Annotated in this window: 99 protein-coding genes (2 of these 99 running past the window's edge); 56 read left to right on the top strand and 43 right to left on the bottom strand. The window is 40.6% G+C overall.

All coding sequences use genetic code 11. The features are described 5' to 3' along the window. Window positions 1-2,576, bottom strand: the 5' portion of a protein-coding gene (locus AACU33_RS26445) for an nSTAND1 domain-containing NTPase (protein ID WP_096592263.1). The gene continues 283 nt to the left of window position 1, outside the view; only the first 2,576 of its 2,859 coding nucleotides appear in the window; it begins with the start codon at window positions 2,574-2,576; its stop codon lies off the left edge, out of view. A 119-nt stretch (window positions 2,577-2,695) separates the two neighbouring features. On the opposite strand from AACU33_RS26445, the gene AACU33_RS26440 reads away from it, so the two are divergent. The 5 genes from AACU33_RS26440 to AACU33_RS26420 all read left to right on the top strand — a co-directional run bounded on the left by AACU33_RS26440 (window position 2,696) and on the right by AACU33_RS26420 (window position 7,089). Beyond that, complete coding sequence (locus tag AACU33_RS26440) at window positions 2,696-3,097, top strand: CU044_2847 family protein (protein WP_096592261.1); 402 nt, start codon at window positions 2,696-2,698, stop codon at window positions 3,095-3,097. Then, window positions 3,094-3,804 carry a TIGR04283 family arsenosugar biosynthesis glycosyltransferase gene (locus AACU33_RS26435; protein ID WP_096592258.1) on the top strand — a complete coding sequence of 237 codons (711 nt, stop codon included), beginning with the start codon at window positions 3,094-3,096 and terminating at the stop codon, window positions 3,802-3,804. The genes AACU33_RS26440 and AACU33_RS26435 overlap by 4 nt, the downstream gene beginning before the upstream one ends. A gap of 83 nt (window positions 3,805-3,887) precedes the next feature. Then, window positions 3,888-4,634, top strand: a complete 747-nt coding sequence (locus tag AACU33_RS26430; RefSeq protein WP_096592256.1) for a TVP38/TMEM64 family protein — start codon at window positions 3,888-3,890, stop codon at window positions 4,632-4,634. Beyond that, window positions 4,612-5,436: a TVP38/TMEM64 family protein gene (locus tag AACU33_RS26425; protein WP_339376305.1), complete on the top strand. Its 825-nt coding sequence runs from the start codon at window positions 4,612-4,614 to the stop codon at window positions 5,434-5,436. The genes AACU33_RS26430 and AACU33_RS26425 overlap by 23 nt, the downstream gene beginning before the upstream one ends. 105 nt (window positions 5,437-5,541) lie before the next feature. Then, window positions 5,542-7,089 carry a mercuric reductase gene (locus tag AACU33_RS26420; protein WP_096592253.1) on the top strand — a complete coding sequence of 516 codons (1,548 nt, stop codon included), beginning with the start codon at window positions 5,542-5,544 and terminating at the stop codon, window positions 7,087-7,089. 135 nt (window positions 7,090-7,224) lie between these two features. On the opposite strand, the gene pgr5 is transcribed toward AACU33_RS26420, so the two are convergent. From pgr5 to AACU33_RS26405, 3 genes are all read right to left on the bottom strand, one after another. After that, window positions 7,225-7,422, bottom strand: coding sequence for a cyclic electron transport protein PGR5 (gene pgr5, locus AACU33_RS26415; RefSeq protein ID WP_096592250.1), 198 nt, complete (start codon window positions 7,420-7,422; stop codon window positions 7,225-7,227). A 55-nt stretch (window positions 7,423-7,477) separates the two neighbouring features. Then, entirely contained in the window at window positions 7,478-7,648 is a 171-nt protein-coding gene (gene psb34 / locus AACU33_RS26410) for a photosystem II assembly protein Psb34 (protein ID WP_339376304.1), read from the bottom strand. A 175-nt stretch (window positions 7,649-7,823) separates the two neighbouring features. Beyond that, window positions 7,824-12,410, bottom strand: coding sequence for a LamG-like jellyroll fold domain-containing protein (locus tag AACU33_RS26405; RefSeq protein ID WP_096592248.1), 4,587 nt, complete (start codon window positions 12,408-12,410; stop codon window positions 7,824-7,826). Between the two features lie 825 nt (window positions 12,411-13,235). Between AACU33_RS26405 and mgtE the strand changes: the two genes are divergently transcribed. The 4 genes from mgtE to psaK all read left to right on the top strand — a co-directional run bounded on the left by mgtE (window position 13,236) and on the right by psaK (window position 16,461). Beyond that, window positions 13,236-14,636, top strand: coding sequence for a magnesium transporter (gene mgtE, locus AACU33_RS26400; protein ID WP_096595393.1), 1,401 nt, complete (start codon window positions 13,236-13,238; stop codon window positions 14,634-14,636). Between the two features lie 113 nt (window positions 14,637-14,749). Further along, entirely contained in the window at window positions 14,750-14,917 is a 168-nt protein-coding gene (locus AACU33_RS26395) for a hypothetical protein (RefSeq protein ID WP_339376303.1), read from the top strand. Window positions 14,918-15,362: 445 nt separating this feature from the next. Further along, on the top strand, window positions 15,363-15,938 hold the full coding sequence (locus tag AACU33_RS26390) for a TMEM175 family protein (RefSeq protein WP_096592245.1): 576 nt from the start codon (window positions 15,363-15,365) through the stop codon (window positions 15,936-15,938). A gap of 256 nt (window positions 15,939-16,194) precedes the next feature. Continuing rightward, the gene (gene psaK, locus AACU33_RS26385; protein WP_096592243.1) at window positions 16,195-16,461 is read left to right on the top strand and encodes a photosystem I reaction center subunit PsaK; all 267 of its coding nucleotides are present in this window, start codon (window positions 16,195-16,197) and stop codon (window positions 16,459-16,461) included. Window positions 16,462-16,631: 170 nt separating this feature from the next. On the opposite strand, the gene AACU33_RS26380 is transcribed toward psaK, so the two are convergent. After that, window positions 16,632-17,000, bottom strand: coding sequence for a hypothetical protein (locus tag AACU33_RS26380; protein ID WP_096592240.1), 369 nt, complete (start codon window positions 16,998-17,000; stop codon window positions 16,632-16,634). A 263-nt stretch (window positions 17,001-17,263) separates the two neighbouring features. On the opposite strand from AACU33_RS26380, the gene dapB reads away from it, so the two are divergent. Together dapB and AACU33_RS26370 are read left to right on the top strand one after the other, a co-directional pair. Then, on the top strand, window positions 17,264-18,100 hold the full coding sequence (gene dapB / locus AACU33_RS26375) for a 4-hydroxy-tetrahydrodipicolinate reductase (protein WP_096592238.1): 837 nt from the start codon (window positions 17,264-17,266) through the stop codon (window positions 18,098-18,100). Window positions 18,101-18,254: 154 nt separating this feature from the next. After that, window positions 18,255-18,965 carry a phosphate ABC transporter permease gene (locus AACU33_RS26370; protein ID WP_096592235.1) on the top strand — a complete coding sequence of 237 codons (711 nt, stop codon included), beginning with the start codon at window positions 18,255-18,257 and terminating at the stop codon, window positions 18,963-18,965. Window positions 18,966-18,967: 2 nt separating this feature from the next. On the opposite strand, the gene AACU33_RS26365 is transcribed toward AACU33_RS26370, so the two are convergent. The 9 genes from AACU33_RS26365 to hemF all read right to left on the bottom strand — a co-directional run bounded on the left by AACU33_RS26365 (window position 18,968) and on the right by hemF (window position 25,860). Beyond that, complete coding sequence (locus tag AACU33_RS26365) at window positions 18,968-19,591, bottom strand: precorrin-8X methylmutase (RefSeq protein ID WP_096592233.1); 624 nt, start codon at window positions 19,589-19,591, stop codon at window positions 18,968-18,970. A gap of 151 nt (window positions 19,592-19,742) precedes the next feature. Then, window positions 19,743-20,552, bottom strand: a complete 810-nt coding sequence (locus tag AACU33_RS26360) for a TPM domain-containing protein (protein ID WP_096592229.1) — start codon at window positions 20,550-20,552, stop codon at window positions 19,743-19,745. Window positions 20,553-20,808: 256 nt separating this feature from the next. Continuing rightward, window positions 20,809-21,354, bottom strand: a complete 546-nt coding sequence (locus tag AACU33_RS26355) for a hypothetical protein (RefSeq protein WP_096592226.1) — start codon at window positions 21,352-21,354, stop codon at window positions 20,809-20,811. A gap of 11 nt (window positions 21,355-21,365) precedes the next feature. Then, the gene (locus AACU33_RS26350; protein ID WP_096592224.1) at window positions 21,366-21,746 is read right to left on the bottom strand and encodes a YtxH domain-containing protein; all 381 of its coding nucleotides are present in this window, start codon (window positions 21,744-21,746) and stop codon (window positions 21,366-21,368) included. 123 nt (window positions 21,747-21,869) lie between these two features. Continuing rightward, on the bottom strand, window positions 21,870-22,205 hold the full coding sequence (locus AACU33_RS26345) for a hypothetical protein (protein ID WP_096592221.1): 336 nt from the start codon (window positions 22,203-22,205) through the stop codon (window positions 21,870-21,872). A 44-nt stretch (window positions 22,206-22,249) separates the two neighbouring features. Beyond that, window positions 22,250-22,474 carry a hypothetical protein gene (locus AACU33_RS26340; protein ID WP_096592218.1) on the bottom strand — a complete coding sequence of 75 codons (225 nt, stop codon included), beginning with the start codon at window positions 22,472-22,474 and terminating at the stop codon, window positions 22,250-22,252. Window positions 22,475-22,935: 461 nt separating this feature from the next. Next, window positions 22,936-23,790 (bottom strand): acyl-CoA desaturase, encoded by an 855-nt coding sequence (locus AACU33_RS26335; RefSeq protein WP_096592216.1) that lies wholly within the window; start codon window positions 23,788-23,790, stop codon window positions 22,936-22,938. Window positions 23,791-23,995: 205 nt separating this feature from the next. Next, on the bottom strand, window positions 23,996-24,757 hold the full coding sequence (locus AACU33_RS26330) for a biliverdin-producing heme oxygenase (protein WP_096592213.1): 762 nt from the start codon (window positions 24,755-24,757) through the stop codon (window positions 23,996-23,998). Between the two features lie 29 nt (window positions 24,758-24,786). Then, complete coding sequence (gene hemF / locus AACU33_RS26325) at window positions 24,787-25,860, bottom strand: oxygen-dependent coproporphyrinogen oxidase (RefSeq protein ID WP_096592211.1); 1,074 nt, start codon at window positions 25,858-25,860, stop codon at window positions 24,787-24,789. 401 nt (window positions 25,861-26,261) lie between these two features. Between hemF and acsF the strand changes: the two genes are divergently transcribed. Continuing rightward, window positions 26,262-27,338 carry a magnesium-protoporphyrin IX monomethyl ester (oxidative) cyclase gene (gene acsF, locus AACU33_RS26320; protein WP_096592208.1) on the top strand — a complete coding sequence of 359 codons (1,077 nt, stop codon included), beginning with the start codon at window positions 26,262-26,264 and terminating at the stop codon, window positions 27,336-27,338. Between the two features lie 120 nt (window positions 27,339-27,458). Here the strand turns inward: acsF and AACU33_RS26315 are convergent, their stop codons facing one another. From AACU33_RS26315 to AACU33_RS26305, 3 genes are all read right to left on the bottom strand, one after another. Then, on the bottom strand, window positions 27,459-28,313 hold the full coding sequence (locus AACU33_RS26315; protein ID WP_096592206.1) for a phytanoyl-CoA dioxygenase family protein: 855 nt from the start codon (window positions 28,311-28,313) through the stop codon (window positions 27,459-27,461). 504 nt (window positions 28,314-28,817) lie between these two features. After that, on the bottom strand, window positions 28,818-29,531 hold the full coding sequence (hetL, locus tag AACU33_RS26310; RefSeq protein WP_096592203.1) for a heterocyst differentiation pentapeptide repeat protein HetL: 714 nt from the start codon (window positions 29,529-29,531) through the stop codon (window positions 28,818-28,820). 1 nt (window position 29,532) lies between these two features. Further along, complete coding sequence (locus AACU33_RS26305) at window positions 29,533-30,666, bottom strand: NAD(P)H-dependent flavin oxidoreductase (protein WP_339376302.1); 1,134 nt, start codon at window positions 30,664-30,666, stop codon at window positions 29,533-29,535. 187 nt (window positions 30,667-30,853) lie between these two features. On the opposite strand from AACU33_RS26305, the gene psbA reads away from it, so the two are divergent. Further along, window positions 30,854-31,936 (top strand): photosystem II q(b) protein, encoded by a 1,083-nt coding sequence (gene psbA / locus AACU33_RS26300; protein ID WP_096592198.1) that lies wholly within the window; start codon window positions 30,854-30,856, stop codon window positions 31,934-31,936. 69 nt (window positions 31,937-32,005) lie between these two features. On the opposite strand, the gene AACU33_RS26295 is transcribed toward psbA, so the two are convergent. Further along, the gene (locus AACU33_RS26295) at window positions 32,006-32,368 is read right to left on the bottom strand and encodes an ArsR/SmtB family transcription factor (protein ID WP_096592196.1); all 363 of its coding nucleotides are present in this window, start codon (window positions 32,366-32,368) and stop codon (window positions 32,006-32,008) included. A gap of 1,414 nt (window positions 32,369-33,782) precedes the next feature. Beyond that, window positions 33,783-34,028, bottom strand: a complete 246-nt coding sequence (locus AACU33_RS26290) for a hypothetical protein (RefSeq protein ID WP_096592193.1) — start codon at window positions 34,026-34,028, stop codon at window positions 33,783-33,785. A gap of 232 nt (window positions 34,029-34,260) precedes the next feature. Here AACU33_RS26290 and AACU33_RS26285 point away from each other — a divergent pair, with 232 nt between their 5' ends. Together AACU33_RS26285 and AACU33_RS26280 are read left to right on the top strand one after the other, a co-directional pair. After that, window positions 34,261-36,240, top strand: a complete 1,980-nt coding sequence (locus tag AACU33_RS26285; protein ID WP_096592188.1) for an AMP-dependent synthetase/ligase — start codon at window positions 34,261-34,263, stop codon at window positions 36,238-36,240. Window positions 36,241-36,276: 36 nt separating this feature from the next. Beyond that, window positions 36,277-36,735 (top strand): YlqD family protein, encoded by a 459-nt coding sequence (locus tag AACU33_RS26280; protein WP_096592186.1) that lies wholly within the window; start codon window positions 36,277-36,279, stop codon window positions 36,733-36,735. A gap of 42 nt (window positions 36,736-36,777) precedes the next feature. Here the strand turns inward: AACU33_RS26280 and AACU33_RS26275 are convergent, their stop codons facing one another. Further along, the gene (locus AACU33_RS26275; RefSeq protein WP_096592183.1) at window positions 36,778-37,317 is read right to left on the bottom strand and encodes a hypothetical protein; all 540 of its coding nucleotides are present in this window, start codon (window positions 37,315-37,317) and stop codon (window positions 36,778-36,780) included. A 492-nt stretch (window positions 37,318-37,809) separates the two neighbouring features. Here AACU33_RS26275 and AACU33_RS26270 point away from each other — a divergent pair, with 492 nt between their 5' ends. Together AACU33_RS26270 and glsA are read left to right on the top strand one after the other, a co-directional pair. Then, a complete protein-coding gene (locus AACU33_RS26270; protein ID WP_096592178.1) occupies window positions 37,810-39,117 on the top strand; it encodes a dihydrolipoamide acetyltransferase family protein in 1,308 nt (435 codons plus the stop codon). Window positions 39,118-39,314: 197 nt separating this feature from the next. After that, window positions 39,315-40,262 carry a glutaminase A gene (gene glsA, locus AACU33_RS26265; RefSeq protein ID WP_445291766.1) on the top strand — a complete coding sequence of 316 codons (948 nt, stop codon included), beginning with the start codon at window positions 39,315-39,317 and terminating at the stop codon, window positions 40,260-40,262. Between the two features lie 12 nt (window positions 40,263-40,274). Here glsA and AACU33_RS26260 read toward each other — a convergent pair whose 3' ends face one another. Further along, window positions 40,275-41,954, bottom strand: coding sequence for a hypothetical protein (locus tag AACU33_RS26260; protein ID WP_339376520.1), 1,680 nt, complete (start codon window positions 41,952-41,954; stop codon window positions 40,275-40,277). Between the two features lie 508 nt (window positions 41,955-42,462). On the opposite strand from AACU33_RS26260, the gene psaA reads away from it, so the two are divergent. From psaA to AACU33_RS26235, 5 genes are all read left to right on the top strand, one after another. After that, a complete protein-coding gene (psaA, locus tag AACU33_RS26255) occupies window positions 42,463-44,721 on the top strand; it encodes a photosystem I core protein PsaA (RefSeq protein WP_096592175.1) in 2,259 nt (752 codons plus the stop codon). 121 nt (window positions 44,722-44,842) lie between these two features. Then, complete coding sequence (psaB, locus tag AACU33_RS26250) at window positions 44,843-47,068, top strand: photosystem I core protein PsaB (RefSeq protein WP_096592173.1); 2,226 nt, start codon at window positions 44,843-44,845, stop codon at window positions 47,066-47,068. 132 nt (window positions 47,069-47,200) lie between these two features. Continuing rightward, complete coding sequence (locus AACU33_RS26245) at window positions 47,201-47,371, top strand: hypothetical protein (protein WP_339376301.1); 171 nt, start codon at window positions 47,201-47,203, stop codon at window positions 47,369-47,371. Between the two features lie 545 nt (window positions 47,372-47,916). After that, window positions 47,917-48,357: a cyanase gene (gene cynS / locus AACU33_RS26240; protein ID WP_096592167.1), complete on the top strand. Its 441-nt coding sequence runs from the start codon at window positions 47,917-47,919 to the stop codon at window positions 48,355-48,357. Window positions 48,358-48,489: 132 nt separating this feature from the next. Then, a complete protein-coding gene (locus AACU33_RS26235) occupies window positions 48,490-49,395 on the top strand; it encodes a DNA-methyltransferase (RefSeq protein WP_096592165.1) in 906 nt (301 codons plus the stop codon). 173 nt (window positions 49,396-49,568) lie between these two features. Here the strand turns inward: AACU33_RS26235 and AACU33_RS26230 are convergent, their stop codons facing one another. Beyond that, window positions 49,569-49,763 (bottom strand): hypothetical protein, encoded by a 195-nt coding sequence (locus AACU33_RS26230; RefSeq protein ID WP_015130880.1) that lies wholly within the window; start codon window positions 49,761-49,763, stop codon window positions 49,569-49,571. Between the two features lie 200 nt (window positions 49,764-49,963). Continuing rightward, on the bottom strand, window positions 49,964-50,176 hold the full coding sequence (locus AACU33_RS26225) for a helix-turn-helix domain-containing protein (RefSeq protein ID WP_096592163.1): 213 nt from the start codon (window positions 50,174-50,176) through the stop codon (window positions 49,964-49,966). 554 nt (window positions 50,177-50,730) lie between these two features. Here AACU33_RS26225 and AACU33_RS26220 point away from each other — a divergent pair. Continuing rightward, the gene (locus AACU33_RS26220) at window positions 50,731-51,798 is read left to right on the top strand and encodes an SGNH/GDSL hydrolase family protein (RefSeq protein ID WP_096592161.1); all 1,068 of its coding nucleotides are present in this window, start codon (window positions 50,731-50,733) and stop codon (window positions 51,796-51,798) included. Between the two features lie 27 nt (window positions 51,799-51,825). Continuing rightward, entirely contained in the window at window positions 51,826-52,188 is a 363-nt protein-coding gene (locus AACU33_RS26215; RefSeq protein ID WP_096592159.1) for a DUF4864 domain-containing protein, read from the top strand. Window positions 52,189-52,456: 268 nt separating this feature from the next. Here the strand turns inward: AACU33_RS26215 and larE are convergent, their stop codons facing one another. The 3 genes from larE to AACU33_RS26200 all read right to left on the bottom strand — a co-directional run bounded on the left by larE (window position 52,457) and on the right by AACU33_RS26200 (window position 57,590). Further along, on the bottom strand, window positions 52,457-53,284 hold the full coding sequence (larE, locus tag AACU33_RS26210; protein WP_096592156.1) for an ATP-dependent sacrificial sulfur transferase LarE: 828 nt from the start codon (window positions 53,282-53,284) through the stop codon (window positions 52,457-52,459). Between the two features lie 219 nt (window positions 53,285-53,503). Then, on the bottom strand, window positions 53,504-54,883 hold the full coding sequence (locus tag AACU33_RS26205) for a YcjF family protein (RefSeq protein ID WP_096592154.1): 1,380 nt from the start codon (window positions 54,881-54,883) through the stop codon (window positions 53,504-53,506). 100 nt (window positions 54,884-54,983) lie between these two features. Next, window positions 54,984-57,590 (bottom strand): CHAT domain-containing protein, encoded by a 2,607-nt coding sequence (locus AACU33_RS26200; protein ID WP_096592151.1) that lies wholly within the window; start codon window positions 57,588-57,590, stop codon window positions 54,984-54,986. Window positions 57,591-57,743: 153 nt separating this feature from the next. On the opposite strand from AACU33_RS26200, the gene AACU33_RS26195 reads away from it, so the two are divergent. After that, window positions 57,744-57,881: a hypothetical protein gene (locus tag AACU33_RS26195; protein ID WP_339376300.1), complete on the top strand. Its 138-nt coding sequence runs from the start codon at window positions 57,744-57,746 to the stop codon at window positions 57,879-57,881. Between the two features lie 39 nt (window positions 57,882-57,920). Here the strand turns inward: AACU33_RS26195 and AACU33_RS26190 are convergent, their stop codons facing one another. Continuing rightward, a complete protein-coding gene (locus AACU33_RS26190; RefSeq protein WP_339376299.1) occupies window positions 57,921-58,460 on the bottom strand; it encodes a late competence development ComFB family protein in 540 nt (179 codons plus the stop codon). Window positions 58,461-59,500: 1,040 nt separating this feature from the next. Between AACU33_RS26190 and AACU33_RS26185 the strand changes: the two genes are divergently transcribed. Further along, window positions 59,501-60,244, top strand: a complete 744-nt coding sequence (locus AACU33_RS26185) for a DUF928 domain-containing protein (protein ID WP_096592149.1) — start codon at window positions 59,501-59,503, stop codon at window positions 60,242-60,244. 323 nt (window positions 60,245-60,567) lie between these two features. After that, the gene (locus AACU33_RS26180) at window positions 60,568-63,129 is read left to right on the top strand and encodes an EAL domain-containing protein (protein ID WP_096592146.1); all 2,562 of its coding nucleotides are present in this window, start codon (window positions 60,568-60,570) and stop codon (window positions 63,127-63,129) included. Between the two features lie 282 nt (window positions 63,130-63,411). Here the strand turns inward: AACU33_RS26180 and AACU33_RS26175 are convergent, their stop codons facing one another. Then, the gene (locus AACU33_RS26175; RefSeq protein ID WP_096592144.1) at window positions 63,412-66,426 is read right to left on the bottom strand and encodes a HEAT repeat domain-containing protein; all 3,015 of its coding nucleotides are present in this window, start codon (window positions 66,424-66,426) and stop codon (window positions 63,412-63,414) included. A gap of 11 nt (window positions 66,427-66,437) precedes the next feature. On the opposite strand from AACU33_RS26175, the gene AACU33_RS26170 reads away from it, so the two are divergent. Continuing rightward, on the top strand, window positions 66,438-66,827 hold the full coding sequence (locus tag AACU33_RS26170) for a hypothetical protein (protein ID WP_339376298.1): 390 nt from the start codon (window positions 66,438-66,440) through the stop codon (window positions 66,825-66,827). Window positions 66,828-66,841: 14 nt separating this feature from the next. On the opposite strand, the gene AACU33_RS26165 is transcribed toward AACU33_RS26170, so the two are convergent. After that, a complete protein-coding gene (locus tag AACU33_RS26165) occupies window positions 66,842-68,443 on the bottom strand; it encodes an alkaline phosphatase D family protein (protein WP_096592137.1) in 1,602 nt (533 codons plus the stop codon). Window positions 68,444-68,898: 455 nt separating this feature from the next. Here AACU33_RS26165 and AACU33_RS26160 point away from each other — a divergent pair, with 455 nt between their 5' ends. From AACU33_RS26160 to AACU33_RS26150, 3 genes are all read left to right on the top strand, one after another. After that, window positions 68,899-69,606 (top strand): DUF6714 family protein, encoded by a 708-nt coding sequence (locus AACU33_RS26160; RefSeq protein ID WP_096592134.1) that lies wholly within the window; start codon window positions 68,899-68,901, stop codon window positions 69,604-69,606. 182 nt (window positions 69,607-69,788) lie between these two features. Further along, complete coding sequence (locus AACU33_RS26155; RefSeq protein ID WP_096595390.1) at window positions 69,789-70,157, top strand: alr0857 family protein; 369 nt, start codon at window positions 69,789-69,791, stop codon at window positions 70,155-70,157. A gap of 366 nt (window positions 70,158-70,523) precedes the next feature. Then, entirely contained in the window at window positions 70,524-72,440 is a 1,917-nt protein-coding gene (locus tag AACU33_RS26150; RefSeq protein WP_096592132.1) for a GTPase family protein, read from the top strand. Window positions 72,441-72,784: 344 nt separating this feature from the next. On the opposite strand, the gene AACU33_RS26145 is transcribed toward AACU33_RS26150, so the two are convergent. Continuing rightward, window positions 72,785-73,435 (bottom strand): response regulator, encoded by a 651-nt coding sequence (locus AACU33_RS26145; protein WP_096592129.1) that lies wholly within the window; start codon window positions 73,433-73,435, stop codon window positions 72,785-72,787. 258 nt (window positions 73,436-73,693) lie between these two features. Here AACU33_RS26145 and lipA point away from each other — a divergent pair, with 258 nt between their 5' ends. Then, on the top strand, window positions 73,694-74,632 hold the full coding sequence (gene lipA, locus AACU33_RS26140; RefSeq protein WP_096595389.1) for a lipoyl synthase: 939 nt from the start codon (window positions 73,694-73,696) through the stop codon (window positions 74,630-74,632). A 127-nt stretch (window positions 74,633-74,759) separates the two neighbouring features. Further along, a complete protein-coding gene (locus AACU33_RS26135; protein WP_096592127.1) occupies window positions 74,760-74,897 on the top strand; it encodes a photosystem I protein PsaX in 138 nt (45 codons plus the stop codon). Window positions 74,898-74,918: 21 nt separating this feature from the next. Here AACU33_RS26135 and AACU33_RS26130 read toward each other — a convergent pair whose 3' ends face one another. Continuing rightward, window positions 74,919-75,785 (bottom strand): branched-chain amino acid ABC transporter permease, encoded by an 867-nt coding sequence (locus AACU33_RS26130; RefSeq protein ID WP_096592124.1) that lies wholly within the window; start codon window positions 75,783-75,785, stop codon window positions 74,919-74,921. A gap of 183 nt (window positions 75,786-75,968) precedes the next feature. Between AACU33_RS26130 and hrmK the strand changes: the two genes are divergently transcribed. Continuing rightward, window positions 75,969-77,768: a hybrid histidine kinase/response regulator HrmK gene (hrmK, locus tag AACU33_RS26125; protein WP_096592121.1), complete on the top strand. Its 1,800-nt coding sequence runs from the start codon at window positions 75,969-75,971 to the stop codon at window positions 77,766-77,768. A gap of 18 nt (window positions 77,769-77,786) precedes the next feature. Here the strand turns inward: hrmK and AACU33_RS26120 are convergent, their stop codons facing one another. After that, the gene (locus AACU33_RS26120) at window positions 77,787-79,193 is read right to left on the bottom strand and encodes an NB-ARC domain-containing protein (protein WP_096592118.1); all 1,407 of its coding nucleotides are present in this window, start codon (window positions 79,191-79,193) and stop codon (window positions 77,787-77,789) included. 1,041 nt (window positions 79,194-80,234) lie between these two features. Between AACU33_RS26120 and AACU33_RS26115 the strand changes: the two genes are divergently transcribed. The 5 genes from AACU33_RS26115 to AACU33_RS26095 all read left to right on the top strand — a co-directional run bounded on the left by AACU33_RS26115 (window position 80,235) and on the right by AACU33_RS26095 (window position 85,804). After that, window positions 80,235-81,662: a hypothetical protein gene (locus AACU33_RS26115; RefSeq protein ID WP_096592115.1), complete on the top strand. Its 1,428-nt coding sequence runs from the start codon at window positions 80,235-80,237 to the stop codon at window positions 81,660-81,662. A gap of 1,410 nt (window positions 81,663-83,072) precedes the next feature. Beyond that, on the top strand, window positions 83,073-83,597 hold the full coding sequence (locus AACU33_RS26110) for a hypothetical protein (protein ID WP_096592112.1): 525 nt from the start codon (window positions 83,073-83,075) through the stop codon (window positions 83,595-83,597). A gap of 332 nt (window positions 83,598-83,929) precedes the next feature. Next, window positions 83,930-84,424 (top strand): hypothetical protein, encoded by a 495-nt coding sequence (locus tag AACU33_RS26105; protein ID WP_096592110.1) that lies wholly within the window; start codon window positions 83,930-83,932, stop codon window positions 84,422-84,424. A gap of 179 nt (window positions 84,425-84,603) precedes the next feature. Further along, window positions 84,604-84,975, top strand: coding sequence for a hypothetical protein (locus AACU33_RS26100; RefSeq protein WP_339376297.1), 372 nt, complete (start codon window positions 84,604-84,606; stop codon window positions 84,973-84,975). 304 nt (window positions 84,976-85,279) lie between these two features. Further along, window positions 85,280-85,804 (top strand): hypothetical protein, encoded by a 525-nt coding sequence (locus AACU33_RS26095; protein ID WP_339376296.1) that lies wholly within the window; start codon window positions 85,280-85,282, stop codon window positions 85,802-85,804. A 124-nt stretch (window positions 85,805-85,928) separates the two neighbouring features. Here AACU33_RS26095 and AACU33_RS26090 read toward each other — a convergent pair whose 3' ends face one another. Next, window positions 85,929-86,852, bottom strand: coding sequence for a nucleoside hydrolase (locus tag AACU33_RS26090; protein ID WP_096592105.1), 924 nt, complete (start codon window positions 86,850-86,852; stop codon window positions 85,929-85,931). Between the two features lie 19 nt (window positions 86,853-86,871). On the opposite strand from AACU33_RS26090, the gene AACU33_RS26085 reads away from it, so the two are divergent. Further along, window positions 86,872-87,303 carry a nucleoside deaminase gene (locus AACU33_RS26085; protein ID WP_096592102.1) on the top strand — a complete coding sequence of 144 codons (432 nt, stop codon included), beginning with the start codon at window positions 86,872-86,874 and terminating at the stop codon, window positions 87,301-87,303. A 74-nt stretch (window positions 87,304-87,377) separates the two neighbouring features. Here the strand turns inward: AACU33_RS26085 and rbsK are convergent, their stop codons facing one another. Next, window positions 87,378-88,301: a ribokinase gene (gene rbsK, locus AACU33_RS26080; protein ID WP_096592101.1), complete on the bottom strand. Its 924-nt coding sequence runs from the start codon at window positions 88,299-88,301 to the stop codon at window positions 87,378-87,380. A 507-nt stretch (window positions 88,302-88,808) separates the two neighbouring features. Here rbsK and AACU33_RS26075 point away from each other — a divergent pair. The 6 genes from AACU33_RS26075 to AACU33_RS26050 all read left to right on the top strand — a co-directional run bounded on the left by AACU33_RS26075 (window position 88,809) and on the right by AACU33_RS26050 (window position 93,621). Further along, entirely contained in the window at window positions 88,809-89,414 is a 606-nt protein-coding gene (locus tag AACU33_RS26075; protein WP_096592099.1) for an SH3 domain-containing protein, read from the top strand. A 286-nt stretch (window positions 89,415-89,700) separates the two neighbouring features. Then, on the top strand, window positions 89,701-90,549 hold the full coding sequence (locus AACU33_RS26070) for a prohibitin family protein (RefSeq protein WP_339376295.1): 849 nt from the start codon (window positions 89,701-89,703) through the stop codon (window positions 90,547-90,549). Window positions 90,550-90,632: 83 nt separating this feature from the next. Beyond that, window positions 90,633-91,049, top strand: a complete 417-nt coding sequence (locus tag AACU33_RS26065; RefSeq protein WP_096592095.1) for a DUF1824 family protein — start codon at window positions 90,633-90,635, stop codon at window positions 91,047-91,049. Window positions 91,050-91,120: 71 nt separating this feature from the next. After that, window positions 91,121-93,049: an ABC-F family ATP-binding cassette domain-containing protein gene (locus tag AACU33_RS26060; RefSeq protein WP_096592093.1), complete on the top strand. Its 1,929-nt coding sequence runs from the start codon at window positions 91,121-91,123 to the stop codon at window positions 93,047-93,049. 55 nt (window positions 93,050-93,104) lie between these two features. After that, window positions 93,105-93,302, top strand: coding sequence for a type II toxin-antitoxin system RelE/ParE family toxin (locus AACU33_RS26055; RefSeq protein ID WP_339376294.1), 198 nt, complete (start codon window positions 93,105-93,107; stop codon window positions 93,300-93,302). A gap of 4 nt (window positions 93,303-93,306) precedes the next feature. Beyond that, a complete protein-coding gene (locus AACU33_RS26050) occupies window positions 93,307-93,621 on the top strand; it encodes a helix-turn-helix domain-containing protein (RefSeq protein ID WP_096592091.1) in 315 nt (104 codons plus the stop codon). Between the two features lie 87 nt (window positions 93,622-93,708). Here the strand turns inward: AACU33_RS26050 and AACU33_RS26045 are convergent, their stop codons facing one another. Both AACU33_RS26045 and AACU33_RS26040 read right to left on the bottom strand, forming a co-directional pair. Next, complete coding sequence (locus tag AACU33_RS26045; protein ID WP_096592089.1) at window positions 93,709-94,434, bottom strand: hypothetical protein; 726 nt, start codon at window positions 94,432-94,434, stop codon at window positions 93,709-93,711. 82 nt (window positions 94,435-94,516) lie between these two features. After that, a complete protein-coding gene (locus AACU33_RS26040) occupies window positions 94,517-95,248 on the bottom strand; it encodes a hypothetical protein (protein WP_096592086.1) in 732 nt (243 codons plus the stop codon). 296 nt (window positions 95,249-95,544) lie between these two features. On the opposite strand from AACU33_RS26040, the gene AACU33_RS26035 reads away from it, so the two are divergent. Beyond that, window positions 95,545-96,042, top strand: a complete 498-nt coding sequence (locus AACU33_RS26035; RefSeq protein ID WP_096592084.1) for a pentapeptide repeat-containing protein — start codon at window positions 95,545-95,547, stop codon at window positions 96,040-96,042. A 21-nt stretch (window positions 96,043-96,063) separates the two neighbouring features. Next, window positions 96,064-97,233, top strand: coding sequence for a formate-dependent phosphoribosylglycinamide formyltransferase (gene purT, locus AACU33_RS26030; RefSeq protein ID WP_096592081.1), 1,170 nt, complete (start codon window positions 96,064-96,066; stop codon window positions 97,231-97,233). 9 nt (window positions 97,234-97,242) lie between these two features. Here the strand turns inward: purT and AACU33_RS26025 are convergent, their stop codons facing one another. Beyond that, window positions 97,243-97,614, bottom strand: a complete 372-nt coding sequence (locus AACU33_RS26025; protein WP_096592079.1) for a zinc ribbon domain-containing protein — start codon at window positions 97,612-97,614, stop codon at window positions 97,243-97,245. An 88-nt stretch (window positions 97,615-97,702) separates the two neighbouring features. Here AACU33_RS26025 and AACU33_RS26020 point away from each other — a divergent pair, with 88 nt between their 5' ends. Continuing rightward, entirely contained in the window at window positions 97,703-98,617 is a 915-nt protein-coding gene (locus tag AACU33_RS26020) for an alpha/beta hydrolase family protein (protein ID WP_096592076.1), read from the top strand. A gap of 10 nt (window positions 98,618-98,627) precedes the next feature. On the opposite strand, the gene AACU33_RS26015 is transcribed toward AACU33_RS26020, so the two are convergent. The 6 genes from AACU33_RS26015 to hepC form a co-directional block, all read right to left on the bottom strand. Further along, window positions 98,628-99,746, bottom strand: a complete 1,119-nt coding sequence (locus AACU33_RS26015; protein ID WP_096592074.1) for a glycosyltransferase — start codon at window positions 99,744-99,746, stop codon at window positions 98,628-98,630. 7 nt (window positions 99,747-99,753) lie between these two features. Next, on the bottom strand, window positions 99,754-100,602 hold the full coding sequence (locus tag AACU33_RS26010; RefSeq protein ID WP_096592071.1) for a glycosyltransferase family 2 protein: 849 nt from the start codon (window positions 100,600-100,602) through the stop codon (window positions 99,754-99,756). Window position 100,603: 1 nt separating this feature from the next. Next, a complete protein-coding gene (locus tag AACU33_RS26005; protein ID WP_339376293.1) occupies window positions 100,604-101,380 on the bottom strand; it encodes a hypothetical protein in 777 nt (258 codons plus the stop codon). 510 nt (window positions 101,381-101,890) lie between these two features. Then, a complete protein-coding gene (locus tag AACU33_RS26000; protein WP_096592066.1) occupies window positions 101,891-103,132 on the bottom strand; it encodes a glycosyltransferase family 4 protein in 1,242 nt (413 codons plus the stop codon). A gap of 5 nt (window positions 103,133-103,137) precedes the next feature. After that, window positions 103,138-103,902 carry a class I SAM-dependent methyltransferase gene (locus tag AACU33_RS25995; protein ID WP_096592063.1) on the bottom strand — a complete coding sequence of 255 codons (765 nt, stop codon included), beginning with the start codon at window positions 103,900-103,902 and terminating at the stop codon, window positions 103,138-103,140. Between the two features lie 93 nt (window positions 103,903-103,995). Continuing rightward, window positions 103,996-104,904, bottom strand: a complete 909-nt coding sequence (hepC, locus tag AACU33_RS25990) for a heterocyst development glycosyltransferase HepC (RefSeq protein WP_096592061.1) — start codon at window positions 104,902-104,904, stop codon at window positions 103,996-103,998. A gap of 1,243 nt (window positions 104,905-106,147) precedes the next feature. Between hepC and AACU33_RS25985 the strand changes: the two genes are divergently transcribed. The 7 genes from AACU33_RS25985 to AACU33_RS25955 form a co-directional block, all read left to right on the top strand. Continuing rightward, window positions 106,148-107,074: a glycosyltransferase family 2 protein gene (locus AACU33_RS25985; protein WP_096592058.1), complete on the top strand. Its 927-nt coding sequence runs from the start codon at window positions 106,148-106,150 to the stop codon at window positions 107,072-107,074. A gap of 37 nt (window positions 107,075-107,111) precedes the next feature. Continuing rightward, window positions 107,112-108,968, top strand: coding sequence for a heterocyst formation ABC transporter subunit HepA (gene hepA, locus AACU33_RS25980; RefSeq protein ID WP_096592055.1), 1,857 nt, complete (start codon window positions 107,112-107,114; stop codon window positions 108,966-108,968). A gap of 194 nt (window positions 108,969-109,162) precedes the next feature. Further along, a complete protein-coding gene (locus AACU33_RS25975; RefSeq protein ID WP_096592052.1) occupies window positions 109,163-110,074 on the top strand; it encodes a glycosyltransferase in 912 nt (303 codons plus the stop codon). A gap of 55 nt (window positions 110,075-110,129) precedes the next feature. Further along, entirely contained in the window at window positions 110,130-111,062 is a 933-nt protein-coding gene (locus tag AACU33_RS25970) for a glycosyltransferase family A protein (protein WP_096592050.1), read from the top strand. Between the two features lie 306 nt (window positions 111,063-111,368). Next, complete coding sequence (locus AACU33_RS25965; protein WP_339376292.1) at window positions 111,369-113,588, top strand: GumC family protein; 2,220 nt, start codon at window positions 111,369-111,371, stop codon at window positions 113,586-113,588. 253 nt (window positions 113,589-113,841) lie between these two features. Further along, complete coding sequence (locus tag AACU33_RS25960) at window positions 113,842-114,579, top strand: 2-phosphosulfolactate phosphatase family protein (protein WP_096592045.1); 738 nt, start codon at window positions 113,842-113,844, stop codon at window positions 114,577-114,579. 419 nt (window positions 114,580-114,998) lie between these two features. After that, on the top strand, window positions 114,999-115,343 hold the 5' portion of the coding sequence (locus AACU33_RS25955; protein WP_096592043.1) for a vWA domain-containing protein. 261 nt of this gene lie beyond the right edge of the window; 345 of the gene's 606 nt are visible here — the first part of the coding sequence; it begins with the start codon at window positions 114,999-115,001; the stop codon falls past the right edge of the window.

Raw genomic sequence — 115,343 nt, 5'->3', positions numbered from 1 at the left:
CTGAGGTTGGCACTGCGGAGGTCGGCACTGTAGAGGTCGGCACCGCTGAGGTTGGCACTGCTGAGGTAGGCATCTCTGAGGTCGGCACTGCGGAGGTCGGCACTGTAGAGGTCGGCACTGTAGAGGCCGGCACTGCGGAGGTCGGCACCGTAGAGGTAAGCACCTCTGAGGTTGGCACCTCTGAGGTTGGCACCTCTGAGGTTGGCACCGCTGAGGTCGGCACTGGTAAGGTTGGCACTGGTAAGGTTGGCACCGCTGAGGTCTGCACCGCTGAAATCTTTATTAGTTAAGCTCTCACCAGCTTGTACCAGCTTTTCCAGTGCTTGAATTCTTACTCGACTATACTCTTTTCCCTTAACAGCATCGACTTGCTGCCAAAGTTGGCTTATCCTAATTTGTTTTTCAATTACAATACCTAGAACTACTGACGCAACCAGCGGAATAATTAAGAAAAACCCAACGGTTATAAAGCGATTATTCCGCGTTTGTCTTACACTAGTTTGAATAAACTCAATAGCTAGGTCAGATAATCTTAAGTTCTCAGTTTGTTGCTTATGAAAATCTTCTGCTTCTCTCAACCGCTTCCCCTGAAGGAGATAATCTTTCGCCTTTTTCCTATCTCGCCATTCAACAGCCACCGCTTCAATTTTCCGCTTTTGCCGCAATACATCCCGACTTTCCTCAATCCATTTGCGTAATAGCGGCCAATGGCGAATCAGTGCTTCATGTGCCACATCTACCACAGCAATTTGATTAGATAAGGTACTGGTGACAACTAGCTTCTCATCAGCTAACCGTTGAATTATTCTATTAATCACAACTTCTGGATGATGTGAAGTAACTAAATCTCGTTGCACAACCTGTCTACGCGTATCTTCTGTTCCTTCACCCAACTGCGTCAATTCTAAAAAAATCCGCTTTGTTGCTTGCTGTTCCTCAAGTGATAATGACTCATAAACTTGTGTAGCGCGTGTTTGCAGGGTTCCCCTGACTCCACCTAGTTTGCTATATGCCGTGAGGGTTAACCGTTCTTCAGTTCTTTGCTGCCATAGTTCTGTCAGCGTGTACTGCAACAACGGTAAACTCCCTGGTGAATTTTCTACATCTGCAATCATTTGAGAAACTAATTCCGGTTCTACTGCTAAGTTCACCTGTTGGGCAGGTTTGATAATTGCTGTTTCTAATTCCTCCCGATTCATCGGTGCTACTGTTACCAAATGCTCTTGAATTTTCTTAGCTAGTCCGCCATATTCTTGTTCGAGACATTTACCAAAAAAATCAGCGCGCATTGTAATTATTAGGCAGAGTTTATTATCATCACGCTGCAAAGCACCTAGCACACATTCAAAAAACTGCTGTCGTTTGGTAATGTTTTGACATTGAGTAAAAGCTTCCTCAAACTGGTCTACCACTAGCACTACGCGCTGAGTTTGTGCGGCAGTAATCAACTGTCCTAAACCAACTGCACCTCTAGCTATTAATTCTTCTGCTTTTGCTAATTGTGATGCGCGTTCAATATCTGATAAATCCGATTCTACAAAAGCCAGTGCTAAATTTTGTAAGGGATTAATCCCTGGGCGAAATATTTTCAACTGCCAAGTATCGCTACTTGATAACCTGCGTCCTAACTTTAATTGATAAAGTAAACCTGCTCTGACAACACTAGATTTACCACTTCCTGATGCTCCCAACACAGCGAGGAAATTACTCGATCGCACTTTTTCTAATAATTCATCAGTTAACGCTGTTCTGCCATAAAATAAGTTGGCATCTGCTTCTGTGCAATCAAAATAAGATAACCCTTTGTAAGGACAAATAGCTGATACCTGTACTGTGGAGTTAACAACAGAGGAATTCCATTTGCGGGTGAGATTAATTGCTTCACCAGAGTTAGCAAAAATGGGACGCTGGGGAAAGGGATGATATTGTTGATTGAGCGAATCTACTAAAGTGTAGTTACTCACCCAACGGTCTTGTTTTGGTTCCAAACCTTTCAGCAGTGCAGCAGTGAGAACGCTGTGTTGGCTGTTAATATCTTCAAAAGCTACCTCAAAATCACGAGAAGCCGCAATAAAACACCTGTCTCTACCTTTACCCCTATCTCCAGGATCTGCCTCTGCAAAATTTAGCACTTCTCCGCTATAGCAGCAATCCAAAATCACAATTTGTTGTCTGACTTCACTTTCTTGCAGCAGTCGCCGCAGCCATTGTAGAGATAGTCCCCAATTCCCCGCCTCCGGGTTGACTTCACTCGTCGCTAAAAAGCCTTCCTGAATTCCGACATTTTTCCGCAACCCATGACCAGAAAAATACAGCAGTGCTGTGTCTGGCGGCTTTCCATCTGGTTTAAATAATTGAACGATCGCTTTTTCTAACTGAGTTAAACTAACTTTAGTTTGCTTACCAATGCGAATTGTCTGGTTTTCTTTATCTTTGACTGCTGGTAGGCGCGTTACTTGAAATTCGCCGTACTTTTCCAATATTTGAGCTATAGCTTCCGCATCCGCAGCAGGCGCGTTGAGACTTCTTAAGCGGTCATACGTATTAATTCCCACTACTAAAGCGTCTCGACTCATCCTAGTAAGCCTTATGATAGTTGTGTCACATTATTTCTAGCTAATACAGAAAATTTACCGTATTTTCCGTAAAAATGGTGTAGTAATCATTCATGTCTTGAATTTTGAATTGTTAACCTATGCCGCAACTCACACCAATTCAATTAGAAGATGGCACTATTATTTACATTGAAGCCACAAATAATATCGATGCGCCGCCTGTTAGCATCGAAGTCTCCCCAGAAGGTGAGGAAGAAGCCTTGATTGATAAGGGATGGGATGCTGATGTTGCTCAAAGACAGATAGTGCAGAATTTTTTGGCAATTGAAGGGACGATTCGAGCTTATACTGTTTATGCACTGAATGCATTTAAGAAAATCCCTGTTGCTAATATCGATAAAGTCACTCTAGAATTTGGCATCAAAGTTGCTGGTGAAGCGGGTATACCCTACGTTACCAAAGGCACGGCTGAAAGTAATCTCAAGGTAACGGTAGAGTGTTCATTTCCTAATCAGCCGGAAAAGAAACCTCAGCAATCATGATTCAAAATCTTGGCGCTGCAACTATCTCTATCATCATTCCGGCTATCAATGAAGCCGCAAATATTAAAGATGCTATTGCTACCACCCAAAACAGTACAAATACAGAAGTTATTGTGGTAGATGGTGGCTCTCAAGATGACACCGTAGCAATCGCACAATCATTAGGTATCAAAGTTATCACCGCATCTCCTGGGCGGGCGGTGCAAATGAACGCTGGTGCGGTAGCTGCTAGCGGCGAGATTCTGCTATTTCTCCACGCAGATACCCGCTTACCTGCTGGATTTGATGCGATGATTCGCACAGCGCTACAACAACCAAAAACAGTGGCGGGTGCGTTTAACCTGCGGATTGATACCCCAACCCGGTGTATCAGGCTGGTAGAATGGGGAGTCAAAATGCGATCGCACTTTTTACAAATGCCCTATGGCGATCAAGCAATTTTTATCACTAAAGAACTATTTCAGCAAATTGGTGGTTTTCCTGAATTGCCAATTATGGAAGACTTTGAACTCATTCGGCGTTTAAAACCCGTTGGTAGAATCGCGATTATTTCAGAACCAGTTGTCACCTCAGCCCGTCGATGGTTGCGCAAGGGAATTATGCAAACTACCCTAATTAATCAAATAGTAATTATCGCTTATTTGCTAGGAGTATCACCTCAGCGCATTCGTAGCTGGTATCGCCAAGAAAAATTTAGGAAGAATTAAGCTAATTCTCAGGGAAGTAGAATATCTTGGTTGAAGATAGCAAAACAATCCACAGTAAACAGCCTGACAACTGATAACTGAAAATGAATAAGCGTCAATTATATACCACACTCAAATTTTTACTATTAAGTTGTCTAGTTGCCACTTTTATAATTGCTAGCAAACACCTTAACATTCAGGAAATTCTATATACTTTAGTAACTGGTGTCAACCGTCTTGGTTACTTTGCTCCTATCGCTTTTATCGTCATTTATAATTTAGCAACTTTGCTATTTATACCAGGTTCTATCTTGACCTTAAAAGGAGGTTGCTTATTTGGCGTTTTTTGGGGTTCTGTTTATGTAATAATTGCCGCCACTATTGGAGCCACTCTAGCTTTTATCATTGGGCGTTACCTATCAAGAGATTGGGTGAATCAACAACTTGATAAACATCCTAAATTTAAAGCAATTGATTTAGCAGTCGCCAAAGAAGGATGGAAAATTGTACTACTAACGCGCCTCTCGCCTCTCTTTCCCTTCAACTTATTAAATTACGCTTTTGGAGTGACGCAAGTTTCACTCAAAGACTATATTTTAGGTTCTATTGGCATCATTCCCGGTACTGTGATGTACGTTTATATCGGCTCCTTAGCTACTAATCTTGCCATGCTAAATACACCTCATCAACCAACAAATACCCAAACTCAAATAGGAGAATGGGTAATCCAAGTACTTGGGTGTATTGCTACAGTTGCCGTGACTATCTATGGTACAAGAGTTGCTCAGAAAGCTCTCAAAGAAAGTGTAGCGACAGCCGAAATAAATCATGATACAAATAATAAAAATTAAGCAGCTTTTCCAAGCACTTACCTACTTCTTCCTTGGCGTTCTCTGCGTCCTTGGCGGTTCGTTTAAAAACCTTACTTATTCTCAGCGCTTAAAAAAAGTAATTGTATTAACATTGCTAATATTAAATATCGCTTTCTTATCTAACACAGACCTAGCCCTAGCATCTACTACTACTACCTTTAATCCCCAATCAATTCTAAAAGACGCTTTGCAATGGATTGATAGCCTTGGTTCCATAGGAGCGATCGCTTTTATTGCCCTTTATATTATTGCCACCGTTGCTTTTTTACCAGGCTCTATTCTTACCTTAGGCTCTGGTGTAGTCTTTGGTGTAGTTTGGGGTTCATTGTATGTCTTGATTGGTGCAACTTTAGGAGCAACTGCGGCTTTTTTAGTAGGACGTTATTTAGCTAGAAGTTGGGTTTCACGCAAAATTTCAGGTAATAAAAAATTTGCTGCTATTGATAATGCTGTTGGTAAAGCCGGATTAAAAATTGTGCTGTTAACCCGACTTTCCCCAATATTTCCGTTTAATTTATTGAACTATGCTTTTGGGATTACCGGAGTTTCTTTAAAAGATTACTTTATTGGCTCTGTGGGTATGATTCCCGGAACAATTATGTATGTTTACATTGGTTCTTTAGCTGGTAATCTGGCTCGGATTGGCACTGAAGCTCAACCTACAAACCCCACCATACAATGGGCAATTCGGATTATTGGTTTTATTGCTACTGTTGCCGTCACAGTTTACATCACCCGGATAGCAAAGAAAGCTTTAGAAGCTGAGGTGATTAATAATTAAAAAAGTAAAAAAATTCACGCAGAAACCCAGAGGAGGACACTTGCGTGGGCGGGTTTCCCTGAGCAAAGTGTCCGTCACGCAGATAGTAAAAAGGAGATATCACTAATGTCCAATTTAGAATTTGAGAGAGTAACAGTCCGTCCAATGGACGAGTTTAACCAGGCTTTAGTCTCTCAAGTGCATCCAGCAGATTGGGTAAATCCTGAACCAGCTAAGGTTTACGACTTGGTAGTAATTGGTGCAGGAACGGCGGGATTAGTGGTAGCTGCGGGTGCGGCGGGTTTGGGTTTAGGTTTAAAAGTGGCTTTGATAGAAAAGCATCTCATGGGTGGAGATTGCTTAAATGTGGGTTGCGTTCCCTCTAAAACTATCATTCGCTCTGCACGTGTAGTAGGCGAACTGTGGGATGGTAAGGAGTTAGGAATTAATATTCCCAAACATATTGATGTTGATTTTTCTGCGGTTATGGCCAGGATGCGCCGCATTAGAGCAGGTATTAGTCCTCATGACTCGGCTGCGCGCTTTCAAAAATTGGGAGTCGATGTGTTCTTGGGTAGCGGTCGGTTTACCAGTAAGAATACTGTGGAAGTTGGCGACCAAACCCTGCGATTTAAAAAAGCAGTAATTGCTACTGGCGCTAGAGCGGCGCAACCTGCAATTCCTGGACTCGAACAAGCTGGTTATCTTACCAATGAGTCGGTTTTTTCCTTAATTCAACGACCGGAACGTTTAGCAGTGATTGGTGGCGGCCCTATCGGTTGCGAATTAGCACAGGCTTTCCGCCGCTTGGGGTGTGAGGTAGTGCTTTTTCATCGCAGTTCTCATATTCTCAACAAAGAAGATGCGGAAGCTGCGGAAATTCTGCAAAAAGTTTTGATTAAAGAAGGAATTCGCTTAGTTTTAAATGCCAAATTAGAAGAGGTGGTAACTGTCACCGAAGGTAAGCGGCTTTACTTCTCCTCTAACAGTCATCGGGATTCTGTAACTGTAGATGAAATTTTAGTAGGTGCGGGACGCGCTCCTAATATAGAAGGTTTAAATTTAGAAGCAGTTGGGGTGGAGTACGATAAGCAGCACGGTGTCAAGGTAAACGACTACCTGCAAACGACAAATCCCAAGATTTATGCAGCTGGTGATATCTGCATGGATTGGAAATTTACTCATGCAGCTGATGCAGCCGCAAGGATTGTCATTAAAAATACTCTATTTTCGCCCTTTGGTTTAGGACGTTCCAAACTCAGCAGTTTAGTTATGCCTTGGGTTACTTATACTGACCCAGAAATTGCCCAAGTAGGAATGTCTGAACAGCAAGCCAAGGAGCAAGGTTTGGATGTAGAGACAATTAAAATTCCTTTTAGTAGTGTAGACCGAGCGATCGCAGATGGTGAAGAATCAGGATTTCTCAAAATTCACCACAAAAAAGGATCTGATGAAATTCTCGGTGCAACTATTGTTGCTCGTCATGCAGGTGAAATGATTTCCGAAGTAACCACTGCAATTGTCGGTAAGCTAGGTTTGAACAAGTTAAGCGGTGTCATTCATCCCTATCCCACTCAGGCTGAAGCTATTAAGAAAGCAGCAGATGCTTATCGTCGCACACTCCTTACAGATAATACCAAACGCCTCTTGGGATTTTTGACCAAGTTATCTTGAACTTGACTTTGTTATCATCTAGAGTTGCATTCACATCCATAAATTACTCTTTATTGTTCTGCGACAAAGGCTATATTTGTGGATGTAATTTCTGATTAAAATTCTCAAAGTTAACTTTTCTACAACCAAGACCAATTAAGCTAATAAACCTAACTTTTTACCGTTGTCTTTAGCTAAACGAATTAGGTTTTGTCTCTGCTTGGATTCAATACCCACACGATTACAAAAATTAGTTATTGCTTGGGCGTGCAGACCAATAGCTTTGCCACGCAGCTGATTGAATTTAGGTTTTCCCATTAATTCACGGAACAATACAACTAATGGTGCAAACATTTTTAGTCTCTCCTCTTTGTCAAAGTTGGTTGTGAATAGATTTATAAAATTGCGATTAGCTAACACCGAAAGCAACTAAAACTAATGCGGTGACTAATAAAGTGGCAATTCCCGCCTGAAAACTATAGCTACGTTGCTGTTCATTGGAGGGATAGCTCGCATAGTAAACTTCGGGTTCATTTGCGTAGTTGTTGAGAATACCGTCTTCGTTAATGGTTGTGTACATAGTTTTTTTTCGCTTGTGAACTTATGTAAACTAATGTAACGGAATTGTTACGAATTCACAAGAAGACTTGACACAGAAAAACTAATAATAGGCATAAGATTTATTTATGCTTCTGGATAAATAAAAAAATCCCTAGCAACTTGCTAGAGATTCATCAAAAGACTAATTAGCTTGATTAGGCAAAGCGCCAGCGACCAACTAAACCATCATTTAAATCAACGAAGTATAAGTTGCCGTCCGGCCCCATATTAATCTGCACGACGATTTGCGCACCTGTGGCAAAAGTTTCCACTGATGTAATATTCCCTGCTGAATCAAAGCTGAGATTGCGAACAATACCTTGACCCAAGTCATTGAAGAATAAATCGCCCCAATATTGTTCTGGGTATGCAGTACCAGTGTAAAGATCGCCCATGACGATCGCATTAATGCCGCTAGTACTATGGTTAAGGGCATAAATAGCTGGTGTTGTGGTTTGCCCACTGGCATAAAAGGCTTGGGATTGGGGTAAATCTTTGTAACCGCTAGTTGGCAAGTTAACACCACTACCTCCTTCATAGTAGGGCCAACCATAGTTTGTTCCCGCACCGCCTGCATTGATTTCTTCCCACTGAGTCCAACCCACTTCACCGATATATACCTTGCCGGTTTGAGGATCGATGGTAAAGCGGAAGGCGTTTCGCAATCCATATTGATAAACTTTGGAACGGTTACTATTGGGATCGCCGTTGTAGAAGGGATTATCTTGTAAACCCTGACCAGTGATTGGGTCGATCCGCAAAATCTTACCAGACAGGTTATCAATATCTTGGACGCGATACGTCCGAGGGTCAACTTGGTTGTAGGAGGTTGCATCTCCATTGCTGATATAGAGTGCGCCATCTGGCCCAAATCTCACTGTACCAACACTATGGGTTGTGCTGTCGCCAGCGAGGAAATCTTGGAGATTTTGACCATTTGGCAGAATACCAGCTGGGGGTTCGTTAAAGTCTACTGTGCTGTTGACGAATCCATTGAAATTATTCCAAGTACTATTTTTACCAAGTAGGACAACTTCGCTTCCAGGTATAGCGGTAGTGTAGCCTTTGCTAGCATCAGCCGTGACTCGAATCAGGCGACCAGCGCGATTACCTTCTTGGTCTGGGCCTGCTAAACCGGTGTTTTGATAAACTTCTGGAGGATCGTAGGTAAAGGCCAAGTAAACATAGGGATTGTTAACGAAATCGGGATGAACAGCAATATCGATGAGGCCGCGATCGCTGACATTATTTACTTGTCGGGAAATATCAATAAAAGGAGTTGGTAGTAAAGAACCATTTTTAAAGACTTTTACCACTCCACTCTTTTCAGCAACAAACATTAGCTGCCCATCAGGTAGCTGCCCTGCGGGTGTCCAGTCTATAGCCGTGGGTTGTACTAAGCCAGATATTACCGTATCTGTAAATAACTGCCGCTGATCTGGCAGAGGTTGAGCTTGGTATAGCTGCTGGATTTCTGTTGCGGTTAAAGCAGTGTTATAAATTCGCACATCGTCAATTTGCCCGGAGAAGTTATTATCAATTCGCCCAATATTTAGTTGTTGAGTTGCATAGGGTTTGCGTCCAGCAAACTGAGTGGTGGAGTAGACTTCCTGCCCATTCACATAAGCCTTGTATGTAGTACCGTCAAATGATGTCACCACTTGGTTCCAGGCATTGAGTCTCAAGACATTTCCTGTGGTAAACCCATTCCAGTTAGTACCATCCCCAAAACCAGCATGAATTTGTGTTTGATTATACAGCCAAATTCCTGGGTAGCGTTGAGCATTATTGCCGCTAGCTGGTTGATAACCGAGAATGCCTTGATAGCCATTATTCACAGTGTTGGAATAAATCCATACTGATTGGGTGAATGTACCGTTACTCAAATTCAAGGTAGGACTGCTGGGTACATTCACGTAGTCATCTATGCCATCAAATGTCAAACTGTGAGTGTCAACAAAGTTTAACAGCGGAACTTTGGTTGTCGGGCCGCTGGGTAGCGCAATATTGACATGGTTGCCATTATTGTTAAACCCGGATGAATCAATGACGGTGACACCAGTACTACTCTCATCTAATTTCCAATAGCCCACCAAACCTGAGACATTTTCATCGTCTACAATCGTAATTTGAGCAGTCCGAGGCGCTAATAGGCTCGCTCCACCAGTAATGTTATCAATGGCAAAGCCAAAAGTTTCATTTCCTTCGCTGAGAGTATCATCCAGGATCGGAATCGTTACAGACTTACGAGTTTCACCAGGAGCAAATGTTAGCGTTCCCGATTGTCTGATGTAGTCTGCACCCGGAGTAGCAGAACCATCAACAGTTTGATAGTCAACTGTCACCGTTCCATCACTTCCCTGTTGTCGAAGTACGGTGACTGTAGCAGTACCATTGGCTTCATTGACAGTAATAGTACTAGTTTCTAAACCAATGACACCAGGGCTAGAAGTTGGAGGCGGTGTTTGAATCTGTGCCAAGGTGGCAATATCAGCAGCAGTCAGGGCGCGATTATAGATGCGCACATCGTCAATTTGCCCGACAAAGTTATTATCAACTCGCCCAATATTGAGTTGTTGAGTTGCATAGGGTTTGCGTCCAGCAAAGTCATTGGTAGAGTAAACTTCCTGCCCATTCACATAAGCCTTGTATGTCGTGCCATCAAAGGATGTGGCTACATGATTCCAAGAATTTGGTTTGAGGACATTTCCTGTAGTAAACGAGTTCCAGTTACTACCATCCCCAAAACCAGCATGAATTTGTGTTTGGTTATAAACCCAAATACCCGGATAACGTTGACTGGTTCCAGCAGCCGATTGATAGCCCAGAATGCCATGATAGCCATTGTCTGTAATATTGGAATAGATCCATACTGCTTGGGTAAATTTACCGTTATTCAGATTCAGGCTAGGATTATTCGGCACATTTACGTAATCGTCAACGCCATCAAATCTCAAACTGTTGGGGTCAGCAAAAGTTAACAGAGGAACATTTGTGGACGGGCCGCTAGGAGAGGTGATGTTGACGTGGTTGCCATTATTGTTAAAACCAGATGAATCAACGACGGTAGCACCAATACTCGTCTCATCTAACTTCCAATACCCTACCAAACCAGTGCTATTCTCGTTGTCTACAATTGTGATTTCAGCAGATTGGGGTGCTGATAAGGTTGCTCCACCAGTGATGCTATCAATAGTAAAGCCAAAAGTTTCATTCGGTTCTGCCAGATTATCATCCAAGATAGGGATAGCAACAGATTTGCGGGTTTCACCAGGAGCAAATGTTAGCGTCCCCGATTGTCCGGTGTAGTCTGCACCAGCAGTTGCAGAACCATTAACTGTGCGATAGTTAACTGTCACCGTACCATCACTACCTTGTTGGCGAATGACGGCAATTGTGGCACTGCCATCGGTTTCATTAACAGCGATCGCATTGTTTTCCAGGCTAATCGTACCAGGATTGGGTGTGCCAAGTTGCGCCAAAGTGGCAATATCAGCAGCAGTTAGGGCACGGTTATAAATACGTACATCATCGATTTGTCCGGCAAAGTTATTATCAACTCGTCCAATATTTAGTTGTTGAGTTGCATAAGGTTTGCGTCCCGCAAAGCTATTGGTGGAGAACACTTCCTGGCCGTTGACATAAGCCTTGTATGTCGTGCCATCAAAGGTTGTAGCTACATGATTCCAGGCATTGGTTTTGAGGACATTTCCTGTAGTAAACGCATTCCAGTTGCTACCATCCCCAAAACCAGCATGAATTTGTGTTTGGTTATAAACCCAAATGCCTGGGTAGCGTTGATTGTTGCCAGCGACTGGTTGATAGCCGAGAATGCCATGATAAGCATTATCTGTAATGTTGGAATATATCCAAGCTGATTGGGTGAATATTCCAGCACTTAGATTCAAACCAGGATTACTAGGTACATTGACGTAGTCATCTATCCCGTCAAATCGTAAGGAGCCGTTAACCTTGCCAGTAGTAGACCACTGAGGATTATTTAACAGAGTGCCATTGTTATTCTGAATGGTATCGGTTGCTGTTAAACCACTACCTTCATCAAGTTGCCAACGAGCAATCAGTCCATCGTCAATACCTGCGAGGTTAGCACCGTTATAATTTGCGATCGCAGATTTATCTAGTACATCAATGCTCTCAATGCTGCCAGTCGCTACTTCTAAATTCCAGTCTCCCCCAAATTGGGAACTACCTGTAAGGTTATTGGAGGCAGCAATATCCGCACCAGTTAATTGACTCAGCTGCTGGATAAATAACTCTCCTTCAGCATCGGCTCCGACATTACAGCCGTAGAACAACACATCAGTATTTTGAGTAAAAGCATGGCTCCAACTTTGGAGATTACTGCTGTATAAACTGAGGTTTTGTAAATTTAAATGGGTGTTACCTAATGCGACATCTGCAACATTACCGTGGGAGACGATATGTACGCTCGCAACGTTTTGGTAATGCGCCAGAATATCCGAGATTTGTGCTACACCATCAAGATGAGGATCGAGTGTAAACACTTGTGCATTGCTAAAGCTTTGAGCAAGATTGGAGTTATTAGCAATAGCACCATCAATAAAAACCAAATTATGACTAATAGCAGCCCCAAGCTCTGTTGTTGGTAGTATCAGGTCATTACCTAAAATTGTCTTCTCACGGACACCAGAAGCATCATTTAAAGAAGTATATGTTCCTGGATCGGTAGAATTTGTTCCTATATTGGGAGAATTTAACATTTTATTTTTAGTTAACGAACATCAATAAGTCCAAAAAAATGATTTTTGGACTCATTGCCGTTGATAACTAATGCTGCAAAATTGCATAAAAAGTTTTGCACTAATGAAATCAATGATTGTCATAGCGCATAATGAATATCAAATTTTCCAGGGGATAATCTTGACCTACATAATTGCGATCGCTATTGGCATAATATAGAAAATTACGCGCTGTAACTATCTACAGCACTAAAATAACTAAGTATTATGAGAGATTTTTATTTCATCATTGGCTAGATAAAACTAGTTATTATTGGACATTAAATTTATATTGAATGTCAATTTTACTGAGAGCTTTTCTTGCAAAATTTATATTTATCGTCTATTTCTTACTTAAATATTAAGTGTTTTTAAAGTTAAAAACCTTAATCGTAGAACAAATACATAGCTAACTATAACAATTTAAGGATAAATATTTGAAACCACATAACTTATATATTTATTTCAACAAGCTGAGATGAAATATTCATAAAAACTATAATTTAAATTGTGTAAGTTTAATTTCAAAGATTATATATATTGAAATTGAAATTTTTATAAACATAAAGTTAATGTAATGATATCTTGTTTTTGATAAAGAGAATTTTTCAGCTATTTCCATCCCTAGAACATCGCTCGTCCTCTAATTACCAAGATTGTTTGAGGTTACTATTGACCCAAACATCTATAGCAAGAGAAGAATAATTGAATCCAAGAAAATCATTTAAGTTAGATGTTTCACATTGCCACTTTCCCTTAGACTAAGGGCATCAACCTTGTGAAAACTGCCTGAGGAAGGTGGAATTTGTGACAGAGACGAACAACTTAACCTCTACCCTCCAGGAGATGTCGCGTAGAGAATTGCGAGATTTAGTGCGAACTCAGCTACAAATGCTGCTGGAAGAGGGAGATTTACGAGGCGCAAAAGCTATTCTAGTACCTGTACAGCCTGCGGATATTGCTGAGGCCATTGAAGGTTTGCCAGAAGCAATGCACGCTTTAGCTTTTCGCTTGCTTTCTAAAGATGAAGCGATCGCAGTTTATGAATATCTCGATTACAGTATTCAAGAACGGCTAATTGAGGAACTCAGAAGTCAGGATGTCCGCGATATTGTGGATAAAATGTCCCCAGACGATCGCGCTAGGTTATTTGACGAACTCCCAGCCAAAGTCGTCAATCGTCTGTTAGAACAACTGAGTCCAGCCGAACGTACAGCAACAGCTCAACTATTGGGTTATGAAGCGGATACTGCTGGACGCATCATGACGCCAGAATTAATCTCACTCAAAGAAAATTTTACGGTATCTCAAGCTATAGAAAAGATTCGCCGTTTAGCAAAAGCCAGTGAGATGATTTATTACCTTTACGTCACTGATGCAGCCAGAAGATTGACGGGGATTGTATCGCTGCGGGAGTTGGTGACATCTCAACCAGAAGAATTGATTGACGAAATCATGACCCGTGACGTGGTATTTGTCCACACAGATACCGATCAAGAAGAAGTCGCCAGATTGATCCAAAGATATGATTTTCTCGCTGTACCTGTGGTAGATCGAGAACAGCGGTTAGTCGGTATTGTCACAGTGGATGATGTAATTGATATCCTCCAACAGGAAACTACTGAGGATATATACGCCTTGGGTGGTGGCGTACAGTCAGGCGGCGACAATTATTTTCAGATGAATTTAATCGAAGTTGCGCGCAAACGAGTTGTGTGGTTGTTTGTCTTATTAATTACAAATACCGTTACCGGAACGATTATTAAATCGCAAGAAGATATTTTGACAAAAGTCGTGACACTCACAGCTTTTATCCCCTTGCTGACTGGTACTGGTGGGAATGTCGGCGCACAATCTTCTACAGTAGTGATTCGGGGGATGAACACCGAAGAGATTAGATTGTTGGGGCCATTACAAGTGATTGGCAGAGAAGCGATCGCAGGTGGATTACTGGGAGTAATGTTAGGTACAATTGCTACCGTATGGGCTTACTTTCTTCAAGGAAGGTTAGAAGTTGCGATCGCAGTAGGTAGTAGTTTAGTAGCGATTTCTCTATTAGCTTCGATTTCGGGTTCCGCACTGCCGTTTTTATTCCGCTTACTGCGTCTAGATCCAGCATTGATGTCAGCACCGTTTATTACTACAGCAGTTGATGTACTTGGTGTCTTGATTTACTTCAATCTAGCGCGGGTAATTTTACAGTTATGAAATTCACTGAAAAATGCACCCAGAGAAATATAATGAATTTCTTCTATTAGATGTATACAAGTTTTTGACTTAGCAAGTTAAGTTAGGGCTAGTAGCTATTCAAGGTAAAAGAAATGAGTAGGACACTAATAGCAATTCTGTTATTTGGATTTTTAGTATTGTTCATTTTCTCACCCTTTGCTGCTCTTGCTGGTTTAATGCTCGTATTGCTAGTTGCAGGTTTTTTCTCATTACTAGGCAATATATTTCAAGCAATTCTTGGTCCAGACAGCGATTCTTAATGGCTATATCAAGTATTTTAATTTAGCTGAAACATCTTTAACTTAAATAAGTTTTTTGATTTGCTTCTCGTCTAATTTTAGCGATTGTGTCTGTAAATCCACCTGAAACCAAGCTGTTAACCTAAATTCTAATCAACAATACATTGGCTTATAAAGCCAATTAAGGCAAGGCTTTTAGCAATATTTTTATATGTTTTCTGACACTCATCAATCTTTTGTGCTGTATTTTTAGCATACTAGCTACTGAAGAACCACACATTGAAAAATTAGCTAAGTTTTTCACTATTTCCCCATCTACCTTTTTTTGCAGATCCTAACAGCTTCAAATTATTCGGGGCATTTAGTCAGGTTCAACAACTAGACAAGCTTCTCCACTGTGGTGACAAGACACGGTAAAGTACAGACAACTGACTTTTAATTAGGCACAAAAGGAGCGCAGCAACACATGGGGAAGGGGAGGTTAGAAGCGTTCAGTGATGGGGTGCTGGCGATCATCATCACGATCATGGTGCTGGAACTGAAAGTGCCGCATGGTGATGATTTGGCTGCTTTGCGTCCGCTGATTCCGGTATTTTTGAGTTATGTGCTGAGTTTTATTTATATTGGGATCTATTGGAATAACCACCATCACCTATGGCAAGCAGTCAGGCACGTGAATGGACGTATTCTTTGGGCTAATCTGCATCTGCTTTTTTGGTTGTCGCTAATTCCTTTTGTTACTGGCTGGATGGGTGAAAACCATTTCGCCGCTTGGCCAATTGCCCTTTATGGTACGGTACTGTTGTTTTCTGCGATCGCTTATTTCATCCTGTCACTAGCCTTAATTGCGTATCACGGCAAGGATTCGACTTTGGCGATCGCACTCGGTCGAGATTTCAAAGGTAAGATATCAGTTGTATTGTATGCCGTAGCAATTCCACTTTCGTTTGTAAATTCGTCGATTGCTTTTGGGGTATACATTCTGGTTGCGATTATGTGGCTGATTCCCGACCGTCGGATTGAGAAAACGCTGACTTCTTGAAAATTGGGAATTTACTTGTCTTGAAGCAAGCAAATAATCAGGCAGATGAAATCCAGGTTCCGATTAAGGACGGGCGTGTGTAAGCTCAAAAACCAGCAATACTTTAAAACAAAGCAACACTGCAATAGCCTTAGTTTGTATTAAGTATTGAGAATAACTGTAAAATATTGCTGCAAATCTAGCTTGTTTTCTTGAATTTTGTAGGGAAATATTCAGATCATATTGCAATAATCAACAAGTTTCAGGAGCGAATCAGTTGCTTACTTCGACCTTACTTGCCGCTACCACTGTTCCCACAACCCTGCAATGGAGTCCAACAGTTGGGGTGATTATGATTTTGGCGAATATTGCTGCCATTGCCTTTGGCAAATCGACCATTAAGTACCAGAATGCTGGCCCAGCTCTGCCTTCACCTAATTTATTTGGTGGCTTTGGTTTACCTGCATTATTAGCTACAACTGCCTTTGGTCATATTTTAGGGACAGGTATTATTTTAGGTCTGCATAACCTCGGTAGAATCTAGGTTTTTACCTAATTAATTACTCTTTTGTCTCCAAATGTCAGCCAGAGAATGAATTCTCTGGCTTTTTTACGTTCATTACCAAGTTGCGAAAAACTGCGATCGCTACTTTACTCAAGTAGTTTATTTATATCAATAAGTACTTCATACTTTGTTTTTAACTCACCAAGTTATTAGACAGGCATGGGAGCTAAACCATGCAACTGCCGTACAGCGTTAATGCAGATTGGGCAATCACAACCGAATAATTTGATCGCTTCATCGCTTTCTGCATCGGTGAATTCGAGTTCCGCAGGCTGATTAGGCGATTGCACTTGTGCTACTGTCATCTCAGGTTTGGCAACAGGAGCAGCAGCGTTACTAACTTGTATACATACTTGTTTAGCAACTGCTGAGTGGGGGGAACGTACACAAGATAGATGAGTACCTACCGCAGGAACTGTTTGGCTGGCGTGAACTGGTTTGGTCATCATGACCATAGACAGCATAGACATAAACACTGCTGGGGTAGAAAGCAAAGATAAAACAAATTTTCTGTTCATACGTTCTCCAATGTTGGTAATGAAAGATGCGACTTATCTTTTCACATCAATACTTTATCGATCAGTCCATCTTATACAAATTCCTCTAGAATGACTCGATGGCTATTACCAGCGTTCGGGGAACTACATAAATGCGATCGCTACTGATATATTCAAACTGTGCTTACCCTTGCTGATTATTGCTGTCTGCTATTTAGCACTAGCTACCAGATCGCTAAAGTCTCTACAATTCCTTTGTTAGTTAAAAAAGTTTTGCTCAACTTATGACGAATCAAGCTCCTATCCCAGTTATTGTCAACGGTGCTGCTGGCAAAATGGGTCGCGAGGTAGTGAAAGCTGTAGCGCAAGCACCCGATTTAAACCTAGTGGGTGCAATTGACAGCAGTCCCCAACACCAAGATAAAGACGCTGGAGAATTGGCGGGTTTAAGCGAACCTCTAGAAGTGCCAATTACTAATCAATTAGAACCAATGCTGGGATACGTAGCTGGTGAAAGGCAAGGGCCGCCAGGGGTAATTGTAGACTTTACTCATCCCGATTCAGTTTATGACAATATTCGTAGTGCGATCGCCTATGGTATTCGTCCAGTTGTAGGCACTACTGGGTTAAGTTCAGAACAAATTCAAGATTTGGCAGACTTTGCCGAGAAAGCTAGTACAGGCTGCTTAATTATTCCTAACTTCTCCATTGGTATGGTACTGCTACAACAAGCAGCGATCGCCGCATCCCAATATTTCGACCATGTAGAAATTATCGAACTGCATCATAATCAAAAAGCCGATGCGCCTAGCGGTACAGCAATTCAAACCGCACAATTACTAGCAGAGCTTGGTAAAACTTTTAACCCAGCCTTGGTAGAAGAGACAGAAAAATTAGCAGGCGCTAGGGGCAGTGTAGCAGCAGAAGGAATTCGGATTCACAGCGTGCGCTTGCCGGGACTGGTTGCCCATCAGGAAGTAATTTTTGGCGCACCTGGTCAAATTTACACTTTACGACACGATACGAGCGATCGCGCTTGTTATATGCCAGGAGTACTACTAGCAATTCGCAAAGTCTCACAGCTAAAGTCATTAGTATATGGATTAGAAAAGATACTATAGACTTCAAAGGTATTAGGCATAGGGCATTGGCAATGGGGCATAGGGCATTGGTCAAGAGTCAAGCATTTCTTTTGCCCCTTGCACCCCGTCCCCAGCCTCCTTCCCTGCTTCCCTACCTCTTCCCAGTCTCCCTGACATTCACTACTTAGCACTCATGCTCGTTCCACTGACTCGACAGAAATTTGAACAAGTAATCCCCTTAATTGCCAGTGGCCCCCAGTACAAGTACTACTGGGGAAAGTTTTCTAACTTTATACAGCGGTTATTAATTTCTGTAGTTGCTGTAGTTGTTGTTTTGCTTGTCAAAGTCTTTTTCAGAATTGAGTTCGATCTAATAGTCTTTATTCTGGGGATTATCGGCGCGTTTTTCTGGCTGTGGTATCCCGTATTTCAGGCAAGTGTAAGGAATGTAAAGTGCCGCCGTTACAAATATAGCGGCTTTTTCCGAGGTCGAATCCTTGATTGGTGGATCACAGATCGGTTAATTGGCAAGCAGGAAACTGTCAACAGCAAAGGAGAGTTGGTAATTGTCGAAAACCGAGAAAAGCGGATTAATTTAGAAGTGGGCGATGATACAGGATTTAGTATTGAGTTTGAAGCTCCACTCAAGCCTGCTTATAAAGTTATTACTCGCGGATTAATTGCCGAAATGGTGGTGATGTCAAATCGCCGAGATTTGAGCAGAATTGAAGAATTTAGCGATATTTACATTCCCAACCGTGACTTATGGGTAAGCGACTATCCCTTTGTGCGACAAGATTTCTTTGGTGAGGTCAGCCGTCGTCTGCGTGAAGACTCAGAGGAGAGGCCGCGTCGGCGTCGTCGCCAAGTCCAAGACTGGGATGAGGAAGATGATAAATATTAACTTCATCTGTTCTTATCTTTGCCGTAGGCTTGCCAAGCCAAGTCTACCAATCCATCAACGATCGCGGCCGCTACAACTGCATTCCCTTTGCGGTTGTCAATTGTAATATGTGGTATTAAAGAATCTCGCAAGCGTTCTTTTGCAACATCCACATCCACAAATCCCACTGGCGTAGCAATTATTAAAGCGGGACGAATTTCCTCAGCTTCAATCAAATCTACAAGAGTAGTTAGTGCTGTTTGCGCTTGACCGACTACAAAAATGCCTTCTGGATAACGCTTGGCTAGAGTTTCTATTCCCCAAGCAGCACGAGTTTTTTCTTTTTGAGGACGTGTTGGGGTTTCCAGGCTGCAATATATGGGATTGGCAAAGGTGTTTTGAATATCGTAGCTAATGCCTACTTGCACCAATGGCACATCTACCACAATAGTGCTACGTGCTGCTAGTGCCGCTGCTCCAGCTTGTAAAGCGTGTTCAGAAAAGCGAATTAAAGACTTATACTCAAAGTCGGCTGTAGCGTAAATTACTCGTCGGACAATTTCATATTCTGCTGGCGAAAATACATGATCGCCAATTTCACTGTCAATGATTGCTAAACTCTGAGCATCAGTTATGTGCCATTCCATTGCTATTCAGCTCTTTCAATTTCAGCTTTCAGCTTATCAGCTTCGGACAGTTCCCAACACTTAGAGCTGAGTAATTAGTAGAAATCAAATTACCCAGCCAATAAGTCTCCTGAATTTTGGGAACTTCCTCACTGTGTTCGCTCTGAATTACTCAGAACTCAGCATTGGAAGAAGATCTATTAAAAATAGGCGAAAGATAAGCTACTAAAGCACCAATGAGAAAACCAGCGATATTACGAACTAGGGGTAGCCAGTCGCTGGTTCTGGTGACTACGGGGCCAATACCGAAAGCAATAAACAATATTCCCCATAAAGGTGAGAAAATTAAAGCCCATTGCCAAGAGAAAATTTGTCCTTCTCGCTGGGGTTGAGATGCAAATCCACAAATTACTCCACCAATGAGTGAGGTAATTAAAGTCAGAATCCACTGTTCTCGTGGTAATCCCGGAACAACTTTGCAACCACCTTGAAGCAAACAAGTTTTCACTGAATCTAAGGCTTGCAGAATAGCTTGGTCTTCACCTTGTTCTCGGACAAAATACAAATTACCAAAGCGTGTTTGGAGTTCAATCCAGAAAGTTCGGGGTAAAAGCTCATAAACTGCGTCGCCAACGCTAAAGCTGAGGATGTTACCACCACGAGAATCGGCAACTAATAGAATACTTTTATCATCTAAACCCCAAAAATTGATAACTGCCCTACCTGGAGTTCGGTCATATTGGGTCAATACTCGCAATTTCCAACCAGTTTCAGATTGAAATTGCTCTAAATCTTGAACAAGCTTTTCTTCTTGTACATCAGTGAGTGATTTGGCTAAGTCTACAACTGGAGTAGGAGTACTGGGTAATAACTCCGGATTGTCATAAGCCAGTGCTGGGGAAGAATGCATAGCCCAAATTGACCCAGCCAGGAAAAATACTGCAACAGATACGAGAATTCGTCGCCAAAAACAAGACTGCATGGACTTTTTTATACAAATATCAACAGTAGAAGTGAACAAGTTGTTTTAAAAGGTACGAGAAAAGTGATAGTTCTTTACACTTGTTTACTTTACTCTAATCTTGGGGCATTAATCTATAAGGATCTAAGGAAAACGTTACTTGTGTTCCCTCATATTTCTCATAGCTCGTCTCAGTTGGGCATTAAAAAATGCACAAAAAGAATAATTAACGACCTTACCTCTTACCTTTTACCTTTTAACTCTCGATCAATCTATTTCAAGACAAATCCTCATCATCAAAACTAGGCTCCCACTCGGAAGTGTCGCTGTAACCGTCGTTAGTACGGTAGACTTCTGATTTATTGCGGCGATTTTCTGCCCTGAGGGCTTCTCTTTCGCGTAAATTTAGGGAGGTTTTTTCATTACCTTGTAAACGTTCAAGCGCTCGCCTGGACGGTTTTTGGCGAGTGAATGTTTTCCAGGCGGTTTTTACACCCACAAAAATGCTGCGCGTCCCTAATTGCAGGTTTTGAGCCTGTTTTCTCGCACTATCTAAGCTTTGATCGACTTGTTTAACCACTTGACTGGCGCTTTTGACACCTTCACTAACATCATCGGTTAAATCAGTAAGTTCTAAACCAGTGGTGCGGATAGCATTGAGAGTCGGCGGTAACTCCCGTGAGAGGGTATCAAATAACTTTTCTGCACTGCGAGCTGCGCGCGCTAATTCTTGCAAAGCAGGTATAGCCGCCACTAAAACAGCAGTCAGACTAGCGGCGACTAACAGTATGGAAAATCCCAGCCAAAATAGCGGATCGATCACGGTTATGCTATCTATGAACGTTCTAGATGCTGGGCAAGAGAATCTGAGTCTTCTTCGGTTTGTGAATCGGCGCTACGGGTTTCGACAACATTTTGCCGCCTTAAGACTTGGCTTTCTCTTTGGGTAGCAACAATACCAGCTGCGATCGCTTCCCGCAGTCGATCCAACGTTTCATCCCAGTTACGTAGTGCGTTGGCCGAAAGGCGATCTGCTTGGATCTGTACGCTAGTTGACAAATCTTCTGCCAATTCTGGTAAAGCATCGGCAGATTTTTTTAAGAGTTTACGGGTTTCGCGCCCTGTGCGTGGAGCGACGAGCAAACCTGTCAAGGCCCCGATGGTTGCCCCTAGCATCAAACCGCCAATAAATACTCCAGAACGGTTGTTAGACATTTTTATATTGTTTCTCTCCTTACACCCATTTTAGGTGGGTTTTCTCCTGTTGCAAGACTTCACTAATTTTAATTATTCAAACCTGTAGAGACTATATATAAGGCAAAAATGTTGCTTTGATTGTTATTTTCTTGTTGTCTTCTGCCCCAATGTAGAGCCTAAGCGAGGAAAAGAACGCTGCCAGACTTGCCTTCCTAAAAACAATAAGCTGATAATTTGCCGCACTTGTTGAATTTGTACCTCTAGCCTTTGGTTTCTCTGCCGTAGGTTATAAATATTCTGCTGGGCAGTAGAGATTGTTTCGGGCGCTACATACAATACTGCATGGCTACAGCGTTCATAGGCAGCTAATCTATCTGCGACTCTCCCCAGCAGTTGCTTTAGCTTCCAAACTCGCCAAGCTACATAGAGTAGTAGGAGAGAAATTAGGGTGTTAAGCATGACAACTAATGTTACCATTTTTACCTTTAAATATATGGCTGTAAATGTATCTCTAAATATACTTATGAATTAGTTGATTTTTCCTGCTTCACTTTTTTGATTACTTCCATATAGATATTAACCTCACTCACTTCTAGATCGTGCTCAACTCTGGTTACTCTCCATTGCTCTTTTTTTAAATAAATTTCCTCACCTATCCTAGGAATAAATAAGGGATCGTAGAATTTTTTGATATAATCTTTTTGATTTTCTTCCCATAATATTAATTTGAATACTTCTTTGTTCATGTTTATCCCTTTTTGTTACTAAATCAAACTCAGTAGTTTGATGCTGTGTATAGTGCAAGCATATCTTACTAATTCAATAGAATAGCGTAGTTAAAACCACATTATTGAAATTGATATTTTGCTATTTTATTATGTTCAATAAATTAACAGCTTACTTAAAAATGTTAAGTAAGCTGCTACACATCTAAGTTATATATTTGCACTGCTATGGTTATATTTGCATTAATTTATTACTTTTAGATTTAGTTAAAAGATTTTGTAAAGATGTCTTTGCTAATCTCAATCCAGGCTCAGTAATTGCGTTTTTAGCTATCAACCTAAAACTAACAATATTTCTATCATTCAATTCTACAAGAATTTATTAACAAAAACCGCCTTTCATTCTCTATCAAAATAAGAGTTAGAGATGAAAGGCGGTAGAACAACACAACCTGTTTGGAGAACTTAAAATTTCAGAACTATCAAGCTTTCACTGTCTGAGCAGGTGGCAGGTTTAAATCCTTGGCTAAACCAACTGTTTTTAAGCACCAAATCGCCCACCAAGTGATATCAATTTCCCACCAGCGCCAACCACACTTAGCTACATGAGGATACGCATGGTGATTGTTGTGCCACCCCTCGCCATAGGTAAGTATAGCTGCCCACCAGAGATTACGAGAATTATCATTACTTTCAAATGTACGATATCCCCACATATGAGTGACTGAGTTGATCAGCCAGGTTGTATGCCAGAGAATGACCGATCTGACAAACACGCCATACACGACAAATGACCAACCGCCCACAGCATACAGCAATAATGCTAGTGGAAATTGGAGTAAGAAAAAGTTGCGATTTAGCCAGCGATAAAAGGGATCTCGTACCAAATCTGGAGCAAATCGCTGGTAGTAATCATAATTGAAGAACTCTGCACGGGGATAAAAAATCCATAGCATATGACTCCACCAAAAACCTCTGCGGGCGGAGTAAGGATCTTTATCTTCGTCTTCGGTATGAGCATGATGCAAACGATGTCCTGCTACCCAGAAGATCGGCCCGCCTTGTAACGATAGGGCACCCACAAGTGCGATCGCATACTCTAAAAATCGCGGTACTCGAAAGCTACGATGGGTTAGCAATCGATGATAGCCTAAGCAGACTCCTATACTGCCAAACAGCCAGTGTAGTAACAGCGTAACGCCCAAAGCTGACCAGGAGAAAAACCAAGGAGCTAATAATGCTAGTGCATGAATTGTGCCAAAAAATACCACTGTCAGCCAATCGAGACGCAAAGGCTGGGGGTTATCTGGCAGATTTTGTAATGAATTAAATCTCACAAATATTTCCTCAACCACAAAACAGCAAAAATCAATTGGAGAATAGAGAATGAAAATAGGGAAGGAGAGAAATCTGAGCGTCGGTTTTTGACGCTCAGAACTTTGGAGGACAAGAAAGCAAGGGAAGCAAGGGAAGATAAAATGCTTAACCTTTGACTTTGGACTTTGGACTTGTGACCAATGACAAAGCACAAATAAACAAGAATTAAATACTGTAATCCAGTACCACCTTCTCTACCTGATTCTTGGTATAAGTGTGTTCTGTGCTACCCACTTTATCTTGACGAGCAATCAGATCGAAGATATGTTCGCCGATCGCAGCTTTGACATCTGCTTCTAACTGGTGAACAAGATTTTGATTGAGAGTAAAGGCATAATTCGCTTCATCTACAATCTTGAGAATTATTGCTTCATCTACAGGCAATGAATTTAACGCTTGACGATACTGCTCTTTAAATAACCGTTTAGCATCAGGAGTAGGAATTTGTTCAAATTCATAGATTGCAGTACCCCGATTGATGGGTAAATCCATTGCCGAGCGAGCAATTTGTTTCAATGCTTGCCCACCTGATAAATCTCCTAAATAGCGGGTGTAAGTATGAGCAATCAGCAATTCTGGTTGGGTATTTGCCACCTCATGAATGCAGTCAACATATATTTGAGCAGCCGGAGAGGGAACTATTTGCTCTTTCCAGTTTTCACCATAATAGAAAGCTAAATCTCTCTCTAAATTCGCTTGACGATTCAGCTCTGGAAAGTACATTAAACCTACAACTGGATGATACTGATGGCGTTGTAGTTCTGCTTCTAAAGCGCTGTAAACAAAGTAGAGATCCGCCAGTAATTTACGAAAAAAGCTCTTTTCTACTATTCCTCTAAGAAAGCATTTCATAAACGCGGTGTTTTCTGCATTCGTGTGGGAATGTTTAGTTCCTTCTCGCAGGCGAATATCTAAATGGCTGCTCATAATCAATGCCTCATGAGAAAAAAAGGTTGTTATTGTTGAACAAAAGTCTGATTCGCCCAATCTTGAGGTTGAAGAAAGAATTCTGCGAGCTGTGCTTCAGGAGTTCCTGGTTCTGGCTGGTAGCAGTATTCCCAGCGTGTCAGTGGTGGTAGAGACATAAGTATGGATTCGGCTCTACCATCAGTTTGCAATCCGAAAACTGTTCCCCTGTCGTACACCAAGTTAAACTCTACGTAACGACCGCGACGATAAAGTTGGAATTGACGCTGGCGATCGCCATATTCAATTTCCTGCCGTCTGTTGACAATTGGTAAATAAGCAGGCAAAAATGCTTGACCGCAGCTCTGCACAAAGGCAAATAAATCTTCCCAATTACGTGTAACTTTTCCTACTTGCTGGCTGTAGAGTGCTGCTGGAGTATCTGTTTTAGAGGTAACATAAAGGCTTCCACTGCCATCTTGATAGTCAAAGAAGATACCACCAATGCCTCGTTGCTCTTGGCGATGGCGCAAGTAGAAATATTCATCACACCAGCGTTTAAAGGTTGGATAATATTCTGGATGGTGAGGATCGCAAGCACTTCTTAATGTTTGATGAAAGTGAATCGCATCCTCAGCAAACGGATAGTAAGGTGTTAAATCTGCGCCTCCGCCAAACCACCATATTGGGCCTGCTTCAAAATAGCGGTAGTTGAGGTGTACTGTTGGTACGTAAGGATTGCGAGGATGCAGTACCATCGAAGTGCCAGTAGCAAAAAACTGATGTCCGGCTGCTTCTGGGCGTTGAGTCAAAATCGAGGGCGGTAAAGTATCACCCCAAACTTCAGAAAAGTTGACACCGCCTTGTTCAAACACTCGCCCATCCCGAATCACACGGGTACGTCCTTCGCCACCTGCTGCTCGTTCCCAACGGTCTTGGCGAAATTTGGCTTCGCCATCAAGCTGTTCTAAAACGTTGCAAATTTCATCCTGCAAGTTCTGCATAAACAGCTTCACCCGTTGACGTGAATCTGCGGGGGGTGTGTTCGCTGCATTGACAGGAGGTACGAGCAATAGTGTGTGATTTTTGCCTTCCTGAGGACGATTGTCTGAATTACGACCCATAGCGAATTTCTCTTAAGCTTTGAGTAAGAGTAGTTACTTTCTTTAATAACCTTATAGTTATCTAGTAATTTTACTTCAGGTATGTTTCAAAACTTAATAAATGATTTTTCCTAGTATGTGTATTGATTTCTTGGTAAGCACTCCAGTCCTGACTACGAACAAACTTATTCACCTTCAGCAGTAGAAAAGCTTGTAAGCACACCTTTTCCTAGGTTTTAGATGCTTGCTGTATTTTATGTAGTGATTTACAGCATCTAGATTTTAGATCTCATGACCCGATTGTTCTATTCCCCAACTTTTCTGAAGGATTGTAAATCTTTTAGGTCAAGGGGCTAGTCAAAGCATCACAGTTATCATAACTTGATAGTTATGTAATTGTTAAGCTAACTAGCTGAGAACTCATGGTTAATACCTTATCCCAGTCTGCCCCGAAAGAACCGAAGCCGGGAATTAAAACACCAACTAAAGAAACCGTACTGACTCCGAGGTTTTACACTACAGACTTTGAAACTGCGGCTAGCCTAGATCTGTCTGCTCAGGAAACAGAGTTGCAGGCGATGCTAACAGAAATGCGAGCAGACTACAACCGTCACCATTTTGTGCGGGATGAGGCGTTTGAGCAGTCTTGGGAACATATTGGCGCAGAAGCACGCCAGTCTTTTATTGAGTATCTGGAACGTTCTTGTATTTCAGAGTTCTCTGGGTTTTTACTCTTCAAAGAACTATCCCGCAAGCTTAAAAATCGCAGTCCACTTTTGGCGGAAATATTTAATCTGATGGCTCGTGATGAAGCGCGTCATGCAGGATTCCTCAACAAAGCAATGGGTGATTTCAAACTTTCGCTAGATTTAGCTGATGTCACTAAAACTCGCACCTATACATTTTTCCCGATCGCCTGGGTAATTTACACGGTATATTTATCAGAAAAAATCGGCTATTGGCGTTACATTCTGATTTATCGTCATTTGCAAAAGCATCCAGAACACCAGTTTTATCCAATCTTTCGCTATTTTGAAAGCTGGTGTCAGGACGAGAATCGTCATGGGGATATCTTCAAAGCTTTATTGCGATCGCAACCCCAACTCTGGAAAACTTGGAAAGCTAGATTGTGGAGTCGCTTTTTCTTATTATCGGTATTTGCTACCCACACCCTAACAGTTCACGAACGTGCAGGTTTTTACCACTCATTAGGGCTGGATGAAACAGAATTCGATCGCCAAGTTATTCGCAACACTAATGAAACGGCTGGGCGTGCTTTTCCCGTGATGCTAAACACCGAACATCCCAAATTCTTCTCGCGTTTGCATCGTTGCTCAGATTACAACTTGAAATTAGTGGAAATTGACCGCAGTTCTCAGCCCAAATTCGTGAAAGTAATCCGTAAAATTCCCTTGGTCGCTGCAATTATTTGGAATTTATTCCTAGTTTATTTAATTAAACCCATCGACGCTGAAGCCCTGCGGGGAAAAGTTTGTTAAATTGCTAAGGCGATCGCTCGTTTCAGGTTGTGTTTTTGTGTGCGATCGCCTTGCAATCTTAGCTTGACTAAGGGAATTATTTAGTATGCCTAATAAAAGCTACCTAGCCTCAGTAATGTATTAAACTGGCAATACCCTAGCAAAAGTTCGATCGCTATATTGCTTGCAACATTCGGGTCGTAAAGGATTTTTAGCAGTGTAAACAAAAAATAGAGTTGACCGTGATTGTTTGCGAGATTTACCGTGGTGGAATATGGCTCTAGGATCTGCAATCACAATACTTCCGGCTTTCCCCGGACAAGACTTCCACAGCGATTTAGGTACAATTTTTTCTATTTCTGCATCATTCAACCCTACTAAACCTTTTGCTGTTTTTGGTACAATCTTTGAGCGAATTTGCATTTCTCGTAATAGTGACATTTGGGATTTGGGAATGTACTCAAACGGGCCATGCTCTTCACTAACATCATTGAGGTAAATGATCGCCTTCACCATCCGGCGGTCTTCTGCATCTAGATGCCATAATTCTGTAGTTACAGCTGCCTCATTGGCAAAGTCTCGGCGTAAATGTACGCCTTGAAAAGCTATAGGAAGACCAATATAGTTCTCGATAATATTTAGTAACCTTTGTTCGCTTCCCCAGTTAGAAAAATCGGGTAAATCTGTCACCGTGAAAATTTGTGGATAAGCTGGGTTTTCTACACTACCCAAGTTTTGTTGATTTTGAATTTTAGCTTCTAAAGCTACTTCCATATTAGATAACTGGCTTGCAGCTGCTTGCAGAAGCATTGGTGTTTTGCTAATTCCTAAATTTTGTAAGGAAGTAATGAAAACTCCTTCTTGACGAAGAGTATCCACAATAATTTTATCTTGCGGAGATAGCACAGGAAGTTTTCGAGAGTGGCACATTAATTCTCTTCGGTAAACCAATTCTGATGGAATTCTGGGAATATATTTATGAAGCTGATTGAGCATAACAAAATATCAACCTGATGACGTTGAGTAAAACTTGGTATTTATTGGTTACAAATCATGGTTTATCGCATTAATTATGAGAGTTGAATCACTTCATATTCAGTACTTAAATGCTGAATATTAACTCATCAAAATTAATCGCACAATTTTTGATTACCTGATTTTTACCGCCCCATTTCATGTCATTGACTGAGCATCTTATGAGAAATTAGACAGATAATGGGCGGTCAAAAATGGTAGTTGAACCTGACATTTTATAATTAATGCCAAAGCTACTGAGTTGATTTTGTGGTAGTTGAAGGTACTTACATCATTAACAGGAAATGAGTACCCGACTGATGCACCACCAAGTCATTGGATTGCTTAACAACTATATAGCTATAAATAAACAAAAAGACATGGACTTAATAAATATTAATATAGGATTAGTCAGGTTTGTGCATTTTAATGAATTAGAGAATGGGCGATCGCATCTGTATCTATATTGAGAGCGATCGCTCATTTTTAATCATGAACTGTACCATCAGGCATGATTGCGCCTTGAAATTCTACATCTGTGAGAATTGCTCCTGTTAAGTCTGCTCCTTTGAGATTTGCATTTCGCAGGATTGCACTAGTGAGATTGGCGTAGCTTAAATCTGCTCCTTGCAAACTCGCTCCACTCAAATCAGTTTGCATATCTTCCCATTGAATTCTCTGACTCAAATTTGCCCGACACAACTTTGCTCCATCCAAGTTGGCGTGATGTAGTGAAGCGGCTCTGAGGTCTGCATAGCTTAAATCTGCGCCAGTTAAATCAGCGTATCCCAAATCTGTGCGCTGGTCGGAACTGGGGCGCAAGTCAGCTTGAAATAGTAGAGAACGCGAAAGTTTGGCACCGTTTAAATTAGCGCCACATAAACTTGCTTTAATTAAGTTGGCTGCTTCCAGATTAGTCTTAACTATCTTTGCACCTGTCAAATCTGCTTCTCGCAGAATCACACGATACAAATCAGCTTCACTCAAGTTTGTACCCCAAAGGATAGCTTCACTTAAATCTGCTTCCCGCAAACAAGCTTGGCTGAAGTTGGTTTTACCTAAGCGTGTCTGACGTAAATCGGTATAGCTAAAATCTGCGCCGCTAAGGTTAGCATTTGTTAGCTCTGCTTCTTGCAAATTGAGTCGCTGAAAGCTGCGTTCCCCGCTAGCATAACGTTTGAGAATTTCATCCACATGCATATTACTCGACCTTTGATTGACAACTAGAGCGCGATCGCACCTCAGGCTGAGTTAATTCTGCCATCAGTTCGGCAATCGTCATGATTCGCTCAGTGTACCTAACATTGGCTCCAGAAAAAATCAGTCCATTTTCTACGTCGCCCTGAGCTGCTTTCCCTAGTGCTTGTAGAAGACAATAAGTTTTGCCACTGTCTCGACACAAACAGGATTCTAAACAATTGGCAATACATCGCCGTTCTATGGTTGATGAACCTGCGATCGCCTGTTGTGCAAAATCATTAGATAAAGCACGGCTAGGTTTACCCACTGGACTGGGCACAGTCATAATATCTTGTGGACGGGCATGAAGATGAAATTCTTTATAACGGCGATCGGCGTCACATTCTTCTGTGGTGATGAAGCGAGTACCGATTTGTACGCCATTTGCCCCCATCAACAACATCCGATTAATATCAGTCCGATCCCAAATCCCACCCGTGACAATCAACGGTATAGTCACACTTAGCTTTTGTTCTAAATATTCCCGTAGTTGGGATATCACAGTTTCAATTGTGAACCCTGGCAGACTAATCTGTTCGCATTGGCTAAAATGCCCGCCCACCATTTGACAATTTTCAATAATCAAAGCATCTGGAAGGCGGTTGTATCGCATTTTCCAGGTTTGACAGATTAACTGCGCTGCTTCTACGTTCGATACACTCGGTACTAGTGCCACATCAGGATATTCGGCGGTGTACTCAGGTAAAGATAGCGGTAATCCTGCTCCAGTAATGATGATATTGGCTCCATGAGCAGCTGCCGTTTGCGCTAACTCTGGATAATCTTTAGTGGCAACTAAGATATTAACTGCGATCGCACCCTCTGGACTGATACTGCGTGCTTTAGCCAGTTCATCAATTAAAGCAAGACGATTAGCTGTAAAAAAGCTCCCTCGTTTGCGCGGTTCAAAATATGGAGAATGCAACCCTAGCCCTAAAGAAGCAATTACACCTACCCCTCCTGCATTAGCTACAGCACCAGCTAGATTTGCACCAGATACCCGTACTGCCATTGCACCTTGAACAATGGGATAGCGAGCAATATGTTTACCAATCCGTAGAGGAGGCAAGACACGGGTCATAACGGGCTTCTTCATTAATTAACTAAATAACTTTTGAGTAATTTTATCATCTTAGTTGTACTCCTATGTGGGTGAATCTGTATACCTAACAACTACAGAAAATTTTAACTTGACAACTATATAACCAAATAGTTATAAAATGTAAGTGGCAAGTTACTCTTGTCAATCGACATTACATCTATTCATTCGCACTCATTAAACAATGACAACAATTCTAGGAAAGCGCCGAAGCGCTAGTTTATGGGATCGATTCTGTAATTGGGTTACTAGTACGGAAAATCGGCTGTATGTAGGCTGGTTTGGAGTAATTCTCATTCCTACAGCTTTAACTGCGGCAATTGTCTTTGTTTTGGCGTTCGTGGCTGCGCCTCCCGTTGATGTAGACGGAATTCGGGAACCTGTAACTGGTTCGCTGCTTTACGGCAATAACATCATCACTGCGACTGTAGTTCCTACTTCAGCTGCTATTGGATTGCACTTTTACCCTATCTGGGAAGCTGCTTCTTTAGATGAATGGCTTTACAATGGCGGCCCTTACGAAACGATCGTCTTCCACTTTTTAATTGCTGTTTATGCTTACATGGGTCGGCAATGGGAATTATCGTACCGTTTAGGGATGCGTCCCTGGATAGCTGTAGCCTTTTCTGCACCTGCTGCGGCTGCAACTGCTGTGTTATTGATCTATCCCATTGGACAAGGCAGTTTCTCTGATGGAATGATGCTTGGTATCTCTGGAACTTTCAACTTCATGATTGTGTTTTCACCAGAACATAACATTCTGATGCATCCGTTTCATATGTTAGGGGTCGCGGGAGTGTTTGGCGGTGCGCTGTTTTCCGCAATGCACGGTTCTCTGGTGACTTCCACTTTGGTTCGGGAAACGACAGAGTTTGAATCGGCTAATACTGGATATAAGTTCGGTCAAGAAGGTGAAACCTACAACATCGTCGCGGCACACGGTTACTTTGGGCGATTAATTTTTCAATACGCCAGCTTTAATAACTCCCGCGCGTTGCATTTCTTCCTTGCTGCTTGGCCTGTAATCGGCATTTGGTTTGCAGCTTTAGGCGTTAGCACCATGTCGTTTAACTTGAATGGGTTTAATTTCAATAACTCTATTTTGGACAGTGAAGGAAGAACTATTAATACCTGGGCTGACCTGTTAAATAGAGCGAACCTAGGTATTGAGGTCATGCATGAGCGCAATGCTCATAACTTCCCGCTAGATTTAGCCTCTGGGGAAGCCCAACCGATCGCACTAAAAGCTCCAGCTATCGCTGGCTAGCTCCCGATTAACTTTTCCTTAACCCTGCTGTATCAGCACCCTTCCTCTAGGGTGCTTTTCTAATTAGAGTCAAAAAACTCCTGTATTGCTGCGCAGAGCCTTGAGGCTTTCAGCTTGTTGAAAAATGCGATCGCTAATCCGATTGCAAGCTAATTCACAAAGTTCAAAAATCATTGGGTCGGAAATCTCGTAATAGGCACTAGTACCTTTGGGCTGACGAGATAAAACCCCTGCTTGAGTTAATACTTTTAAATGTTTGGATAGATTGGCCTGCCCTAAGCCAGTCGCTTCCGCAATTTCCATCACATTCATCGGGCCTGACTTAAGACAGGTCAAAATCTGTAGTCGGCTAACTTCTGATAACACCTTGAAATACTCAGCAACCGCTGCGATTACTGCTGGTTCAGCCTGAGATGCCTTAATTTTTAGCATAGGTAGATTTATTCGTCAGCACAAAAATAGTTTATTAATTATTAAGTATATTGACATTCTCTCCTTACGCAGCTTCCTTTTGTGTAGAGATTGTCGTTTGGAGTCGGTTACATAGGGAAGTGTTGCCTATTTCAGAGTTTACTGATGCCATTGAGGAGATGACAATTAATGCAAAATATTATGTCATTGCGAGCAAAGCGAAGCAATCGCCTAGGATTGCTTCGCTTCGCTCGCAATAACTAAAGAAAGACGTGACACGAACACAGAAACAGTATGAATCAAAAACACCCAAAGTCAGTCAAAGTCAACAGCCTAGGCAATGCCCTCCACAACCTAGCTACAGTGGGCAATAACATTTGCTCGATATCATCATGCTTTAGGGCACACCACTGTTCTCTAACCATCTGTTGTATTCTTTATTCAAATGGGTATTACCTCTAATAAAGCCTGCCCATCTTTTGTTTTTATTTTATTATTTATCTATCTACTTTTTATGGAAGTAAATTCTTTAGTTAATTCAAGATTGTGCTAAATAAAAGTTTTGAGTTTGCTACAAGGGAGAAAGAATAATTATATGATTGTATTTGTATCCATCCTCCCCCAAAGCAATAGCTTTACCAAAGCTGGCTGGATTTCCATCTCATCAAGAGCATTCTCTAATGTTTAGTGCAGGTTGGTAAGCAGAAATATGCACTTACAAATAAGATTCAAGTTTGCCCTACCATTCGATCGCACTCGCCAGCATTTACCTAGGCATAACCCGTCTAGTGATTAAGAATAACTGGGGATTTCAATTTCTGAACTAGATTCAGCTGCTGTTATAGGGGTTGAGGATGGGATAGTTTTTTTGGTTTTGGGTGTCAAAACCATAGATAGTAATTTGGGGAATGCAAGGCAGGCAACAGTATTGGCGATAGTTAATAGTATACAATCTATGAAAGACATAGATTACCCCCTCCTTAAGCTGACAATTTATGGTTCTATTTCTTATTTTTAATCAAAATCTGTACTTTCAACTACATCCACAATTTTGAATTTCTTGTAGTTGCTATAAGCTAAGTAAATATATTGATTTTACATAGTGCAGCATAGATAAACCTCGTGGGTTAATAAGCCACAAATTTATTACTAATTCAAAATTCACAATCCACCATAATTGAATCTACGGATTTAAACTGTTACTTCAGATATAGGAGTTTCCCATAAAAAACTCAGCCTCTAAAGGGATGCTGTTGACTGCGAAATTCCGATATGACAAATTAGATAATTCGCGAATTATTGTGGATTAATTTTGATTGTTTAGTGTGAATAATAAATTCATGTTTTAAACGGTATAAATACAAGACTTATTATTTTCACAATCTAAAACCCCCCTTGAGAATCTCAACTCAACCCTGCTACTCTCAGGTAATTGTTAATTTGGAGTACAGCGATCGCAGAAATGAGGACGGAATCTACAGAAGGGGCTGCCCGTAATTGGGTGAGCAGTACAATAAGGAAAGGTAGTAATTGGGATTATACTTTTTTGCGAACTCGCACCTTTGGGCGATGATTCAGTAGGTTTGGCTTTAGGTGAGAGAATTATCGATAAAAGCTTGGGGAATGCTAGACAAGCAACAGTGTTGATGAGTGTCAGCAATGCAGCATCCTTTAAAACCATAGGTAATCACCCCCTTTTCTAAATAGGTGGTCGCTAGTGTTAGTTTTCAGCAAAGTCTGTGCAATTGCATTGATTGCCAGCACATCCATTGCTTTTAAACTATATAAATTAAGATTATCATAAATTTTTGTAAATGGAAGCGTGGGTTTTCCGAAAATGCTATACCAGAAGGCATTGTGTATATTGAAGTCATTTATCAAAAAGTAGCCATTTACTATTTAGGTCATGTGTTATGTCAACAACCAAACCTGCATCTATTTATTTATCTAATATCAGCGAACAAGAACGTTTAGCATTAAAACGTTTGGCAGATTATACACATGTGAATTCGTTGCCAGAGATTTGGCCGTTAGCAGCAAAGTTATTTAAGACTACCGTTGCTCTACACAATCCTCATGCTCAACCAGAGGTAGTAATTAATTACGCTCAGTTAGCAGAGCAAATTCAAAAATTTGCGGCTGGGTTACAAGCTTTAGGGGTAAAAGTAGGCGATCGCATTTCTCTAATTGCCGATAATAGTCCCAGGTGGTTCATTGCCGACCAAGGTATTATGACGGCTGGGGGTGTTGATGCGGTGCGTAGCTCCCAAGCCGAAAAGGAAGAATTGCTGTTTATTGTGGCGAATAGCGGTAGCACGGCGTTAGTAGTTGAAGATCTAAAGACGCTGAAGAAACTGCAAGATCGGCTCAACGACTTACCAATTCATCTGGTAATCTTGCTTTCAGACGAAACGCCACCTACAGAGGAAACTCTCAAAGTACTAAGTTTTTCACAGGTAATAGAAATTGGCTCTAACCATACTCTAGAACCAGTACAGCAAAGCTACGATACCCTGGCAACGCTGATTTATACTTCGGGTACTACAGGTAAGCCCAAGGGTGTGATGCTCACTCATGGAAATTTATTGCACCAGGTGACTACATTCGGGACTGTGGTGCAACCCAACGTAGGCGACATTGCTTTGAGTATCCTACCTACGTGGCACAGCTATGAAAGAACAGTGGAGTATTACTTACTCTCTCAAGGTTGCGCACAGGTTTATACTAATTTGCGTTCTGTGAAAAAAGATTTGAAAGAATTTAAGCCCCATTACATGGTGGCTGTACCCCGTTTATGGGAATCAATTTATGAAGGAGCGCAAAAGCAGTTTCGCGAACAACCAGCTAATAAGCAACGCTTAGTTAACTTTTTACTAGACAATAGCAATAAATACCTTCAAGCCAAACGAATTGCTGAGGGACTGAGTTTAGAGCATCTTGAATCTTCTGCAATGGAAAGATTTTCGGCAAGGATACAAGCTGCTGCTTTGTCGCCTCTCCACGCCCTAGGAGAAAAACTGGTGTATGCTAAAGTCCGAGAAGCAACAGGAGGACGAATCAAGCATGTAATTAGCGGTGGTGGCGCACTTCCCAAGCACATCGATAACTTTTTTGAAATTATTGGTGTAGAAATTTTGCAAGGCTATGGCTTAACCGAAACATCTCCTGTGACTAATGTTCGTCGTCCTTGGCATAATGTACGCGGCTCATCTGGCCCCACACTTCCCGCTACAGAAACTAAAATTGTAGATCCAGAGACTCGCAAACCTCTCCCAGTTGGCGAGCGAGGCTTGGTGTTGCTGAGGGGGCCGCAAATTATGCAAGGCTATTACCAAAATCCAGAAGCGACAGCAAAAGCTATCGATCCTGAAGGTTGGTTTGATAGCGGCGATTTGGGTTGGGTGACGCCTCAAAATGACTTGGTGCTAACTGGCAGAGCTAAGGATACGATTGTCTTAACTAACGGCGAAAATATCGAACCACAGCCGATAGAAGATGCCTGTTTGCGATCGCCCTACATCGATCAAATTATGCTTGTTGGTCAAGATCGGCGTAGCCTTGGTGCTTTGATTGTCCCCAATATCGAAGCCTTAGAAAAATGGGCAGAAACTCAAAACCTGACCTCAAGTACGCAAAATGAGAATATTACCGCCTCACCCAGTCAAAAAATTGACCTGGAGAGTAAAATAATCCAGGAATTATTTAGGAAGGAATTGAATCGGGAAGTGCAAAATCGTCCAGGCTATCGAATCGATGACCGTATTGGCCCGTTCAAACTCATTCCTGAGCCTTTTTCTATTGAAAATGGCTTGATGACACAAACACTAAAAATCAGGCGTCATGTTGTCGCAGATCGCTATCGCGATATCATTAACGCCATGTTTGCCTCATAATTCCACGTACAAAATATAGAGTGAACGTGAAACTGTATGGATGTCTCCAAATCTCAATCTCAACAATTGCTTCTGAAGCGTATCGTTAATGTCAAAGTCATTGTTACTCCTCTGTGGAAAGAGGAAATACAACAGCAATTGCAAGCTCAAATCAATCAAACCGATCAGCAATTGCAACAACTCGACATTGAAGGACAAAGAGCAATTACTGCAATTCAAAAACAGAGTTTGCAACCACCAGGGCCTCAAACCCTTCAACAAATTGATAATATTCAACTCCAAGTCAATCAAAAGAAAAGCGAACTGCTAGAGCAAAAAAATCAATTTCTGCAAAATCTCCAGCAAGTACAATTTCTTGAGTTAGATCAGGAAGTTAACCAATTTCAAATGGAAGGTTTTTTCCGCATAGAACCAGGTGATAATTTAATTAGCAAAACCCAGGTTGAAATTGTTTTACGTGACGGTATTGTAGAAGAAATTCGTGGCGATATCTAATCAAAGTTAAATTTTCAAGGATGAAGGTTTAAATTTCCTACTCTATACTTCATCCTTTTGTTGACAGCTGAGGTTTAAATTATTTTTTAGGCGGTTCCTAGTTCCACAATGCACCTGGGAACCAGCCCAGACAATTTGCCATACAGGTGGTGAGCTAACTAATAGCGATCGCCCAAATGTAGTCATCTCGACTCGATATTTAACTGCACTACCTAAATTATCGCTATGTTGTAGCTGCGTAATCGTCACTAAAGCCTGATTTCGTTGCGGATAAACTACCTCTACTTTACGCGTTCCTACCTCGGAAGCTGTATCATCAAAAGCGCTCAAAGCAAGAGTAGCAGGGTCGCTACCTTGGAGGTTAGAGTTAATGCTTTCCAGCGGTATAGTTTTATAGTGACTACGCTCTGGATAGGTTTCAATATTTTGAGATATTTGAGTTACAGCTACCTCCTGTGCTTGTCCATTTCCTGTCTCAAGACTTTGTGCCGATGGTGGGTGTTGAGAGAGATAAACTCCCGTACCAGCAGTGGCAAACAAACCTATTATCACAATCAAGAACAATTTCCACTTTACTGTCATAAAATTAAACAAAAATTTCAAACAAGTAAATTATCAATTTTGAATTTTAAATTGAAGCTTAACCGCCGATCCTCTACCTTCTGGTTGCCAGCAGCCTTTGTTTTCTGGTGAGTGATTATACGGAAAATCAAGATAGATAACAAACTCATTTGATTGATAAACAACTCGCTGTGGCAGTTGACTGTTACTCATACTCAGCGATCGCAATTGCATCGTTATTATCTAGACCTTGATTTTGCCTTTAAGTTCCTGGTGCCATTGGTCAAGAGTCTAAAGTCCAGAGTCAACAGTGAATCAATTATTTCTCCCCACCCTCCCCACACTCCCTTTTCCCCCTTTTCCCCCTTTTCCCCCTGTTCCCTGCCCCCTTACCTCTTATCCTCTGCCTTTCTTGGTGAAAAATCTCCAACCTAAAATTCTCGTGCCAAGATACAATTCGATCTGGTAAAAGCTGTTAAAGTCCATAAATTCATTGATTCACCAAACCACCCTATGAGCATTTACGAAGTATTTATGCCGGCGCTGAGTTCCACCATGACCGAAGGCAAGATTGTCTCTTGGGTGAAGTCGCCAGGCGATAAAGTGGAAAAAGGCGAAACAGTGGTGGTTGTCGAGTCAGATAAGGCAGATATGGATGTGGAATCCTTTTATGAAGGATATCTGGCTCACATTTTAGTACCAGCTGGTGAATCTGCGCCTGTGGGAGATGCGATCGCTTTCATCGCTGAAACAGAAGCTGAAATCGAAACTGCTAAGTCTGCTGCTAATTCTGGTAGCGCTGCTGCGCCTGCTAGTGCTGCTCCCGAACCAGTTGCCGCAACTGTGTCAGATCCTACACCAGCTTTGGCGTCTCAAAATGGCTCAAATCACCGAGAAGGAAGACTTGTGGTTTCACCCCGCGCCCGCAAGTTGGCAAAAGAGCTAAAAGTTGATTTAAAGACGCTTCAAGGTAGCGGCCCCTACGGTCGCATTGTTGCTGAAGATGTGGAAGCAGCTGCAAAGCAGGGTAAGCCAGCCGCTACCGCACCAGTTGCACCGCCACCATCTGTACCAACAACCACACCAGTTACACCGCCATCGCGCCCAGCAGCACCCGCACCCGTTCCCACCGCAGCGAGCGCTGTTCCCGGTCAGATAGCACCTTTGACTACCTTCCAAAGTGCAGTAGTACGGAATATGGTAGCTACCCTATCTGTACCTGTTTTCCGCGTAGGCTACACAATTACCACTGATGGACTAGACAAGCTTTATAAGCAGATTAAATCCAAGGGCGTGACAATGACAGTGCTACTAGCAAAAGCTGTAGCAGTAACGCTGCAAAAACACCCATTACTCAATGCTAGCTACTCAGATCAAGGAATTGTTTATCATTCTGATATCAACATTTCCGTAGCTGTAGCAATGGATGATGGTGGATTAATTACACCTGTGTTGAAGAATGCAGACATAGTAGATATTTATTCCCTATCGCGCACTTGGAAGTCTTTGGTAGATCGTGCTAGGACAAAACAACTACAGCCAGACGAATACAATAGCGGCACCTTTACCGTGTCAAACTTGGGGATGTTTGGCGTGGACAAATTTGACGCTATTTTACCTCCGGGACAAGGTGCAATTTTAGCGATCGGTGCAGCTCGTCCGCAAGTTGTAGCCACGCCTGATGGTTTGTTTGCTGTACGGCAACAAATGCAGGTAAATATTACCGCCGATCATCGCATTATTTACGGTGCCCATGCCGCTGCATTCTTACAAGATTTAGCTAAGTTAATTGAGACCGATGCTCAATCTTTGACACTGTAACAAAGATTATTAAAAAAACAAACTTACATTTAAGACTTGGAGCCAGATCTACTCCAAGTCTTTCTATTTAGCTAGGCAAATATTAATAGCGCTCAATACAAATTAAATGCGACTTTTAAGTAGACTTTAGTATCTTAATCTATCGAGAAATCTTGTATTTTTCTTTGCGTTTTTGCGCTTGGCGTGAGATAAAAAAGATGTGGTTTATTTACCTGAAAATACCTGTAATTTTGAAAGGACTTGCAGCAATCACTGCTACAGATTTATCAGCTTGGGTACAACAAGCCAAACCCCATGCTGGACGCGGAAAAGTTGCCGATCGCACTTCCAGATTAAATATAGCTAATCCTGATTGGTTTGCAGTTCACATCTGTTGTGCAACTGGACAAACTTACAGTGCAGGCGATACAGGTTGTGTATTCCCACTCATGAGTGTCATTAAGGCATTTTCACTACTCTATCTTTTAGAAAATTTTGGGGTAGAGAGGGTTTTGCAGTGGGTAGGGGTAGAACCATCAGCAGCAGCATTTAATTCCCTAGATCAATTAATTGCCGATCGCGGACGTCCCCGCAATCCGATGATTAATAGTGGAGCCATTACTTTAGCTGATAAATTACCCGGAGAAAATGCTAGCGATCGCACTCAGCAGTTTTGTCAATGGCTGAACCAATTAGCAGGTTCAAAGCTCAAGTTGGATGAATTAATGCTCGCTTCAGTACGTTTAACACGTTCGCCAGCTAATAAAGCGATCGCTAATTATCTGGCTCAAACTGGATATGTAGAAAATTTTGCTATAGCTCTTGACAGTTACGAACAAATATGCTGTCTATCGGGTAATGTCGAAGATTTAGCGCTGATCGGCAAACTTTTAGCTTATGAAAATGGCTTAGTATCAGCAAAACACCGCCGCATAGTAAATGCCGTAATGTTAACCTGTGGATTGTATGAGGCGTCTGCCGAGTTTGCCGTGAGGATTGGTCTACCAATGAAATCGGGCATTGGTGGTGGACTATTAGCAACAATACCAGGTGAAGGAGCGATCGCTTGTTACAGCCCCGCTTTGGATACGGTGGGAAACCCAGTAGCGGGGCTGGCTTTTGTGGAAACTTTAGCACAAGAGCTAGATTTAAGTATTTTTGGATAATTGGCGTAGTTTTTATTGCGGTGCTACTGGTGTAGGTAACAAATTTGGCGATCCTGTCTCTGAAGACTTTGGTTGTTCTTCAGTATTTTTCGCCGATGGTTGAGGTATTTCAGTTGCAGGAAGTGTTGGTATAGCCTCTGGTGATGGTGCAGTGGGTAGGGGTGCTGGGGAGCCAATAACTTCTGGCAGCGTGGGCGGTAAGCTGGGCGATAGTTGGGGTGTAGGACGTGGACGCCGCTGGAAATATCTGCTAAATCCGGTTTTTTCTGGCTGTTTGCTCTGTGGCTGAGGTGATGCAATGGGAGAAGGTACTGGCGTTACCTCTGGCTGTGATTGAGGTAATACAGTAGCTTCAGGTGTTGGCGTTATCTCTGGCTGCGGCTTTGAGATCTTCTCTGGAGGCGCAGTAGATTCTGGTTGCGGAGATTCAATAATCTCTGGTAGCGTTGGTGACACGCTAGGAGATGGTGTGACAGATGGACGAGGACGACGCTGGAAATATCCGCCAGACTTGGGTTTTTCTGGGGACTCAGTAGTTGCTGGTGTTGGTGTTACTTCTGGCTGTGGTTCTGGTGATGGTACAGGCTTTGGTTTTGATAATTTTGGTTCATCGGGCTGCTTTAACTCAGCTGGTGGTGTTACAGGAACTTTGGGAATTTCAATTTCTGGTGTTGGCTGTGTTTCAGGTGTGGCTGTAGGGGTAGGTGTAGGAGTTGGTTCAGCAGGTGGTATCTTGGCGGTATAATTTGGGTCTACAATGCCACGTACCTCATCTGCTGTCAGTTCTCCTCTGACAATTCTCGAAAGCGTATCTTTACCATTCGGCTGGTAGTTAATCAGTCCAACTGTAGTGTTAAAAACATTTTTTACAGGATTACCCTGGTTATCAAGAAATTCCAATTTCACCCAATTTTTACCAGGTTTGAAGCCTTTGAGGTAAATTGCTTGCCAGCGATCGAGAACAAAGCTTTCACCATTAATTGTGCAACGAATCCGCCAATCACTGAGATTGTCGTTTGGGTTGTCTTGAGCAACCAAGTGGAGAGGCGCATTTGTTAAGTAAAAGTCTAGTAGGATTGGTTCAGATCCGTAGTCACCCTTAGGACGGCTGTAAGTTAGTAGAGGTAGCGATGGATCGGGATTGTTATCTTCGGTTTTGGTGACAATGTGAAACTTTGTCTGGGCGTAAGCACCTTCATTTTTGAAGCTTTCATGCCAAGGGCGGGAAGCAAAGACGCGTAAAGTATGAGTACCTGGGGATAGATCTGAGAAAACCAAGGGCTGATTTAAATCGTAAACAGCTACATATGGTTGGTTGTCGAGAATTACGTGGAGATGGGGGCCTAATTCTAATTGCGAGTTCTTAAATATTGGTAAATCCTTCACCTGAAAGCGGACTGTAACTTTATTTTCTTGGAGGACTTCATCAGGTTGAGGTGTAACTATTGCTACTTGCGGCTGATAAACTTCCAAAGCTGGGCGCAATTCTTGGATTGTCCCTGGTGGGGAAACTTCGGAAAATTCTTTGGATATCTGTTGTGGTTTCGCTCCATAACTAACAGATATATCTTGGCTGGCAGCTTTCTCACCGCAGCTTACCAAACTCAAGACTATTAACAATGTCATCAGCCACCTTAAACCAGCGAACCTCCAAGGAAGGAGATTCCCTATCGTCTTTTGCCAAGAGTTCATGCCTTCCACCCAGCGATCGCCTTTAACAACTGCCAAATTATTTTGGCTCAAACTGTCCATAGCGCACTATAGCTCAAAAGATGAAATTTGCTTCACTCCATAGGTTTTTACTTTGTCTTTTTGGAGACATAGCAGAATATGTCGTTTTTTTGACAGTTTTTTGCTAACTGTAATTTAAACCAGGAAGCAACAAATACAACAGCCGAAACGCCCACGGCACAAGCACAAACTATAAGTTTTACGAATTGTGTGCCTTTGTAAATAAAATGAATAAACTATTGACTTTTTGCCCATTAGTTTGAAGTTAAAAGGCAGATTGGACAATTATTCCAGTGATTTTGAATTATTGTTAAATTATCGCCAACAATGTACAAGTTAAGACTTTATAATTCAACAGAAACAAACTTCCACATCGGGTCTGAATCGCCCCCAGAAAAATCTGGAGATGCGAGAATAGTTAACTTTGTGGTTTCCTGATTCCTCATTCCTTATCTAGAGAGGAGGTCGAATGACGATTAGTCCTCCGGAGCGAGAGGAAAAAAAGGCAAGAGTAATAGTCGATAACGATCCTGTACCTACCTCTTTTGAGAGATGGGCAACCCCAGGGCACTTCGACAGAACTTTAGCCAGAGGTCCCAAAACCACCACATGGATTTGGAACCTACATGCCCTCGCCCACGATTTTGATACACATACCAGCGATCTAGAAGACATATCCCGCAAGATATTCGCAGCACACTTCGGCCACTTAGCTGTAGTGACGATTTGGCTGAGCGGGATGATATTCCACGGCGCTAAGTTTTCCAATTACGAAGCTTGGTTGAGCGACCCTTTAAACGTTAGACCTAGTGCTCAAGTCGTTTGGCCCATAGTCGGGCAAGACATCTTAAACGGTGATGTTGGCGGTGGCTTCCACGGTATTCAAATCACCTCTGGCTTGTTCCAAGTATGGCGTGGCTGGGGTATTACAAACTCATTCCAGCTCTACGTAACAGCCATTGGCGGCTTGGTATTAGCAGGCTTGTTCCTGTTTGCTGGTTGGTTCCATTACCACAAGCGTGCTCCCAAACTGGAATGGTTCCAGAATGTGGAATCCATGCTGAATCACCACCTGCAAGTATTGCTAGGTTGTGGTTCTTTGGGATGGGCTGGACACTTAATTCACGTGTCCGCACCGACTAACAAGCTGTTGGATGCAGGGGTAGCTGTCAAAGATATTCCCTTGCCCCACGAGTTCATCCTGAACAAAGACTTGTTGACCGAGCTTTATCCCAGCTTTGCTAATGGTTTAGCACCTTTCTTCACCTTGAACTGGGGTCAGTACGCTGACTTCCTCACCTTCAAAGGCGGTCTAAACCCAGTAACAGGCGGCTTGTGGCTGACAGATATTTCTCATCACCACTTGGCGATCGCTGTACTGTTTATCATTGCAGGACACCAATACCGCACTAACTGGGGTATCGGTCACAGCATTAAAGAGATCCTCGAAAACCATAAAGGCCCCTTCACTGGTGAAGGTCACAAAGGTCTTTATGAAAACCTGACTACATCTTGGCACGCTCAGTTAGGCACCAACCTAGCCTTCTTGGGTTCCTTGACCATCATCATCGCGCACCACATGTACGCGATGCCCCCCTATCCATATTTGGCAACTGACTACGCTACGCAGTTGTGTATCTTTACACACCATATTTGGATTGGTGGTTTCCTAATCGTTGGGGGTGCTGCTCACGCAGCTATCTTCATGGTTCGGGATTACGATCCAGTTGTGAACCAAAACAACGTACTGGATCGGGTGATTCGTCACCGGGATGCGATTATCTCTCACTTAAACTGGGTTTGTATTTTCCTCGGCTTCCATAGCTTTGGACTTTACATCCACAACGACACAATGCGTGCATTGGGTCGTCCCCAAGATATGTTCTCCGATACAGCAATTCAGTTGCAGCCAGTGTTTGCCCAGTGGGTACAAAATATCCACGCTTTAGCTCCTGGTACAACTGCACCGAATGCCTTAGAACCGGTGAGCTATGTCTTCGGCGGTGGTATTTTGGCTGTAGGCGGTAAAGTAGCAGCTGCACCTATTGCTTTGGGTACAGCCGACTTCTTAATTCACCACATTCATGCCTTTACCATTCACGTAACCGTCCTCATCCTCCTGAAGGGTGTACTGTTTGCTCGTAGTTCTCGTCTGATTCCAGACAAAGCAAACTTGGGCTTCCGCTTCCCTTGCGACGGCCCAGGCCGTGGCGGTACTTGCCAAGTATCCGGTTGGGATCATGTATTCCTCGGACTATTCTGGATGTACAACTCTCTGTCAATTGTAATTTTCCACTTCAGCTGGAAGATGCAATCTGATGTTTGGGGAACTGTAGACGCAGCAGGTAATGTGACTCACATTACTGGTGGTAACTTTGCCCAAAGTGCCATCACAATCAACGGTTGGTTGCGTGACTTCTTGTGGGCACAAGCTTCACAAGTAATCAACTCCTACGGAAGTGCGCTGTCTGCTTACGGACTCATGTTCTTGGGCGCTCACTTTGTATGGGCATTCAGCTTAATGTTCCTGTTCAGCGGTCGTGGCTACTGGCAAGAACTAATTGAGTCCATCGTTTGGGCGCATAATAAACTGAAGGTAGCACCATCAATTCAGCCTCGCGCTTTGAGCATTACTCAAGGTCGGGCAGTAGGTGTAGCTCACTACCTCTTAGGAGGAATTGCTACCACCTGGGCATTCTTCCACGCACACATTCTTTCAGTAGGGTAGCAATCAGCTATATAGAGTACTGGGTGCTGGGTACTGAGTGCCTAGTTAAAACTCAGAACTCAGGACTCAGGACTCTCAAAGCTGAAACTGATGGCTAAAGGTCAGAGGAATTATCAAACCTATGGCAACAAAATTTCCAAAATTTAGCCAGGATCTCGCACAGGACCCGACTACTCGTCGGATTTGGTATGCGATCGCTACAGGCAACGACTTTGAAAGCCATGATGGCATGACGGAAGAGAATCTTTACCAAAAGATTTTCGCCACTCACTTCGGTCACTTGGCAATCATCTTCCTGTGGACTTCCAGCCTCCTGTTCCACGTAGCCTGGCAAGGTAACTTTGAACAGTGGATCAAAGATCCCCTTCACATCCGTCCCATTGCTCACGCAATTTGGGACCCCCACTTTGGTAAACCAGCGATCGAAGCTTTCACTCAAGCTGGCGCTAGCAATCCGGTAAACATTACATACTCCGGTATTTACCACTGGTGGTACACCATCGGTATGCGGACAAACAGCGAACTGTACACTGGTTCAGTTTTCCTCTTACTGTTGGCAGCATTGTTCCTGTTTGCTGGTTGGTTGCACTTGCAACCCAAGTACCGTCCTAGCCTGGCTTGGTTCAAGAATGCTGAATCTCGCCTTAACCACCACTTAGCTGGTTTGTTTGGTGTTAGCTCTTTGGCATGGGCAGGTCACTTGATTCACGTTGCTATCCCCGAAGCTCGCGGACAGCACGTAGGTTGGGACAACTTCCTCAGCACTCCTCCCCACCCAGCAGGGTTACAACCCTTCTTCACTGGTAACTGGGGTGTTTACGCCCAGAACCCTGACACAGCAGGTCATGTGTTCGGTACATCCCAAGGGGCAGGGACTGCAATTCTAACTTTCTTAGGTGGTTTCCATCCGCAAACAGAAGCCCTGTGGTTGACTGACATCGCTCACCACCACTTGGCGATCGCTGTACTCTTCATTGTTGCTGGTCACATGTACCGTACCAACTTTGGTATTGGTCACAGCATCAAAGAAATGATGAATGCCAAAACTTTCTTTGGCAAACCAGTTGAAGGTCCGTTCAACCTACCTCACCAAGGTATATACGACACCTACAACAACTCTCTCCACTTCCAATTGGGTTGGCACCTAGCTTGTTTGGGTGTTCTCACCTCTTGGGTAGCGCAGCACATGTACTCGATGCCCTCCTATGCGTTTATCGCTAAGGACTACACAACACAGGCAGCGTTGTACACCCACCACCAATACATCGCTATCTTCTTGATGGTTGGTGCCTTTGCTCACGGCGCAATCTTCTGGGTTCGTGACTACGACCCCGAACAAAACAAAGGGAACGTCCTAGAACGTGTTCTCAAGCACAAAGAAGCGATCATTTCCCACCTTAGCTGGGTATCTCTCTTCTTAGGCTTCCACACCCTAGGTTTGTACGTTCACAACGACGTAGTAGTTGCTTTTGGTACACCTGAAAAGCAAATCCTGATTGAGCCAGTATTTGCGCAGTTCGTCCAAGCTGCTAATGGTAAGGTACTGTACGGATTGGATGTTCTGTTGTCCAACCCCGATAGTATTGCTTACACAGCTTATCCTAACTACGCTAACGTCTGGTTACCTGGTTGGTTAGATGCCATCAATGCTGGTACTAACTCCCTGTTCTTAACAATTGGCCCTGGCGACTTCTTGGTACACCATGCGATCGCCTTAGGTCTGCACACCACCACCTTGATTCTCGTTAAGGGTGCTTTGGATGCTCGTGGTTCCAAGCTGATGCCCGATAAAAAGGACTTCGGTTATGCATTCCCTTGCGACGGCCCTGGTCGTGGCGGTACTTGCGACATCTCCGCTTGGGACGCTTTCTATCTAGCTCTGTTCTGGGCATTGAATACAGTAGGTTGGTTAACCTTCTACTGGCACTGGAAGCACCTCGGTATTTGGCAAGGTAACGTTGCTCAGTTCAACGAAAACTCCACATACTTAATGGGCTGGTTCCGTGATTACCTCTGGGCTAACTCTGCTCAGTTGATTAACGGATACAACCCCTACGGCGTGAATAACTTGTCTGTTTGGGCTTGGATGTTCCTATTCGGACACCTAGTTTGGGCAACAGGCTTCATGTTCCTCATCTCCTGGAGAGGTTACTGGCAAGAGTTGATTGAAACCCTTGTCTGGGCGCACGAGCGTACTCCTCTAGCTAACTTGGTTCGCTGGAAAGATAAGCCCGTTGCTCTCTCCATCGTTCAAGCTCGTTTGGTTGGTCTAACTCACTTCGCTGTGGGCTATGTTCTAACCTACGCAGCATTCCTAATTGCCTCCACCGCTGGTAAGTTCGGTTGATCCTAGCTAATAGTGTTTTAGGTAATTAAGCAAAATCCCCTGCCGTAAGGTGGGGGATTTTTACTTGTGGTTAATTTTTCTATTTTTATGGGAACTCTAGAGTAAATACTTTATGCAGAGGATATCAATAAGATGACATTACAAGCACAAGTAAAACAAAATTCAAATTGTGCAATTTTTTCTCGAAATTATTCTGAGCATCTTGATGAAGCAGTTGAAATTAGTAGCCAGAAATTAGTAGCCATAATCCCAGACAGCCAATCACTTTCCGCTCATCTGTCGTTTGGTCATCAGCTAAATTAGCAATAGAAACTCACGGTCAACGTAAAATCTACTTTGCTCCTGTAGGAGATTCTAACTTAGTAAGATATGAAGGAAATTTAGAAAAAATTGAATTGTATCCAGAATTTAATCTTCAAACAGCACAAGATTTACTACAGTACTGCACACAGTCAACTAGAGGAGAAGGTTTATGGGAAAAAGCTGAAAAAGTAGGTGTGAAAACACTATATGTAATTTCTAACTGTCAAAAACTCAGGTCGCCTTTTCTTTTTACTGGTTTAAGAAAATTAATAGATGCCTCTCCAATTGATGCTAATTTTAGCCGTAGTTATGCTCTAGTCTACGAAATATAAATATATATATTAATAACGAACATCAAGTTTGTATAATTTTCAAAGCAAATTATACGGATATGTAAATTAGGAGCTAGTCAAATTCAGCCGCTGAATTTACTTCTACTTTAAGGTTTTTGATTGACATAATAGCAACCAAAAAGCGATCGCCTATTTCAGATAATCATGATAAAATTTCTTCTTACACAATAAACCCTATAAAAAATTAGTAAGATGTCTATTCCTGAAATTACGCAAACGCTGTTAAAAGCCAAACAAGACAAAGGCCTGAGCTTTGCTGATTTAGAAAAAATTCTTGGACGCGATGAAGTTTGGATTGCTGCTGTATTCTATCGTCAAGCTAGTGCATCTGAGGAAGAGGCTAAGTTGCTGGTGGAAGCTTTGGATTTAGGCCCTATCTATATTAAAGAGTTAACTGAATACCCGGTAAAAGGATTAGGCCCAGTGGTACCAACAGACCCGCTGATTTATCGTTTCTACGAGATTATGCAGGTATACGGCTTCCCCATTAAAGATGTGATTCAGGAAAAATTTGGCGACGGGATTATGAGCGCAATTGATTTTACCTTGGATATTGAAAAAGAAGCAGATCCTAAAGGCGATCGCGTGAAAATTATTATGTCTGGGAAATTTCTTCCCTACAAAAAATGGTAGGTTTTTAGTAGTGGATAGGATATGCGCATTCCTATCCTGATGCCAGCAATTATTTTTTTAACTCAATACTTCTTCTAAGTTGAAAATAGTTATAAATATAAAAACGCGATAATTTTACAATATTAATTACTCTTGACAGCAGAACCTAAAAAAACGCAGAAAACTAATAACTTTAATCCTTATTATACCCAAAATAATGGAGCAATATATTTAGGTGACAGTCTAGAACTAATAAAATTCCTTGATGACAATACTATTAATTTAATTCTCACTTCACCTCCATTTGCGCTTACACGCAAAAAAGAATACGGTAATGAAAGCGCAGAAAAATATATAGAATGGTTTCTACCTTTCGCATACGAATTTAAACGAGTACTGGCTGATAACGGCTCATTGATTTTAGATTTGGGTGGTGCTTATCTGTCTGGTAACCCTGTGCGGAGTATCTACCAATACGAACTTTTAGTGAGATTGTGTAAAGAAGTTGGCTTTTTTCTCGCGCAAGAATTCTATCACTATAATCCAGCTAGATTACCTACCCCTGCGGAGTGGGTGACAATTAGGCGAATTCGTGTCAAAGATTCAGTAAATGTAGTTTGGTGGTTATCAAAAACACCCAATCCTAAAGCCGATAATAGAAAAATTCTCAAGCCATATAGCCAGAGTATGAAACAATTACTCAAGAATGGCTATCAAGCCAAAATACGTCCTAGCGGACATGATATTTCTGATAAATTCCAAAAGGATAACCAAGGTGCAATTCCGCCAAACTTACTAGAAATTGCTAATACTGAATCTAATAGTGCTTATTTACGTCGCTGTAAAGCAGTAGGAATTAAACCTCATCCAGCACGTTTTCCTCAAGCTTTCGCGGAGTTCTTTATTAAATTTTTGACTGATGCAGGTGATGTAGTATTAGATCCATTTGCAGGATCTAACACAACTGGGTTTGTTGCTGAGACTTTGCAACGCCGATGGCTTGCTTTTGAAATCAATGAGGATTATGTTATGGGAAGCCGTTACCGTTTTAGCCAATAATCAGCAAACTGTAATCAGTTTTATATCTGAACTCAGAGTTTATTGCCTCAAAAAATTATACTCAGTCTGAGGTATGAATTTCTAATTCAAACTTTGATAATTGGCTACTGATAACTTTTTGAATAGTTAAAATGTTCGCTTTGAACTTTTAATTCGCGAACCCAAAAGCAGATTTAGATTTCACCATTCACCTGCATTTTATGGACTTCATCTGCTAGCTCTTGACGACTTTGATCGTCGAGTTTGTCAATTGCTAACATCCCCATAAGTATCACCTCTTTCAGAGTCAAACGTGTCGAATGTGCCTGTTTTTGCACAATCTCCTTAATAATGGGACTGACACCGATCGCAGTACTAGCTCTTGCCACGAAATAACAGTAAATATTAATGACTTCGCCTAAATCTTAGCATTTATAATCGGCTTATTCTATATAACTATAGTAATCAATTTAAATTGCTTAAATGCAGATTTTACATATAAGCATTAATAGCAATATTGACCAAATGCTAATACCAGAAACAAAACTAAATTTCCTATCTCTTTGGTTATAATCTTCTAAAAATGTAGCTATTCCTCTATAATTTCCACTAATTCTTCAATCATCACATCAAATGTCCGAGCCAATTTGTGGATAGCCGTAAAATCCACTGTTGTCATCCCAGAACGGCGAGCATAGCTTCTCACTGTACTGTAAATCACGCCAGAGCGATCGGAAACCTCTTTGAGAGTCCATCCTTTCTCTTGTGCTAGTTCTCGAATCTTTAACCTGATTAATCCCATATTTGACATATGATGCCTTAGCATCACTTAATTTTATATGAGAAAATTAAAATCGATAGCCTCTTCTCTAGCAAAATCAAGGCAATCAGTAAAATTCCCTAAATTAGGGAGCTTAAAGTTAATTCCATATCTACCATGCTAACAACATTCAAGCTAGCAGCCATCTTGATGAGAAAATCAAAAAACATTTACGAATTACTAACAGTGTAATCACAGAGAACATTAGTGTAATAAAAGACTAATATAGCGATCGCTTTTGACATTTTTATAGAGCTAAGGGAGCAGTAAAGCACCTAAATTTCAGAAACAATAGTGTTAGGGTCAGTAGAATCTATGTTTGTATTCAAAGTATTCTTACAGATAGAATTGCCTGAATATCCGTAAAAATTCGGTTTAAAGAGATTGTGAATTATCAAATTGAACCCCGTAAACCTGCTTTACAGACATAGACCGAGTAAATCAAAATAAGAACTTACACCGAAGTAAAATTTTCCTGAATTTAACCAGTCACTACTGTCATAAGAGAAAGCAATGAGTATAGGAGAGAGAAAACGATGAGGGACCCTTATCTGTTGGCAGCAAGCTTGTTAACAGTATTGGCAATACCAGCATCGGCTCTTCCACAGATGTCGATTATTCTGCCAGAACATTCTAAATTTCATTGGGATTTAAGACAGGGTTCACAGCCAACAATAAGTAACAAAGCAATCCCTACTGTTGATGTCTCCTTACCAGAATTTACTAGTCAGGCTTTACAAACTTTAGATAGTTCGCCACCGATAGTAGGTGAAAAATTTATTCCCAACTTTGGGCCGGCTTTACCAGAATTTACCAATCAGGATTTAGCAGCGCCAGTAGAGTCATCAGTTAACTCTACTACCCTAGGAGCTAACCGTATACTAGCTTCAAATAGTCAACTTTACTACCAAAGATTAGCGGCTTTGAAAACAGGTCAAATTAATAAAGGCCTAGATGAAGATAGTTTGGAGTCATTGTCAGAGTCAGCTAAGAAACGCCAACTAACTTATGAAGATTGGAAACGTTTACTAGCTTTGGAAGCTAAAGCGATCGCTCAAGGTAAAGGCACAAATCGGTTAAGCATTTTGGTAGGTGATTCTTTAAGCATGTGGTTTCCTAAAGAAAAACTGCCTGCTGGCAAATTGTGGTTAAATCAGGGAATATCTGGAGATACCTCTACTGGTGTCTTAAGAAGATTGTCAGCATTTTCCGAGACGCGACCAGATGCGATTTACGTCATGGCTGGGATTAACGACATCCGCAAGAATACTAGTGATGAAGTAATTTTACGCAATCATCGCCGGATTATGCGTAGCTTACGGCAGGCGCACCCCAAGTCTCAGATAATTATCCAATCAATATTACCTGCTCGTCTACCGAGCATTTCTAACCAGCGCATTCGTTATCTCAATACACAACTCGAACTGATAGCTAAACAAGAAAAAGTTACTTATATCAATATTTATAGATGGTTTACAGACTTTGAAGGCAATTTGCGCCCAGAATTAACCACAGATGGGTTACATCTATCGCCCGATGGTTATGAGGTTTGGCGGTCAGCACTAGAGCAGATAGAATTAAAGCTGACTCAGCGCAATAATTGAGCGATCGCTTCGCACAATTTTAGATTTATGAAAATTACTGATAGCGATGTCATCGCCATCCGCCATGTCATCGAACGTCAATTAGAAGCCTTTCAAAAGGATGATACCGCAGCAGCTTTTGCTCTAGCTAGCCCAGAAATTCAACTGCAATTCCGCAACCCAGACAACTTTATGCAAATGGTGCAACTGGGTTATCCCGCAGTATATCGTCCTCGTTCCGTCTTCTTTGAGAAAATCACAACCATCCACGGAAAGATAACTCAACTAGTACTGCTGCTTGGCCCTGATGGAGTTCCTGTAAGGGCATTGTATTTAATGGAAAAGCAGCCTGATACGACTTGGAAAATTAACGGGTGCGTTCTCATTCCTGTGGAGGCTGAAATTAATTAAAAGAAAGGGGGCAGAAGGTGAAGCAGTCGCAGTCTTGGACGCCACTTGCTTTAAGCCGGGGAACCCGTCCAACGCAGTGGCTTCGCTTTGCGTCGATTGCGTTAGCGTTAGCGTAGCGGTAGCGAGTCTTCGAGGTCAGCGGTAGCGACGCAGGAGCGTCACTGCTGAACCCGAAGGGCAGAAGGGAGTAAAGTAGACTTTATTATCCTCTTAACTAGATATTTGTTCCCCATTTACTGTACTAATTGATGAATTTGCCAACAAAATCTTACGCTTTCACGCTTAAGGTTTGTGGCAACACCTGATTCAACTTACCACTACGATAACCTTCCAAATCTAGTGTGACGTAAATAAATCCAAACTCTTGAAAAGCAGACACTACTTGCTGTAAATCCGTCGTCAATACAAACTCTTTGATTTGTTCTGGCGGTAATTCAATGCGTGCTGTATCTCCTTCCGAACGCACGCGTAAATTCTTTAAACCCAGCTTGCGCAGGTAAATTTCTGCCCTACCTACTCGTTGTAACTTAGCAACAGTAATCTCTTCACCGTAGGGAAAACGGGAACTAAGACAAGGTTGAGCAGGTTTGTCCCACCAAGGTAAACTCAGTTGTTGTGAAAGTTGGCGAACTTCCATTTTTGTAACGCCAACTTCTGCTAAAGGCGATCGCGCACCTCTTTCTTTAGCGGCTTGAATTCCTGGGCGATAATCGTGTAGATCGTCAGCGTTGACTCCATCCACCACATAGGGATAACCGAATTCTCTAGCTAAAGGCTTGAGAGTGTCGTGCAATTCACTTTTGCAGAAATAGCAGCGGTTAACAGGATTGGAAGTGTAATTGGGATTGTCCATTTCGTTTGTTTGGACAATTTGATGGGGAATCCCAATAGTTGCCGCTTGAATTTTGGCATCTTCTAATTCTTCCGGCAATAGTGACGGTGAAACAGCAGTCACAGCCAAAGCGCGATCGCCCAACACATCATAAGCAATCTTGGCAACCAAAGTACTATCAACACCTCCAGAGTAAGCGATCAGCGCCTGCTCCATTTCTGCGAATATAGCTTTTAGTTGCTCCAGTTTTTCTGTCAGTATCATTTTTCCAGTCCTGTGGAAATCCCATAGCACCCAACAAATTCTATTCTAGATTCTGACAATCGAGGGGTGAAGAGTGGCAGGATTTTGTCAGTTATCTGAGTAGCGATCGCCCTTTTCATAATCAGGAGCAATGGTGCGTATTCGTCATGTCGACAGCGTAATTTGGTAGATTTACTCAGAAATTTCCTCCGGAGTTCAGCTTTTTGAAAACCACAATGACTATACTTTAGGCTTAATACCCTTAAATCTTTCTTGCGCTGCTTTGAAAGCCTCTTGCATCACAGATTGAATCTTTTTCGGATCGGGTTTTTTGCCACCCATCAAATCACCAAAGTATACACAAGCTGTTTCACCAAGCGACCAAGTGTAAGCAGCTGCCCAAGATGCAGCTATTACGCTGCCGAAACCTGGGACGAATTTGATTAACTCCCGTGCGATCGCTTGAGCCAAAAAACCACCTGCGATCGCACTCACAACTCCACCAGCTTGGGATGGTGTCAAAGTCTGCCCGTATAAGTTACCCAATGCCGTTACCATAGATACTTGCAAAGCCGTCAGCACTGGCATTGTTGCAAAAGGCAATGGTACAGCGGCAACTGTTGCTGCCATAATTGCAAAGGGCAAAATATAACGCCGTCCCGTATCTCTGTAGAGGTTGCCAAGTTGCTTACCAGTCTCCTCGCGATCCAATAACTGATAAATTGCCTTAGCTTCGGCTTCTGGCAGTAGTTCTGCTAAGTTATCTCGGAATGCTTCTAAGCCGTAAAATACAGGGGTATAGCCATCCTCTTCTAAAGTAAAGTCGATGAGAACAGAGCGAATCTCCTTCGGAGAGGCTTCGCCAACGCATACTTTAGCAAAATCTTCCTCAATTGCTTCAAAGGCTCGATTTACTTCCTCATAATCTGGCGGGTAAGCTGGATGATCTACCGTACCTGGAGGATAAACCTCATGCAAACAAGTAACCGCTAGCAAGCAGGGAATGTCTGGATATTGCTGACGCAAATCCCGTGCAATTTGACGCAATGTGTCAGTAGCAAAATCGTTAATTTTCACTGTCAGAATCAAAACTCTGGCGCTGCGAGTTGATTGTTCTAGATCGCCAACCAATTCCTTAATAATTGCCTGAGTCTCTTGCTTGACATCGCCCAAACCCACCGTATCCGTAAAAATCAGTAAAGGTAGGTCATCAGAAGGATAGGCGTAACGTTCGGTATGTTGGGTGTGAGGGCGAAATCCTTGACCAACAATCTCAGCAGAAACTCCTGTCAACCCCCTGACAATAGAACTTTTACCGGCTTGGGGTTTCCCAATCAACAGGGCTTCCGTGGTTGGCAATTCGGCTCTAACTGTTTCTAAAATCTCCGCAATCTGAGTTTCGCTGACACTAAACCATTTAACAACTGTTTGTGCTAATTGGTCTACGGGTAGTAATTGCACTAGGCGCGGTGTTGCCTTGTGCCAAACATTGGCAATCCGGTTTCTCCAATCATCAGCAGACATTGCTGTCAGTGGTTCCGACTCCAGGCGATCGCCACCAGATTCATTTAACTGCTGAGAATTCGCTGACAATGAATCAGCATCGCGTTGCTCAGTCATTGGTATCAAAACGGCAGATAGATGCCACACGAAATCCTGTCTATTATTTTAGGGTGCGTCGCAGTTAGATGCTATTGTCAGTAGTTATATTTATTTCTCTCTAAAGCCAGTTCCCAACTAAAATGTAGGGTGCCCAGTACACTGGATGCTCGTATTGCGGATCTTTTAACAGAGCTATTTGGGCACGGCGTAAAGCTTCTGCTTTGGTTTCTTTGCTAATGCTTAAGTGCTTATAAAACTGACGCATCAGATTAGCTGTAGCTTCATCATTCACAGACCATAATGTTGCTAAAGTGCTACTTGCTCCTGCTTTGACTGCTATTCCTGCCAAACCTAAGGCAGCACGTTTATCTCCGACTGCGGTCTCACAAGCACTAAGTACCAGTAGTTCCACTGGTTGTCCTTTTTTCTGTTCGGGTATCTGTAGTAAGTTATCTAAATCATTGATTCTGATTCGTTCATCCCAAGCCAGAATAAAAGTTTCTACTGCCTTGGAGCTAAATTTTCCGTGGGTGGCAATGTGAACAATGGGAAAAACAGCTGATTTCAAGTAAGTTTGGAGATTTTTATTAGTAAATTCTTGATTTAACAACACTGTACTTGAGACTTCAGATTTGATTTGCTTCATTTCCTCTTCTACATATTCAAGAGGAGAAAACCCCTGTCTGGCCTCAGTTAAACCAGCACCCAGGACTTTAAAGTTCTTTTGTTGCAATCTTTTAGGAGGTAGTAACTGTAGACTTGGTGTGAATGCAATGTTGTATTTTTCAACCAAATAATTTTGATTCCTGTCATGTAGCGCTGCCATCGGCATATTTCGGAAAACACCGTCAGGGAGAAATACTAAGGTTTTAATACCACTTTTGACTAGTTCTGTTTCTACTGGACGGATCAACCAATCATATACTTGTTGAGATAACGGTAAATAGTCTTCTTTGGAACGAATAACTAATTTTTGGCGCAGTTTTTCTATAATACTTTCTAGCCGATCTTGGGGTATAGAAGTTGCGTAGTGACGTAACGGTTGTTGCGGCAAGCTCAGAATAACTTCTAGTCGGTCTGCCAAGATGATGGGATAGATCACTGCGGCTAGTGGATCTAACCGATCGATTTGAGTGGGCTTTTTGTCCAAGCAAGCTTCTTTGAGAAAGTTATCTAGTTCTGCTAAGTTTAAGGACTCAATTACTTGACGGGCTTGGTTGAGAGATTTTTGACTAGATTGAGAATTACCAGGTTGGAGAAGCAAACTTACTAGTTCTCGATATACGGGTTCAACACTTTCCCGAAAAGAAAATTGAATGTCTGCATCGATTGCCACTAAATCGCTACGCAAAGATTGTAGAGTATTCACAGCTTGAGAATAAGCTGCGATCGCTCCTGCTTCATTTCCTTGTACTTTTAAAAGTCGCCCTAATTGCCATTGCCAACGATAAGCAATTTCTGGTGTATTAATAGCCTGTGCTAGCACCAGCGCTTGCTGAGTCAAGTCTTGGGCAATTGACCATTGTTGAGTCTGCTCGTAAAGTCCGCCCAGTTTCCCCAGCGCATAGGCTTCTGCTTGTTTGTCTCCCAAACTTCTTGCCTGTTGCAGGTTATTCGCTACTAATTGGGCAATAGTTGCAGTAGTTGGCGCATCTGGGACATTTGCCTGCTGCAACCGAGTCAAACTCTGGGCTAAATTCAGTTGGGCATAAATTGCTGTCCGGCTAGCAGGTAGATTCGCAAGTTGCGGTTGAATTTGACTCCATAGTTTCTGCGCTGATGACCATTGCTTGGTATCAATTAAGGTACTTAGTTGGTTAAATTGCGATCGCATTTTCAGTATCTGCGACGGCGCAATAGCTACAGCCTGCTGATAAAAAGCCAAAGCCGCTTTTGAATCCTGGTTTGTACGAGCCACATTTCCCAAATCGATCGATGCAGCAGTTATATCTGCTGGAGATTGTAACTTTTGTGCGATCGCTAAACTTTGTTGCAGAACCTGCTGTGCTTGTTCTAAATTCCCTACTAAGCGCAAACTCGCTCCTAAACTGCGTAATCCAGCTGTTTTGATTGGGGAATCAGGTTGTTTTTGCAGAATTTGGTTGACCTGAGTTAGTGTAGATAAGGCTCGGCGATATAACCCTAGAGATTTCAAAGCCTGAGATTGATTGATCAGACTACGGATTATCCCAGTCTCATTTTTTGCTTGAGTATAAATAGTAGTGGCTTGTTGCCAAGTTGCTAATGCTGCTTCAGGTTTTCCTGTTGATAACTGGAGACTGCCTTCGGTGTTTAGGGCTTGAGCCAAGACATTGAGATGTTCTTGCTCGCTCTGTTTGACCTGTAATAATTCTAGGCTGCGAGAAATTGCTTGGCTAGCTTCTGTCCACTGCCCTAGTTGCTGATAACTCAGTGATAGATTGCTCAAAACTCTTGCCTGATTAAGTTTATCCCCTTGCGATTGATAAATCTGAAGAACCTGCTGCCAGATTTTGACTGCTTCTAAGAACTGCCCTGCATCATAATATTGTCTGCCCTGCTGTTCCTGCTGTGTGGCATCCGATGATGTTTGCATCGGTGATAGGGGCGAAGAATCGACTTTGGCGATCGCGGGCATCAAGGTACAAACTAACCCCAAGCCAATCCCAAATATAAATACAATTAAACGAATATATACTCGTTTCCAGCTACTTTTCTTTAAAAAAGAATATACATTAATTTGCATAAAAATTTAGTTGAGGGCGACCAAGTACTATGAGGAGTTGCCTTAGAAGCAGAAATTCTTGCGCCATCTTAAATACTCAACTTTCTAGCTGCAATTGTCACATCTCCACCTGTAATTACAAAATCTTAAAGTTTGTCCATCAGGAAGGTTGTTATGGGCGGAGATTTGTATGACTGCTGGGTAGATAGTGCTGAGACATCAAAGACTGACTCCATTTGTCATCGCCAGATGTTAATGTCTCAGCATTTGGATAATTGGTTGATTGCTTGCGTATTACCAGAAGAGTTTTAGCGAAGACACAGCTTGATTAAGAACAATTCCTGGAGCAATTTATCCATGTTGATAGTGTGGATGCTTCTCCCAGTCGAAGATTTCTTCGTCTAAATGCCCAGGTTGACGCCAGGTGATCCTCCCTCGCAATGTATCTAATAAAGTTTGCTCAACTACATCATTTAAGTTATCCCAGGATAAGTCCTCACGTTGAAGCAAGACTTTGAGATTTTGCAAAGCAGCCAGTGCGGCATTCTCTTCCTCAAAACTTAGGGGGCCTTCGCTGCGTAGAGGATCGCGTTGCACAGCCATAATTCCTTGCCTGACAGCTGTAACAATTTGCTGGTGCAAATCGGTTTTTCCTCGATGCCATTGCCGCTGCCATCCTCGCTTGCTAGTAGCATACAGAGCAGGCAGACGATTTAAGGCATAAGCAATTACCTCAGATGGATTAGTGTATTTGGCAGTTTTAGCGGGTAAAGCTTGGAATTGTTGCTCTACTTCCTCTACAACTAGCATTTCCATCACATTGCGTGAGTTTTTGTTAAATGCACGCTGTTGTTTAGACTGCTGACCTGACGCATCACCCTGATAAACCATAAAATAAACTCCGCATAGAGCAATATAACCTAAATTTTTACTTATGGTTTTATATTGCCCTGAGATAGCGTTTAACTAACATCTTCTCTGGGATTTTTTCAAAAATGAAAAAATTGGCTAATATCATACTTTGTCCATACTTGATTAATGCACTACAGTTTAAAGATAGTAATAATTTTGCTTAAAAAATTTAAACTTTCAGCTAAAGATAGATATTAACTAAGTAAAAATAATTATTTTTTTAAGATAATACGAAGTAGTTGAAGTATTGAATGTTACTTAATTTAATAACGCTCGTTAACTACATTCATTTGAATTAGAGCTTTTTGAGAAGTAAATTTAAACTAGTAAAAACTTTTAGTATAAAGTATAACTAAAGCTTTCGTTTGCTGTGAAATTTTTATAAACATGTAGTTAAGTTTTGCAATTATCTTATCAGAATAATTGCGCTTTTAGATGTCGCTCGGCTGATATACACTTAATTTACAAAAGTGCAGATGTAGAAAATTTTGATTTTTTTATTGAAGAAGAAGCCAGAATCAATTAGTAGGAGATTTAACTTTGTCAGTTGCACATAATTAAATTCTGAATTCTGTTTATTAATTCAAATATTAATTTATAGAATTAACTTTTTAAAGTAAATATTGCTAAATATAACTAAATTTTTTTTCTCAATGTATCGATACAGCCGATGGAGCGATCGCCTCATGAGATTCTGCAAGCGAACACCAAAAACCTCAATAGCAAGCTAAAGTTAAAAAATCATGCGACAGATGGATATGGCAAAAAATATTATCTTCTTACGAATAATTTATGTTCAGTAAATATCAGTCTGATTACCAAAATACAAATAGTAGAATGTGGCAGTAATGTTGTAGGTATTACTTAAGAAAATGTACTTAGTTTATTTAAATAAAAGATTTATTTTTCTATATGAAAACGCTATAAAATATCGAGATTTTTATCTAGCAGATTAGTAATAAATATAGTATTTGTTAAATAAGGATAAATAAAAAATTATTCAATGAACCTTGAAACAGATGAACATAACCATGAATACCAAAGCCTTGGCTGCTATATGTTTAACATCGCTGTTGACCTTCTCCTATACTTTTTCACAGCAGGTAACTGCTACTGAACCAGGGTCAAGAGAAGGCTTGCCTGGACGCAGAGTTGGGGGTGGAACACGGGGAGAATGTTCCAGTAGCGCTGGACAATTAATGGCATTGGTTCCAGAAAGCAATTTGGCATTAACACAACAAGCTTATCCAAACATCTTGTTCTATCTTCCCCAAATTTCTCAGCCAACAACAATAGAGTTTGTGCTTCAAGATGATAGCCGTCAATCAGTGTATGAAAAAACTTTCACGAAAAACGGTTCTGAGACTAAAAATGATTCTGGAGAAATTATCAATCTTAAGTTGCTTGATTCTGCATCCTTACCACCACTTGTCACAGGTAAGACATATCGTTGGTACTTATCAATAATTTGCGATCCTGAAAATAGAGCCAATGATATTGTTGTGCATGGGTGGATTAAACGAGTAGCTATTGACTCAAATCTTGCTAAAAAGGTAGAACAGGCATCGCTAGGAGAGCGTGCTAATCTATATGCCAAAGCCGGACTGTGGCAAGATGCACTAGCTACTGTAGCAGAACTGTTGTCTGCTAAACCTCATGATTCCAAGCTAGCTGCTAGTTGGACAGAGCTATTAAAGTCTGAGAAATTGAATGCGATCGCACAAGAACCGCCTTTCAATATCAAAATCCTCAAAGACCGCTAATTGCAGTATTTTCACTTACCTAGAGCGATCGCCGATCAAAGCCTTGAGATGGTCATTTTCCCTCCGATCTCAAGGCTTTTACCTGTTATATTACCTAGTTATTTGAATATTCTTTCTAGAAAATTAATAACTGATTTCAGTATTATCCACTATATTTAATTTTTCCTATCTAATGTTTATATATTTGTAGGCAATTTGATTTTACAAATATTTTATATTTATAGTGCCAGATTAGTAGGATATCGCATAAGATCGATTTTCATTTAATCCAAATAAAATAGTTTTTATTTAAATAACTAATTTGAGAGTAAAGTAAATTTTTTATGATTAGTAAGTTATTTAAAAAGTTTTTTCCTCTAACATCTGCAAAAACTGCTTTTAAACGTCCATTGCCAACCTTGAGTTTAAAGCAATATGCGATCGCTGCCAGTATTATTACAACCGGATTCATCCTCGGCGTCAGACAGCTTGGTGGGCTTCAATTCTTGGAATTAGTTGCCTTCGATCAAATGGTGCGTCTCCAACCAGATGCTGAACCAGATCCAAGAATGTTAATTGTCAAAATTACAGAAGCTGATATTAAAAAGCAGAAACAATGGCCTTTGTCGGATGCTATTCTTTCCCAAGCATTACAAAAGCTACAACAAGCTAAACCCAAAGTAATTGGCTTAGATTTGTATCGCGATATGCCTCAACCACCAGGTTATCAAGCTCTGCTTCAAGAACTTCAAAAACCGAATGTAATTACTATTAAAAATCTTGGCGATCGAGACGCAGAAGAGGTTTCTACTCTCCCTGGTATATCTACAGAACAAGTTGGCTTTAACGACTTGCTAACTGACCCAGATGGGAAAGTACGTCGTAATTTAATTTATGCTTATCAAGGTCAGGAAAAATTTTACTCTTTCTCTTTGCGCGTCAGCCAGAAATATTTAGCAGATCGAGGTATTTCGCTCAAAATTACACCGGATGTCCTGCTCTTAGGAAAAACTGTATTTAAACCTATATCTTCTGATGCAGGTGGATACCAAAATATTGATAGCTTAGGTTATCAAGTGCTAATTTCCTACCGTTCTGCTAAACAAGTAGCTCAGGAGGTGACATTTACTGATGTGTTGCAGGGTAATTTTGACCCTATCTGGGTTAAGGACAAAGTAGTACTCATTGGTACAAGTGCTCCTAGTTTAAAAGATGTATTTTTTACTCCTTATAGTGCAGGTAACTCAGCAGACTATGTTATGTCAGGAGTAACACTGCACGCTCAACTTGTGAGCCAACTTCTCAGCACCACCCTAGATCAAAAGCCACTATTTTGGTTTTGGCCGGAATGGGTAGAAGCTGCGTGGGTGTGGATATGGAGTTTAATAGGTGGGTTTGTAGCATGGAGATTTCGACATCCGCTAACTTTATTAGTATTAGCAGGACTGTCTTTAGTAGCCCTATTTAGCATTTGCTTGAGCGTGTTTTCTCAAGCAGGTTGGATACCTATATTACCGCCAGCATTGGCATCGATCGCAACAGGTGTAAGTATTATTGCTTACAAACAATTTTATAATACATATTATGATGCGCTCACAGGTTTACCTAATCAGGCTCAGTTTTTAAAATATTTGAAAACAGCGATCGCAGTTACAAAATATCACCAAAATGCTCGCTTTGCTGTGTTTTTTTTAGATATCGATCGCTTCAAAACGATCAATGAGAGTTTTAGCCACCATACTGGGGATCAATTATTAGTCAAATTCACTCAAAGATTAAAAACCTATACAAGAAATAAAGGAATTCTCGCCAGAGTTGGCGGCGATGAGTTTGCTATTTTACTAGCAAATATTACCGATACAAACGAAGCTACTAGTTTGGCTGACCAGTTACAACAAGAAATGGCCTTTGTCTTTGAGGAAAATGAACAAGAGATTTTTATGACCATTAGTATCGGTATAGCCTTCAATCAGACAGAACTTAGTCATAAACCAGAAGATTTGCTGCGAGATGCACACACAGCAATGTATCGAGCTAAGGACTTAGGTAAAGCCCGTCATGAGGTCTTTGCCACAGGTATGCATATCCAAGCTGTAAAGCGTTTTCAGCTAGAAATAGACCTCCGTCATGCCTTAGAAATGCAGGAGTTTTATCTTCAATATCAGCCAATTGTATCGATAGCAGATGGTTTGATTGTTGGTTTTGAAGCGCTTGTACGGTGGCAACATCCTCAGCATGGATTCATTTCGCCAGTAGAGTTCATTACCATTGCAGAAGACACGGGGCTAATTATTCCCTTGGGTAAGTGGATTTTACAAGAAGCCTGTCGTCAATTGTCTGTTTGGCAGGCTTTATACCCTACAGATCCACCATTAACTATGAGTATTAATCTCTCTGGACAACAGTTGACACAACCGGATTTGGTTGAATTTGTCGAGCAGACTCTTCAAGCAACAGGATTAGATGGGCGAAATGTAAAATTAGAAATTACCGAAAGTGTAGCAATGAAAGATGTTGAAGCAGCAATCAGCATCTTACTGAAACTGAGAACTTTGAATATACGTTTAAGTATTGATGATTTTGGTACAGGATATTCCTCTTTAAGTTATTTACATCGCTTTCCTGTGAATACATTAAAAGTAGATCGCTCCTTTGTAAATCGCATGGGAGAAACAGAGGAAGATATGGCGATTGTGCAAACAATTATTATGCTTAGTCATATCTTGGGTATGGATGTGATTGCTGAAGGTGTAGAAACAGAAGCCCAACAAAAAAAATTGCAGATGTTGGGTTGTGAATATGGTCAGGGCTATTTCTTCTCCAAGCCCCTAGACAGTAAATCTGTAATAGTATTACTGGACAATCAATTTAACAAAAAACAATCTAAGACTGAAAGTGATATTTGAAAAATTAAATAATACTAATATCAATTAAAAAAAAGAATGCGACAGACGCTTAAATAAATAATACGTAGGATCTAGGCTATGGTGGGCATTGCTAACCCTAAAAATACTTTGTTATACCATTTCACGAAACACCTGATACACATGATGAATCTCTAATTCTTTCCCCCTGCACCCTGCCCCCCTGCTGCCTATGTGTATTAATATTAAAGTGAAACGGTATTAGGTATTGGGCAAGCCAAGTCAAGAACAATAACATCATCCATTGGCTGAAGGAATTTGAATTTACGAATGCCAAACTCGGTAAAACTCTAAGTAATCCATATTTTCTGCACAGTGCCACATCAGTTTATAACAATCCTGGCATAATTCTAATTCACGATCGATAAATTTATCGCAGTAATACTTTAAAGATGTAATTACTTCGGGGAACTGTTCGCTGAGTAAAATTTCTTTTAAATTATCTGCTGTACGTTTGCGAAGGTTTGCACTTTGAGTTGATTTTATCAAGTGCAATAATGTTGTGAATGCTACTAAATTTCCTGGCTCAAGCTGTGCCAATTTATGAGCTTTTCGCCTTTTGGTATCTTCATTCTCTGATGAGTTAATACCTCTGAGTAATTCTGCAATTTTGGTGTTGATAGAGTAATTATTTGGTGTAGATTGTTGTTTTCTAGTACTTCGTCTCTTGGAGTGAAAATCTGAGGATAGAGAAGTATTTTTTGCACTGCTTTCTATCTTGCCATCAATGTGAGATTCATCTCCATAAAGGGTGGCTAAATTTTCTCTTGCTTGTCGCTTTTGAGATAAATCGATTGCGTATTCAGCGATTTCTTTAAGTGTGGAGATTGCTACTGCATTGTTGGCATCGATTTTTCCTAAACTATAAGCGGCTTTGCGACGGGTAGATTCATTCTTGGTAGACTCGATAATTTCAATCAAAGCAGCGATCGCAATTTTGTTTCCTGGTTCAACTCTTCCTAAACTATAAGCAGCTTGCCAGCGAATTGATTCATAGCGGAGATTGTTGGCGAGTTGTTCTAATGCGGCGATCGCAATTTTGTTTCCCGGATCGAAAACCTTTCCCAAGCTGTAAGCTGCATTCCAAATGTCGAAATCGTTTTGGCTGGATTTAATGAATTTTTCTAAAGCGGCGATCGCTTTTGGGCGATCGGTTTTTAACAACGCTACTCGCGCACACTCAACAATTGGTGCTGGATATCTCAACGGCTTTTGATTTTTATCTTGGTCTTGAAACTCGCAATAGCCAAAACGCCACTCTACTAATTGTTCAACTATTTCATCCGCTTTTGCACAATCTGCAAACTCAGCAATTCCTTGGGCGGCGACAAAATAAGCTTGATGGCGATAATATCCGCCGCAATCGTCAGGAAACTCAATTAACGCTTGGATAAATTCTTCTTTGTGCGCCTGGGGAATCTCATCCCGACCTAGCCACAGCAAAATTACTTCTCGCCATTGGGGTGCAAAGATGCGGTAACTGGGGCTATCTGATGTGTGATTTAAGAAGAAATGCCAATCGTTAACAGCTTGTGCCGCAAAATATTCTTGAAACGTAGGATGGTAAAAAGCATAAACCTTTTCTCCTTGAGTTTCTGATATCCCAACCTGATTGAGCCAACCTAACTGTAATGCCAATTGAAATAAGCCATCATCAGAAGATCCCAATACCTGACAAACAAAGCGATGTCGCAAACGAAACTTAGTTTTTCCTTGGGCTATGGCTAATAGTGCTAATTCTCCCAACCCTCGATTTAACTGCTGTCGCTGTGCTAAAGTCGTGGGAAAGCGGTCTTGCTTCCACTCATAAATCGCCTCTACAAACTGTTCGTACAGCATTGCTTTGGTTGTGGGTAAACTTCCCTGCGCTAGTCCCCAAGTACGACACAATAAAGCTAATCGCAGAGGATTTTTCACCGCATCCTTCAGCCGTCGCCGTTCTGGTTGGTCTAACTCTGCTTGTAAACTCTCTCCACAAGCGGGGTTATCTTGAAACCATCGCCGGATAAATTCTCCAACTTGGTTGTATGCAGGTTGAGAACGAAAAGCATCTGCTTCGCCATAACTAAAATTTAGGTTGCGATAGGTGTGAAAAGATTGCAGCGCATTTTTACCCCCATCCCAAACATTCAGCCGACAGGTCAAAATTATTCTTGCATCTGCTACCCAACCTGTGAGATAACTGGCAATTTTACTTAAGGCTTGGCTAGATTCTAAAGCCATTTCATCCACTGCATCTAACAGTAGCCAAACTCTTCCTTGATTAAACTGTTCGCAGAATGCTTCCTCGATTTCTTCGGGAACCCGTAGCTTGCGAAAAGCTGTAGGTAGCCAATCTTGAATTAAATACTGCTCTAAACTCTTACCTTGTAAGTCTGCCAAATCAATCCAGATGGGCAAATCTTCAGTATTATTTAAAACCCATGCAGCAATTTTCTGTAGTAAAGTAGTTTTTCCAGCTCCTGGTTCTCCAACAATTGCAATGCGCTGATTTTGTTGTTCGCCTAGTAGTTGTTGGAGAAATTCCTCACGATTGAAAATCTGGGTAATTTCCGCATCTTCTGGTTCATATAACCGCGAACCTTCTTGCGGAGTTACATCACCACGCTGACGCAGGCGATGTTTGCGTTCTACCAATCCCAAAGGTACGTAAACTTGATCCAACTCAAAACTAACACCATCAGCGCTGGTGAGAGGATTGGTTGTGAGTCGTTGATGATTTTGCGCTTTTAAAGCGTGACAGCAAAGCTTCTGCCAATCAAGGTTTGAAGGAGATGAGGAAGATGAAGAAAAACTTTCTCCTCCCTGTCCTCCTTGTCCCCCTTGTCCCCTTGTCTCCAAATCCCCCGCTACCTGCTTCGACTTCTCCGGCCTGCGGCGTTCCCATTCGACATCAAATTTTTGTAAATTAGCTTCGATATCTTGGCGTTGATGCCATAACTTGAGAGTAAAATGCCAAGTTTCCGAACCACTGCGAGATGGACGATTATCTTCAAGAATTTCTAAGAAATCTGCAAATCGCTTTAAAGCTTCTTTGATTTGTTCAATGTTTAACTGTTCTTCCCCCGACGCCAAAGTTGTCAATGCTTGCAAAAATCGCACTTTCGTTCTGACAACCAATCTATTTTCAGACAACCAACGAGTTTGAATTTGCGGACGCAATGCATCTAAAGTTGCTTCATCCCTACAGGCGATCGCATCATTAGCGTAAGCTAACAATACTTCTAATAAGCGCCGCGATCGCTTTTTTGCTTCTGGGCCATAACTCGGTCTTGCCATCGCTGTATTTCTTGGACTGGACAAAGTTCGGGGAATTATCCAAGTTTAGCAACTTCCCTGAAAGTCTTAACGCAGTCTTGTGTATTGTTAATGCGGGGCGGCGCGTTGTTAATACATGGCGGCGCGTTGTTAATGCGGGGCGGCGCGTTGTTAATGCGGGGCGGCGCGTTGTTAATACATGGCGGCGCGTTGTTAATGCGGGGCGGCGCGTTGTTAATACATGGCGGCGTGTTGTTAATACAGGGCGGCGTGTTGTTAACGCGGGGGGGCGCGTTGTTAATGCAGGGCGACGCGTTGTTAATGCATCGCCTTATATTGTTAATGCATTAACTCCTATTATTAAGACTGCGATCGCTTTTTTCGCTTCTGTGTCAAAACTCAGTCTAGTTCCAAGATGCTAATTGTAGCTAGCGATTTATTTTTCTGGAGGTAAATCGACACTGTAGAGAGTTTCCCCTTTCAAGTTAAGCAATGCTACTGTCATCACATTTGTATAACTATTGATTTTGACTGTACCAAAGAATTGCAAACCTTCACTTGGAGGTCGATTTGCTTTTGTACCTGAGGGAATACTAACAAACTTCAATTGCGGCCCAAAAGTATTTTCTAGTTGGTTCGGCCCAAATGTACCTGAATTGAGAGGCCCGGCGACAAATTCCCAAAAAGGCTTGAAGTCGGTAAACTGTGCTTTACCTGGATCGTAATAGTGGGCTGCGGCGTAATGCACATCAGCAGTTAACCACACAACATTTTTAATATAGTTCCGTTTAATAAAACGTAGTAGATCGGCGAGTTCGAGTTCTCTTCCTAAGGCTGGGCCATCTCCATTTGCCCAAGCTTCAAAGTTAGTGCTACCATCTCGAACTATCAACCCTAAAGGCATATCACTAGCAATTACTTTCCAGGTTGCTTTTGATTTGAGCAATTGCTGTTTCAACCAACGTATTTGTTTGCTACCTAAAAAGTCTGTGTCTTTGGTTTGTACTGTTTGGCGATTTTCAGTGTTTGGCCCGCGGTAGGTACGCTCATCTAACATAAAAATGTCTAATAATGGCCCATAGCTGAAAGAGCGATAAATTTTAGCTTTGTCTGTTCGATCGTTTTTATAGCTTATGGGCATATATTCTAAAAATGCTTGCCTTGCTCTTTCAGCTAGCAAAGAAACATCCTTTACCTTATAGCGATCGTCATTTACGATAACCTGCCCAGGATACCAATTGTTCCTCACTTCGTGGTCGTCCCACTGCACGAGTATGGGAACTTCAGCATTAAAGCGTCGAATATTTTCATCTAGCAAATTGTATATATAGTTACCACGAAATTCTGTGAGAGTTTCTGCTACTTTTGATTTTTCTGGGGTGGTAATATTTTTCCAGATGCTGCCATCATCAAGCGTTACTTGTGATTGAATTGGGCCATCTGCGTAAATATTGTCGCCAGAATGAATGAAAAAGTCGGGATTGAGTTTGCGGATGGTTTCGTAAATTTTCATCCCACCAAAATCGGGATTAATACCCCATCCCTGACCTGCGGTATCTCCTCCCCAACCAAAGAATATATCTCGCCGTTGTTTGGCGGGAGTTCGGAAAGTACCTGCAACCGGAGCGCTGTATATATTTGGATCTGATAAATTTTGGAAAATTACGCGATAAAATATCTGCTGACCTGGGGGTAAGTTTTCGAGATTTAGCCTGGCGGTAAAGTCGCTATCTTCCAAAGCATTCGGCCCGAAAACACGCTGCACGCGCCGGAACGCTTCGTTAGTAGAGTATTCTACAATCATGCGTGCGGGGCGATCGCTTCGACTCCAAATAATAGCGCTATCATCGCTAATGTCACCGCAGGCTATGCCATAAGGTATGCCAGGACGCACTTTTTCCGATGTAATAATGGCAGGCGCTTGCGCAAAAACTCTTGATTTTGATAACACATTGTTAGCGATGATGCTACCACCTGTGAGGGCTGAACTTATTAAAAACTGCCGACGGTTAAATTTAATTGGAGGTTGAGATTGCATAAAGTTTATGAGTTTTATTGCAGCTAAAAAGAATTAGTGAATCGCTCTACAACGAACCACAAAACCAAAATTTTAAGCAAATTTGTGACTATTGCATAACAAATAAGTTCTACTTTGATAGACTTTAGGTTCTATATACACAAATATCTTTCCGAGCGCTAGCTAATAGAAAAAAGTATTTATTACCTAGCAGAACTTACCATAGTCTTAAAATATTAAAAGTAAATATTCAGTTAGTAAAAAGTTAAGATAATATTATTAATTCAGTTACACAAAGTTCGGGGATTCCCCAACCTTAACAACTTCCCCTAGCTGTATGAGCCAGATTTTACAAGCTTTTCAGATGATGTACATAATTATTGGCTCAGGGGAAATTGGCGAGAGTAATCTAAATTTTTAGCCATAGTTGATTCAGGCTAGAACTCCAAAATTAATTAATCTAACTCAACAGAAACATGGACACTGAACTAATTTATCCTTGTCCTTGTTGTGGCTACATAACTCTGACTGAAAAGCCACCAGGTACGTACCTCATCTGTCCAATTTGCTTTTGGGAAGATGATGGTAATGAATCAGGATATAGCTGGGGCGGATCTAATCGTGTATCTTTACGCCAAGCTCAACTTAACTTTATTGCCTTTGGTGCTTGCGAGCAAGAATGGCTGAACTATGTACGTCGTCCCAATGCTGACGATGTGCGAGTTCCTAATTGGCAAACCATCGAAACTTTAGGTAAACAAGCCAGCCTAACTCTCATTGAGAAGATTACTGCTGCTTTTGATGGTGTCAAGCGTGAAGATGGCATTTCACTACATGCAGCCAGGGCGCTAGATGATTGGCATAGTATGGAAGAGGCGCAAAAGATTGGTCGTCAAATAGATTGCGATCGCAAATGGCAAGATGTACCCGAACAGTGGATTGCAGAGTTTTGTGATGTGTTTCCGTTCTTCGATCCTAAAGGATTTCGTTACTATATTCCTGCTTACATGATTTGGGCGTTAAAACATTGTCAGTCGGCAAATTTAGGCTGTACAAGCTATACAGTCTTTGTTCTCACTGAGTCTGATGGTTATTATCACAAGCATTTGCAGTTACTCAACGAAGCCCAATTGCAGGTAGTGAGAGATTTTTTAGACTTTATGACTACCTATAGCGATTATTAGATTAATCCAATCAGCGAAATAAAGTTCGGGGATTCCCCCAAGTTTTATAAATTCCCTTACCTTCTAAGCCAGATTTGACAAGCCTTTCCACCTTCTAACACTGTGTTGGCTTAGGGGAAATTCCCCGGAATATTCTCAATACATAGATGAAGCAACTAAAAATTAATTATCTCTCAACCAATATGTTAAAACTTACCTACACCGAAAACAGCTTTAGCTTAGAATATCTCGAAGACTCTTTAGAAAATTGGCTAAATCAGAGAGTCATTTTAGCTTTGCATTCTGGAACTAATATTTACATCGAATCGAGTCAGGCTGGATTTCTTGTACCTGCTGAATCGCCCCATCTCACAGATTTAAAGCAACTCAATCAAGCAAATATTTTAGAAATTTGTCCTTGTGATGCTGCTGCTATGGAAGTTATTCTCAAAGGCACTTGGATAACATCAAATACAGAAAGTGCAACAGGTATGTTCGTCACTACAATGAGCAAATCTGCGGAATTATTACTAGAGCAACTCTCAAAAACAGAACAATTTTGTTACGCTTGAGTTACTTCTTACAGTTGGTTTTGCTGTTCTCGGAACTATGATGTGACTTGCAAACTCGATCTGCCTTTCCTCGAACAGCACCCTACAAATTGAAAATTAAAATAGCGATCGCTTAGTGTAAACAAACTTGAATGCTGCCTAAAAAAGCCCTAGCCTTTCGCAATATAATTAATTACCAAAATTCAGATACCCGATTTCTTCAAGAAGTCGGGTATCCTGTGTCTGACGAATGATTTATGATTGCTGTAGCATTTCACCTGAATTAGAAACGATAGACTTTTTACAAGAGTAATTTTTATCAAGAATTAGCTTTCCTCAGCTGATTCGTCCTTGTACAAAAAGTCTCATCCAGGTAGGTATCAGGTAATGGTGCGTTTAAAAATTTGGCAGTGGGTTGTATTAGCAACACCGATCGCTTTTATCATCACTTTTTTGCTGGTAGCCGCAGGTTCCCAGATTCATGCATGGGGGATTAATTGGATTTGGGCTGTGTTCACGCTGATATTCGTCGGCTGGCGTTGGTTGCTAGTCACATGGACTCGACCGGAAGTAGAGCAACTGGAAGCCGCATTAGCACAAGTTAGCGAAGAATTAGCATCAGCTGCGGAAACTAACCAACTACCAGCCGGAAATGACGCAACTAGTCAAGCTCAAGCAGCCTTAAATGAAGTTTTGCAAGCAGCACAAAACGATCGCCCAATTTGGGAAGATTGGTCAACTTTTTGGACGCGATGCCAAAATTTGGTTGTAGCGATCGCGCATATCTACCATCCGGAAGTTAAATATCCCCTGCTAAATATTTACGTGACTCAAGCCTACGGGTTAATACGGGGAACTGTAGACGACCTCGATCAATGGATACAAAAGCTATCACCTGCTCTCAATCAAGTTACAGTTGGGCAAGCTTACCAAGCATACGAAGTCTACCGGAAATTGGAACCATCCGCCCGCAAACTCTTTCAAGCTTGGAACTGGGCACAGTGGCTATTAAATCCCGCAGCAGCTTTCGCAAAAAAAGCTAGTCAAAGCTATACAAATCAAGCGAATCAGCAATTGCTGGTAAATTTAAGCCAAATGCTGCGAGAAGCTGCTTTACGGAATTTGTGCCGACAAGCGATCGCTCTTTATAGTGGTAGTACTTTACCAACTGCTGAATTTTCTTCGCCAACGCCGACGCTACCTAATGCTAAAACTCAAACTCTCCGCGAAATCCTCACCCAAGCAGAACCGACGGAAGTTGTTGTGCAAAAACCTGTGAATATTCTGCTTGTAGGGCGCACAGGTTCAGGAAAAAGCAGCTTAATTAACACTTTGTTTCAGTCAGAACTCGCAGCCGTTGATGTTTTACCTAGTACAGATCGAGTTCAAAATTACCAATGGCAGACTTCCAGTAATGAAACCCTGACATTGTGGGATACTCCTGGTTATGAGCAAGTCAACCGTGCAGATTTTCGGGAGCTAGTTTTAGACTATGCCACAAAAGCAGATTTACTAATGTTAGTCACGCCTGCCCTCGATCCAGCGCTGCAAATGGATGTAGACTTTCTCAAAGATATGAAAGCAGAAGTAACAGATCTGCCTGTAATTACGATAGTTACTCAAGTAGATCGTCTGCGTCCCATCCGTGAATGGCAACCACCTTACGACTGGGAATGGGGCGATCGCCCTAAGGAAATTTCAATTCGGGAAGCTACACAATATCGCGCGCAATTGCTAGGCGATTTTTCTAATTTAGTTTTACCTGTGGTGACAGCTGATAGTAAAACTAATCGCCCTGCTTGGGGAATCGAAGCTTTATCTTTAGGATTAGTAGAGGCGATCGCACCTGCTAAACAACTGCGCCTAGCGCGTTTTTTACGTAATCTGGAAGCTCGTACCGTTGCGGCGGCGAAAATTATCGACAACTACACCTTCCAGATGGCGACAACTCAAGGACTGACATCACTGCTCAAAAGTCCCGTCCTCCAGTTTATTTCTACCCTATCAACAGGCTCTCCGACTCTGGCATACCTGCTAGCAGAAAAAATTCCCGTGGAACAGTTACCGATTGTGATTGGTAAGCTGCAAATGGCTTATGAGCTTTTCTCTTTATTAAATACAGGTGATTCCAGCAAGCCCAACTTTGATTTACTAGCCCTCTGGCCCTTGCTGCTGGAAAATACTACTCCAAGCGATAGCAATGCTTGGGCGTTTGGTCATGCTGTCGTCGAGTACTGGACTCAAAACCTGACAGTTGAACAACTCCAAGAACGATTTAATTACTATTTATCTACCAGAAAATAGCAAGTGCGATCGCTCATTAGTTGATAAGCATTTTTTAGATTTTATCTAAATATAAAACCCTGCCTTTACCTCTTATTAAAAGGACATTGGGCAGGGTTAGTTTTCTATATTTTATTCATCCAAATTTCAAAAAAGAATGCGACAGATGGTTAGGGAAAATTGTCCCTTACAAATAATTGATATGTCGCAAACATTATGGGAATTTGTATCAGATGCGATCGGGTATTAGTTATCGAGTCATAGTAATCAGGGCGTTCAAGTTCATATTCAGCGCCAACGCTGACTTGAAAAAGCAAGGAGAACACTTTTCATGCGTCCTGGTTATTGTACGCCGGGAATCATGGCTACTTAACTTTCTGCTTAATAAATGTCACAACTTGAGTGAGTTGTTTCTTCAATCCATCAATTTCTGCTTGCATCTTGGCAATTTTTTCATTGAGTAGCTCAATTTCCGCAGAAGGAGCAGCCTCAACAACGGGGGTTTGAACTGGTGCTTGAACTGCGCTAGTGCTAGTAGTACTAGAAGTTGTTACTGTACCATTACCGTAATTAGAAGTTGAGACAGCAGCATTACTAGCAGCAACACCAGCTCCTACCAAAACAGGTTCTGGGCGTACCTGTTTAGATTTCGCCATTGCTGATTTAATTGCACCGATGAGTTGCTTCTGGTCAAAGGGCTTCCCAAGAAATTCAAAATATTCAAAAGGTTCGGGAATTTTCTCCGTTACTTCTTCCTTACGGCCAGACATCATTACTAAGGGAATCTTCCTTAACTCTGGCTGGGCTTGAATTTGCTGGAACACTTCCCAACCACTCATTTTGGGTAAGAGGAAATCCAACATGATCAAGTTGAATTTTTCTTTCAAGATAAAATTGAGTCCTTCCAAGCCGTCTTTTGCTTCTACAACCTCGAAATTGCCAGGAGGCAACATTTCTCGTACTTTTACCCTGACAACTGTGGTGTCATCAATAACTAGGATTTTGTTACTTGCCACGACTGATTACTCTAACAGAAACTATAGGTGGAAATGGCGGTTTTGCCGTTGGGCAATAAGAATGCTCCCACTATACTCAAAATTTATCTTGAATGGGGGAGAGTATATTCCGCTATAAGTGATGTTACTGGATGTATTTTAAAAAACTTGTACTTCTATTCTTAACAAATTATGTCATGGTGATATTTAAGGCTTGAACCTTGCTCTAGAGCATAGGGAACTTGCCCTACAGTAACTTTGGATCTAGCTTGGATGTCTATGACTTCGTCACAACAAGCCCAACTCAAGTCAGAAATTATGGCCATGCCTAGCTGGTTACGTCGCTCTATCGGCAAAGCCAGTGAAATCTCTACCGTACAGCGCATTATCAAGCAACGCCAAATTCATACAATTTGCGAAGAAGGACGTTGTCCTAATCGGGGAGAATGCTATGCCCAAAAAACAGCAACTTTTTTACTCATGGGGCCTACTTGCACGCGCTCTTGTGCATTTTGTCAAGTAGATAAAGGTCATGCACCAATGCCTCTTGATCGGGAAGAACCACAAAAGGTGGCAGAAGCAGTACAGCTTTTAGGATTACGTTATGTGGTACTGACTTCTGTCGCTCGTGATGACTTGGCAGATCAGGGTGCAGGTCATTTTGTCCAAACGATGGAAACCATCCGTCGGTTGAACCCAGAAACTCAAATTGAAGTACTGACACCAGATTTTTGGGGCGGTGTGGGGGCTGGAGAAGAAGGCCAACGCCAACGCATAGCGATGATTGTCAAGGCAAAGCCAGCTTGTTTTAACCACAATATCGAGACAGTGCGACGCTTAACCGGGCCAGTGCGCCGGGGAGCGAAATACGATCGCTCGCTCCACGTGCTTGCAGTTGTAAAAGAAATAGATTCTTCCATCCCCACAAAATCAGGTTTGATGCTAGGACATGGAGAAACTTTTGATGAAGTCATCGAAACAATGGCAGATTTAAGGGCAGTAGGATGCGATCGCCTAACTATTGGTCAATACATGCGACCGTCTTTGGAACATCTCCCAGTCCAAAAATACTGGACTCCAGAGGAATTCGATCGACTCGGCAGCGTAGCATGGAAGATGGGATTCAACCACGTCCGTTCCGGGCCTCTGGTTCGCAGTTCCTACCATGCAGGTGAAGAGGTAGGGGAGCAGGGAGCAGAGAGCAGGGGGAAGGAATAACCCATACCCAATGCGCTATGCCCCATGCCCAATACCCAAACTACACAAATATTTTTAAAGAATTTGGGTAAACGGTACACCTGTTTGGTATGTCTTAAAAAGTCCTGAAATTTAGGAGAACAAACTAATGGCTGATAAAACTGCTAACTTACCAGTTGCTGACAGTGGTGCTAAACCCCCATACCCCTTCCGTACTGGTTGGGCATTGTTTTTGTTAGCTATCAACTTCTTAGTTGCGGCCTATTACTTCCATATCATCGAATAGTTAGAAGTTGAGTGGTGCTGCTCAAATCGTGCCTTTGAATAAACCTTTGGGACGAATGAGCAGCACCAAAATCATAATTAACAGTGCTACACCTTGTTTATATTGAGAACCCAGCCAAGGGGTACTGACTTCTTGAGCTATGCCAATGATAAAAGCTGCGGCGATCGCACCATAAGGATTACCAATTCCACCCAAAATCACTGAGGCGAATAGGGGCAAAATCAAAAACCACCCCATATTTGGGCGCACAGCAGTAATTAAGCCGTACATACTGCCCCCTAAGGATGTCAACGTGCCAGCAATTAGCCAAGTCCAGAGAATTACTTGGTCTACATTAATACCAGAAACTCTAGCTAAGTCCAGATCGTCAGCTACTGCTCGCATCGCCTTGCCAATTTTCGTATTTTGCAGTAAATAGTGCAGCGCCACAATAGCCAGCACTGCTAAACCTAATACCAACAATTGATTTTGCGGCACTTTTAAGCCAAAGATATCTAAAGCCGAGGTGACAGGTACATTGTAATTTTGGTTCTTACCGCCCCAGATGAGAATAATTCCATTACGTAAGAATAAGGCGAGTCCGATGGAAATAATAATCAGCGTAGTGGAAGTGGCACGGAGACTCCGCATTCTTGACCACAGCAACTTTTCGGATAACAGCATTGTAACTACTGTTCCCGCCGCCGCCAGTATCATTGACAGCCAAATATTTATACCACTACTGTTCGCTAGTAGCGTCAGATAAGCTCCCAAAGTCAGAAAGTCACCGTGAGCAAAATTTGACAACCGTAAAATCCCATAGGTAAGGGTAAGACCGACTGCCGCCAGAGCAATAATACTCCCTACAGCAATGCCATTGATAACTAATTGAGCAAGTTGTAAATCCATAGTATTAAGTTGTTCTTAAGAAATTCCGAACTTAGTGATTTCGTACATTAAATTGTGGGATCTTCGTCACATTCGACACTATAGGTTATGATTTATAAATAAAAAACAAATGTGCGCTAATATACATAAAATCCTGTTCGCACTCTTGTGCGAAGCTAAACTTGTTCAACGGTCTAGTTGACCATGCAGCAGTATTCAAGCTTACCAGAACAGAACTCACAGATAGATGCAACTCAAACACTTTTGACCACAATCCAGCAACTTCGGGCCGAGTTGTGGCTGGAGAGTAGCTTGAACCAGTTGCAAAGCCATCTTAATGATTGCCTGCTTTCTGCTTGTACTACTTTGCCACAGCCAAGAAGCTCAGAAGCAGAAATTTTTCAAATTTTGGTCAACGATCTCTACCATGCTTTAAATAGCACCCAAGTGGCGATCGCTTTGTTCCAACCCCAAGAAATAACTGGTAAAGTCTGTTATGTTTCGCCATCGCCATCCAGGCGATCGCAATTTCCACACTTAGCAGCAATCTCCAAAAAAGGCAGAAAGCTGCGCTTGAAATTGGACGAACCGATAGAACTCGAAGATTTACAGCACTTTGAGAATCAACATCCGCGCAGCGCTTGGCAGTTGAGCGATGATTTTGGTGGAACAATCGTCTGGCTAATTATTGCCAAGATACAGGTTAGATCGGATTGCGATTCATACCCCGCATTAGAAGATCAATTTAGATCGCAGCTAATTGCACGGGCCGTTAAGTACTGCAATATAGTTTTGGCACAGCTAAGACAAATACAATCCTGGCAACAAAAGACCCAATACTTAAGCACTTCTAATCGCGAACTTGAACGTACCAATCAACTTAAAAACCAGTTTTTAGCCAATACTAGTCACGAAATCCGCACACCGTTGAGTTCGATCATCGGTTTCACTCACCTGCTTTTAGCTCAAGGCTACGATCCAACTAAAGAACGTCATCAAGAGTATTTAAATATTATTCAATCTAGTGGCAAGCACCTGCTAGCGCTTATAAATGATATTTTGGATCTCTCTAAAATTGAAGCCAACCAGCTAGAAGTACAGTGGGAAATAGTGGATGTACCAGCACTGTGTCGGAATGTTTTGGCATTAGTCAAAGAAAAAGCTGCCAATAAGGGTTTAAAGTTGCTTTTGGATCTCGGCCCAGGGGTGAAAACTCTCGTAGCTGACCCCTTACGTCTAAAACAAATGCTGTTGAATTTACTCTTCAACGCTATTAAGTTTACAACTACAGGGACTGTTGGTTTAAAAGTTTTTGCTCAAGGTAATTTTTTGCATTTTACAGTTTGGGATACTGGCACTGGTATATCTCAAGCAGACCAAACTCAATTGTTTCAACCATACTTCCAAATTGCTAACTCCACAGTTGCGCGTCACGAAGGTACTGGTTTGGGTTTAGCTGTGACTCGCAAACTGGCAGAAGTTCACGGTGGTTGTGTGGAAGTCGAATCTGAGGTTGATTGTGGTTCGCGTTTTACCATCATACTTCCCCTCAATCCTGTAGGTGAATTAGCAACAATTGAGGGTGAAATTACTGATTCATCTTCCTCGCCACTCCTACCTCATGCCCCTAGTTCTTTTTTAGAAATTTTATTAGTTGAAAATGACTTAAATAACGCTAAGTTGATACAAATTTATTTAGAAAGATTGGACTATAACGTAACTTGGGCTAAGAATGCTGCCGAGATGTGGGAAGCTTTAGAAAATATCAATCCAGCAGTGATTTTAATGGATGTGAATTTACCGGATGATAATGGTCTAAACTTAGTTCGGCAATTGAGAGAAAATCAGCAGTATCACATGACTCCGGTAATTGCCCAAACAGCAATGGCTATGCAAGGCGATCGCGAAACTTGTTTAGCTGCTGGCGTCAATGAGTATATTTCTAAACCAATTGATTTACCTCTGTTAGCTAGTTTGGTTGAAAAATATAGCAAACCTCAGTAATTTGTAATTAATTCCTAGTTAACTGGCAATTTGGAGTTGATGCTTTTGATCGAGCAAGGTACTCGGCTGGGGAATGAATTGAGAATTGACATATTCCATAACTAAAGGGTGTAGCGAGAACTTAGCACCCTTGGTTTCAATGAGCGATCGCACTTGCAAAGAATCCAACACTTCCAATAAAATTTGGGGTGAGATGGAAGATGTCAGTTGCGATCGCAATTGGGCAAATGAAATCGGTTGGCAATGAAATGCCAAGGATTTGAGAATTTCCTTAGCCATATCTGATAAGCATTGCCACTGCTGTTCTAACAAGTTGGAGACTTCCCCAAAAATCGGGGTTTGTTGCTGCAAAAATTCACCAATATTCCCAGCAAATAAATTTTGAATTGTGGTGGAGACAAGATTTAAAGCTAGGGGATGTCCTGCATAAGACTCTACAAATTTGTGCCAATCTTCTGAGGTTCCGGCAAAAGTACCCTTGGCGTTGAAAAGTTCCTGCACATCTGGGATTTGCAAGCCGTTGAGAAGGAAGACTCTAACAGGGCGGATTTCACCTTCCAAAGCCGTAATTTCTTTGGGCTTATCGCGACTTGTGAGGATTAAGCAGCTTTGATGGGTAGATTCTCCTATCCGCTTCAAAAATTCCCGATACTCTCGATCTCCTTTGTCAGGAAACCAGACACAATTCTTGCAAGCAGACTTTTGAGTTGCACAATCTTGCAATACAGCTTCCGCCCCATCTAATACCAGCAGACAACGGTGCTGTTGTAAATAATCAATCAACCGTGACATTCTGCCATGCACGTTATCTGGTAAATTGGTGACTTGTCCGTTGGATAGGAAGGCGATCAGGTCAGATAATAACTCTTGGAGGGGCGGACGATGTGAAAGCGATCGCCAAATCGCGAACTCAAATCGATCCTGAAGCTGTTGAGTGAGTTTGACAGATAACCAAGTTTTACCAATACCACCCAAGCCCAATACAGTAATAAAACGGCAGGGTATTGCTTTATTTGTAGAATACTCATTTAAAATCCAGCGCTTGAGAGTTGCCAGTTCTTCGCTACGTCCACAAAACAGGGATACATCTGGTGCTTCTCCCCAATCCGTTCGCCTGGGAATTGTTGTGTAGCCTTCTTGCAGGTTGAGATCCGGATTAGCAAATTGATAGTCTTGGGATTCGAGTTCTAAGTTGAATGCGCTGAAACAGTACTTTAGGGTCTGCCGATCTACCCCAACTTCACAAGCAAATATCTTTGCGATCGTATCTGGATCTAACCTCATGCGAAAACCTAAAGCTTCACGGGTATAACGTTTACCGAAATTTTCATTACTTTCCGACTCAGATTTTGCATCTTGGAGTTTCTGCAATCCTTGAGGCGTTAGGATTACACCACGTCTACGGCTCCTTTGTTGGCATTTCATTGGAAACCTCGCAGATTATAAATGTATTTTTTATGGATAAGCATGACTGTCTGTAATGCATCAGTGAAGATGCACCAGAAACAGAACGTAACCGACAAAAGTCAGTGGTAAATAACTTAAGTTGCGAAATCTACAAAGATATCTACCACTCAATCAAATTTTGATTTTAAAAACTGCATTAATTGAAAGGAATCTTTCAATAATCCTGTTCAGCAACACTGATGCAATGCACCACTTCAGACCACAAGTACGTCAGAACTCAAAGACGGAATCAAGCAAATCTATGCAGCTAATTTTATGTTACTTGCTTTATTAGCGCATTGACGTTAAGTAATCTTACGGGTTCTAATTAAGTGCGCGATCTCGAATCGCTTGTTTTTAGGGCAGTTTTAAGGCTGAGGCTGGTTAAAATTGCAGATAACTGTGTTACTGAGTGCGATCGCTGTTAGTAGGATGTTGGAATTGGGAAGCGATCGCCAATCTGGAGCATTGCTTTGGGGACTTAAAGACAAGAAGCTCTTAAGTTAGTTCTTAAGTTCGTTAACTTCGGTTGTGAAAACTGGATTTAAATGTATTGGCGATCGCACTTTTTTATGTGTTACTGAGTGCGATAGCTTTCTTTATTAGTTATTGAGAGCGATCGCCTTTTTTGTTGCCTGCTTTTGATTCTGTTTTTTTAGGGGTATCGCTGCTTTGGAGATACTGCTAAATAAGTGCGATCAATCATCTAAAAAGATCGGTATCTGGATTTATGGACAGTTACGCTTACGTGTGTCTGATCTAATTGTTGGTAATTGATGTAACGCTTTATGACTGTAAATGCTGAAATTAAGTTTAACCAACCGAATTTAAGGAGGAAATGGCACATGATGTCAAGCCTTGTAATGTAATGTTTGGAATCATGACTTTCCTCAATTTAGAAGCCTGAAGATAAGAAGTCTTTAAGTTAGTTACTAAGTTCGTCATTTTCGGTTGTCGAGACTAGATTACACAGACAAGATTAAACTATGTTAGATTTCAACTTTTATCTAGGAGCTTTTTATGGGACACTCTCCCTCTATAGACGAGCTACGCGATCAAGATCGCAAATTTCGACAATATCTAGACGAGTTGCTAGATGACATCAATAAAAAGGCAGCGGATGTTCGGAATCAAGTCAACGAAACTATTTCTAAACATTACTCTAGTGGTGGCTGGGATGATGCAAAACCTTTCCTTGATGGTGAAAATGTAGATGTTCAACATGTTAAGGATTGGTCACTTGATAATGTTACTAAAATTATCGGAGCAGTTAAAGATGCTATTTTTGGTACTGCTCCTCCCCCTCCTGGAGCTAAAGTTGCAGACAAAAAGTCTGAAGATATTGCACCTGCATTCACTGCAATTGCTAAACTTGACGAATATATTGCGGCAAAAGCTTTTGATGTGATTTCTGGCATCCTTCAGTCTTTTATGGCAAGCACAGAAGTGACAGCCAAAAGGGAGATAAAAAGTGAACCACTTGCTCCAGGTTTAACTCTTTTTGTGGGCATCCTTGAATGTGGCTATCAGTCTCAATCTTTTTTCCAAAATGAAATCATTACACAGGATTTCTACATCTACGCTGTTAGGTATTCAGCAAAAGAAGCCTCTACTTATAGTAAGTTTGAAGATTTGGAGGCTTATGAAGATCTAAAAGTGGCGTGGCGAAAAAAAATGGACACTTTAGCTCAGAAGATAGATGACACGGAAGATTTAGATCAGCTCAAAAAATTGCAAAATAACTTTGATTATTATACATCGCAACTTGACGCTCTTCAGAAGAAAATTGAATCACTTCAACAGGCTAAGATAACCGCACTTACAAATCGTGTTGAAAGCCGTTTAGTAAATGCTGGTGTGTTAAGGCAACAGATTGAGGCGTTGACCAGAACAACACAAACTTTAGAAAAACGATTTGTAGGCGTTGAGATACAGCTAAAAGCCTTTATGCAATCGAAAGTAGGCGCAACAAAACAAGGAAACTGGTTGTATCTGGGACATGGTACGCCAAAAGAGTTTTCCTCCATTGATTCTCCCAGAGGGACAATATTAACTTTCTGGGCTAAGCAAAATACTTTGTTGGATGTAAACACAGGAATAACGATAGCGACAATGATTAAGCGGGATTGTTTAAATTTAGAAAGTATCTTGAAAATGCTTCAAGAGGCTGGTGTTCAAGCTATTAGCGAGCAGCAGTGTACTATTGGTAAGGCTAACCCCCAGGACTATTACTTGCAGGGAGACGATCAAATACCCTGTCTCATCATGGATCTAAGTACGGGGAAATGGACAAGGCTAGACTCAACGTTCTCAATCACTTTGTCTCAACTCTTACAGAGCATTAGTGGAAATATACACCTTGTATGTTGTCGTGGTGGAAATGGAGACATAACAGCAATAACTGATAAAGCACTATTAGTGAAGGATCTAAATGGTCTTCTTTCGTAATAATGAAGTGATTCTTTTTTTCTCATATCAATGCCATGCTTGTTGTTTAAAATGCCAATCAGTGCTTCAGCCAGCACTTGCAATCAAACTATTCATGAGCGATAGCCTGACTTCTGTTTACTAGCTGTCTGTCTTAAGTGCGATCGCTCCTTGATTCGCTATCTTTCGCAATTATGGGATCGCCTAAACGAATCATTCAGTCTGAGCGATGGCAATCAGAAGCTTCTGCTGCTGGTGATCCGACAAAGCAAAAGTGCGATCGCTATTGCTAGTAGAGCGATAATGGATGAATGATGTTTTGCTTATCAGAGTGTGGTAGCGATGACTGAGTTACTGGAACGTACGATCGCATCTGTTGAAAACCTTGCTAGATAGTGAGCAAGATGTGATCGCATTTCTTCTCATTACTGACTGTCTCTGTGAAAGTGCGATCTCTACTGCATATATTTTGAAGTAGGCCGATACCTTTGAGTCATCCATAGAACCAGGAGCGATCGCAACATCAAAGAAAGCCAAAATCTCATCAACAACTGAAGATGTCACAAAACCAGCCCCTAATTAACTACCTTAGTGCCATATACCTAGCTTTGCAAACATTAAATCGTAATTTTAAAACTATTATCCAAAATATCTCATTACCTTTGGACAAATGTTAAGTTTTTAACTATGAGCAATTATATCTATTTATCCTTGGTAAAATATAAATGAGGATCGTGATAAATTGAAAAGGGTAAATTACTGAATTTCCCTAAAAGCTTGTTAAATATTTAGGGATGAAAAGTTTTGTTACTGAAGTAATTAATTTAGTTAAGAAAAGCAAGAGCTTAACTCTTAATACCTAAAAATCATGAAACACAGTTTTTAGGAAAGTTGTTGCCTTAGATTATGGGTTCGCTCTTTGCTTTCTGTGGAACAAGATTTGCAATTACAGATAAAACTTAAGAGTTTAGCAATGTGACTAGATTGGGTAACTTTGAGGTTTTTTGTTACTCAAAGTCAAGTTTCTTGTTGTTAAGCTTCTCGAAGAAACTTACCAGTATTCTCACAATCAATAGTTATTGCAGAAACTACTTTGGGGAATGCTAGAGCAGCGACTCAATCACACGCTATTGTTGAGACTCAGAAAGCACCTTAGCTGAGTTGATTACTCAAGCGATAGCTTTGCTTGAACAAGCTTACACTTTTTCTTATTCAACTGCTATTAGCGATAAAAAAGCAGTTGCTCAATTGCTAGCTGAAAGTATAAATAGTTATTGATGATGCGTTGGCTATATTTTTGGAAAAAGTGGACAATCAGCTATTGCCCAAACGCTAGCCAGTAGCAAAACATTTGTAGCAAACCTAAATGAATAAAATCTAAAACTCAATCGAGTTTTAAACCAATGAGAGTTAAACTCTCTAGAGGTAAATATGAAAAACACACTATTCCACAAAGTTACCGCTTTAGCGATAGGTTCGCTTTTAACTTTCTCAAGTACAGCATTTGCAAGTGCATATAAAATTGCTGAAATAACCCATACAGCTAGATTGGGTAACTCCGCGATTCTAATTGCTCAACGTCCAGGTCGTATAACAGACGTACCAGCATTCTCCAAATCTGTAGCCCTTGCAGAAACAGCATTAGGTAACGCTGCGGCGGCTGCTCAATCAACTGCGCTCGCTGGACGGGGTAAAAGCGCTGTAGCTGCGTCGATTGCTAAAGCTACATCTGCGCTTGGTAATGCTACTGCTCTTTCTGGTTCAACCGCTATCAGCGACAAAAAAGCAGTTGCTAGATCGCTAGCTCAAGCAGAAACATTTATTGGTGATGCATTGGCTATAGCCCAATCGGAAGCTGTTAGCGGGCCTGGCAAAGCAGCTATTGCTACATCACTAGCTAGTGCCAAAACTGCTATGGGTAACGCAACTGCTATTGCTACAAGCTATGCTCAATAAGGTTCGGCATTTTCTTATAGGAAAAGGGTAATACCAATTCGTAATTACGCAAATCCTACAGAATCTAGATTTTTAGGTTTGAATCTATTGGCAACTTGTAGAGAATTGGTATAAGAGCTAAATTCAAATCTCTCCCTTTTTCTCTTTAACTGAACTGTATTGAGTGAGCTATTTGAAGATGTGGAGATAGTTGGATTGAATAACAAATTGAGTTAACACAATTCAACCAAGAAAACCTTATCTTCAGTGAGCGTTAGAGAGGGTGTGCGGAAACCCTAAGTTTAAAGAGAATGGGCGCACCCTCTCAGTTTTTGAATCAGGAGATGAGCAAGATGAAAAACAATCGCTTTAGTCAAGTAACTGCTTTAGTGATGGGCTTGCTGGTAATTTTCTCCGGTCAGGCATTCTCATTCTCATCTAATCATAAAGTGTTAAGTAATGGGAATGCTTCAGGTAACTCTAACTTTGCGATCGCCCAGCAGAATGGATCGGTAGCGGCTAGCGTTGCTATTGCGGCGAAAGTATTGAATCGGTCAATCAGTATAGTTGAAACAGTCGCCAAGACTTTACCGCTAAACGTCCGACCAGAGTATAGAGATATTGTCTTACCAAGGCTGCGACAGGCTGAACAATCAATGGCTACAGCGCAAACTTACGCATATAAGGGAAATAACGCGCAAGTAGTTACAGCAACATCTCAAGCAGTGTCTTTCATGAATGAGGCTACAGCTCATGCTACAGCGGATGCTGGTTCTGTGCGAGCAATAACTACAGCTATTGCTAGAGCTAATGAAGCCATAGCAACTGCTCAAGCTCAAACTAGGTAGTGAAGCCAAATTAATTACACAAAATTAGAGCCAAAATTCTTATTCAGTAACAATCTAATGTTGTTGCTCGCTCATTCAGATTTTGGATAAGGTTTTCACTAGTTTAGCTAGTAAAAGAGCGAAGGAGGTAAAAGAAAATGCTAAACAAATTAGGAGGAAATAATATAACCAAGAATTTTGTGAAAACTATCCTTGGGATCGCAGTAGCTATAGGATTCTTGGGAGTAGGAACAAAAGCTTATGCCTATCAAGTTGTTGACAACGTAAAGGTTATAAGTGTTGGTTGTTATGCTGATACATGCACTTTAACTATCGATCGAGATCATCCGTATACACGATACGATCCCGTTAGACAAGTAGGAACTGAATACTGTGTCAAAAGAACATTTGCATGGAATAAGAATAAGTATCCTGATTTCTTGAGGCTAGCCGAAAAAGCTCACGATCGAGGCAGGCTAGTTAGGCTGAGATATTCTGAGTATCGTTGTTATGATGCTTCCAGCGAAGGTGGCGACAACTATATGTCCCTTGGACGTATCGAATTACATTGATCGTATTTCAGATTGCTGTAACGAATTCCTAGACAACAGTTGAAGAATCTATTTAGAACAGCCTTTAGAACATCGATTCAGTAATCGAGGTGATGAGGGATAAATAAAAGTTTTGACCCTAATTTTTCGATCGCCAAGTAGCTGAAATTGAGATAAATCAGATTATTGGATTGGTGTTCTAGCAAAAATAATTTTATTTATCTTACCTAGATTATATATAAAAATATTGATTTTCTAATGTTTAATTTATCCAAAAACTTAACTTAAAAATCAAAAATACTTCCATTTGGAGGAATCAAAGATTATGAAATACAAACAAATAATATCCATATTCGGAATTACATTGGGATTTTTTGGAATCTTAAACTTGAGCAGTTTGAGTTCAGCATACTCATCGCTTAACGTTTCTACTCAATATGTACAAAAACCACAAGCAGTTAAAGCTATTGATAAGAGTGAGATGAATAGTTTCACAGCTATTAATAGCCGAAATTCTCGCAGTTCATCTGATTACCAAGAAAATGCCATTAGCCTTAGTGCGGTCAATTTGAGTCGCCCACACATCCTCAGCATTAATACTTCAGGTTCGCAATTACAAGGTAAGATTGTTTTCAATGGTAAGGTGATTAAACAGATCCGTAGCAAGAGAACCTATATTAATCTGTCGCCTTATCTGTGTGTGGGAGAACATACAGTAAAAATTGCTGCCTACTATTATCCTGCCTCATCTTCAGTCAATGTAGAATTGAAAGGCCCTGGTATCGATGTTACTCAAGCAACTAGTGGAAGTGGAGTATTGAATTACACCCTTAATGTCAGCGTTTACTAGTTGGATGAGCGATCGCTTTTTTCCCTAAACACCTGCAATCCCGATCGTACAAGGTCTGGAAAAGAGAGAAATTTTTTGTTTAGCTGTGGAATGGGGATTAAAAATCTAAATTCAAAATCTCAAATTACCTCGCCCATTGCTGCAAAATATAATTATAAAAAGCTTCTTTATCTACCTTGTCCATAGCATAAATTTTCCGACCACCAGGTACAACTTTAGTACGTCCCTGACTGATACCAGTGGTAATAATTTCTGTCTCCCACTCCCGTAATTGATAAAATTCTGGATGTCCTAGATAAGCCGTTGCTAGCACATCCCAAAAATAATAATCTTGCGGAATTACTAGGGCATAACATTGTCCGGCTAAATCAGAGATGGGATAGTTGCGTTGTCTTCCCATTTTTTGTACTAAATCTGATGTCACTGGTACATTATTAGTTAAATCCAAAGGACACATAATAATTTCAATTTGGCTTTGCCACACCCTTGCTGCTGAAACTGCGTCCCAATAAACATTCCATTCCGCAGAACCATCTTGCCCTGGTTCCCAATTTTTCTCCACATTACCAGGGACATTTAACGCACCCCCCATCCAAACAATCTTTTTAATTTTCGCTTCAATGTCTGGTGCTTTATCTAAGGCGACTGCAACTGTCGTCAAAGGCCCTGTCACCATTAAAGTTACGGGTTCAGCAGCTTCACGTAAAACCTTAACCATAAAATCTTGACCTGATTCGCTAACCAATGGCGTCTGAATAGTTTCGCTTTGATTGATAATTGGCAGATGGTCAACTACAAAAGAATCACGGCGATAGAGATAGGGAAACGGATTAATACCCCGCACCGTACTTTCTGCGACGGAGATATGAGAAAATCCCATCAAGTCTAAAATTTTACGTGTAGCACTAACAGCAGGTTGTACATAGCAATCAGCTGGAGTAACAACAACACCAAGCAATTCTACATGCTCCATCGTTAACAACAGCATGGTTGCTAGATAATCGTCTACACCGCCATCGTGATCCATTAATACGAGTTGTTTGGACATACTAAGGAGAAATTAAATAATGGATGAATTTATGCAAGCTGCAATTCAAGAAGCAAAACAAGGTAGACAAGAAGGTGGAATTCCTATTGGTTCAGTTCTTGTCAAGGATGGCAAAATTCTCGGCAGAGGACACAACAAGCGCGTACAAGATGGCGATCCTGTCACCCACGCTGAAATTGATTGTCTGCGCAATGCTGGGAGAGTAGGTAATTACAGAGGTACAACACTCTATTCAACCTTAATGCCGTGCTATTTATGTGCTGGCGCAGTTGTGCAATTTGGCATTAAAAAAGTCATCGCCGGAGAATCTAGAACTTTTCCTGGTGCTAAAGAATTTATGATATCTCACGGCGTAGAAGTAATCGATCTCGGTCTTGATGAATGCGAACAAATGATGAGTGAGTTTATTGAAACTAATCCCGAACTGTGGAATGAGGATATTGGGAAGTAGTCATTTGGGGTTTGTCATTTGTCATTTGGTAATGGAATTTCTTCCTTATCTCTCTCATCTCCCTCATACCCAAACTAAACACCTCTCTCCTTAAGGAACGCATCAAACGTTAGCCTATCAGGTAAAGAGGTTTGCGCCCCTGGTTTTGTTGCAGCTAAAGCACCCGCAGCTGCACCCCAAACAACCGCTTGGTGCAAAGGAAGTCCTGTGTATAGTGCTGCTGCTAAACCGCCATTAAAAGCATCACCAGCAGCAACGGTGTCAACTACCTGAATGGGAAACGTTGGTACAAAGAAACTTTCCTCAGCAGTGGCGCAGAAAACGCCCTTAGCACCAAGTTTGACGATCGCACATTTCACACCCTGTTGCAATAAAATCGCCGCTGCTGCTTTTGCTGACTCTTCGTTACTTACTGGAAAACCCACCAATTGCCCCGCTTCCACTTCATTTGGTGTAATGATATCTACTAAGGGATAAAGCTCATCAGGCATATGAGATTGTGCAGGTGCAGGATCGAGAATCACTTTTACCCCTGCTTCATGTGCTGCTTTCGCCGCCGCTACAACAGCAGCAATTGGAATTTCAAATTGTAAAAGTAAGGCGGTGCTATTTGGTAATAAATCAGACAATCGCTCTATATCTTCTTCATTTACACGCCCATTCGCGCCAGGAATAATAATAATTTGATTTTCACCTCTATCATCAACTGCAATCAGCGCTACTCCCGAACTGACACGATCATCAATAGAAACATTGCTACTATCTACACCAGAATTTTCCAAATTGTAGAGTAATTCTGAGGCAAAACTATCTGTACCTACGCGCCCAACCATATAAGTAGGAACTTGTAACCGTGCCAATGCAACAGCTTGATTTGCGCCTTTTCCCCCAGGAACTTGCACAAAGTTATATCCTAATAGAGTTTCTCCTGGAATTGGCAATCGGGGGACTGTGGCTACTAAATCTATATTGATGCTGCCAAAAACAATAATACTCATGATAGTGAGTTTAAAAACTATTTAGCCTCATCCTACAGGAGTCGATGCCTAGCTTGCTTCCCCACAGAAGTAAGACGATCGCACTTATTCCCATACTCAAGCAGTATTTTCTATTTTTAAGGATTTTATCAGGAAATAATGTTGATGATTCATGCCTAAAATTTTACTTTGTCATCACTCTATTACAAAACTAAAGTAAAAATTCGTATTTCTCGTTGCCTATGTCATAAGGATGAATATTTATTCACTCTTAAAAAAGATGCTTTTCAATAAAATTTCATGTAAATTTTAGCCAATAGTTTAACAAACAGCTAATGAATGACAATGTAAAAGGCTTAGATGCAGCAATTTAAAAATAAATATTCTACATACTGTAAAATGGGTGTTTCTTCTCACAATCTCATTTAATTTAAATTAGAAAATTAATAATAAATAATAATTATAAATATATTGATTGGTTTGATAAGTAGTCAAGCATTGATTCATCCAAAATTTAGAGGAGCTAGTATGAAAAGGAAATTTCTAGGTCAAGGATACTCAACTTTCACGACTTCATTAGTCTTAGCTGCGACTGTTTTTATCACCCCTTCTTTTGCTGTGAATGCAGTTAACCAGGATATTAAATCTCTTAACTCAGCAAGAGCATTATCAAATCAGCAGGGTGAATATTTAATAGCACAGTATTCCAGCAGATGTCGTCGAGTAATGGCAAGAAATGGTCTTTTCGTTTTGCAAAAGCCAACAGTTGATAGTCCTGTAGTTGGCCTTTTAGATTATGGAACAAATGTGACAATTCGCGATCGCGGTAAAAATGGCTGGGTGCCCATTTCATCTCCTGTCAAGGGCTACATCTTACATACTAATTTTCTTAGCTCATGCCAAGCCTCAAAAGCCGCAACGCCTCCTGAGCTAAACTTTTGTCGCAAAGTTGCTGCTGATGGTGGGTTGGTGGTGCGAGTAGCTCCTTCTAACAATTCAGCTAGGGTGGGAGTGGTTCCCAATGGTCAAAATGTTGTCATTGCACGGGGGAAAAATGGTTGGGTGCCAATTTCGGTTCCTTTGATGGGTTATGCACAGTCAAGATATCTTGCTTATTGCCCAAGAACTCAGTAATTCGGGTTTCTCGCTTTCGAGAGCTTGTCATTAGCCAGATCTTTTCAATATCTCACTGCGTTCTTATCCACCAGAGCATTGATTCCCGGAACTTCAGTTATGGTAGGGATGTCGGTAAGCACAATACTTCAACTGTGACAAAGTCAGTATGAAAAATGACTCTTGACTCAGCAACCAGATCGAACAGAGCATCTTAAATTTTTGCCAACATTTGCTTGTGTAGGCAAGCTGACCGCGTGCCACCATAGTACAGGAGTTGCTTGCACAGACAAAAGGAGATGAAAACTTGAAAAATCAGCAATTTGCGAGTTGGCAAACCACAGTTTTAGGAATACTGTTGGCAATACTGGTGAGTATTGGCCTCAATTCGTTTATCATTATTAACCCAGGACAAGCAGGAGTAATCAGTATCTTGGGTAAAGCGAGAGATGGTGCCTTATTGGAGGGTATCCACCTAAAACCACCCTTCGTTTCGGTTATAGATGTATATGATTTAACTGTGCAAAAATTTGAAGTACCGGCAGAAAGTTCTACTAAGGATCTGCAAAATCTATCTGCCAGATTTGCCATTAACTTTCGTCTCGATCCGACTCAGGTAGTAGAAGTGAGAAGAAAACAAGGTACGTTAGAAAATATTGTTTCCAAAATTATTGCACCCCAAACACAAGAAGCATTTAAAATTGCAGCTGCCAGAAGAACCGTAGAAGAAGCAATTACCAAACGCAGTGAATTGAAGGAAGACTTTGATAATGCTTTAGGCGATCGCTTAGACAAATATGGGATAATAGTGCTGGATACTAGCGTAGTTGACTTAACTTTCTCCCCAGAATTTGCCAGAGCAGTGGAAGAAAAACAAATCGCCGAACAGCGGGCGCAACGAGCAGTGTATGTAGCGCGAGAAGCGGAACAGGAAGCACAGGCAGAAATTAATCGTGCTAAAGGTAAAGCGGAGGCTCAAAGGCTCTTGGCAGAAACTCTCAAAGCTCAAGGTGGGCAATTAGTGCTGCAAAAAGAAGCGATCGAAGCTTGGAAAGCTGGTGGTGCGCAAATGCCGAACGTTCTGGTGATGGGTAACGACGCAAAAAGCAGCGTACCCTTTATTTTCAATCTAGGTAATACTCAAAATCAACCCTAAATTTGAGTAAATCATCTTAGTATAGTAGGCAATCCCAACTTCAGATCCGCAATAATTACCAAGAACTCCAACCAACTAGATTCATGTCAACTCCTAATCATCCCAATCTCACGGCTGAAGACGCAAGAAAAATTCTCAACAAATTCAACTGTCTTGATATTGCACCAATTCTCAAACCATCAGAAAAAGCTTCAGTACGGCGGGCGTTAATTTTGATCGCTAGTCTTTCTGATTACAAAATCTTAGGTATTTGTGCTGATACCGCAGAAGAAGGAAAGCTGTCAATGAAAACTTATTCCCAAGCCTTGGGTTATGAAGTACCTAGCAATTTACCCGACATTGATGGCCCGGTTTATATCAAATTAAATGGCAAAAACGGCTTGTGTTATATCGATTCCTATTCAGGACATCATCGTGGTGTATTAGTCTCTTGCCAATCTCACAATCCTGGGGGAATCAACGAAATGTATGGACATTTACCCCTCGATTTATTTGTCTAAAATTTGGCACTGTTAGGTAGGGCAAGTGCCTTACCTACACACTAAATTTGCATGACCAATTACTAGCTTTTATGAGTATTATTACCCTGCAATCAGTAAAAAAAGACTTTGGCATCAAAGAAATTTTGAAAGATGCTAATTTTAGCTTAGATGCAACTGATAAAGTTGGTTTAATTGGTACTAATGGTTCTGGTAAATCAACTTTATTAAAAATGATTGCTGGAATAGAACCAGTTGATAGCGGTCAAATTTTAGTTAACTCTAGCTCTAAAATTATCTATTTGCCTCAGCAACCAGATTTAGACGAAAATCGCACAGTTTTAGAGCAGGTTTTTGCCGATAGTGGCGAACACATGGCTTTAGTAAGAGAATATGAAGAACTGTCTGATAAATTAGCTCACTATCCCGAAGATAGTCAGCTGATGTCTCAGCTTTCAACAGTCATGCAAAAAATGGATGCAACTGGCGCTTGGGAACTTGAAACCAACGCCAAAATTATCCTCACAAAGTTAGGAATTTCCGACTTTGATACTATTATCGGTACTTTATCTGGAGGCTATCGCAAGCGAATTGCTCTAGCAACAGCTTTGCTATCAGAACCAGATGTTTTACTCATGGATGAGCCAACAAACCATCTTGATGCTCTTTCTGTGGAGTGGTTGCAAAGTTATTTAAATCGCTATCGGGGTGCATTATTTTTAATTACCCACGATCGCTACTTTTTAGATCGTGTCACCAATCGGATTATTGAAATTGACCGAGGTGATATTTATAGCTATACAGGTAATTATTCATATTACCTGGAAAAGAAAGCTCTAGCTGAAGAATCTGCCGTCAGTACTCAACGCAAACACCAAGGAGTATTGCGACGAGAATTAGAATGGCTCAAACGCGGCCCTAAAGCCCGCAGTACGAAACAAAAAGCCAGAATCGATCGCATTAAAGCGATGCGAGAAACTGAGTTTAAACAGATTCAGGGTAAGGTAGATATTTCTACAGTTAGTCGGCGAATTGGCAAAAAAGTTATTGAAATCAATAATATTTCTAAATCTTACAATGACCGGATATTAATTAAAGATTTTACCTACGAATTCAGTCCAGAAGATAGGATTGGAATTATTGGTGGTAACGGTGCAGGTAAATCCACATTAATGGATATGATTACCGGGCGAGTGGAACCTGATTCCGGTAATATAGAAATTGGCTCTACAATTCATATCGGTTATTTTGACCAGCATTCTGAGGAATTACTGACAGCTTTAAATGAAAATCAGCGCGTAATTGACTACATTAAAGAAGAAGGCGAATTTGTCCCCATAGCTGATGGTACTAAAATTACTGCTTCGCAAATGCTAGAGAGATTTTTATTTCCTGGTAATCAGCAGTATGCACCAATTCATAAACTATCTGGTGGTGAAAAACGGCGGTTATTCTTGTTGCGCATACTCATGAGCGCACCTAATGTCTTAATTTTAGATGAACCGACCAACGATTTGGATGTACAGACATTAGCTGTCCTAGAAGATTATTTAGAAGATTTTGCAGGTTGTGTAATTGTAGTTTCCCACGATCGCTATTTTTTAGATCGGACTGTAGACACCATTTTTGCTTTGGAAGAAGGTGGCAATCTGCGCCAATATCCAGGTAATTACTCAGTTTATCTTGACTATAAAAAAGCTGAAGAAGCAGCACAACAAGAAGCTGCTATTAAAGAAAAGCCAAACAAATTAGAAGTAGAAAAAACGGCATCGCAATCTCAAGAGTCAGAAACTAAAAAGCGGCGCAGACTCTCAAATTGGGAGAAAAAAGAATTTGAGCAGTTGGAAGGGAAAATTGCTCAGTTAGAAGTAGAGAAAGCAGAAGCAGAAAAAGCTTTATTAAATGTTGCGCCAGGGAATTATAGCCAGGTACAAAAATTGTACGACCAGGTGGAAGCACTCAAGCAAGCTATTGATACGGCGACTGAGAGGTGGTTGGAATTAGCTGAGATGGACTCTTAAAAGCCTCAGACGCTTACAGTAAGGTGAAAATCTGGGATTGCCACACTCAATACCAATGCCCAGTATTGGAAAATATTGTCACGAACTACGGATTCGGGATACAGAGAAAAACTGGCGAATTATTTACCGCATTGATGACGATGCGATTTTGATTCTTGAGGTCTTTAATAAAACAACGAGAGCAACACCAAGCAGCGTAATCGACAACAGCAAAAAACGACTTAGTAGGTACGATAAGGACGCACAAGATTAATATTATGGATGAAGCCAAAAGAAAACGTTTAGAAGAAAAAGGCTGGAAAGTTGGAACTGTTTCAGAATTTTTAGAACTAACAACAGAAGAAGCTACACTCATTGAGATTAAACTCGCACTTAGCCGCAACTTAAAAGAGCGACGACAAAAATTAATGACTCAAACAGAATTAGCAGAGAAACTTCATTCAAGCCAGCCTCGGATTGCTAAAGCCGAAAATGGTGATGCTTCTGTTTCCATTGAACTTTTAATTCGGGCAATGTTAGCAACAGGTGCAACCCCTCAAGAAATTGGCAAACTTATTGCACAGGTGGGGTAGCTGGGATGCTGAATACTCAAAGATAAGCTTGTGTACTGTTTCCACTCAGAGATGAAGCCGCCCAACGGCTAAGTTAGCCCGCTTACTCTATTCCTCTTTGTCTGATAATTTGTGAGGTTTACCAGCTATAGGGTGATACGTCTGCTTATGTTCGAGGTACTCATACAAAGGTCGGTGCTGTAGCCGCAATTTCTCAATCTGTTCTTGTGAAAAAGTATTATGAAGTGGATCTGCATAATTGTCTGGAAACTCCATAAAACTCCAGATTACGAACAGCGATTTTTCTGACAAGCTATGTATTGAGGATAGCCTACCTTGTGGCTCTCCAACTGTGGGTAGGCTGGATAGTTTTGCTGCTTGTTGAATATCCAAATTATAATCGCTAACTCCATAAAAGAACGCAGGTGTAATTCGTTCATCATATGGGTTTAAAATCTCCCATAGTTGATGACGATATCGATCCATTTCGATTTGCAAAATACTTTTATGCTCGGTTTCTGTGATTTTCTTAGAAAGCTCTAAAGATTGCTGAAGTATTCGGGCTGCTGAAATCCATTTAGTTCGATTGTTGTTTCTGTCACTCAGCAGATTAACGGTATGCTCAAAGCCTGCAAGTGACTGCTCAAGAAAAAATTTAGAACGCTGTGTTTGCTTGTCTGCGACCTTCGATGACTCACTTAGAAATACACCAAAAAGAGCAGAGAAAGTTGCTGCCGGAATTACATTACCAAGTTTACCTTGAAAGTAAAGAATAAGAGTCCCAAACGTCGATAAGAAAAATATATATCCTAATAGTCGCAACAGCCACTTCATTATTTTGCTCCTACTAATCTGTCTCAAATAATTTAATCTTATGCATCAGTTTGGCAAAAAATTAAATATCTATTAATAACTATTATTGATTACTATTAAGAGAACACAAATATTCATAAGATGAAGCATATATTACATTTATATTTTTGTCGGCAGAAAACATCTTGAGCTTTTTTTCAAGAGCTTTTTGATAACCATATTGTTTAATTTCTTCACAGGCAGTTCGACCTGCCAATAATATTGTCCTGTCTAAGTCCGCTTTTCCATCTTCATTAATAAAACTCTCATCCAAACCTCTCTGTTTAACGGCTTTTAGGTAGAGTTCTACAGCTTGATAATCTTTAAATGCTCTACTCAGAGAATCACGATTACAAACATACTTATCCGATAAATCATAAATAGTTCTTAATCGTAATGTTACTTCTTTAGCTACAGTATTTAATTCAGGTTGATTACTTATAATTTCCATCTGTTTCTCTACCAATCTATCCATTTGTAACTTACTGTATCCGGATTGTTTGGCACTACAATTCTCGACAACTTTTTTAAGTACATCCTCATTAGTAATTCTCGTTCTCTTAGTTCCAGGAAAAGCTTGATAAAAAGCATTTAACAAGCGAATTTTGTTTTTACGATCTGAATCTTGGTTCATGAGATACATATTATATGGAGTCCAATTTTTATATTCCATAGTAATGGGATCGTATATCTTGATAAGGTCTCCAACACCACAACCCGTGAAGATAAAAATAATCCCAAATACCAATACTCCAAATAGTAAGCCAGTTATTTCTTCAACTTTTTGTCTTCTCATAGCTATAGTAAAGAATGTGTATAGTAGCTTTGTTAGGCGCAGACCTTACTTATAATACCCATATCATACCTTTGACTAACTACTTATCCCATAAGAGCCAACTTCAACTCAACCTAGAAATTACAACTGATGTCACACATTGAGCACCACAGTTAACCTCTGGGCTGCACCCCACAAAAACAAATAATTGCTATAAAAACTAGCTTTAGTAATTAAATAATCCATAAAACAAATATAATTAATTTTAAATAGCGGAAATTTGCAAACTAAAATATAAAAATAATTATCTCAAAATTATGCTCAATTTCCCAACTCAAGAGTTACGCGATCGCGCTATTTATTTTTTAGAGCAAACTCCACAAAAACGGCTACAAATTCTCCAACAATTGGGTATAGCTCGGTATACTTTTTTAACTCAAATGCGCATAAATGAAGCGAATATAAACTGTATAAGCAGGTTTTTAAATAATCCTAATCAAGTTAAGTTTCCTAATTTAAACGGTGCAGATTTATCTGGTTTAAATTTAGATACAGTAAATTTGATTCGCGGTAATTTATTAGGGGCAAACCTGCAAGGTAGCAGTTTAGTAAATGCAGACCTGTTATTTGCAAATTTTACCAGAGCCGACTTGAGAAATGCAGATTTAAGGGGTGCAACGTTAAATGAAACTATTTGGTTAGCTGCACTAGTAGATGAATGCCAATTAGGTGTGGGTACTGGTTTATCTCATCAACAACGTAAAGATTTACAACTGCGTGGTGCTAGGTTTAGCAGTTCAGCAGATGATAATTAAACGTCAAATAATATGAAATTTATGAATAATTCAATTAAATTACCTAAAAAATTGATGCTCTTAGGTGCGGGCGAATTAGGCAAGGAGTTTGTAATTGCTGCTCAACGCCTCGGTAATTATGTTATTGCTGTCGATCGCTATGCCAATGCTCCAGCGATGCAAGTTGCAGATTGCTCGGAAGTAATTTCTATGCTCAGTGCTGATGATTTAGAAGCTGTTGTTAGTAAGCATCAACCTGATTTAATCGTACCAGAAATTGAAGCGATCAGAACATCAAAACTTGTAGAATTTGAACAACGAGGAATTATAGTTATTCCCACTGCTGCGGCAACTAACTATACAATGAATCGTGACAGAATTAGGGACTTAGCTAATCAGGAATTATCTATCAGAACTGCTAGATATGGTTATGCAACTAGCTTAGAAGAGTTGATAGTAGCCTCTGATTTAATTGGGTTTCCTAATGTGTTGAAACCTGTGATGTCATCCTCTGGAAAAGGTCAGTCTGTAGTGCATAATAAGGATGAGGTTGAACAAGCTTGGAATTATGCGATCGCTAATTCTCGCGGAGATACTCAAAAGGTAATTGTTGAAGAATTTATTGACTTTGAAATTGAGATTACTTTACTCACAATTAAACAGTGGAATGCATCGACAATTTTCTGTGCGCCTATTGGTCATCGCCAAGAACGCGGAGATTATCAAGAATCTTGGCAACCAGCAGATATTTCTGAAGCCAAAATATTAGCAGCTCAAGAAATTGCTAAAAAAGTCACCGATGCTTTGGGAGGCGCAGGAATTTTTGGCGTTGAATTTTTTATTACCAAAGATGAAGTAATTTTTTCGGAACTTTCTCCCAGACCCCACGATACAGGAATGGTGACATTAATTTCACAGAATCTCAATGAATTTGAACTACATTTAAGAGCCGTTTTAGGCTTGCCTATTCCGAATATAGAACAATTTGGGTCATCCGCTAGTGCAGTAATTTTAGCCTCAGAAAAATCAGATTCTATTGCCTTTACAGGAGTAGCAGAAGCTTTATCAGAAAAAGACGTAGATATCCGTTTATTTGGTAAACCAAGTTCCCATCCTTATCGACGCATGGGAGTAGCTTTAGCTAAAGGTGTAAATGTACAAGAGGCAAGAGAAAAAGCAACGAGAGCAGCCAGTAAAATTAAATTGGTTTGATAAATTGCTTTAAGATGTTGATAGCGCAATGACTAAACAGATCAATACTAAACCTAGTAATAACAGCAACCCCTGATTGCGTTTTACCCAACTTTTCACAGTTACACCAAAGCTTTGATGAGCAAGTTGCTGTTGTGACTGTAATTTACTCTCTTCTATATTTTGGTAAAGAGTGCAATCTTTGGCGTAGGGACGTTGGGGAAAATTGCAAGTATCATCAGCATGATACGTGCAGCTATCGCACAGATACTCATCTTTGCTAGCACGGTGCAATGGAATACCAGGATGACCGAAAGCTTTGAGAGTCGTCCGGCAATAAGGACAAGTAATAGCTTGACTATCGACAGCTTGATGACAACGGGGACAAGATACAGTAGCCACAAGTAAGCGTAAATAAGTAAACGATCTGATTTTAGCGATTTTAAAGGTAAAAGTTATTTATTACTAGTAATAATTTGGAGAGATATTAATGGTTTTGAACGGTGGAATAAATATACCTTTTAGCCCTGAGCCTTTATTTTCATTAGTTAGAAGCTATAAAACAACTATTCCCAGTAACGGAGACTTAGCAGATATTTACTTTCCTGTTATTTCGAGTTCAAATATCAACCAGAGCAAAACTCCCATTGCTTTACTATTACCTGGTTCGCGTGTTGAGATAAATCAATATTCTCAATTTGCTAATATTGTTGCTCGTTACGGATTTACAGTAGTCATTCCCCAACATACTCGTTCTCTACCAGATTTTGGATTTACTGGATTACTACCAGAAGCATCACAAATTAATGAGGTCTTAGATTTTATAATTGCAGAAAACTCTAATCCAAGTTCACCAATTTTTGATACTCTTGCTATAGATAACTTAGTTTTACTAGGGCACTCTTTTGGTGGTGCAGTTGGTTTAACAGCTATTGATAATTCTTGTATTTACCCAGTTTGTGAAGGAGGATTTCAGCGCCCTAAACAGTTACGGGCAGCAGCTTTCTTTGCTACTACTACATTTGTCGGGATAGGAAAGTTTATTCCCATTAGAAATCAAGGAATTCCTATAGCTTTAATTTTAGGAACTCAAGATGGCTCATCAGTCACTCCTCAAAAAACACAAACAGATTATGATTTAATCCAAGAACCTCCCAAAGCATTAATTAGCGTTGTAGGTGCTAATCATTATGGGATTACAAATGTTAATAATCCTCCTGGCGCTAGACCAGATCCCAATATCCCGACTTTGCCACAAGAACAATCGATTGAAACTATAGCTCGTTGGAGTGCGCTTTACTTGCGAGCTTATGCAATTGACGATAATGGTGCTTTAGATTATATCAATAATACAGGAGATAGTTTAGATGAAAATGTCACCGTGATTCGTCAACTCAAGAATTGATCGGAATGTATTAGCCTATCCCACTAATATTATTTGGCGAAGTATGGCTTGTATAATCATAATTTCTCAGCAAACTTAACCATTCATCAAGGTTATCATTTACCGTTAAATTGTTATCTGTAGCGTCTACTCCTTCAGCTCCTACAGTAGTAGCAATTACAGGTAAACCAGCAGCCAACATTTCTAGAGTTTTTAACTTAATACCAGCGCCTTGTAATAAGGGTACAATACCAATTTCTGCTTGCTCAAAATATGGAGTCGGATCTTCTACAAATCCTGTAACAATAATCTGCTGGCTGGCTAAGGCTAACACTTTTTTAGATGGGCTAGCACCAACAATATATAGTTTAAATTTTGGTTCTTGCTGCTGCAAAGATGTAAAACATTTATTAATAAATGTCAGAATTGCTTGTTCATTTTCAGGTCTATTCATTGCTGCCCAAAATAGCAGACTATTTTTTTCAATTTTTGTTGGATGACGCTGGACTTGATAAACAAAATTACTGAGTTTGGGAGGTTTAATCAAAATTTTAGTCTCAGGTAAGCCAAACAAAGAGTTGAGAATATCGCGGTCTTTTTGAGACAAGACCCATAGTTCATTAGCAGCAGAATATAAACTTCTTTCATAATGAAATAACCTGGCTGCTTCTATGCCAAAAAGTAAATTATTTCGGGATTTTCTTAAAAAAGATTGAAAATTCAGATCGTGTATACTAATTATAATTTTACTTGATTGCGAACTAATTAGCTGTTTTACATATTTCAAGTAAACGGCAGCATGAGAATATTCAAAATGAATTACATCATAAGTATTCTGTTGCAGCAAGTATAGCAATTTTTTGCATACTGCATTTTGCCAACGAGTAGCAAATTTCCAGGGAGTACAAACATGAGTTAAACAACTAAAGATTTTATCTATTTTTTTAATGGGATAGTTATAAAGATAAATACCAGCCAGTGAAGCTAAGTCTGTAGCAGCAGTAATTTCTACTTGATTAGCAATAACTACAACATCAATTTTTACCCCAGCAGTTATATAGTTTTCAAGATGCTTCAATGCTATCTTTTGCCCAGCTTGAGGATAGCGTTCTGTGGGAGCATGGGCACAGATAAACAAAATTCTTGGCATAAATTAACTACCACTTACCATATTCATCAGAAATGGGGCTTTTGATGTATTTATTGAGGAGTTGTTTCGCTTTTCTGGCTAGCGGCGGTTTGAGAAAATATCTAGCAGGAATTGCAAATAACTCATGAAAGATCCAGATGATATAAGCTTTTATCTGTTGCTGCTTGAAGCTACCGCCTAATTTTAATGCGGCTTTATTACTAATTAACCAAGATTCTCTAATTAATCTGGCTCTATCCCAAGGTTTAGTAGAAGAACTCATGCCATTTAGCGAGTAAGCAGCCAGAGAAGTATTAACAAAATGAAACTTAAGATTAGACAAATATAAACGCAAAATCAAGTCATAATCTGCTGTTATTTTATATTTTAGATCGTACAAACCTACTAAATTGTAAGCTGTCTTTTTAATAAAACAGCTAGGATGATTTAAGGTAAATCTGATTGATAATTTATTTAAACTGCCAGGAATAAATGTAGCAATATAATTTCCAGAAAAGTAGTTATCTACAGGCGCATAAATGATATCAATATCTGGATTTTTACTAAATTCAGTTTCTACTATTTTAATCGCATTTTCATGATACCAATCATCAGAGTTAATAATGCCGATAATATCGCCTGTGGCACGTCTAACTCCTTTATTCATCGCATCGTAAGGCCCAGCATCAGGTTCAGAAATAAATAAATCTATCCGATCTAAATATCTTTTGATGATTTCACAGGTGCTATCTGTAGAACCTCCATCAATGATGATATATTCTATTGATGAATTATTTTTTTGACAAATCACACTCAGTATTGTTTTTTCAATCGTTCTTTCTGAGTTAAAACTGGGAGTGATTATGCTAATTTTCATCTCAATATCCAAGCATATTGAATAATGATATTCTATTTGGCTTATCGTTATCAACAGACATAGCTAAAATACTGATAAACAGCAAGGGTGCAATTCCTTGGAGTCCAGTATGCAGAAATAAACAAAAAAATAGGTAAGAAAAAATAAATTTTAAATTCTCTTGAGTGCAGTAACCGCTAACTACTCTTAAAAAGATGTAGAAGTAAAGAATTCCCAGAGGAATACCAGTATATGCCATTACTTCTAGAAAGGAGTTATGGATAATCGCACCAATTGGTCGGAATACAGATTCGTATTTTTCACCATAACCTTTTAATGCTAAATCTAAATTATTAGCATAGGAATTAATTAAAAACCGATTAGCTTCAAATCTTACTAAATTCGATTGGTCGTTAAAAGAGAATAGACGATTTATACTTGTGTCATAAACAAATCCAACTTCTACTCTATTTAAGAAAAACTCTCCTACCAGTAAACCAAATAGATTGGAAATAATAAAAATAACAGAAACATTAATTATCTTGACTATTCTGAATAACGGTTTCTCTAAAAAAGTTAAAATTAGGAAAATACATAAAGTAATGAAGTAATTACGACTTGCGAATAAAACTGTAGATACTAAACCTAAAATAATCCCTGGTTTAAATTTAATTTTGACGGATAAAAAGAAGAAAATTAGCATAAATAAGCCGGAAACATTGGGATCGCCATTGCTTAAAGCGATTCTTTGGCTCCCATCAAATTCCAAGCGTCTATAAAATATCATTTGGTAAATCATCGCTATAGTAGCGCACCAACACAAGCCAATTAAATAACTGCGTTTGATCTGAATTTGAGGGCTACCGCTAAAACAGATGGCAAGTAGACATATAGGTAAACTATATCGAAATAGCTGATAAGTAGAAAGATTCAGAAAAGTTACTACTAAGACAAGGCATACAGCTAAAATATCAACAATTAGTAACTTCTTTTTGTAATAACAGATTTGGAGAATTAAAATACTTGTAAGTATGGGTAGGCAAACTTTAGCGTATGGTAGTTTTAGTTCGTAGGGAATAAGATATAAAACTACTATGCTATAAAAAATTAAGCTGTAGAAGAAATAGTTGGTTTCTGTCTTGGTGATGTTGGTGCTGATATTCAAAATATCCTCTCTATGATTTGATTGTAGATACAGAGTTTAGTATCGGTATAGCTGTGAGCGTTACTTACGGGAGCATCTCTAATAGTTGATTCATTTTTAAACGCAGAGGTTATTCGTGTTGTTTTTTTTAATGGGATGTCATCGTTATTTACTAAGCATCTCACTAAACAGATGAGAGTAGCGTTGTGCTTGCAAATCTTGTGAGAATTCTTGTTCGGCTTTTTCACGAGCGCGTTGTCTGAGGCGTTGTAGGCGATCGCAATCTGCTAAAATCCACGCAATACCACCTGCCAAGCTTTCTACCTCAAAAGGTGGTGCTAGATAGCCATTTTGTTGGTGTTCTATCATATCGGACATCCCGCCAATGTTGAAGGCGACGCAGGGAGTACCGCAACTTAGCGCTTCCATAACGGTGTTTGGTAAGTTATCATGCACGGATGGGGCGACAAAAATATCTCCAGCTGCATAAACTAGCGCCAAGGTTATATCATCGTTGAGGTTGCCGAAGGAATGCAACTTAAAGCCTAAATTTTTCTGTTCGTTGGGTGGAGATGAACCAAAAATAACTAGTTCAATCTTGTTTTGATATCCAGCTTTCTGTAAACTTTCTAGTGCAGATAATAACAAGTGAAAACCTTTTCTAGGATGATTGGTTGAGGCTGCACCAAAGATGAGTAAGTGCTTATCTTGAGGGAGATTTAGCCATTCTCGTGCTATTTTTCTATCTATCGGTTTGTATCTTTGAAGATCTAAACCGTTGGGAATTACTTCTATGCGAAAGTTCTGCAAGAGAGAACTTTTTTTAGCACAATCAGCTAACCAAATACTCGGCGTGACAATTGTACAATTAAGCTGTTGCCATGCTTTAGCTTTACGTTGCCAAATCCACCGCGATAAATCTTGCTGTTTGTGACTTTGAAGTTGGACGCAAGCACCACAGGATTCAAGATAGCGATCGCAATCTAAACTATAATAGCAACCACCTGTAAACATCCACATATCATGCAGTGTCCAAACCACAGGCTGAGTAAGTTTGGCAACAGTCTCAATTTGTAGATAACCGCAAGCCCAGTGAATATTAATGATATCTGGAGATAAAGGTTTTATCTTAGATTGAAGAAAATCGGGAAACCATTGGGGCGAAAATTTTTCATTGGTATCACCTGCATAAAAATTTAGTGGTAAATTATCTAAAGTCGGTCGCATCTGATTGAGCCATTTTTCTGGCTTATTTTGCGCGCCAATCACTGTGCGATCGCCGCTAGTTTTATACTGTACTAGCATTTGAGAATCTATATTGATTTTTCTTAGTCCCTGATGAAGACGATAAGCTGCACGCGCCGCGCCTCCAGTAATATCAAAAGTACTAAGAAGTAGAGATTTCATGGAATTTACACCTTTTGAGAGCAGAAAACGTAGCTATCGAATATGCCATTTTTTCTATCCAGATAATTAGAAAAATCTACTTTAGTTTCAAAACCAACTTTTTTCAGTAAATCAAAAATATCAATACCAAATGTTCGATACGCTAGAATATTTCCGCGAATTTTATCACCATGATATTCTGGTGGTAAGAGATGAATATCTTCTTTTCCAGAAGTATCAACACGAACAATAGTTTCTCTATCAAAGTTACAAGGAACTGTAAAAATATGGTAGCCACCCGGTTTTAAAATCCGATGTACTTCTCGTAAACCCTGTTGATGATTTCTGACGTGTTCAAATACATCTTCAGTGATCGCAATATCAAACGTTTCATTGGCAAAGGTTAAATGTTCTAAATCTTGGCAAAATACCCCAGGACGTATTTCTGAGCCAGGTTTAAATTCGGGAGAAAATGTAGAACAGATATATAAGTTGTGATGATGTAATTTTTGATAAAATGCATCATCGACATCGGCATTATAAATACTCAATTCCTGCGTTTGGGGAATCTCAGCTATTGTAGATCCAGGTTTAAGAACTTCTTGAATAATGATTTTTGCCACGTGCCTTTTACGTGATGAACTGCGGCAAAAAGGGCAATACATATTATTCCGAACTGCTTGCACATCAATACAGAGAAAAGCAGTAATATTCCCACATATATTGCATTTACCAAGTTGGTGGTTGCCTAAGTTCTGAATAACTTTTTGAACTGCATTAATAAGTTTCATCTGGCTAATTTTGTTATTTTCTCACGCAGAGGAGAACACTTGCGTGGGGAGGTTCCCTCCGTGGAGGAAAGTGTCCGTCGCGTAGTGGTGTAATTAAGAGTTGGCTTTCCCAAAAAATTTCTGGGTAATTCTAATTAAAAGAATTTTGAAATCTTGCCACAAAGACCAAGACTTTAAATACTGCTTTTCAGCATCAATTTTATCTGCTAGCGATAAGTTGAATTGATTTTTTACTTGCCATACTCCTGTAATACCTGGTAAAGCATTTAATAACTGCTGCTGTTGTGGGCTGATATTGATGGCGTCGTACAATGGCTGAGGGTGTCGTCCGACAAAACTCATGTCGCCTTGGAGAATGTTGAACAACTGGGGTAATTTATCTAAGTTGCTCCATGTTGTGCAGCGAAAGTTGTAAAGGTAAAATAGTTTGCCTCTTCTGCCTACGCACCATTTTTTAGTAATTACTGGTTCTGGTGAACTGATGCGATTGAGGACGGCCAGCATTAATAATAGGGGGCTAAGTATAATTAATAGAGCTGCGGCGATCGCCCAGTCAAGCGATCGCTTGCAGCACCAGCGAATTGGGCTAGAGTATTCAGGTAGTTGTCGGTATCGCGGTATCCGCAAGAAGATTCTTTTCCCAAAGCGGTTGCATAGGTTTGCCCATGTTTTCAGTTTTAATTCACCAAATGCTGCATCTATACGCACCAAACCAGCCGGAGAGTACTGCAACCACTCAGTCAAAAATTGCTCGTTGCGATAGGAAAGCAGATGAATATCTTCTAGGTTTTCCGCCTGTCTGACTAGCAGTTGTCCTTGACGAAGTTTAATTTTGTAGCCGAGGCTGGTATTGGCGATACTAGATTGAGTAGCATATTCTTTAAAGCCAGTAACTTGATAATTCCAAGAGTCCACCTGCGCTAAAAATTGCTGATTGCCAAATAACTGTTTATCCAAATCAGGCGTAGCAGTCGCAGATGTTGACTTGTATGAATCAGGCATATTTTGCAGAGTAATATTTTGATCGCTTATGTATGCAGGCTATTTGCAAAGTTATCTGCTAAACCTGATGATTGCATAGACGTTACTATCTCTATGACAATTGGATAGACATCCCAAAATCATCAACAATTAAATATCTGCATCAGTTAAATCACTTGTTAATTTAATACTGGTAATTGGAATAAAGCATCAATTTCAAGTACGGAAAAACAAGGTTATATATTCTGTTGTATTTTCAACATCTTCAACAGCCTCAGCAGATATCTTGCCATCGATTACAACTGATTAAGAATATCTCTGACTTCTTTGGCATAAAGATAAGAACAATTAATGAGCATCTCACTAACTCCATTGCTTGACATAACACATCATGACTCAAAATTCTAGTCATATTACCGCAGAGATCCTTAGGTATATTAATCAAGCCTCATTGGTATATAACTTCCAGCAAGTAATCCTAAAATTTACTTTTTTTACTTGCTAAATAAATTTTCTATGAAATTATAACTTAGATTATACAGGAAAGTTAACTTATTAACTGGGTACTTATGTGTATTTTCTCAAAAAGCTTGATTTTACTTATACCATTTGGGATTTGAAATCTGAGCTTTAGGATAGAGAATCTCTTGCTGCGCCTGCTTTTGGCGAATCTACTCTTTGCGATCGTTTTTCCAGTTGGTATTATTTTATCGGCTAAAAATTCAGATAATTAAATATTTTTTTGGTAAAATAAAATACATAAAAATATCGAATGGCAGTAATTAAATCTCCAGTATTTCGGCTAGTCAACAGAATTTTCTCCAAGATCCTAAATAAAAAAATGTATAAAAAAATATCTTATTACTTAGGTTGCAAAGTAGTAAATTAGTGAGAAGATAGTACAATTTATGAGACAGGTTGACTCTGTAAAGACGTTGATTCTACTCTCGATATTCTCAGTCGATTAAAATTAATACTTCGATGAGGAAAATTGTGATGCTCTAGCATAACTATTTGACAAAATGACTTTAATATCCTTATCGTGCGGTATGGATTGCTATCTATATATCTATATATAGATAACAAATAATTCAGTAATTAAACGTGAAATTTGACCGTTAAGATGTTTCTAAATTAACTTCATGGATGAAAAAAGCGTAAATTATTGTTGGTATAAATTTATTCAAAATTTAGTTAATTTGGATGGGGATGGCAGCCTTATCGCCTTTACACACAAAGAAGTGTTTATGAGGGTGTGTAGATCATGACATCGATCGTTGAGCTTTCTTTTATTATTGTTTCCTGGAACTCGGCTCGGACTTTAAGAGGCGCAATCGAGTCATGCTTGGCAGCAATTCACAAATATTATCCACATACAAGCAGAATCGTAGTTTATGACAATGCCTCTATTGATAATTGCCCGCAAATTCTTGATGAATTTAGCAGAAAATATCCCCAGACCTTTATCGGAATTAAAGGTAAGCAAAACTTAGGTTTCGCCACAGGTAATAATCGCGCAGTTGCCGCTTCACCCAGTAGAATGTATGTATTAGTAAATCCAGATGTGACATTTAAGCCTGAGGTAATTACTAAGTTAGCTACAACATTGAACTCAGACCGAGATATTGCGATCGTTTGCCCTAAGTTAGTTTATCTAGATCGTTCGGTACAACCTTCCATCCGCAGATTCCCCACTTTTACATACTTAATCCTCAAGCAGTTATTAGGCGAGACGCTGCAAACTTTATTACATCCCTTCGATTACTACTACGAGCAGATGTCGCCTCCCCAAAAAGCAGTTGAAGTCAACTGGGCAATAGGAGCTTTTATGATGGTATCGGGAGAATACATTGCGCGATATGGCTTATTTGATGAACGTTTTTTCTTATATTTTGAAGATGTAAGTTTGTGTTTGGATGCTTGGCAAAATGGTTATCGAGTTTTATTTCAACCCGAAGCTTCTGCACTACATATTTATCAACGTTCAAGCACTAGTTCGCTATTTAACTATCTGCGATTAGTGCATATAGTTTCTGCCTTGAAGTTTTTTGCCAAATATAGACCTTATCAAAAAAGATGGCAGTTAGTACTCTGGCTGCTAACGTTAAAGTCACAAATCAAAAATTCTCTGCGTTTACTAAAATCAATAATACATAAAGGGTTGCAAAAAAATATTGTTTCTTTGAGGTGAATGATTTAACTAGTACAACCGCAACCTAAAAATATTTATGCAAACAGAGATACCTAAACTCATCGGCAAACTGCTAATAAAAACCAAATTTTGGCAGGAACACTATCTAATTATCAATTCGTTTCAGCCATTGAGAGGAATTGCGGCTCTAGCAATATTATTCACTTTAATCGGAGCATTTCTGGAAGCAACAGGGATAGGTTTGGTGGCATTTTTATTACAATGTTTAACAAATGTCAACCAGCCACCGCTACAAACAGGAATCGGATGGTTCGATATTTGGATTTTAGGAACGAAAGCTAATATATCTGAGCGCATATATCGCATATCAGGCTTAATTTTATTAAATGTTTGGGCGCGTGCCATCTTCACTTACCTAGGACGTTATACCGCTAAATATTGTGAAGTACGTTTAATCGATAGTCTGCGCAAACAAATTTTTGAGCAGTTGCAACATTTGAGCTTAAGTTACTATACACAAAAGCGTTCTGGAGAACTTTTTCAAACATTCTCTACAGAGGTAGGTGAAATTAGCTACGCTTTTAATGAAGTCATTAATTTTGTGAGCAAAAGTTGCATTATTGTGGCATACACTATTGCCATGTTTGTGATTTCTTGGCAATTGACTTTAGCCACAGTTATTTTATTTAGCTTATTAGCAGCAGGCGCATCAAATTTGATCCGGCGAGTGCGTGCAGCTAGCGTAGAAATGACAACTACTGCTAGTGAGTTAGCATCCACGGCTGTAGAATTTGTGAATGGTGTGCGCACTGTGCAGGCATTTTGGACACATGATTATGAACGGAGACGTTTCTACCAAGTTGCACAGCAAGTTATGAAAGCTTGGTTGAAAATGAATTCCATGAGTGGAATTGTGCAACCATTAATTGAGGCGATCGCCACAACAATTTTAATTGGCATAATTCTGGTGGCAGTAACTACCCTCGTAGCGAGTGGTAAGCTTCATGTAGTACTGTTACTAGCTTTTCTTTTTGCCTTGTTTCGCTTGCTACCAATAATTTCCCATATGAACAGTTCGTGGGGATTAATTGCTACTTATTACGGTTCGCTCAGAAGCGTTCACGAACTGTTAAGGACGGATAATAAACCTTATATGCAAGATGGAGAACGGGAGTTTTCTGGCTTAAAGCGATCGCTCGAATTGATTCATGTAAATTTTAGTTACGACAATCGCAAATTAGTACTAGAAAATATCACCTTCACCATCGAACGCAATCAGATGGTAGCATTAGTGGGGGCTTCTGGTTCTGGTAAGACCACCCTAGCAGATTTGTTAATGCGCTTCTACGATCCGACCGCAGGCAAAATTTTGGTTGATGGCATGGACTTACGCCAATTTCAGCTTAAATCTCTGCGATCGCGCATGGCGGTAGTCAGCCAAGATACGTTTATTTTCAATACAACCGTACACAACAATATTGCCTATGGCTTAGAAGGAGTAGATGATGCAGCAATTGAGCAAGCTGCAATCCAAGCCAATGCGCTGGAATTTATTTTAGAGTTACCCCAAGGATTTAATACCAAACTAGGCGATCGCGGAGTGCGGTTATCGGGAGGACAACGCCAACGCATTGCTATAGCCCGCGCCTTGTTACGCAACCCAGAAATTTTGATTCTCGATGAAGCCACTTCCGCCCTCGACTCTGTTTCCGAACGCCTGATTCAGGATTCCCTCGAAAAGCTAGCAGTAGGTAGAACAGTAATTGCGATCGCTCATCGGCTATCGACAATTTTTCGAGCCGACAAAATTATCGTACTCGAACAAGGGCACATTGTAGAACAAGGGGGATACCAAGAACTTTTGCAACAGCATGGTAAGTTCTGGCAATATCACCAAATGCAGTCTCAGTTAGGCCAAATTAGCTCTAATTGAATATGGCATCAAGTCTGTAGTTGCGATTCAGAAATAAACCTTTTATAGAAACATCACTGATAAAAATGCAACTAAAGATAAATACCGTTTATTATAGATAAATTATCTTTATTTACCCAAATCGTAAATATTTTTAAATCCTATTTCAAGAAATCTAATGTTCTCAGAGATCGCATACATTTTAAAATGTAGTTATGAACACTGCTGTCGTCTTAATTATCTTTAATAAACCAGACACCACAGCAAAAGTATTTGAAGTAATTCGTCAGGCTAAACCTTCTAAGCTTTTAGTAATTGCTGACGGCCCGCGCCCGCAACATCCAGAAGATATTGCAAAGTGCGCTACTAGCAATAAAATCTTAGATAAAATTGATTGGAATTGTCAAGTAATTAAAAACTCTTCTCCTATCAATCTTGGTTGTAAACAGCGCATAGCAACAGGACTAAATTGGGTATTTCAGCAAGTAGAAGAAGCAATTATTCTTGAAGATGATTGCGTTCCCCATCCAACATTTTTTAAATATTGCGAGGAACTATTAGATAAATATCGCCACGACCAACGCATCATGACAATTTCCGGGAACAATTTTCAGTTTGGTCGTCGCCGTACAAAGTATAGCTATTACTTTTCCCGCTATCCGCTAATTTGGGGATGGGCAACTTGGCGCAGAGCATGGCAACAATATGATATCGAAATGAAACATTGGTTAACCATCAGAGATGATAACTTGCTACAAGATATACTTGATGATTCGACTGCTGTTCGCTACTGGACTAATATTTTTCAAAATTGCTATCAAGGAAATATTGATTCCTGGGCTTTTCCCTGGACTTTGACATCTTGGCTACAAAATGGTTTAACAATTCTGCCAAATGTTAACTTAGTTTCTAACATTGGCTTTAGTACCGAAGCTCACAATACAAAAGATATTTATAGTCCTTTTGCCAATTATCCCAATCAAGCAATAGAATTTCCGCTTAAACATCCAGAGTTTATGATTCGTGATGCACAAGCCGATCGATTTACACAACAAACTCAGTTTCGTTTCAGTTTGATGTCGCAAGTAAAACGTTTAGTCAAAAAAAAACTGCAATTTTTCAGTTAATTTATTGTTGACTAGTAGGTTCGGCATTAGCAAAACTTTAATATCAACATAAATTATGAATACTGCTGTTGTTTTTATCATCTTTAATAAACCAGAGATTACAGCCCAAGTGTTTGAGTCTATTCGTCAGGTGAAACCTCCCAAACTATTAGTAATTGCTGATGGTTCTCGTCCAGATTACCCTGATGATGTAGACAACTGTGCTGCTACTCGCAAAATTATCGAGCAAGTTGATTGGGACTGCACAATCCTCAAAAACTACTCTGAGGAAAATTTAGGAGCAAAGATACGTATAGCCACAGGACTAAACTGGGCATTTAAGCAAGTAGAAGAAGCCATTATTCTTGAATATGATTGTTTACCACATCCAACATTTTTTCCCTATTGTGAGGAATTGTTAGATAAATATCGTCACGACCAACGCATTATGACAATCTCCGGCAATAATTTTCAATTTGGTCGTCGGCGTACCGAAGATAGCTATTACTTTTCTTGTTATCCCCTAATTTGGGGATGGGCAACTTGGCGTAGAGCATGGCAACAGTATGATTTAGAAATGAAACATTGGTTAGCCATCAAAAATAATAACTGGCTACAAGATATACTTGATAATTCAACTGCTGTTCGCTACTGGACTAATATTTTTCAAACTTGCTATGAAGGCCAAATTGATACTTGGGATTATCCTTGGACTTTGACATCTTGGCTACAAAATGGTTTAACAATTCTGCCAAATGTCAACTTAGTTTCTAACATTGGCTTTAGTACTGAGGCTCATAATACAAAAGATATTTACAGCCCCTTTGCTAATCATCCTACTCAAGCAATGGAATTTCCTCTCAAACATCCAGCGTTTATGATTCGTGATGCACAAGCCGATAAATTTACCCAGCAAACTCAATTTCATCTCAGCCTGACATATAGAATGAAACGCAAAATTAGAGAAATACTGGATAAGAGTTATTTACGATTAATAAAAAGCAGTTAATTGCTTTTTATTTGCTTGCTAATCTTTTTAGTTAATAACAATTGCTAATCCGAACTAGCATGAGGCTTTCACTTAGATTTAGGTATCAATTACAGTATAATAAATTTATTATCTTACTTTTGTTTTTTGTTAGATATAAAACATCAATTACAATTAGTCTCAGTGTAATTATTGAAAATAAATTATTTCTTTGCGCTAGGAATCCTTTAGACTAAAATGACGTCTATAGTTTAACCAAAAATTCACCTCAAAGAGATTTTCTCCAAATCTTCCTGATTTATTATTTCGAGTTTAGAGGATTTTATAGTGACTAACACTAGTCTAAATCAAGGGCAAATGCTCAATAACTCTCCACAAAACGCCATTGACATCAAACAACTCACCACAATTCTGTTTCACAGACGTTATCTTATATTGGGTATTTCCTGTGCAGTGATGTCAGTTGCAATCCTGCTGGCTATCTTTGCCAAACCGAAGTATCAAAGTTCAATGCAAATACTGGTCAGTTCCAATTTATATGAAGGGGTACGCTCCAGTAACGTGCAGGGAAGTACAGACAGCGAGTTTACAGATCCCAACTTTCAAGTTGTAGATTACACGGCTCAGTTAAAATTAATGTTGAGTTCTAAGTTAATCGAGAAAGCTGTAGATTTGCTACGTCCTAATTATCCAGATATAACTCTAGAAGATATTCGAGGAAAAAAAGAAAAGGGTGAAAAATCACCTCTAGAAGTAACTCAAATAGAAGCGGGAACGGGAATTAATAAAATACCCAGTCAAGTATTTGAGGTAACTTTTAAAGATAAAGATCCCCTCAAAGCACAGAGAGTACTGCAAGCACTACAAACTGTTTATCAAAACTACAATATAGAACAACAAAACGAGCGTTTACATAAAGGACTGTCTTTTGTTAATGCTCGCTTACCCGAAGTCAAAAAAGAAGTTAGCCAAGCTGAAAAGAATTTAGAAGAATTCCGCAGAAATCATAATTTACTTGACCCAGAGGTACAAAGTAAAATTCTCTTGGAGTCTTTGGCAGACATTCAAAAACAATTAGAAACTACTCGCGCCCAGCTTCAAGATATACGAGCTCGTCAAGCAAACTTAGAGCAAAAAATGGCGTCTTCATCTCAGAACGCCATAGTTTCTTCGCGTTTGAGTCAATCAACACGCTACCAAACTCTATTAAATGAAATCCAAAAGACTGAACTAGCGCTAGCACAAGAACGGCTACGGTATACAGAGAACTCTCCAAGGATAGTAAATCTTAAGCAGCAACGCCAAAGTCAAGTAGCGCTACTGCGCCAAGAGGCGGGAAGATCCTTAGGAGATAAAGTGACAATTACACCTAATCCTCAACAACCGCTATTAACGCAAGGGCAGATGGTAGGGGTTGATTTAAAGCTAGTAGAAGAGGTAATTCAAGTCCAGACAACTTCTTTAGGACTGCTAGCTAACGAAAAAAGTTTAGTTGAATCCGAACAGCGACTGCGCAATGAACTGAACAAATATCCTCGCCTGATAGCTGAATATAATCGTCTGTTGCCAGAAGTACAAACAAATCGCAAAACCCTTGAACAACTGCTACAAGCGCAACAGTCTTTAGGGCTAAAAATTGCTCAGGGAGGATTTGATTGGCAAGTATTGGAAGCACCAGATAAGGGAATTTATCTAGGTAGTGGCAGATTATTTCTATTAGGTGGAGGATTAATTATCGGGCCGATTTTAGGTATTATGGCTGCCCTGATTTGGGAACTGTTTCATGATGTGATTTATTCGGCACGACAATTTCAAAGACTGACAAACCTGCGATTACTGGGAACCATACCAAATCTGGGCGAAGGTGGTTTAAGAAAGCGGCTGTTTAAGCTGGCTGGCAATAAGCAACGAACAGTAACTCCTTTAGTAGAAACTAGCCCTAAGTTGCCATATCACGAAAATTTGGATATGGTCTACCAAAATCTTCAAATATTAAAGTATCCTCTGCCTTTTAAATCGCTAATGTTGACTTCAACACTAGCTGGCGAAGGAAAAACTACTATGACTTTGGGGCTGGCGGCTAGCGCTGCTCATATGCACCGCCGAGTACTTGTGATTGATGCTAATATGGAGCATCCCAGCCTGCACAAAATTCTGGAACTTTCTAACGACTGGGGTTTATCTCTGTTATTAGTCGATGAAACTAATACCCCGCTTACAGATTACATTCAACCGATTCATCCAGATATTGACGTTTTGACTGCTGGCCCGACACCAGAAGATACAGTCAAGCTACTGAGTTCAGCACGGATGAAAGAGCTAATTGAGTTGTTTGAGCAAACCTACGATTTAGTGCTAATAGATGCTCCGGCAATTTTAGATTCAGTTGATGCCAGAATCGTTGCATCCTTATGTAATGGCATTGTATTGGTAGGGCGTATCGGTCAGATTACCCAAAGCGAACTAATTCAAGCTAGAGACATTTTGAGCAAGTTGAATTTAATTGGCGCGATCGCTAATGATGTCAAAGATTCCCCTAAGGTATAACTACTACACAGTCATCAAGGGCGGGAAATCCTGCCCCTACAGATTTTTCCAATTGCTATAACTTTCCTGAATTGAACCTGGTTGGGATGGCACTCTCTGCCTTATGCATCCCCAATATCTGCGTTTTTCTGTGTCAGTTTGAGAGCATCATAGAGCATCCTCACTCTTAACCGTTGAGAATTCTTACTTACTTTATATGGCACCAACTGGTTAAAATGTTTCTCGGCAGCATTAGATCAGGCTTATCTAAAACGTGAAGCTATTCGTATACCATACCCCGGAATTGACTCCAACAGATCGAGCTCCAGAATGTGCGATCGCAGTCGATGTTCTGCGAGCTACTAGCACAATGGCCACGGTTTTGGCAGCTGGGGGCGAAGCTGTACAAGTGTTCAGCGACTTAGATCGACTCATGGAAGTCAGCGACAAATGGCCCCCACTGAAACGACTGCGAGCTGGAGAACGCGGCGGATCAAAAGTAGCTGGCTTTGATTTGGGTAATTCGCCCCTTGATTGCACGCCAGAACTGGTACAAGGAAGGCGCTTGTTTATCAGTACCACCAATGGCACTCGCGCCTTACAACGGGTACAAGACGCGCCAACTGTACTAGCAGCAGCCTTGATCAACCGTGCTGCGGTGGTTAAGTTTCTTTTGGAAAAGCAACCACAGACTGTCTGGATTGTGGGTTCAGGTTGGGAAGGCAGTTTTTCTTTAGAAGATACAGTATGTGCAGGTGCAATCGCCCATAGTATTTTGCAACATACTCAACTATCAGCAGAGGAAATTGCTGGGAATGATGAAGTGATTAGTGCGATCGCGCTATACGCGCAATGGCAAGATAATTTGTTAGGACTTTTACACCACGCCAGTCACGGCAAACGTTTGTTGCGCCTGGAATGCTATGAAGATCTAAAATACTGTTCTCAAACCGATATTTTAGATGTGTTGCCTATACAGCAAGAACTCGGAGTTCTTAAATCTCACCATTAACTATATTTAAAGGCTATACCAACATTGAATTTTAGAGACGTTGCCTGCAATGTCTCTAAAGCTATTTCCCAAATCTCAAACAGTTCCTAGCTGTCATGGCTTTAACTAGTACAGCACGGCGTAAATAAACAGACCATTCAAAATCTACAAAACGCTTACTCTGTCTTAATTTTGAATTTTGAATTTTGAATTCCGCCTTGCGGTACTAGAAGGATGGGCATCTTGTCCATCCTCAATTATGCAATCTCTCTGCCAAAGCCCAGTATATTAACTTATTAAGTACAATCACGGTTATATTTGCATAATAAACTACTTAATAATTGACTACTTAAATCATTATTACAAAGCATCTGCCAAAGATGTCGTACTATTACCCAACGGTTAGACTAGAACCACAGGGTAACAATCAAAGGAATACTATGATGAGCGATCGTGACTATACATTAATTATTGACAAAAGTGGTAGTATGTCCACTCCTGACCAAGCAGGTGGGAGAAGTAGATGGGACGTAGCGCAAGAATCTACTTTAGCGTTGGCGAGAAAGTGCGAACAGTTCGATCCTGATGGAATTACAGTCTACGTTTTTTCCGGCAGATTTAAGCGCTACGATGATGTGACATCAGCAAAGGTCGCCCAGATATTCCAAGAAAACGATCCTGCGGGCACAACCAATTTAGCAGGTGTACTGCAAGACGCACTCAATAATTACTTTAAGCGCAAAGCTGCGGGTAAAACCAAAACCAATGGCGAGACAATTTTAGTA

Origin of the sequence: Calothrix sp. NIES-2098 (genome assembly GCF_963875125.1) — a bacterium.
Lineage (GTDB): Bacteria > Cyanobacteriota > Cyanobacteriia > Cyanobacteriales > Nostocaceae > Aulosira.
The sequence above is the reverse complement of the archived record's forward strand: the minus strand, read 5'-3'. Positions and strand labels throughout refer to the sequence as shown.

Bases quoted from the DNA above. Each gene is read 5' to 3' on its own strand.
- acsF (WP_096592208.1), top strand. From the start codon at position 26,262: ATGGTTAATACCTTATCCCAGTCTGCCCCGAAAGAACCGAAGCCGGGA.
- AACU33_RS26390 (WP_096592245.1), top strand. From the start codon at position 15,363: ATGGGGAAGGGGAGGTTAGAAGCGTTCAGTGATGGGGTGCTGGCGATC.
- hemF (WP_096592211.1), bottom strand. From the start codon at position 25,860: ATGGGTCGTAATTCAGACAATCGTCCTCAGGAAGGCAAAAATCACACA.
- AACU33_RS26085 (WP_096592102.1), top strand. From the start codon at position 86,872: ATGGATGAATTTATGCAAGCTGCAATTCAAGAAGCAAAACAAGGTAGA.
- AACU33_RS26190 (WP_339376299.1), bottom strand. From the start codon at position 58,460: ATGGTTTATCAGGGTGATGCGTCAGGTCAGCAGTCTAAACAACAGCGT.
- AACU33_RS26405 (WP_096592248.1), bottom strand. From the start codon at position 12,410: ATGTTAAATTCTCCCAATATAGGAACAAATTCTACCGATCCAGGAACA.
- dapB (WP_096592238.1), top strand. From the start codon at position 17,264: ATGACGAATCAAGCTCCTATCCCAGTTATTGTCAACGGTGCTGCTGGC.
- AACU33_RS26060 (WP_096592093.1), top strand. From the start codon at position 91,121: ATGAGTATTATTACCCTGCAATCAGTAAAAAAAGACTTTGGCATCAAA.
- AACU33_RS26245 (WP_339376301.1), top strand. From the start codon at position 47,201: ATGACATTACAAGCACAAGTAAAACAAAATTCAAATTGTGCAATTTTT.
- hrmK (WP_096592121.1), top strand. From the start codon at position 75,969: ATGCAGCAGTATTCAAGCTTACCAGAACAGAACTCACAGATAGATGCA.
- AACU33_RS26220 (WP_096592161.1), top strand. From the start codon at position 50,731: ATGAGGGACCCTTATCTGTTGGCAGCAAGCTTGTTAACAGTATTGGCA.
- AACU33_RS26055 (WP_339376294.1), top strand. From the start codon at position 93,105: ATGCCCAGTATTGGAAAATATTGTCACGAACTACGGATTCGGGATACA.
- hepA (WP_096592055.1), top strand. From the start codon at position 107,112: ATGCAAACAGAGATACCTAAACTCATCGGCAAACTGCTAATAAAAACC.
- AACU33_RS26195 (WP_339376300.1), top strand. From the start codon at position 57,744: ATGGGCGGAGATTTGTATGACTGCTGGGTAGATAGTGCTGAGACATCA.
- AACU33_RS26260 (WP_339376520.1), bottom strand. From the start codon at position 41,954: ATGAACTCTTGGCAAAAGACGATAGGGAATCTCCTTCCTTGGAGGTTC.
- AACU33_RS26045 (WP_096592089.1), bottom strand. From the start codon at position 94,434: ATGAAGTGGCTGTTGCGACTATTAGGATATATATTTTTCTTATCGACG.
- AACU33_RS26075 (WP_096592099.1), top strand. From the start codon at position 88,809: ATGAAAAGGAAATTTCTAGGTCAAGGATACTCAACTTTCACGACTTCA.
- purT (WP_096592081.1), top strand. From the start codon at position 96,064: ATGAATAATTCAATTAAATTACCTAAAAAATTGATGCTCTTAGGTGCG.
- psbA (WP_096592198.1), top strand. From the start codon at position 30,854: ATGACAACAATTCTAGGAAAGCGCCGAAGCGCTAGTTTATGGGATCGA.
- AACU33_RS26365 (WP_096592233.1), bottom strand. From the start codon at position 19,591: ATGGAATGGCACATAACTGATGCTCAGAGTTTAGCAATCATTGACAGT.
- AACU33_RS26050 (WP_096592091.1), top strand. From the start codon at position 93,307: ATGGATGAAGCCAAAAGAAAACGTTTAGAAGAAAAAGGCTGGAAAGTT.
- AACU33_RS26010 (WP_096592071.1), bottom strand. From the start codon at position 100,602: ATGAAAATTAGCATAATCACTCCCAGTTTTAACTCAGAAAGAACGATT.
- AACU33_RS26165 (WP_096592137.1), bottom strand. From the start codon at position 68,443: ATGCAATCTCAACCTCCAATTAAATTTAACCGTCGGCAGTTTTTAATA.
- AACU33_RS26205 (WP_096592154.1), bottom strand. From the start codon at position 54,883: ATGACTGAGCAACGCGATGCTGATTCATTGTCAGCGAATTCTCAGCAG.
- lipA (WP_096595389.1), top strand. From the start codon at position 73,694: ATGACTTCGTCACAACAAGCCCAACTCAAGTCAGAAATTATGGCCATG.
- AACU33_RS26090 (WP_096592105.1), bottom strand. From the start codon at position 86,852: ATGTCCAAACAACTCGTATTAATGGATCACGATGGCGGTGTAGACGAT.
- AACU33_RS26005 (WP_339376293.1), bottom strand. From the start codon at position 101,380: ATGATTTACCAAATGATATTTTATAGACGCTTGGAATTTGATGGGAGC.
- psaB (WP_096592173.1), top strand. From the start codon at position 44,843: ATGGCAACAAAATTTCCAAAATTTAGCCAGGATCTCGCACAGGACCCG.
- AACU33_RS25970 (WP_096592050.1), top strand. From the start codon at position 110,130: ATGAATACTGCTGTTGTTTTTATCATCTTTAATAAACCAGAGATTACA.
- AACU33_RS26285 (WP_096592188.1), top strand. From the start codon at position 34,261: ATGTCAACAACCAAACCTGCATCTATTTATTTATCTAATATCAGCGAA.
- hetL (WP_096592203.1), bottom strand. From the start codon at position 29,531: ATGCATGTGGATGAAATTCTCAAACGTTATGCTAGCGGGGAACGCAGC.
- AACU33_RS25995 (WP_096592063.1), bottom strand. From the start codon at position 103,902: ATGAAACTTATTAATGCAGTTCAAAAAGTTATTCAGAACTTAGGCAAC.
- AACU33_RS26105 (WP_096592110.1), top strand. From the start codon at position 83,930: ATGAAAAACAATCGCTTTAGTCAAGTAACTGCTTTAGTGATGGGCTTG.
- AACU33_RS26370 (WP_096592235.1), top strand. From the start codon at position 18,255: ATGCTCGTTCCACTGACTCGACAGAAATTTGAACAAGTAATCCCCTTA.
- AACU33_RS26000 (WP_096592066.1), bottom strand. From the start codon at position 103,132: ATGAAATCTCTACTTCTTAGTACTTTTGATATTACTGGAGGCGCGGCG.
- AACU33_RS26160 (WP_096592134.1), top strand. From the start codon at position 68,899: ATGGACACTGAACTAATTTATCCTTGTCCTTGTTGTGGCTACATAACT.
- AACU33_RS26120 (WP_096592118.1), bottom strand. From the start codon at position 79,193: ATGAAATGCCAACAAAGGAGCCGTAGACGTGGTGTAATCCTAACGCCT.
- AACU33_RS26135 (WP_096592127.1), top strand. From the start codon at position 74,760: ATGGCTGATAAAACTGCTAACTTACCAGTTGCTGACAGTGGTGCTAAA.
- AACU33_RS26345 (WP_096592221.1), bottom strand. From the start codon at position 22,205: ATGGTAACATTAGTTGTCATGCTTAACACCCTAATTTCTCTCCTACTA.
- AACU33_RS26275 (WP_096592183.1), bottom strand. From the start codon at position 37,317: ATGACAGTAAAGTGGAAATTGTTCTTGATTGTGATAATAGGTTTGTTT.
- AACU33_RS26040 (WP_096592086.1), bottom strand. From the start codon at position 95,248: ATGAGAAGACAAAAAGTTGAAGAAATAACTGGCTTACTATTTGGAGTA.
- AACU33_RS26155 (WP_096595390.1), top strand. From the start codon at position 69,789: ATGTTAAAACTTACCTACACCGAAAACAGCTTTAGCTTAGAATATCTC.
- AACU33_RS26280 (WP_096592186.1), top strand. From the start codon at position 36,277: ATGGATGTCTCCAAATCTCAATCTCAACAATTGCTTCTGAAGCGTATC.
- AACU33_RS26150 (WP_096592132.1), top strand. From the start codon at position 70,524: ATGGTGCGTTTAAAAATTTGGCAGTGGGTTGTATTAGCAACACCGATC.
- AACU33_RS26315 (WP_096592206.1), bottom strand. From the start codon at position 28,313: ATGCTCAATCAGCTTCATAAATATATTCCCAGAATTCCATCAGAATTG.
- cynS (WP_096592167.1), top strand. From the start codon at position 47,917: ATGTCTATTCCTGAAATTACGCAAACGCTGTTAAAAGCCAAACAAGAC.
- AACU33_RS26380 (WP_096592240.1), bottom strand. From the start codon at position 17,000: ATGAACAGAAAATTTGTTTTATCTTTGCTTTCTACCCCAGCAGTGTTT.
- glsA (WP_445291766.1), top strand. From the start codon at position 39,315: ATGTGGTTTATTTACCTGAAAATACCTGTAATTTTGAAAGGACTTGCA.
- AACU33_RS26115 (WP_096592115.1), top strand. From the start codon at position 80,235: ATGGGACACTCTCCCTCTATAGACGAGCTACGCGATCAAGATCGCAAA.
- AACU33_RS26065 (WP_096592095.1), top strand. From the start codon at position 90,633: ATGTCAACTCCTAATCATCCCAATCTCACGGCTGAAGACGCAAGAAAA.
- AACU33_RS25985 (WP_096592058.1), top strand. From the start codon at position 106,148: ATGACATCGATCGTTGAGCTTTCTTTTATTATTGTTTCCTGGAACTCG.
- AACU33_RS26180 (WP_096592146.1), top strand. From the start codon at position 60,568: ATGATTAGTAAGTTATTTAAAAAGTTTTTTCCTCTAACATCTGCAAAA.
- AACU33_RS26305 (WP_339376302.1), bottom strand. From the start codon at position 30,666: ATGAAGAAGCCCGTTATGACCCGTGTCTTGCCTCCTCTACGGATTGGT.
- psb34 (WP_339376304.1), bottom strand. From the start codon at position 7,648: ATGTACACAACCATTAACGAAGACGGTATTCTCAACAACTACGCAAAT.
- AACU33_RS26350 (WP_096592224.1), bottom strand. From the start codon at position 21,746: ATGTCTAACAACCGTTCTGGAGTATTTATTGGCGGTTTGATGCTAGGG.
- AACU33_RS26110 (WP_096592112.1), top strand. From the start codon at position 83,073: ATGAAAAACACACTATTCCACAAAGTTACCGCTTTAGCGATAGGTTCG.
- AACU33_RS26290 (WP_096592193.1), bottom strand. From the start codon at position 34,028: ATGGTTTTAAAGGATGCTGCATTGCTGACACTCATCAACACTGTTGCT.
- AACU33_RS26440 (WP_096592261.1), top strand. From the start codon at position 2,696: ATGCCGCAACTCACACCAATTCAATTAGAAGATGGCACTATTATTTAC.
- AACU33_RS26200 (WP_096592151.1), bottom strand. From the start codon at position 57,590: ATGCAAATTAATGTATATTCTTTTTTAAAGAAAAGTAGCTGGAAACGA.
- AACU33_RS26340 (WP_096592218.1), bottom strand. From the start codon at position 22,474: ATGAACAAAGAAGTATTCAAATTAATATTATGGGAAGAAAATCAAAAA.
- AACU33_RS26015 (WP_096592074.1), bottom strand. From the start codon at position 99,746: ATGCCAAGAATTTTGTTTATCTGTGCCCATGCTCCCACAGAACGCTAT.
- AACU33_RS26095 (WP_339376296.1), top strand. From the start codon at position 85,280: ATGAAATACAAACAAATAATATCCATATTCGGAATTACATTGGGATTT.
- AACU33_RS26435 (WP_096592258.1), top strand. From the start codon at position 3,094: ATGATTCAAAATCTTGGCGCTGCAACTATCTCTATCATCATTCCGGCT.
- psaA (WP_096592175.1), top strand. From the start codon at position 42,463: ATGACGATTAGTCCTCCGGAGCGAGAGGAAAAAAAGGCAAGAGTAATA.
- AACU33_RS26020 (WP_096592076.1), top strand. From the start codon at position 97,703: ATGGTTTTGAACGGTGGAATAAATATACCTTTTAGCCCTGAGCCTTTA.
- AACU33_RS26185 (WP_096592149.1), top strand. From the start codon at position 59,501: ATGAACATAACCATGAATACCAAAGCCTTGGCTGCTATATGTTTAACA.
- AACU33_RS26035 (WP_096592084.1), top strand. From the start codon at position 95,545: ATGCTCAATTTCCCAACTCAAGAGTTACGCGATCGCGCTATTTATTTT.
- AACU33_RS26215 (WP_096592159.1), top strand. From the start codon at position 51,826: ATGAAAATTACTGATAGCGATGTCATCGCCATCCGCCATGTCATCGAA.
- AACU33_RS26425 (WP_339376305.1), top strand. From the start codon at position 4,612: ATGATACAAATAATAAAAATTAAGCAGCTTTTCCAAGCACTTACCTAC.
- AACU33_RS26175 (WP_096592144.1), bottom strand. From the start codon at position 66,426: ATGGCAAGACCGAGTTATGGCCCAGAAGCAAAAAAGCGATCGCGGCGC.
- AACU33_RS26225 (WP_096592163.1), bottom strand. From the start codon at position 50,176: ATGGGATTAATCAGGTTAAAGATTCGAGAACTAGCACAAGAGAAAGGA.
- AACU33_RS26270 (WP_096592178.1), top strand. From the start codon at position 37,810: ATGAGCATTTACGAAGTATTTATGCCGGCGCTGAGTTCCACCATGACC.
- AACU33_RS26130 (WP_096592124.1), bottom strand. From the start codon at position 75,785: ATGGATTTACAACTTGCTCAATTAGTTATCAATGGCATTGCTGTAGGG.
- larE (WP_096592156.1), bottom strand. From the start codon at position 53,284: ATGATACTGACAGAAAAACTGGAGCAACTAAAAGCTATATTCGCAGAA.
- AACU33_RS26430 (WP_096592256.1), top strand. From the start codon at position 3,888: ATGAATAAGCGTCAATTATATACCACACTCAAATTTTTACTATTAAGT.
- AACU33_RS26330 (WP_096592213.1), bottom strand. From the start codon at position 24,757: ATGAGCAGCCATTTAGATATTCGCCTGCGAGAAGGAACTAAACATTCC.
- AACU33_RS26395 (WP_339376303.1), top strand. From the start codon at position 14,750: ATGAGTAGGACACTAATAGCAATTCTGTTATTTGGATTTTTAGTATTG.
- pgr5 (WP_096592250.1), bottom strand. From the start codon at position 7,422: ATGTTTGCACCATTAGTTGTATTGTTCCGTGAATTAATGGGAAAACCT.
- AACU33_RS26360 (WP_096592229.1), bottom strand. From the start codon at position 20,552: ATGCAGTCTTGTTTTTGGCGACGAATTCTCGTATCTGTTGCAGTATTT.
- AACU33_RS25975 (WP_096592052.1), top strand. From the start codon at position 109,163: ATGAACACTGCTGTCGTCTTAATTATCTTTAATAAACCAGACACCACA.
- hepC (WP_096592061.1), bottom strand. From the start codon at position 104,904: ATGCCTGATTCATACAAGTCAACATCTGCGACTGCTACGCCTGATTTG.
- AACU33_RS26295 (WP_096592196.1), bottom strand. From the start codon at position 32,368: ATGCTAAAAATTAAGGCATCTCAGGCTGAACCAGCAGTAATCGCAGCG.
- AACU33_RS26420 (WP_096592253.1), top strand. From the start codon at position 5,542: ATGTCCAATTTAGAATTTGAGAGAGTAACAGTCCGTCCAATGGACGAG.
- rbsK (WP_096592101.1), bottom strand. From the start codon at position 88,301: ATGAGTATTATTGTTTTTGGCAGCATCAATATAGATTTAGTAGCCACA.